Source organism: Janthinobacterium algoris (assembly GCF_051380935.1).
Lineage (GTDB): Bacteria > Pseudomonadota > Gammaproteobacteria > Burkholderiales > Burkholderiaceae_D > Janthinobacterium.
This window is the reverse complement of sequence record NZ_JBNYXZ010000008.1, coordinates 57,672-170,613: the sequence shown is the minus strand read 5'-3', so window position 1 is coordinate 170,613 and position 112,942 is coordinate 57,672. Positions and strand designations below refer to the sequence as shown.

The following is a 112,942-nucleotide window of genomic DNA, read 5'->3' as shown; positions in this document are numbered from 1 at the left end:
ACCGTGCCCAGCAAGGTAAACAGCACGGACAGCATGGGCAGGCTGGGCACGACGTTAAACGCCATCGCCACTTGCACAGCGACAAACAGGACGATGCCGGCAGCCGCCACTTGCATGGGTTCAATCGCACGCCGCCCAGCCCATTCCGTCAGCATGCCCATGCCGATGGCGCCGAAGATGACGGCCGCCATGCCCAGGTACAAAAAATACGCCACGCTGACATCGGACAGGCCGCCCACGTCGGCCAACCAGCGCCCCACCCACAAGCCCTGCACGCCAAAGAACACCGTGTGCGGCAGCAGGATCAGCGCGATGGTGCGGCGAAAGCCGGGATCGCGGTACACGCTCCATACCCTGACCTTGCTGACCTTGCTCACCTTGTTCATGGCAACAACGGGCGCCGGCAGCACCGGCGACAGCAGGCGGATCAGCAAGCCGATGGCCAGCGCCGCCAGCGCCAGGCCCAGAAAGACGCCGCGCCAGTCCGTGTAGTGCAGAGCCAGCTTGACGGGCATGGTGGCCGTGGCCGCACCCAGGCCGCCCACGGCGATCAGATAGCCGTGCACGGAAGGCAGGCGCACGGGAGCGATAGCACACGAGATCGCTTTCACGGCGGCCATGAAACAGCCGCCCAGGCCTGCCCCCATCATGGCCCGCGCCCACATCAGCTCGGCAAAACTGTGGCCCCGGCTGAACAGCCACACACCCAGCGCCGCCAGCGCCAGCAGCCACAGTTGCACCGTGCGGGGGCCGTAACGGTCGAGCGCCATGCCGATCGGCAGTTGCACCAGCGCAAAGGCGAGAAAAAAGGCGCTGGTCAGCAAGCCCAGCTGCGCCGGCGTCAGGGCGATGGCGCCCAGCAATTCCGCCGTCAGCACGGCATTGACGCCGCGCAGCAGGCACGACAGGTAATGACCGAGCGCAAACGGCAGGAACACCAGACAAAACACGGCCACGCCGGAACGGGAAGAGACGCCGGCGCCGTGCATGCTCAGGCGGCCTGTGCCAGGCGGATGATTTTATGCGGCAACTGCGGCATAACCTCATCCGTCTCGAAAAAGAACTTATCGTGGCCGAACGCGGGCTTCAAATCGTCTATCCACGTCGCTTCTGCATCGAACTTCGCATAAAACGGCCTGCGTACCCAGTCCGGGTTGCGCGCCTGCAAAAATTGCAGGGCAAACAGTTTTTCACCATGGATGTTGACGATGCCATCGATGACGATCTTGCCGGGGAACGCGCTCATGGAGGGCCCGCGCACGGTGCGCGACAGGCCGGACACCATCTGGTAGGCGGCCTGGAAGATTTCATGTGCCTTCGCCAGCGGCAACTCGAAATAGCCGCGCGGCCCCGTGTCCCGTTCGACAAACATGTAATACGGAATCGCCCCCAGGCGCGTGCCCGTCTGCCACAGTTCGGCCCAGCTTGCCGGGTCTTCATTGATGTGGCGGATCAGCGGCCCCTGCATGCGCAAGGTGGCGCCCGTGGAGACGATGCGTTTCACCGCTTGTTGGGCGATGTCCTGGCGCAACTCCACGGCATGGCTGTAATGGCCCATCACGGCCAGGTTCTTGCCCGCCTTGACGATACGCTCGAACAGGCGCAGCAAATCGTCCGCGTCGCGGTCGGAGACAAAACGCTGCGGCCAATACGCCACCGCCTTGGTACCGATGCGGATGTTCTGGATATGTTCCAGGCCCGGTTCGAGCAGTGGTTCCAGGTAGGCCGCCAACTGGCGGGTATTCATGATCATCGGGTCGCCGCCCGTGATCAGCACGTCCGTCACTTCCGGATGCAGTTTCAGATAGGCGGCCAACTCATGCGACTCGCGCGCATCGAATTTCATGTCATCCATGCCGACGAACTGGGGCCAGCGGAAGCAGAAGGTGCAATACGCGTGGCACGTCTGGCCCGCGCTGGGGAAAAACAGCACCGTTTGCGCATATTTATGCTGCAGGCCGCGCACGGGCGCATCGTTGACTTTCGGCACGTTATGCGTCATCTGCCCGGCAGGATGGGGATTCATGCCCAAGCGAATACCATGCACATAGGCATCGATGGCAGCCTTATCACGCTGCAGCAGCACCAGGTCGCGCAAGTGCGCGTACTGTTCGGGCGGCAGCATGTCGCGGTGGGGAAAAACCAGGCGGTAGATGGGATCGTCAGGAATATTGTTCCAGTCGATCAACTGGTCGAGCACATAGGCATTGGTGCGAAACGGCAAGACGTGCGACACCACTTGCACGGCTTCGCGCTGCTCTTCCGGCAGCCATTCCCACTGCCGCGCCTGATGAATGGTTTGCCGCGTATACGGCTTGAACTTGGTTGAAAACGGCTCGGTAATGAGTGCGGACACGATAGTCTCCTTGCTAATAAATAGCGATAACTTTCATGAAATTTGTCCTATATCGGCCAATTACAGCCTTTTCTCCCACAGACCATGCCAGCTCCGCATGCTGTGAAAGTCATCATAATTCTTGCCATAAAGAACCAAATTGCTACACATCAACAAGCCTTCCGATACGTTGCTCGCTGCCTACAAGCAACACCTTAGTTTGTTCCATCGCAATTTGATGGGACCCTCGACGACGTAAATTACGGCTGTGCAACACATCCCTCGATTCTCACAAGGAGCTGTCATGAAACGCTTATTCACGGGTAGCCTGCTGTGCCTGGCCTTTGCCGGCGGCAGCGTCAGTGCCGCGGTCGAACCAACGGAAAAAGACGCCATCGCCATGGCCGAACGGGGCGCCGCCTTCATGAAGGCGCATGGCAAGGAAGAGATGATGAAGAAAATCACGGCGAAAGACCCCGACTTCGTGCAGGGCTCGCTGTATGTGGACATGCGCGATATCAAGACGGGCATCGTGCTGGCCCACCCCATCAATCCTTCCATCGTGGGCAAGGATTTGACGGATGTGCCTGATGCGAATGGCAAGAAATATCGCCGTGAAATCATCGAGCTGGCGCAAAAGCAGGGCAAGGGCTGGGTCGACTACCAGTACAAGAATCCCACCAGCGGCAAGATCGAGCCGAAGACCACGTACATCCTGCGTGTCAACGACGTGGTGCTGGAAGCGGGGATCTACAAAAAATAAGGCAACGGCGGTGTACACGAACGCTGTGCGCCGCCTGCGCTTGGAACAGCCATAGCCAGGAGTCAAGCATGCTCAATACATTACGCATCGGACCAAAATTATTGCTGGCGCCCGCCCTGGTCTTGCTGCTGCTGATACTCAGCTCGAGCGGCGCCTGGTATGGCATGGTGCGGCAAAATTCCTCGCTGGAAAACATGGTACGGGTACGCATCACGCATCTGAAGGCGGCCGCCGACGTACTAGGAGAGGCCAGGCAAGTACACGGCAATATGTACCAGTTGCTGTCGTGGACGAATGGCAGCTTCGCCAAGGCTCGCCTCGATACACTGGAGCAACAGATCAAGACACGCCACGCGGCCATCGGCACCCAGCTGACCACGCTGCGCGCCACAGCCACGGGCGCCGAGCGCACCTTGGTCGATGCGGCCATCACGGCCCTGGCCGGCTACCGCAAGGCCGTGCTGGAAACCATGGAAATGGCGCAGATGGACCAGTCGATCGCCACCAATTCGATGCTCAAGGCGGAAACGCAATTCGGCCAGTTTAATTCGCAGCTGGCACAGTTATCGGCCCTGGAAACGACGCTCAGCAGCCAGGCCCATGCGACGGCCAGCGCCGAGTTTCGCAGCCTGGGCTGGAGCCTGCTGCTGACCGTCCTGCTCTCCATCCTGGTCTCCATCGTGGTGACCATGCTGGTACGCCGCGCCATGCTGGTGGAAATCCGCGGCATTGCCGACGCCGTGCAAGACCTGGCGGCAGGCAAGCTGATCGCCGGTGCGCCCAAGCAGGGCAATGACGAGATCGCCGCCACGTCGCGCGTGCTGGACCAGACCATCGCCAACCTGAACCAGACCTTGCGCACCATCATGGCTGCCGTGCAATCGATCGACACGGCATCGCGTGAAATTGCCACCGGCAATCTGGATTTGTCGGCGCGCACGGAAATGCAAGCCAGTTCACTGGAAGAAACGTCGAGCGCCATGGAAGCGCTGACGCAAGCCGTCAATGACAATGCCGACAACGCCCAGCTGGCCTGCGAGCTGGCGGGGCAAGCCTCCGCCCTGGCCGTGCAAGGAGGTGCGTCGATGCAGCAGGCGGTGACGACGATGGCGACGATACGCGCCAATTCGCGCCAGATCGTGGATATTATCGGCGTGATCGATGGTATCTCCTTCCAGACCAATATCCTCGCGCTAAACGCGGCAGTGGAAGCGGCGCGCGCGGGCGAACAAGGCCGCGGCTTTGCCGTGGTCGCGTCCGAAGTGCGCACACTGGCGCAACGCTCGGCGCAGGCGGCCAGGGAAATCAAGACCCTGATCGCCACCTCGGTCACCACCATCGATGGCGGCAGCGTGGCCGTGCAGCAAGCGGGCGACAGCATGGGCGCCATCGTTGCCTCGGTGCAGCAAGTCAATGACATCATCCAGCGCGTGAAACAGGCCAGCGCTGAGCAGGCCTCAGGCATCACGGAAGTGAACCAGGCCGTCACGCAAATGGATGATGTCACCCAGCAAAATGCGGCCCTGGTGGAGCAGGCGGCGGCAGCGGCGGCCAGTTTGCAGGACCAGGCCGTCAAATTGTCGGCGGCAGTGGCCGTGTTCACCCTGGACGAGCGCCCTGCTACGCCAGCCGGCCACAGCGAAGACGAGGCATTCCAGCATCCGGCCAGCCCCGTCAAGGGAACGGACCGGCGCGCGCTGCACAGCCCGCTACGCGGCATGCCCCGCAGCACCACGCCCCGCCGCCAGCGCGGCGCCTGACACCGGGCCGGACGGCTAGACGGCTGGTACGCGCATCGGTTTGCTCAGGTAGGGCGAGCCGGCCAGCACGAAGCGCCACGGCGTTTCCATCGCCTTGGAAATGCCGATGCGCGGCCCCGCTTGCACCGTCACGTCATCCTCGCGGGCCAGCAACATGAACGGTGACGCATCGAGCGCCAGCCGGTTATGCCTATGCGTGACACCCAGCGCCTGGCACAACTTGCCTGGCCCCGAGCACAGTAACCTCAGTTCATCGACGCCGCGCCGTTCGCGCATGGCGTCAAGGCCCGCCAGCGGCTCGATGGCGCGGATCAGCACGCCTGCGCCATGACCCGCTTCGCGGCACACAAAGTTCAGGCACCAGTGTAAGCCATACGAGCGGTACACATAGGCATGCGCGGGCGGGCCGAACATGGCCGCATTGCGCGGCGTCATGCCGCCATACGTGTGCGAAGCGGGGTCCAGCCGGTCATACGCTTCCGTTTCCACGATGCGCCCGCCCACGCCGTCGACCAGCACTGTCACGCCGATCAGCTGGCGCGCCACGCTGCAAGAATCGTCCGCAAAATCGATGCCCGCCAAGAGTCTTTTCATGTGGCAATTGTAGCGCCACGCCTGCCCATACGCACCAGCGGCTGCCTTAAAAACAAATACACCTTACTTTTTTTACCATAAAAACAGGGGTTGATTGCGTCGCAAAATGACCAACATCAGTGGCAATCACGGCAAAAACAGGAATTTTTCGACAATCTATTGTAGAGATGAACTATTGCCATGCATAAACATGGATAATCATCGGGCATTGCACAAGGCGTCCATGAGGCCGTCCATGCGCAGCGCACGACAGAATAACCAGCGGGCAAGACAATGATGATGAGAGCGGCAGCGCAAAAGCAGGTAGTGCAGGAAGATCCGGTTGACGCCTTGATGCGGTCCATCCGCATCCCGCCGCGTCCCAGCCTGCTGGTCGACCTGCAGCGGGAACTGGCCGAAGACGACCCGTCGCCGCGGCGCATCGCGCGCATCATCGCCGACGATGTCGGCATGTCCGGCGCCCTGCTGAAATTGGCCAATTCGCCCTTCTATGGTGCCACGCGCAAGGCCAAATCCGTCGAACAAGGCATCAACTTTCTCGGCATCAACCAGTGCAGCGCCATGATGACGGGCTTGTTGGCGCGCCAGGCGCTGGAAGCGGAAGGCGTGGAACTGACCAACTTCTGGGATGTGTCGGCCAAGCGCGCGCGCGCCCTGGTGTTTACCTCGCGCAAGTTGCGCATCGCCCCGCCCGACATTGCCCATACCTTCGGCCTGTTCTGCGATATCGGCGTGCCTTTGCTGATGAACCGCTTTCCCGACTACGTCAAGACGTACGCGGCGGCGGCCAATGATGCGCACAATTGCTTTACCAGCCTGGAAGACGCGCGCCACCAGACCAACCACGCGGCCATCGGCTGCTTGCTCGCGCGCAACTGGGGCCTGTCCTCCGATGTCTCCTGGGCGATTTTGCACCACCACGACTACACGGTGCTGGCGGACCCGTCCACGGACGACGCCATCCGTTCGCTCGTTGCCCTGTCGCTGCTGGCCGAAAAGGGCATTCAGCGCTACCATGGCAACAGTACCTCGCTGGAGTGGGACAAGGGCGGCGAACTTGCCTGCCAGCATCTCGGCCTGTCGCAGGAAGAAGCCGCCGACCTGCTCGACGAGTTGCACGAGATGTTCGATACCGACCATTGATGTATCAGGCGGCCGCGTCCGCCTGTATGATCCGTCCCGGCGCCTGGCATAGCCATGGCGCCCGTTTCCGTTTGCCTGACCCGTCTTTCTTAACTTGTTGATCGCCATGCCCAAAAATAAGCGCCCTGTCCCCCGTAAAACCGCCAACACGCCTGAAGACAAGGATGAGTCCGTCACGCGCATGCTGTGCACGATGGCCCTGAACCTGGCGGAACAGGAAGACAGCGAATCGCAGGGCACGGTGCTGGCCGAGCAAGCCGTCGAGTTCGGCCGCCTGATCCGCAAGGCATTGAATCAAAAGAAGGATGAAATCCTGTACGACGCCATCGAGCGCGCCAAGTACGAAGACGTGGGCGCCTACCAGTATTTGCGCAGCCATATCGAGGAAGCGGCATCGATTTCCGTGATCCGCCGCGAGAATGCCCCGGCCATGGAAATCAACGCCTTTGTCGTGCCCCTGCTGGTGCAAAGCACGGGCGGCCTGAAGGAAGCGGACAGTTTCCAGGACCAGGACGCGTTTGAAACGCTGGTGAAAAGTTTTCAACAGTCGCAGCTGGAAAGCGCCAAAGCCAAGGTGGTCTTGATGAGCCATGCCTACGACCTCGATGAAATCGACCGCATCACCTATAGCCACCTGCACGAGATGGTGCGCGATGCGTACGCGTCGATGACGGACAAGAAGATCGTCGCCACGCCGGGCCTGGAAAGCAGCATTGTCGGCTGGAGCGAGACGGCTTTCGGCCCGCAAGACACGGCCGTCGAACTGCGCTTCCTGCTGGGCTTTGCCCTCAAGCGCGTGGATGACCCGTTCTATGCGGAACCGAAGGATGAAGCGGCGCTCGACGCCTGGTTCGACGCGCGCATGGCCCGCTACCAGCTGTGGACGACGGAAGTGGGCGGCCTGGTGAAACGCTGCCTGGCGCCGGCCGGCAGCGCCCTGGAAGTGAGCTTTTTGTACCAGGATCTGTTCCACGGTGGCAAGGAACAAGGCATGAGCGAGTATGCGATGCTGCAGATGATGTCGGGCATCAACCATGCGTTGGCGGAAAATAACGTGGACGCCGGCGACGTCTCGGTGGTCGTCGGCCCGGCCGATGAGCATGGCGAGATGCTGCTGCGCGTCAACGTCAGCATGGCGGGCGGCCAGCTGCTGCACAGCGCCGACAAGCCGCTGGACCTGGCTGCCGACCTGCAGGACGAAGTCGACGACATCTGCGATGCACTGGCCACCATCGGCGTGACGCAATTGTCGGTCGCGCTGAAATTCGATGCCAAGGGACAGCCGCTGGAAGCGCAGCCGTACGCACCGGCGTAAATTCCGCCTCTTCCCCCGCCGCCTGCCGCCTGCCGCCTTGGCAATCTACAATTATCAAGATACCATCTCCCGTTAGCGTGCGACCAGCCTGGCGCACCTTCCGGAGATGCGCATGCCCCAGCCGCAACTGATCAATATTGCCACCCATGTGCTGGCCGGCAGCGCCGCCATCGGCCTGGGCTTGTTCCTGGTGGCTACCTCCAAGGGCACGCCGCAGCACCGCCGCCGCGGCAGGCTGTTCGCCTGGCTCACCTTGCTGGTCTGCGCCACGGCCGCCATCGGTAATCTGCTGTTTGCCTATCGCCCCGTCTTTGCCGTGCTGACGGTGCTGGTGCTGTACCAGCTGCTGAGCGGCTGGCGCGCCGTCTACACGCGGGATGCAGGTCCGCAAGCCGTCGATGGCTGGCTGACGGCGGCGGCCCTGACGGCGGGCGGGCTGATCCTGCTGCGCCTGCAGCACGATGCTTCCGGACAGCAAACCATCGTCGTCCTGTCATCTCTGGGCGGCCTGGCCACCATCCTCGTCTACGACGGCGCACGCTGGGCCTTTCCCCGGCGCTGGCATGGCGTGTTGTGGCGCTATGAACACATTTACAAGCTGCTCGCCTCGCTGTTCGCCATGTTCTCGGCCGCCGCAGGCAATTTGCTACGCATGGGGCAACCCTGGACGCAGCTGGCGCCATCCGTGCTTGGCTTGATCTGCATCGCCTGGTACTGGCGGCGCCAGTACCGGCAAGAACAAGCCCTCCGCCCCATGCACCGGGTCGTCGCCTGACACCACTTATCCGCTACGCAAAGACAACCACGCCTGCAGTTTCTGCGCATACGCGAGCGTGTAGGCCGGGCTGCTCGACGGCAAGCTGACGATGCGGTAACGCTGCGCATGCTCGCCCAGCACCTTGACGCCCAGCTTCGCGGCCGTGCCGCCGTTGAAGGCGATGGTTTGCAGCCGTGGCAAGCTGACGGCCAGGGCCACCAGGTCGTTATCGTCGCGTACGCGGATATTACTGTCCAAGCTGCCCATGCGCTGCGCCTGCGCCACCACGTCCCACAGGCCCACGCCGTGCGCCAACAAGCTGCTCAACCGCGCCTCATAGGGCTGGCTGGTCAAGTCCACGCCCAGCACTTCGCCCAGCAGCCTCCAGAATTTGTTTTGCGGATGCGCATAATATTGACTGTGCGCCAGCGATTTTTCGCCGGGCAGGCTGCCCAGTATCAGCAAGCGCGTGCCGGCGTCGACGACAGGATCGAAACAGCGCTTGCGCGGCTCCGGCATGCCCGGTTCAAGAGGGAATAGGCGAGTCAAAAGCGGCATCCTGTGGGAGTGGTGGTAGCGCCTATTTTACTGGGGCCACTGCACGGGCACGGACATGATGCCCTTGTCATCCCACACCTGCACCTGCGCCGTATGAAACCTGCCTTGCGGCGTGACGGACTCGCCGATGCCATTGACATGGTATTGGTAGCCCGAACCATAGCGCTGCGCCACTATCGTGTGCGCCTGCCGGGCCGTCTCGCCACGCGAGGTCGCCAGCCCGATGCCAACGCTGCTGATACCCAAGATTAGCCCGAGAATGGCGGGTATGCGCAAATCGCGCCGCCTGTATCCCCTGGCATCACAGGCGGCCATGACGGCAGGCATCCCCAGTTGACGGTACAAGTAATGCATGGTCCACAGCGACAGCACGGTTTCCAGCACCAGCCAGCCATAACGGACAGGCGCCAGCTTGAACTGCGTGACGGTCAGGGACAGCGGTTGCATGAACAGGAAATCGAGCACCAGCACGGTGGGTAGCAGCAAGAGGGCAATCAGCCAGCGCAGCCATCTCGCCGCGCGCAGCTTGCCACGCAACAAAAAAATGCCAAAGATCAGCAATTCGATGCCGCCAACAAAATAAATCCGCCTATCCGCCAGAGCGATTTCAGACCAAGCACTGACTGTCAACACGACCCACGTGAACAGCAGTACATAGCCCGCTGACTGCAAGTGGGGCTTGGCCGCTTGCGTGAGTGCGGCGGTGGTCGGATCGAGCGGCTTGTCCTGCGGCCGCGCCGCCCACTGGCGCTGCTGTGCCTCCAGCTCATCCTGCTGACGTTGGGCAATTTCCGTTTCTATACGCTGGCGCCGCACAGCGTCGGTGCCCTCCGGTCCGGACAAGGCTTGCTGCAGGGATGCCATCGAATAGCGCTGGTAATCAGAATGGCTGGCTGGCGATGTCACGGATGCCTTTGAAATGAAAGAAAATATTACCAATAGGAAATAATAACGCAAAATTACCATTTGAACAATTCCACCATAGAACGCCGCGTTCGGCGGCGGGTGTTCCGGTGTAGAATTTCCAGGCAAAACACCACACAAGGGACCGCCCATGCGCACCATCGACACCCTGCTGGCCCAGTATGGCGAAAGCCACCGCAACCACGTCAATGAACGGGTGCACATCGTGTGCGTGCCGCTGATCGTTTTCAGCCTGCTGGGGCTGCTGTGGAGCGTGCATGCCAGCGTGGCGCTGCTCGGCAGTATTCTGGCCTTATACTATTATTACAAGCTGTCGCGCCCGTTTGCGGCGGGCATGCTGGCGATGCTGGCCGCCATGCTGGGCCTGCTGCTGCTCATGCCGGCGCTGACCATCTTGCCCGTGTCGCTGGCGCTGTTCGTGCTGGCCTGGATAGGCCAGTTCATCGGCCACCAGATCGAAGGCAAGAAACCGTCGTTCCTGGACGACTTGCGCTTCTTACTGGTGGGGCCGCTGTTCGTGCTGGGATTTTTGTACCGGCGCCTGCGGCTGGCGTATTGAACGGAAAGTGGTCATGTGGTCATGCGGTCACGCGGTCACGCGGGGCCGGTAACAGATTTTTACTATTCACAACTAGTTATCTGCACCAAGTGTCCTTATGATAAGTCAGCATCTTTACTGCCGGTCGACGCAATCGGCAATTAACTTTTGTCCAAGGGAGTCCCACATGAAAGCACCAATCATTGCAGTGGCATTGCTCGCCACCCTGGCCGGCTGCGCCGTACAACCGAACTCGGCTAATGTCTACAATGCGCGCCAGGCGCAGAATGAACAATCGGTTCGCATGGGCACGGTTGAATCCGTGCGCCAAGTGACCATCGACAAGGGCGAAACGGGCACGGGCGTGCTGGCTGGTGCGGCGCTGGGCGGCGTGGCCGGCTCGGCAGTCGGCGGCGGCAAGGGCGCCATCGCGGCCACCATCCTCGGCGCGGTCGCCGGCGGTATGGCCGGCAAGAGCATCGAAGCGAATGCCTCGAACAAGGCCGGCCTGGAAATCACCGTGCGCTTGGACAATGGTGACATGCGCGCCATCGTGCAAGACGCGGATGAACTGTTCCGGCCGGGCGAGCGCGTGCGCTTGCTGTCGGATGGCCGCAAGACCCGCGTCACGCATTGATCTGCTTGCCAGCGCATGCACTTACCCGAAGGCGCCGGCAGCCAGGAGCAAGGCCGAGGGCGACATGCCCTCGTGCAGCCAGATGGCCATCAAGGTTGCCACGATGACATACACAAGCAGGCTCCAGACTTTGATCTGCAGTGAGGCTGGCATGGCGGTCCTCCTTCACGGATGCAATTAAGAAAATATTTACTTAATAATAATACAAATATTTTCATAAATTCAACATTTTTCACAAGCACTGCGCTGGCTCAATGCCTGAGAGTAGCTTGCCGCACATTTCGCCCCTCCATTTGCCAAGCTCGACCGGGACGCGCTAAGCCCGTATACTTGCGCGATGTCCTCTCCTCTCCTGTTCATCATTGCCTGCCTGATCTGGGGCTCCACCTTCTGGGCCATCACCTTGCAGCTGGGCGATGTCGCCCCCGCCGTTTCCGTGGTCTACCGCTTCGGCCTGGCTTCCGCCACCCTGTTTGCCTGGTGCGCCTTGCGCGGCGACACTTTGCGCCTGCCCTGGCGCGCGCAAAAATGGATGCTACTGCAAGGCCTGGCCTCGTTTGCCATCAGCTATGTCTGCACCTACAGCTCGGAGCAATACCTGGTCTCCGCCCTCGTCAGCGTGCTGTTTGCGCTGATGGTGTTCTGGACGCCCTTGCTCAACCGCATCGCCTTCGGCACGCCGATTACCTGGAGCACCTGCTGCGCGGCCTTCGTCGCCATCTGCGGCATCGTGCTGTTGTTTTACCAGTCCATCGGTGCGGCGCTGCAAGATATTCTGGGCGGCAATGGCGGCAATGGCGGCAATGGCCGCAGTGCTCACTTCCTGCTCGGTTTCATGCTGGCCCTGGTAGCCACCGTGTCCAGCACGCTGGGCAATGCCCTGGTCATGAAAGTGCGCGAACACTCCGGCAACGTGATGCTGACCATGGCCTGGACCATGCTGTGGGGCACGCTCATGGTAGCCGTCTGGGCCATCGCCACGGGCCAGTCCTGGCAATTGCCCACCCGCCCCAGTTACTGGATGGGATTGGTATATCTGGCCATCTTCGGCTCGGTGATCGCCTTCAGTGCGTATTTCACTTTAATCGCACGCATCGGCACGCAAAAGACCGTGTATATCGGCGTCGTCACGCCCGTCATCTCCGTGCTGCTATCGGTGCAGTTTGAACATTACCGGCCCGCCGCCATCGAATGGGTGGGCATGCTGCTCTGCCTGTCCAGCGTGGCCTGGGCCCTGACGTCGGGCGCGCGCAAGACCGCTGCCGTCGCCTCCCTTTCCACCACTCCATCAGCAAAGGCAACATGAACACTTCCACCGCCACTCTCGCCATCCGTCCCGCCCAGGAAACCGACGTGGCCGCCATCTTTGGCATGATCCATGAACTGGCCGTGTTTGAAAAACTCGAACACATGATGATCGCCAAGGAATCCATGCTGCACGACAGCCTGTTCGGCCCCCATCCCGCGTGTGAAGCGCTGGTCGGCACGGAAAATGGCCAAGTGGTGACGTTCGCCCTGTTCTTCCACAATTTTTCCACCTTCCTGTGCCGCAAGGGCCTGTACCTGGAAGACCTGTATGTCAAGCAGTCGGTGCGCGGCAAGGGCTATGGCAAGCAAATGCTGGTGGCGCTGGCGCAGCTGGCCGTCGAACGCGATTGCGGCCGCTTCGAATGGTCGGTGCTGGACTGGAATGAAAACGCGATCAACTTCTACAAGGGCATGGGCGCAGACGTGATGCCGGACTGGCGCATCTGCAGGGTCGCTGGCGATGCCTTGACGCAATTGTCGGCGGGCACTCCAAAACCAGTTTGATAGGAAGGGAACTGTAAGCGTAAATTCCCAAAAAAAATCCCCGCGGGCTAGCGGCACCGCGGGGTGAACCCATTGTCAAGTGGGAGGGGGAGAATGCAATCAACGGTTATCAATATAAACGCTATGACTTGTCACCGCGCCGACCTTTACATTTGCTTACCGGGCCTTATATTTTCCTTAAATCTGTCAGAGAACTGTCCATCCTTTGCCACAGTTTATTTCCGTGGTTCAATCAATGTGCCATGCAAGCCGATATGTTGTTGCGTAACCCCATTGCCACCCTGCGCATTTTTATAGATTTGGTACACTGTCAGGCAGGCGATGCAGCCAGCAACCACGGCAAAAATGACCATGCGACGCTCCTTGAGTTTTTTTGAAGGTATCAGGGAAAACAGAGCCTGAGGCCGATGATGGCCAGGCAGGAAGATTCAGTGTGGCATCTTCTGCCGGTGGGGCATTGCGCAATATCAAACGCGTCAAATTGACGGCGCGCTGGCGTTTGATACGACGCAAAATGGCGGCAATGCGCTCACACACAATGAACGAATCAATGACCGAATCGTTACGCATATGGGAGCCACATCATGAATGTCTCTGCCAAACCGCTCGTCATGAAAATCTACCGCGCCTACCTGCGCTCCCGCCTGGAGCGCTACACGCGCGACTTGCAAGCCATCGCCGAACAGCGCGAGAACGACTTCCAGGCTGAACGCATCCTGCACCAGGCCGTCGTCTCGGTGCGCTCGAAACTGCACTCGTTGTAACCGTGATGCCGTCAGTGCTGCCGGCCGGCCACGGCCCAGCGCTCCAGCAGCTCGAACAAGCCCTGCGTCAACAGGGCCAACACGGCTGCGGGGATGGCACCGGCCAGCAGCATGTCGTTGTCGTTCAACGCCAGGCCGATGGTGATGCGTTCGCCGTAGCCACCCGCGCCGATGAAGGCGGCGATGGTGGCTGTGCCCACGCTCATCACGGCCGCCGTTTTCACGCCTGCCAGCATGACGGGCAAGGCCAGCGGCAAGTCCACGTGCAGCAAGCGGTCGCGCCGGCTCAAGCCCAGCGCCAGCGCCGCCATGCGCAAGCCTTGCGGCACTTGCAAGATGCCCGTGCACGTGTTGCGCACGATGGGTAGCAGCGCATACACGAATAGGGCCACCAGCGCCGGCACCATGCCGATCATCCCCAGCACGGGGATCAAGATCGCCAGCAAGGCCAACGACGGCACCGTTTGCAGCACGCCGACAAAGGCCAGCACCGTTTGCCGCAGCGGCGCCGAAAATGCCGCCAGCACGCCCAGCGGAATGCCGATCAGGCACGCCAGGGCGACCGACAGCAGCACCAGGGTCACGTGCTGGCGTGTCAGAGTCCACAAATCGTCGCCGATGATTTTAGCCAGCAGATTGCTGCGTACGGCGGTCGGTTTGTTCGCCTGCGTGCCGAACGCCAGCCATTGCCGCGCCACTCCCGCAAAGCTCTTGCCATCGATTTCCACGGCCGCATTCATGGCAATCATGTCGCCCTCGCTGATGCGCCCCTGCAGCCCTTGCAACGCTTGCCAAGCGGCGGGAAAGCGCGGCGGCACGTCGAGCCGGAACAAGAGCATGGCGTCGTAGCGGGGGAAATACTGCTGCGTGTCGGCCAGCACGCGCAAGCCGTACTGGCGGATCTTCGCGTCCGTCGAATAAATGTCGATCACGTCCACCTGGCGCTGCGCCAGCGCTTCGTAGGCGATGCCGTGATCGAGTCCGCGCGGGCGCTGCGGCAAGCCATAGCGGGCGGCCAGGCCCGGCCAGCCATCGACCCTGCCGATGAATTCATGCGACAGGCCAAACTTCAAGGCGGGGTGCTGCGCCAGCTGCGCCAGGCTGGCGATGGCTTTTTCATCACCGCGCACGGCCAGCGCATAGGTATTGTTAAAGCCCAGAGGCACGGCCACACCCAGGCCCAGCGCCGCCAGCTCGCGCCGCATCTGTTCCAGATCAATCGGTTTGTCGTGCTTGAGGATTTCGCTGGCGATGGTGCCCATGTATTCGGCATACACGTCGATGCTGCCCGCCTGCAGCGCGGCGAGCACGATGGCTGTATTGCCCAGTCCCTGGCGGTGCTCCGTCTTGACGTGCGGCGCGGCGCTCTGTTTGACGATTTCGCCGAGGATGTAGGATTCCGTGAAACGCTTCGAGCCCACCTTCAAGGTACCGCCGTCCAGGGCATGCGCGGGCGCGGCGGCGAAGACAAACAAAAACAGCAGGTAAGACAGCAGGTAAGACAGCAAGTAAGCAGCACGCACGCGGCGCTCCAGGACGGATGATCAATCCTTCAAGCTTACCACCGGCGCGCGCCAGACACCGCCGTACACCACGCCCGCACACGGGTTCAGGCCCAGCGCATACGCCAGGTCGGCCGGGCGCGCGATGCGCCACAGGGCGAAATCGGCGCGCTTGCCCACCACCAGGCTGCCCGTTTCATGCTGCAGGCCAAGCGCGCGCGCCGCATGCAGCGTGCAGCCGGCCAGCGCTTCCTGCGGTGTGAGGCGCCACAGGGTGCACGCCATGTTCATCGCCAGCAGCAATGACGTCATGGGCGAGGTGCCCGGATTGCAATCAGTGGACACGGCCATCGGCACGCCCGCCGCGCGCAATGCCGCGATAGGAGGTTGCTGTACTTCGCGCAAAAAGTAATACGCGCCCGGCAGCAACACGGCCACGGTGCCATGTCCTGCCATGGCGGCGATGCCCTCTTCCGACAAGAATTCCAGATGGTCAGCCGACAGGCCGCCGTAGCGCGCCACCAGCGCCGCGCCACCCAGGTCGGACAGCTGCTCCGCATGCAGTTTCACGGGCAAGCCCAAGCCTCGCGCCGCCGCGAACACGCGCTGCGTTTGCGCCGGCGTAAAGCCGATGCGCTCACAAAACGCGTCGACGGCGTCGACCAGGCCATCGCCAGCCAGCTGGGGCAGCATCTGCGCGCACAGCAGGTCGATATACGCGTCGGCCTGGCCCGCATACTCGGGCGGCAGCGCGTGCGCGCCAAGAAACGTGGTGCGCACGGACACGGGTAGCTGTTGCCCTATCCTGCGCGCCACGCGCAGCATCTTCGCCTCGCTGTCCGCAGCCAGACCGTAGCCGGACTTGATCTCCAGGGTGGTCACGCCCTCGGCCAGCAGCGCCAGCACGCGGGGCAGGCTTTGCCGCAGCAATTCGTCGTCGCTGGCCGCGCGCGTGGCGCGCACGGTGGACATGATGCCGCCGCCGGCGCGGCTGATCTCTTCATAGCTGGCGCCATTCAGGCGCGCCTCGAATTCGTCGCTGCGATTGCCCGCGTGGACGATATGCGTATGGCAGTCGATCAGGCCGGGCGTCAGCCAGCAGCCCTGCCCGTCGAGCAGGACTGCACCGCTGGCCGGCAGCTCGTCACCGGGGCCGAACCAGGCGATGCGGCCATCCTTGACGGCGATGGCTGCGTCCAGCAGTTCGCCATAGCCGTGCTCCATGGTGGCCAGGTGGACGTTGTGGATGACCAGGTCCCAGTCTTGCATGGTGTTTTCCTTCCTAGATGAACAGATCGACGCGGAAGACGGCCGTGCGCTGCAGAGCTTCCAACCGCCATTCCTGCGCATCGTCGGCATCCAACAGCAAGGCGTCGTAGCGGACCAGTGCGAACTGCTGCTCTGCACCGCGCGCCAGCACGGCCCCCTCGCCGGCGACAAACAGCAGGGTCGCCGCGCTGCGCCGCGCCAGCTTGCCCGGCGCCGTGATTTTTTCCAGCTGGTGACGGCAGCGGTCGCGGCGCGTCATCACGTTGAAATCCGTCGTCGGCCCCTTGACTTGCGCGGACACGGCCGCTTCGCCTGAAAACCACAGCATGGGCTGCGCTGCGGTCAAGACCACCTTGCGCGTGCCGTCGAGCGTCAGCTGCACGCTGTCGCCATCGACCAGCATCAGGCTGCGGTCGATGCCGGGAAAGCTTGAAAACGGGCCGCTGGCCGTGATTGTCGCCAGGCTGATACGCCAGTCGAAGTCGTCGAAGCCGGCGCCCAGGGGAGCAATGGCGATTTCCGTCGTGCTACCGCCGCCATTTTTCCACGGCGCGGCGCGCAGGTATTCATGCGGGATGAAGGTTGCCATCAGAGCGCCCTCAGTTGCGCCAGGGTGCGCTTGTAGGCGGTGGCGATGGCGTCCTGCGCCAGATGGCGCCCACCGCGCACCTGCCACTGGCCGCCACACAACACGTCGCGCACCAAGTTGTCGTTGCCGCAGAAAAGAAAACTGCCCAGCACATCCCCGATAGCCACGCCGCACAAGTTCACATGCGTCTCGTCGAGCACCAGCAAGTCGGCGCGGCTGCCCTGCGCCAGCGCGCCCAGCTTGCGCCCGGACGCCTGGGCGCCGCCTCGCAAGGCCGCCTGCCACAGGTAGTCGCCCACATGGCGTTCATCGGGTGTGGCGGCGACATTGCGCTGCTGGCGCTGCAAGCGCTGGCCGTATTCGAGCCAACGCAATTCCTCGACGGGCGACTGCGATACATGACTGTCGCTGCCGACGCCGAAGCGCCCGCCGGCGGCGATGAATTCGACGAGCGGAAACAGACCATCGCCCAGGTTCGCCTCCGTTGTCGGGCACAGACCCGCCACGGCGCCGCTGGCGGCCATCAGCGCCACTTCATCGGGCTGCACATGCGTGGCATGCACGAGGCACCAGCGCGCATCGACATCGACCTGATCGTACAAATACTGCACCGGGCGCCGGCCGCTGGCATCGAGGCATTGGCGCACTTCGCCCTGCTGCTCGGCGATGTGAATATGAATGGGGCGCAGCGCCGGCAGCGCTTGCGCCACTGCGCGGATCTGCGCCACGCCAGCCGCACGCAGCGAGTGGGGCGCAAAGCCCACCTCCACCTGCCCGCCGCGCTGCGGCGCCAGCGCCTCGATGATGCGCAAGACATCATCCGCATCGGTGCGGAAGCGCGCCTGCTCGGCTTTCAAGGGCTGCTCGCCGAAGCCAGCATGGCTGTACAGCACGGGCAACATCGTCATGCCGATGCCGCTGATGCGTGCCGCGGCCAGCACCCGTTCAGCCGTTTCGGCGGGTCGCGCATACAGCGCGCCAGCCGCATCGCGCTGCAGGTAATGAAATTCGCACACAGCCGTATAGCCATGGCGCAGGCATTCGGCAAACAGCTGCGCGGCGATGGTTTGCATCTGCTCCGGCGTGATGTGGCGCGCAAAGCGGTACATCAGTTCGCGCCAGGTCCAGAAGCTGTCCCGCGCATCGCCGGTTGCCTCGCCGGCGATCTCCGTCATGCCGCCCAGCGCGCGCTGGAAGGCATGCGAATGCAGGTTAACCATGCCGGGCAAGACATGCTGCGCCACTTCCACGCCAGGCGGTGGAGTTGCACCCTCCTGGATGTGCGACAAGTCGCCGGCCGCATCCCACTCCAGCAGCACGTCGCGGCGCCAGCCATGCGGCAGCAGCGCGTGGCGCGCAAACAAACAGCCGCTCAACGCGCCACCCACGCCACGGCCGCTTCCATCATCTGGCGCAGCGGCGGCTGCACCCGCGCCGCCAAGTCGGGCCGGTAGCCGAACGGCATCGCTTCATCCATGTACACGCATTGACACATCTCCAGCTGGATCGCATGCACGCGGCCTGCCGGCTGGCCGTAATGGCGGGTGATGTGGCCGCCCTTGAAGCGGCCATTCAGGGCGACCGTAAATTGCTCCTGTGCGCGCGCGATATCGACCACGGCGGAGGTCAGGCCACTATCACAGCTGGCGCCATCGGCCGTGCCGAAATTCAGGTCGGGCAGCTTGCCGTCAAAGAAGCGCGGCACGTGCGAGGCGATGGAATGGGCATCCCACAGCACCACGGCGCCATGCACGCGCAGCAGCCGCTCCAGTTCCGCGCGCAGCTGCCGGTGGTACGGCGCCCAGTAGCGCTGCAGCCGGTGCTGTACATCAGCCACATCGGGTTCCTTGCCGGCCAGGTACAGCGGCTCGCGGTGGAAGGTATCGTTAGGCAGCAAGCCCGTCGTATCCTGGCCCGGATACAGATTCGTGTCTTCCTGCGGGCGGTTTAAGTCGATGGTGTAGCGCGACCAGCGCGCCGACAGCACGGATGCATCCATCTCTTGCAAAAAGCCATACAGCTCGCGCAAATGCCAATCCGTATCGGCCTTGATCAGGGCCTGCGGCGTCATGCGCGCGGCGATATCGTCCGGTATGTCGGTGCCCACGTGGGGCATCGACACCAGCAGCGGGATGCTGCCTTCGTTAAAGCGAAAATCCATGCTTGTCTCCTTGCGCCCGCTCAAGCGTACAGCGGAGCGAACAAATTCTTGCACGTGCTGCTCAACTCGCCGCGCAAGACCATTTGCTTGGCCGCCTCGATGTCCGGCGCGAAGAAGCGGTCGGCGTCGAAGAACGGCACCTTTTGACGCAACTGGTGATGCACGTGTTCCAGGTGCGGCGAGGTTTTCAGCGGGCGGTGGAAATCGATGCCCTGCGCGGCGGCCAGCAACTCGATGCCGACGATGACGGCCGTGTTGTGCGCCATGTCGTCCAGCCGGCGCCCGGCAAACGTGGCCATGCTCACGTGGTCTTCCTGGTTGGCAGACGTCGGCAGGCTGTCGACGCTGGCCGGATGCGCGAGCGACTTGTTTTCCGACGCCAGCGCGGCAGCCGTCACGTGGGCGATCATGAAACCGGAATTGACGCCCGGGTCGCGCACCAGGAACGGCGGCAAGCCGGACAGGGTGGCGTCGATCAGCAGCGCGATGCGGCGCTCGGCCAGCGCGCCGATTTCGGCAATCGCCAGCGCCAGGGTATCGGCCGCAAAGGCCACCGGTTCCGCATGGAAATTGCCGCCCGAGACGATTTCCGCCTGCCCGTCGGGGCCATCCTGGAAGATCAGCGGATTGTCGGTGACGGCATTGGCTTCGATCAGCAGGGTGCGGCCCACATTGCCGATCAAGTCCAGGCAAGCGCCCATGACTTGCGGCTGGCAGCGCAGGCTGTACGGGTCTTGCACGCGCTCGTCGCCTTCCAGGTGCGAGGCGCGAATGGCGCTGTGCGCCACCAGTTGGCGGTACATCTGCGCGGCCAGGATTTGCCCCGGCTGTCCGCGCACGGCGTGCACGCGCACATCGAACGGCGCATCGCTGCCCTTGGCCGCATCGAGCGACAGCGCGCCCGTGACCATGGCCGCTTCCAGCAGGCGCTCGGCCATGAACAAGCCATGCAGCGTCAGCGCGTTCGACACTTGCGTGCCGTTGATCAGCGCCAGGCCCTCTTTTGCCGCCAACACGACGGGCGCAATACCCGCCTGCGCCAGCGCCTCGGGGGCCGGCATCAATTTGCCGTTGACGCGCACGTCGCCCACGCCCAGCATGGCCAGGGTCATGTGCGACAGGGGCGCCAGGTCGCCCGAGGCGCCGACGGAACCCTTGGCGGGAATGGCCGGCATGATGCCCGCGTTGTACAGGGCGATCAGGGTATCGACGATCAACGGGCGCACGCCGGAAAAGCCGCGCGCCAGGCTGCCGATCTTCATCAGCATGATCAGGCGCACGACGGCGTCCGACAGCAACTCGCCCGTGCCGACGGAATGCGACAGGATCAGGTTGCGCTGCAACTGTTCCAGCTTTTCATCGGGGATGCGCGTCTTGGCGAGCAGGCCGAAGCCCGTGTTGATGCCGTAGGCCGCATCGCCCTTGGCGACGATGGCTTGCACGGCGGCGGCCGACGCCTCGATGACGGGATACGCCTCGGCGGCGAGGATCAGTTTCACGGGCGCGGCCCAGACGGCGCGCAGGTCGGCCAGGGTCATCGCGCCAGGTTTTAACGTCCAATTTTTGGAGTGCTGTGTCATAGTCATTCGAGTCAAGGTCTCAAGGAAGCATGGGAAGAATCAAGCCGTTGCGCTTGGCGCAGGCGGCCGCTGTTTCGTAGCCGGCATCGGCATGGCGCATCACGCCCGAACCGCTGTCGTTGACCAGCACCCTGGCCAGGCGTTTCGCCGCGCTTGCCGTGCCGTCGGCCACGATGACCATGCCCGCATGCTGAGAATACCCCATTCCCACGCCGCCGCCATGGTGCAGCGACACCCAGGTGGCGCCGCCGGCCGTATTCAGCATGGCGTTCAGCAGCGGCCAGTCGGAAACGGCGTCCGTGCCATCCTTCATGCTCTCCGTCTCGCGGTTCGGGCTGGCCACGGAACCAGTATCGAGGTGGTCGCGGCCGATGACGATGGGCGCCTTCAGCTCGCCCGTGCGCACCATCTCGTTGAAGGCCAGGCCGGCGATGTGGCGCTCGCCCAGTCCCAGCCAGCAAATGCGCGCTGGCAGGCCCTGGAAGGCGATGCGCTCGCGCGCCATGTCCAGCCAGTGGTGTACCTGCTTATGGTGCGGGAACAGTTCCTTGATCTTCGCATCCGTCTTATAGATATCTTCCGGGTCGCCCGACAAGGCCACCCAGCGGAACGGGCCCCGTCCTTCGCAAAATTGCGGGCGGATATAGGCGGGCACGAAGCCGGGGAAGTCGAAGGCGTTCTGTACACCCTGGTCGAACGCCACCTGGCGGATGTTGTTGCCGTAATCGACAGTGTGCACGCCCATGGCGTGGAAATCGAGCATGGCTTGTACGTGGGCGGCGCAGGAATCGGCGGCGGCCACCGTCAGGCGCGCGTGGCGCTGCGGGTCCTGCTGCGCCGCCTTCCAGTCCGACACACTCCAGCCGCGCGGCAGATAGCCGTTCACCAGGTCATGCGCGGAAGTCTGGTCCGTCACCAGGTCCGGCACCAGGCCGCCCGCTTTCGCGCGGCGCACCAGTTCCGGCAGCACTTCGGCCGCGTTGCCCAGCAAGCCAATGGAAATGGCGTCCTTGCGCTCCGTATGGTATTTGACCAGTGCCAAAGCTTCGTCCAGGCTGGCCGCCTGCTTGTCCAGGTAGCGCGTGCGCAAACGGAAGTCGATGCTGCTTTGCTGGCATTCAATATTGAGCGAGACGGCGCCCGCCATGGTGGCGGCCAGCGGCTGCGCGCCGCCCATGCCGCCCAGGCCCGCCGTCAGAATCCAGCGCCCGCCCCAGTCGCCGCCAAAATGCTGGCGGCCCGCTTCGGCGAAGGTTTCATACGTGCCCTGCACGATGCCCTGCGTGCCGATGTAAATCCAGCTGCCGGCCGTCATCTGGCCGTACATGAACAGGCCTTGGCGATCGAGTTCGTTGAAGTGTTCCCAGTTGGCCCATTTCGGCACCAGGTTGGAGTTCGCAATCAGCACGCGCGGCGCGTCCGCGTGGGTCTGGAAGACGCCCACCGGCTTGCCGGACTGGATCAACAGAGTCTGGTCGTCTTCCAGCTCGCGCAGCGAGGCGAGGATTTGGTCGAAACAGGCCCAGTTGCGGGCCGCGCGGCCGATACCGCCGTAGACCACCAGGTGCTGCGGATTTTCCGCCACTTCCGGGTCCAGGTTGTTTTGCAACATGCGGTAGGCCGCCTCGGCCTGCCAACTCTTGCAAGCCATCACCGTGCCGCGCGGGGCGCGGATGGTACGGCTGGCATCAAAGCGTGGATCGGTGTCCATTGTGCTGTTCATGCTGTCTCCTCGTAGGGTGCGAGCGGGCGTACCTGGCCCGATACCTGGCCCGCCCTTGTACTCCCAGCATAGGTTGTCTATACAACCAAGTCAACAGGTTTTTGCTGGCGTCAAATCCTTATTTTTTCTGAAACACGCGCCGGCCCGCCACCCACGTCTGCAGCACTTGCGTCTTGCCGATGGCCTTTGGTTCCACCTTGAACAGGTCCTGGTCAACGACGATGAAGTCCGCCCATTTGCCCGCTTCCAGCGTGCCGATGGCCTTTTCCTGGTGCGCTGCCCAGGCCGCGTCGAGCGTGAAGCAGCGCAGCGCTTGCGTCACTGTCATGGCTTGCTGCGGATACCAGCCACCGGCCGGGAATCCTTCGCTGTTCTGCCGCGTGACGGCCGCGTGGATGCCCTCGAACGGGTTCGGCGACTCGATGGGGAAGTCCGAACCGCAGGCGATGCGCGAACCTTGCTTGAGGAAGGTGCGCCACGCATACGCGCCCTTGATGCGCTCGTGGCCCACGCGCTGCTCCGCCATGTTCTGATCGGACGTGGCGTGCGTGGGCTGCATCGACGGCACGATGCCCAGGGTCTTGAAGCGGGGAATATCGGACAGCTGCACCACCTGCGCATGCTCCATGCGGTGGCGCAGGCCCACGCTGTGGTACTGCCCGATCAATGCCTGGTAGCCGTCGAGGATTTGATGGTTGCCTGCGTCGCCGATGGCATGCACGTTCACCTGGTAGCCGGCGCGCATGGCCTTTTCCATTTTCGCGCGCATGGCGGCGTCCGGGTAGAACAGCAGGCCACTGGTAGATGGATCGTCGCTGTAGGGAGCCAGCAGGGCCGCGCCACGGCTGCCCAGGGCGCCGTCAGATAACAGTTTGACGGCACGCAAGGCGTACATGTCGCGCGCGTAGCTGTTGAGGGGACCATTTTTCGACAGCGCGTCGAAATCTTCCGTCGTGTCGGCAATCATGCCGTACACGCGCACCGTCAGCTTGCCGTGGTCCGCATAGTCGCGGAACAATCGGTCCTGCATCTGGCCGATGCCCGCATCGTGCACGCTGGTCAGGCCCACTTGCGACAGCTGCGCCAGCGCGCTATCGAGGGCGGCGCGATTTTCCACGTCGCCGGGTTTTGGCAGCACGGCATCCATCAAGTCCATGGCGTTATCGACCAGTACGCCGGTGGCATTGCCATCCGCATCCCGTTCGATCTTGCCGCCTGCGGGGTCTTGTGTGGCGCGCGTGATACCGGCCAGCGCCAGCGCGCGGCTGTTGGCCCAGCCAGCGTGGCCATCGACCCGGCGCAGCCACACGGGCCGCGCGCTTTCAGCAGCATCGAGTTCCAAGGCTGTGGGAAAGCGCCCCAGCTTCCAGATTTCCTGGTTCCAGCCATTGCCGATCACCCAGCTGCGCTCGGGGTGCGCACGGGCGAAGTCGCCCACGGCCTGCACGGCAGCCTGCAGCGATGCAGAACCGTACAGCATCACGCCGCTGGCAATCGTCCCCAGGCCGAACACGTGGCCATGCGCGTCGATCAGCCCCGGCAACACGGTTTTTCCCTGCACATCGACATAGGTGGCGCCCTTGGCCGCCTTGCGTTTCACCTGCGCGGCGCTGCCGACGGCGAGCAGCTTGCCAGAGTCGTCAAACGCCAGCGCAGTAAAGCGCACCACCTTGCCAGCCGCGTTGAGCGTGTAGCCGTTGGCGTTGTCGATGACGGTGTCGGCGTGGACCTGGCCGAGAGTGCCCATACAGGCGAGAACAAGCAGGGTGCGGCGCATTGGCAGGGTCGGCATTTCCATCTCCAGGTCTTTTAAGTAAATATGTGAAAAGACGAGTGTATAGAAATTGGCAAAATGGTCAAAGCCCGCATGCCTTGCGCCCAGTCAATACTTCCCCGCCGCCGCTGGCCTACGCTGGCGTTTTATCGCGGAGTATCCATGGCCAGGCACCATGTCATCAGCACCACCGCGTGCGACGTGTTCTTCAAGCTCGTGGCCCACCAGAAGAAAGCCTGGGCGCGCGCTTCGACAGCATGATCGTCACCTTCAGCGCCGACGGCCGCCCCGTGCTGGGCGCCACCCTGCGCAACGCGACAAGCGGCTGCGAACTGCACCGCTTGGCCGGCCAGCCCGACGAGTGCTGGTGCTGCGGCTACGACGAGCAGCTGGAATTCGTCTCGCCCGCCAACGTACCGCTGGCGCACGCCGATTACCGGCACCTTGAGCAATGGCGTAACGTGGACGGGGACGACGGATGCAAAGGGGCGCACGGGGCGCTTGGCCAGCAAGCGGGAGGCGCAAATCACCCAGACCGAGTTCCTGCCGCACGCGGATAAATCGCCATGCTGCGCCGCCGCGCCAAAACACGCTGCGCCTGCCGCCAAGGTCGTCCAGCTCGATGGCATCAAGACGACCGACAAAGACGTCGGTTCGTCCGTCAAGCAGGTCAAAGTGAAAGACAAGGTTCGCCCGCTGACCAGGGGCGAGATCGACATGGCGTGGATGCTGTTCCAGGATGCGATCGACTACGGCAAGGTCAAGGTGCATGGGGAGCCGTATCTATGGTTTGGTTTGCAGCCGAAGGATGTGGCCATGACGCCGGATGGGGATATTTATTTTCATGCATCGGAGTATCGGGAGGATTTTTCCATAGCTCAGCCAATAGACAAAAACTGGTTCATGCATGAAATGGTCCATGTCTGGCAGTATCAATTGGGCTATCCGGTTGCATTGCGTGGAGCTATCCGTTTCGGATTGAGTTACACGTATTTTTTAAAGCAAGGGAAAAAACTATCTGACTTCAACATGCAGGCACAGGGCAATTTACTGGCAGATTATTTCGGACTACAGTATTTGAAAACACCAAAAGCTATGAATCAAAAAGAGTACCGAAACTCCCTGACTCTCTACGAAGAGGTGATCGATGCATTTCTTAACAATAGAAAAAGCAAGACCAATCTTCCTGGAAATGACATTGATCATGAGCCTCTGTTTGACACACCGTGATGCGTACCCGGTGTCCCGCATGGCTGAAGCCGAAATTACCTCATTCAAAGGTATGCCATGCTTCACCATCTCAAACAGAGAGGAACGACGGAATGGAACGCCGATGCTTGGCGCACTCATGGTTTACGATATATCCATAAAACCGCCTGTAGAGGTCTGGTCCTTCATTCTCCCTGGAGCGACGACCCTCCCCATGCATGCAAAAACCTGCTATTTGTATGGACAAGTACCGACAGGAGCCGAATCGACTGCTGCGACGATGCTGAAAACAGACAGGATGTACAGCGTCTTTTTGAATGGCAGACCGGATGATCCCTCCGATTCGACTCGTGGTTATAGAGGAAAATTTTGCCTGACCAACGACCCGGCAGGTCAGCAAAAAATCATTGCTATCAACAGTGATATGCAGGAGTGGCGCACTGAAATCTGCCCACCCCACCCATCGCGCCCCTAGTCCGACACACCAGGCCTTGTTTGCCAAAACAGCCCGAGCTTACTTTTCTTCCTCCCCCCGCTGCGCCGGCGCCCTGAACCACTCCTCCGGCGGCACCACGTGCGATTCTTTCGGGTCATCAATGTAGTGCGGCGAAGTAATCTGCACGTCGAATTCGTTGAAGACGTCGATGATGTTCTGGTGCAAGCGATTCAGTACTTCGGCGCGCTGGCGGGGGACTTCGGCGCTGGCGTAGGCGACCAGCCGGTATTGCACGTAGTAATCTTGCAGCGCCAGTTGCATCACGTACGGTTTCGGCGCGGTGGACAGTTCCGTCGTACGCGACGCGGCCAGTTCCAGCATGGCGTGCACTTGCCGCCACGGCGTGGCGTAGCCGATGGTGACGGTGGAGTCGAGCACGAAGCCGCCGCCGGGCTGGGCGCGCGAATAGTTCTTCGTCGTTTGCGACATCACCCACGCGTTTGGCAAGGCTATCTCTTCGCCCAGGCCCGTGCGCAAGCGCGTCTCGAACATGCCCACGTCGACCACCGTGCCTTCGCTATCGCCCACGCGCACATATTCGCCCTTGCGCAGGGCGCGCGTGTACATCAGAATCAGGCCGCTCGCGCCCTGGCCGACGATGCTCGACGCGCCGATCGACACCATCAGGCCCACCAGCACGGACAGGCCCTGGAAGGCAGCCGTGTGCGAACCGGGCAGATACGGATACGCCATGGCCAGCGCGAACAGCCAGATCACCACGCTGGCGATGCGGCGCGTGGGCAGAGCCGTGTCCTTGTCGAGCCAGCCGATCTGCAATTCTCCGCTTTCCACGCGCTTGAACAGCGAGGCGGCCGTGGCAGCGATCAGGCGCGCGATGGCGAAGATCACGCACACCAGCACCAGCCCCGGCAAGGCGCCGATGATGGCGTGGAAGACGTCGGCCGCCACGTCGAACAGGTAGCCGCTCAAGCTTTCGCCCCAGGCACGCGTGTAGGGCAGGCGGCCCAGCACGAAGGCGGCCCACAGATAGGTAGCCATCAGGCGCAAGCCCCACAGCACGGCGCTCAGCAATTGGTAGGCGAAGGCGATGTAGTGCTCGGCATCGAGCACGCGTACGTTTTTCAAGCGCACGTCGCGCAGGCGCGAGGCCAGCAGGATGCCGCTGCGGCGCTTGGCCCAGTGATACAGTCGCGTCAAGCCCATCCACACCAGCCAGAACACGAGGGTGGCGGCCGCGCACACAGCAGCGGCGATCGACAGGTAGCGCCAGCTACCCTGTTCGCGGTAATCGAGCAATGCCTTGCTCAATTCCTCGGCCGCCACCTTGGCCACGCTTTCCGTCGTGTCGCCGGCCAGCTGGTTGACGTCGCCAGGCACGACGACGAACAGCTGCACGCCGTCGAGCAGCACTTGCGTGCCTTCGGGAATCATGCGCGTGCTCGTCTGCATGCGTCCGTTTTTCGCCAGCACGCTTTCCAGGCGGCGCTGCGCGCCGATGGCCCGTTCATCGGGCGGATAGCCGGCCAGCGCGGCGCGGAAGACGAATACCTTACGGTTGGCAAACATCAGCGGCGCCGTCCTGACCGCAGCAAGCTGCGACGGCGCCACGACGGATGCGGCCTCCGCAACGAGCGCAGGCATGCCATCGTCCGCATGGGCTGCGGGCAACAGGAAAATGGTCAACAGGCACAACAGGCGGAGCAACGCGGACATGGCAGAAATGAAAGAGTGACAAGGAGCAGCCATCATGCCATGTAATCCTGGAAACTCAAGCGCCGCAGCTACAGTTCAACTCGCATCATGGAAAATGATGCCCAGGGTGTGGCGCAAGCCCGAGCGCAGGCGCGACACGCCGTGGCGCATGTTCACGCGGTAACTGCCGCGCGTGCCGTTGACGGGGCGCTGCGCGACGGGAAAGAGGACGGCATCGCCCTGCGCCAGCGGCACGACTTCCAGGCGCGACTGCATGCGCGGGCGCTGCTCCGTCAGCACGAATTCGCCACCCGTGAAATCGTCTTGCGGGCGCGACAGCAGTACGGCCAGTTGCAGCGGAAACACGTGCTTGCCATACAGATCCTGGTGCAGGCAGTTGTAATCGCCATCGCGGTAGCGCAGCAGCAGGGGCGTGGGCCGGGTTTGCCCGGCGGCATGGCAGCGCGCCAGGAAATCGGCGTGACTGGACGGAAAGCGCGTCTCCAGACCCAGGCTGGCGTGCCAGCGGTTGGCGATGGCCGCCAGCGGCGGATACAAGGCAGCGCGCAGCTCGGCGACCGGCTCCGGCAGCGGATAGGCCCAATACTGGTACTCGCCCTGGCCAAAACCATGGCGCTGCATCACCACCTTGCTGCGAAAACGCGACGCGTCGTCATACTGCGCCGCCAGCGCCGCGCAGGCATCCGCACTCAGCAAGCCCGGCACGAAGGCGCAACCGTATTGATTCAGCTCATCCTCGATCTGGCGCCAGTCCAGCGCACTCATCGTTCGCCCTCGCGTTCCAACAACGCCTGCTTGCGCTCCACGCCCCAGCGGTAACCGGACAGCGCGCCATCGTTGCGCACCACCCTGTGGCAGGGGATGGCAACGGCCAGCGCGTTCGCCGCGCAGGCGCCCGCCACGGCGCGCGCGCCTTGCGGGGCACCGATGCGCCGCGCCAGCTCGGCATAGCTGACGGTGCTGCCGGCAGGAATCTCGCGCAAGGCTTGCCATACGCGCTGCTGGAACACGGTGCCGCGCACGTCGAGCGGCAAGTCGAGGCCCAGGCCCGGCGCCTCGACCAGGCCCACCACCTGCGCCACCGTCTGTTCGTATTCAGCTTCCGCGCCACGCAGTTCGGCTTGCGGAAAACGGTCCTGCAAGTCGCGCAGCAGCACTTCCGGGTCGTCATCGATCAAAATCGCGCAAATGCCCTTGTCCGTGCTGGCCACCAGGATGGCGCCCAGCGAACAGGCGCCGATGGCGAAACGGATCACGGTGCCGCTGCCGCCAGCGCGAAACGCGCCCGGCGTCATGCCCAGCAAGCCCGACGTGGCGGCGTACAGGCGGCCGCTGGAATTGAAACCGGCCGCGTACAAGGTCTCGGTGACATTTGCCGCGCCCTGCAAGCCGGCCTTCAGGCGCTCGCCGCGCCGCGCCGCCGCATAGGCTTTTGGCGTGATGCCGGTGTGCGCCTTGAAGACGCGGTGAAAGTGAAAGCGGCTCATGCCGGCGGCCCTAGCAAGGCTGTCCAGCTCTAGCATCTCGTCGCTGGCGTCGATCAGGCGGCAGATATCGGCCACGATGGCCGCCTGGCGCTGGGCCAGCGGCGGCTGATTGGGCTTGCAGCGCAGGCAGGGGCGAAAACCGGCCGCTTCCGCCTGCTCGCAACTGGCGTGGAAGGCCACGTTGCGGCGCAGGGCGGTACGCGCCGCACAGGAAGGGCGGCAATACACGCCCGTCGTGCGCACCGAGTAATAAAAAACGCCGTCGGCGTCGGGGGCGCGCCGCTGCAGGGCATCCCAGCGTTCATCGTCAGTCAGGTAAGCGTGTTCCATGGCAAACTCCGTGCAGGTCAATAGTAAGTCGCCAGCATAGCCAGCGCCGGTCGGCGCCGCACTCCGGCGCTTGCTTTTGAATTCAAAAAAAGCTTGGCGGCAGCCATCGTGCTCGGTGCTAAAATCGGCCATCGCGCCTCCAGCCGGCGGCGCGCCCTGCCCGCGCCCCGGAGAAACCGCATTGGACGATCATACTACTCAGGAAAATACGCCCATTTTCCAGCGCATCAAGGATTTTCTGCTGGCCGGTATCGCTGCCGGACGCTGGAAGGAAGGCGACGTGATTCCTTCCGAGCAAGCATTGGTGAAACAATTCGGCGTCTCGCGCATGACGGTCAACCGCGCCGTGCGCGAACTGACCAGCGAGCAAGTGCTGACGCGGCGCCAGGGGTCCGGCACCTATGTGGCACAGCAAAAATACCAGGCGACCTTGTTGGAAATCAAGAGTATCGCCGATGAAGTGCGCGCGCGCGGGCATATCCACCGCAGCAGCTTGCAATTACTCGAACGCACCAAGGCGTCCGATTTGCTGGCCAAGCAATTCGGCTTGCCGCCGGAACACCCGCTGTTTCATTCTCTGATCGTGCATTTTGAAAACGGCGTGCCGATCCAGGTGGAAGACCGCTGGGTCAATCCCGAGTGCGCGCCCGACTACATGACGCAGGATTTTTCCAGCATCACGCCGAACGAATACCTGATGGCTGCCGCCCCCTTGCAAGGCGCCACCTACAGCATTGAAGCGCTGTCGGCACCGCGCGACATCGCCGAAATGCTGGCCATCGACACCAAACAGCCATGCCTGGTGCTGCGCCGCCAGACGTGCTCGGGCGGCAAGATCGCCTCGATCGCCACCATGTGGCATCCCGGACACCGCTATCAGTTCGCAGGCAGCTTCACGTAGGACCAATGCCGCAATTGAGTAGCACGATTTCACGCCAACTTTCTCACGAATTCTCACCAAATCACGAAAAAAACAGCCATTCCTGGGCAAAAAAAATCCCGTTTTGGCCGTTTCTGAACTTAAATACGCCGAGCAAATATTCGATGCTATAGTTGCCGCCAGAAAGCGCCGCAGGCGTTTATTTGAGTGCGCCTCATGTACTGCCAGCCCAGTCCAATCTCGCCCCAGAAAGGGATGCATTTGTCGTATTGCAGCCACATGAGTTTCAGCGCACCACGCCGACAGAGCCCTGCGCTGCGCCGGCTCGCGCATACGATGCTGGCGGCAGGCATGGCACTCTCCCTGCCGGTGCAGGCGGCGGCACACGGCATGGCGCCGACACTGCTGTGGCCGTACGCTGCCGCCAGCGCCACCGCCCTGGCGGGACTGGCTTGCTGGCAAGCCTGGCGGCTGCGGCAACGGTTGCGCCGCCTGCTCCCGCCCGCGCATGCCCCGGCCGAACAGGATGCTGGGCAAGCTTTGCGCGGCGCCGCCCTCGCTGGCTGGACTTGGCGGCGCCAGTCCGACCGGTTGCAGTTCGCGCCCCAGTACCAGGACGTGCTGGGCGACAAGAGCGCCAGGCTCGACCATACACTGTCCGACTGGCTGGCAGAAGTGCACCGGGATGACCGGGCACGCCTGAGTCTTGCATTTCGCCAGCATCTGGACGGCCAGGCGCCCGGCACCTTCAATTGCGAATTCCGTTTGCGCCACAGCGACGGCCACTGGCGCTGGCTGCTGGCACGCGGCGCCGTGCTGTCGCGCGCCTCGGATGGCGCCGCCACGCAGGCCAGCGGCATCGTCTGCGATATCAGCGAACGCAAGCAAGACGAGCAATCGCGCATGCGTTCGATGCTGGAAGCGGCGCCCGAAGCCATGCTGGTGGCCGATGTCGAGGGCAAGGTGCATTACGCGAACCAGATCGGCGCGCGCTGCTTCGGCTATCCGCTGGCCGAGTTGACGGGCATGTCGCTGGAGCAACTGGTGCCGGAAAGTACGGCCAGCCACTCCGTGGGCGACCCGCAAGCGCGGCACAGCCTGCCTGGCCGGGTGATGCTGGCGCGCCGCCGCGACGGTACGCACTTCCCCGCCAAGGTCAGCCTGTCGCCGCTGCGTATGGCCGGGCAAGTATTTTCCATCGTCTCGCTGCGCGACATGACGCAGCGCCAGCGCGCCGAAGAAGCCTTGCACGCCAGTTCGGAGCGCTACCGCCTGATCGTGCAAACGGCCGCCGAAGGCATCTGGATGACGGATGCGGACGGCAAAACCACGTTCGTCAACCCGAAGATGGCGCACATGCTGGGCTACACGGTGCAGGAAATGCTGAACCGTCCCATGCTCGACTTCATGGACCGCGACAGCCAGTTGCTGATGCAGCGCCGCCTGGCCAGCCACGGCAGCGTCGCCAGCCAACCGGACCAGGTTGACTTCCGCTTTTTCCGCAAGGACTTGTCCAGCCTGTGGGGCTTGCTGTCGAGCACCAGTATTCAATCGGACAACGGCGAGCCGGGCGGCACGCTGGCGATGATTACCGACATCACGGAACGGCGCCAGGCGTCGATCGCGCTGTCGAATTCCAGCCAACGCATGGCGTCCGTGTTCGGCGCCGTCACCAACGGCCTGGTGGTGCAGGACAGCCATGGACATATCCTGGAAAGCAATGCGGCCGCCGAGCGCATGCTGGCAGCCAGTCCGGCCAGTCAGGCCAACCGCAGCCTGTGGCAAGCCATCCGCGAAGATGGTTCCGCCTTCGACCAGCGCAGCCATCCCGTGCACATCACCCTGTCGACGGGTGTCGCCATGCGCGACGTGCTGATGGGCGTGCAGCAGCCCGACGGCAGCCTGTCGTGGCTGTCCGTAAATACGGAGGCCATCCGCGATGAGTATGGCAAGGTCGGCATGGTGGTGGCCAGCCTGACGGACATCACGTATCACAAGCGCAGCGAGAGCGCCTTGCGCGAACTCAATGAACATCTGGAAGAACGCGTGGCGCAGCGCACCGAGCAGCTGGACCAGGCCAAACAGGTGGCCGAAGAGGCGAGCCTGGCGAAGGGACAATTCCTGGCCAACATGAGCCATGAAATCCGCACGCCGATGAATGGCGTGATCGGCATGGCGTATCTGGCCCTGAAGACGGATCTGGAACCGCGCCAGCGCGATTACCTGGAAAAAATCCGCTTTGCCGGCGAGCACCTGCTGGGCATCATCGACGATATCCTCGACATCTCGAAAATCGAAGCGGGCAAGCTGGAAATCGAGCGCGTCAACTTCAGTTTCGATCATGTGGTGCAAACCCTGATGACGGTGGTGGCGCCGCGCGCCGCCGGCAAGAATCTGGAACTGCTGTTCGAGATCGACCCGCAATTGCCTGCCGTGCTGGTGGGCGACCCGCTGCGCCTGGGACAAGTGCTGATCAACTACGCCAATAACGCCATCAAGTTCAGCGAACAGGGCAGTATTACCGTGAAAGTACGCAGGGTGGTGGCGGACGCCAAACACTGTCTGGTGCGCTTCGAAGTGTGCGACCACGGCATCGGCCTGTCGCAGGATGAAATGAGTAAACTCTTCCAGTCCTTCCAGCAAGCCGACACCTCCACCACGCGCGAATATGGCGGCACGGGCCTGGGCCTGGCCATCTGCAAGCAGCTGGCACAGCTGATGGGCGGCGACGTGGGCGTCGACAGCCGTCCCGGCGCCGGCAGCACTTTCTGGTTCACGGCCAACCTGGGCATTTCCGACCAGGCGGCGCCGGCCATGCTCGACAGCATGGTGCAGACGGCGGCGGCCATGCGTGCCAGCGCTGACGCCGCCCTGGTGATGCGCACGCTCAAGCATGCGCGCATCCTGCTGGTGGAAGACAATACCTTCAACCAGCAAGTGGCGCTGGAATTGCTGGAAGAAGCGGGCGCCTCCGTCTGCCTGGCCAACAATGGCGAAGAGGCGCTCGACCTGCTGCGCCAGACCCAGTTCGACTGCGTGCTGATGGACGTGCAGATGCCGCTGATGGATGGTTTGCAAGCCACGCGCCACATCCGCGCCGACCCGCAGCTGGCGCACCTGCGCGTGCTGGCCATGACGGCCACGGCCACCAGCGAAGACCGCGTGCGCTGCCTGGAGGCGGGCATGGACGATTTCATTTCCAAGCCGATCCAGCCGGCCATGATGTACCAGACCATCGCCAGCTGGCTGCCGGCGCGCGAAACCCCACCACCACCCGCGCGCGGCCGCGCCGTGCCCGCCTTCAAGACCACCCTGGCGGGCGACCCGCAAGTAATCGACCTGTCCATCCTGGCCAAGCTGCTGGGCTACAACCCGGAAAAGGTACGTAAATTCGCCTTCAAGTTCCTGCAAACCACGCAGGATGGCTTTGGCGACATCGACGCGGCCCTGGCACGCGGTGACGTGCAGCAGGTACGCGAACTGGGGCACCGCATCAAGTCGTCGGCACGCACGGTGGGGGCGCTGGGGCTGGCCGAGCTGTGTCACAACCTGGAAACCCTGGCGCCGGGCGAGCCGGCCGACGAGGCGGAGCGGGCAAGGTGCATCGTGGCGCGCCTGTGGCCCCTGCTGGAACAGATTACCGAACAAATCATGAATAACACCAGCTTTGCCAATGACGATTAGCTACCGCCAGTACGTTACGGCAAGGTATCGGCATCGACAGCGATGCATATCAACAGAAAGACATGACGATGAACACTGTATCAAACCAAGCTAGCCGGGAACACAACGAAGCAGGCCTGGCGCCGTTGCGCGTGCTGCTGCTGGACGACGATGTCTTCATGCTCGACGTGCTCAGCGACATGCTCGAGCAAATGGGCCAGTTCGACATCCGCTGCGAGTCGCACAGCGAACAGGCGCTGGCTACCCTGAAGCAGCACCAGCCCGATCTGCTGATCTGCGACCTGTCCATGCCCGACATCGACGGCATCGAATTCCTGCGCTTGGCGGCTGACAATGGCTTCCGCGGCGGCGTAGTGTTGCTGTCCGGCCTGCATTCGGCCGTGCGCCTGGCCGCAGAACGGCTAGCCGTCGCCAATGGCCTGCATATATTAGGTACCTTCCGCAAGCCGATGGAAAGCGCGGAATTGCAGCTCATGGTGAACTTGCAGCTGCAGCACACGGCGCGTCTGGCCAGCGTACAAGCCTGAGTGAGGAGGTTGGCCGGGAGGGCGGGCAAGGCGCTGCGGGCCAGCAGGCATGCGGCTTTGCCGCTCTGCCGCCAGGCGCGGTGGCGATATGCCTCAAGTTTTTCTGCAATAATCGCCACGCTTTGAAAAAATGGGTTATTATTTCAGCCATCCCCGCCTGCATACCTCTGGTCGCACCTTCCAAGAATATTGAATTCGTGCCCATTGCCCCCATCTGCTAGCTGCATTCCAGGAAGCATGGATGGCGAACCAGCGTATGGTTAATCCCAGGCATTATTGATCCCACCCTCATTTGAGGAAAATATGAGCGAAAATATCAAACACATTAGCGATGCATCTTTTGAAGCAGACGTCCTGAAATCCGAGTTGCCAGTGCTGGTCGACTTCTGGGCGGAATGGTGCGGTCCCTGCAAGGCTATCGCCCCGATCCTGGAAGAAGTGGCCAAGGAATACAACGGCCGCATCCTGATCGCCAAGATGGACGTGGACGCCAACCAGGCAGTGCCTGCCAAGTTCGGCATTCGCGGCATCCCGACCCTGATCCTGTTCAAGGATGGTGTTGCGGCTGCTCAAAAAGTGGGCGCCATGGCCAAGGGCCAGTTGACCGCTTTCGTCGACAGCAACATTTAATGTATGATAGGCAGCGCTGCGCCCGCAGCGCCGCCTGACTGGATAGACCGGGAAGCAGCTTTGCCATCATTCGTGCACAGCCTTCCCCAATAATTAATCAACGCCACGCAGTCCCCTCCCCTACCTTTACATCCCGTCTCGGGACACTCAACACATATGCATTTATCCGAACTAAAGGCCCTACACGTATCCGCCCTGCTTGAGATGGCGATCGGTCTTGACATTGACAACGCAGCCCGCTTGCGCAAACAGGAGCTGATGTTCGCTATCCTGAAAAAACGCGCCAAGTCCGGCGAACAGATTTTTGGCGACGGCGCATTGGAAGTGCTGCCAGACGGCTTCGGCTTCCTGCGCTCGCCTGACGCCAGCTACATGGCGTCCACCGATGACATTTACATCTCCCCTTCGCAAATCCGCCGCTTCAATCTGCACACCGGCGATTCGATCGAGGGCGAGGTACGGACCCCGAAAGATGGCGAACGCTATTTCGCATTGGTCAAAGTCGACAAGGTCAACGGCGAATCGCCGGAGATGTCGAAACACCGCATCCTGTTTGAAAACCTGACGCCGCTGCACCCGAACGAGCCGCTGCGCCTGGAACGTGAAATGAATGGCCAGGAAAACATCACCGGCCGCATCATCGACCTGATCGCCCCGATCGGCAAAGGCCAGCGCGGCTTGCTGGTGGCATCCCCGAAATCCGGCAAGTCCGTGATCCTGCAGCACATCGCGCATGCGATCACCGCCAATCACCCGGATATCACGCTGATCGTGCTGCTGATCGACGAACGTCCGGAAGAAGTTACCGAAATGCAACGTTCGGTACGCGGCGAAGTCGTCGCCTCGACCTTCGACGAGCCGGCCACGCGCCACGTGCAAGTGGCCGAGATGGTGCTGGAAAAAGCCAAGCGCCTGGTCGAAATGAAAAAAGACGTGGTGATCCTGCTCGACTCGATCACCCGCCTGGCGCGCGCCTACAACACCGTCATCCCTGCCTCGGGCAAGGTCCTGACCGGTGGTGTCGATGCGAACGCGCTGCAACGTCCAAAACGCTTCTTCGGCGCCGCGCGCAATATCGAAGAAGGCGGCTCGCTGACCATCATCGCCACGGCGCTGATCGAAACGGGTTCGCGCATGGATGACGTGATCTTTGAAGAATTCAAGGGTACCGGCAACATGGAAGTGCATCTGGAACGCCGTTTGGCCGAGAAACGTGTCTATCCGGCAATTAACCTGAACAAATCGGGTACCCGCCGCGAAGAATTGCTGATCAAGCCGAACGAGCTGCAAAAAATCTGGATTTTGCGCAAGTTGCTGTACTCGATGGACGAGATCGAGGCGATGGAGTTCATTTTAGATAAAATGAAAGCAACAAAAAACAATGCTGAATTTTTTGACATGATGAGACGCGGCGGATAAACTTGCCCAGTTTCATGCGAAGCCGCTCATTGAGCGGCTTTTTTGTTGCCTGCGGCCCTAAAGCGCTATATAATCGACGGTTGCATTATTTTAAAACCTGGCAAGTGATCGGCAATCGGGTCAAGAAGCAAGACGACCGACGAAGTGCTGTTTGGCTACCAAACTAGAGAGAAGACCATGAAAGTCGATACCCATCCAGAGTACCGCGAAGTTGTTTTCCACGATCTGTCGTGCGATTTCAAATTCGTTACCCGCTCGACCATCCAAACCCGCGAAAAAATCACCCACGACGGTAAAGAATACCCACTGGTGAAGATCGAGGTTTCGGCTGAATCGCACCCATTCTTCACGGGCAAGCACAAAATCGTCGATACCGCTGGTCGCGTCGAGAAGTTCCGTCAGAAGTTCGGTACCGTTGGTTCGAAAACCGCAGTCGCAGCAGGCTGATTTTTGCCGCTTTGCGGCAAAAAAGGCAGCTTCGGCTACCAAAGAAAAGGCAGCTACGGCTGCCTTTTTTGTCTTTGGCCGCTTTACTTTATACTCGCGCATACCCGACGCCATTCGTCGCGTCTTGCCAATTTTCTGATACCGACTATCGATGAAGCCAGTCCGCCTTCCCGCTGCTGCCACACTCGCGCTGCCACGATGGGCCTTGTTTGCGCTCGGCCTGCTGTACATCCTGCCTGGCCTGATCGGCCGCGAACCGTGGAAGAACGATGACGCCGCCAGTTTCGGCATCATGTGGACCATGGCGCATGGCGGCCTGAACGACTGGCTGTGGCCCAACGTGGCCGGCCTGTCACTGCCGGATGAAGGTCCGCTGGCCTTCTGGCTGGGCGCCATTTTCATCAAGCTGTTCGGCTGGATCGACGGCGACGTCTTCGGCGCGCGTATGTCGACCATCGGCATCTTCGCCGTCAGCACCCTGTCCGTCTGGTACACCGCCTTCAACCTGGGCCGCCGCAACGATGCCCAGCCCCTGCGCCTGGCCTTCGGCGGCCAGCCCGAGCCCGACGATTTCGGCCGCACCCTGGCCGATGCCGCCGTGCTCATCTACCTGGGCTGCCTGGGCTTGCTGCAGCACAGCCACGACATCACGGCCGAAGCGCTGTATGTGTCCCTGATGGCCTACCTGCTGTACCGCGCCGTGCGCTATGTGGAAGGCCCGTCCGTGCGCAATGCCGCCCTGCTGGGCCTGGCGCTGGGCGGCCTGACCCTGACGCGCGGCTGGATCACGCCGGCGGCGCTGAGCATCGCCCTGCTGCTGTGCACCGTCTTCCTGCGCCTGCCGCTGCTGCGCAGCATGCGCCACCTGGCGCTGGCCATCGTGATCGGCGCCGCGCTGACTCTGGTCTGGCTACTGCCCGGCGAATGGCTGCAGCCCTACGGCCATTCGCCGCTGCAAGCGTGGATGGAGTGGAATTGCCGCCAGTTCAGCGCCCCGAGCCTGAAAAGCCTGCAGTATTTCTTGCGTGTCGGCATCTGGTTCTTCTGGCCCGCGTGGCCGTTCGCCGCCTGGGCCGTGTATGCCTGGCGCCGCCAGCACCACGTGCTGCACATCGTCGTACCGCTGACCTTTGTCGCCATGCTGGCCATCTTGGGCCTGTGCCACCCCGATCCTGAACCGAGCCAGCTGTTGCCCCTGCTGCCGCCGCTGGCCGTGATGGCCGCGTTCGGCCTGCTGACCATGAAACGGGGCGCCATCAACGCCATCGACTGGTTCTCCGTGATGGTGTTGACCATCTGCGCCCTCGTGATGTGGCTATTCTGGTTCGCCATCCTGACGGGCTGGCCGCCGCAACAGGCCCACAATGCACTGAAACTCGTGCCTGGATTCAAGCCCCAACTGGAACTGGTGGCCTTCTTCGTGGCCGCTGGCGTCACGGCCGGCTGGATCGCCCTGGTGCACTGGCGCATCTCGCGCCAGCCTGCCGTACTATGGCGCGCCGTGGTGCTGTCGTCCGGCGGCCTGATCCTGATCTGGGTGCTGATCATGACCTTGTTCCTGCCGCCGCTGAACTACAGCAAGAGCTACGCCAGCGTGGCGCACCAGATTTCCGTTCACCTGCCGCCAGGCAGCAAGTGCATCAACAGCAACGTCGGCGCCGCCCAGCGCGCCTCGTTCGCCTACTTCGGCCACCTGCCGTTTGCCAGCGTGGGGCAGCAGCAATGCGATGTGTTCTTGTTGCAAGACAGCATCAAGGTTCCCGACAGCAAGGAACAACTGCCCGAGCACCACGGCGCGGACTGGATCAAGCTGTGGGAGGGGCGCCGCCCCACGGATGACGTGGAACGTTTTCGCCTGTACCAGCGCGTCAGGTAAGCCGCAAAAACCGGGCCAGCCCCGGTTTTTTTATGTCCGCCAAACAGTCACGGACGACAGGAAAAGTGTTGCCTAAAAATATAGTTAATTACCTAAATTGAACTAAAATTGTTTTTTAGATTATAATAGCTGGCTGCGCGATGGCGGTGTCTTGCATTCCCGCCCTATTCGTCCCCCAATTCACTATGAGATTGTCCATGAAATTATTTAGCACCCGCACCTTGCCGCTCATCAGCGCCGCCCTGTTCGCCTTCTCCTTCAGCGCTACTGCCCAGGCCACCGTGATTGACCTCGGCGTCGCCAATGGCTACTCGGCCTTTATCTTCGGCAACATCGGCAGCAGCGGCGCCAGCGGCTTCACCAGCGTCGGTGGCAGCATTGCTGCTGGCGGCAATATCTACCTGAACAACTACAACGTTGGCACGAACAAAAAACCAGGCAGCGCCGTCAATTCGGTCGTTGCTGGCGGCAACCTGAACACGGGCTGGGGCACGCTCAGCGGTTCGGCCGTGTATGGCGTCAGCAACCCCAACGCCACCCTGACGGCACCACAATGGTTCCCAACTAACAACATCAGCAAAGGCAACGCGTCCACCCTGGACTTCGCGGGCGCCAAGCAGCAATTGACGACCCTGTCGGGCGACGTGGCCAAGCTGCAATCGAACGGCACCGTGATCTCGCAATACGGCGGCTTCAAGCTGGTGGGCGACGTCAACGCCGACGTAAATGTCTTTACCATCGCTGCGAACGACCTGCATAACCTGACCCTGGACGTATCGTCGCTGAAAAGCACGGCCAGCATCATCATCAACGGCACGGCTACCAACATCACCATGAGCGGCGGCTTCGACAATTTCGGCAGTTTCGCCAACCGCACGCTGCTGAACTTCGCCAACGCCACCACCACCAGCCTGAACAACGTCGGCATCAACGGCAGCATCCTGGCGCCAAACAGCGCGTTTTCCGGTTCGGGCAGTATGAACGGCACGCTGGTCGCCAATTCGGTCAGCTCGATCAATTACGGCCACGTCTCGATGAACGGCGCCGGCTTCAATACGGTCAACGTCTCGGCCGTGCCGGAGCCAGGCACCTACGCCATGCTGCTGGCCGGTCTGGGCTTGCTGGCGTTCATGCGCCGCCGCACCCCGGCACGCGCACCGCAAGCACAAATGGCCTGAGCTTCACGCCGAACCAATAAAAAAACACCGGGCCGCGCAAGCGTCCCGGTGTTTTTTTATGTGCTGGAGAAAAACTTATTCCACGCTCAGGCCCAGATCCGTGGCCACCTGCTGGCGCAGCAGGTATTTCTGGATCTTGCCCGTCACCGTCATGGGGAACGCCTCGACGAAGCGCACATAGCGGGGAATCTTGTAATAGGCGATCTGCCCGTCGCAAAAGGCACGGATATCCTCGCTGGTGGCCTGCGTGCCCGGACGCAAGATGATGCAGGCGCACAACTCTTCGCCATACTTGGCATCCGGCACGCCCACGCATTGCACGTCGAGCACGCTCGGGTGGCGGTACAGGAATTCCTCGACTTCGCGCGGGTAGATGTTTTCGCCGCCACGGATGACCATGTCTTTCGAGCGGCCGACGATGCTGCAAAAGCCATGGGCATCGATCACGGCCAGGTCGCCCGTGTGCATCCAGCGCGCCGCGTCGATGGACTCATTTGTTTTTTCAGGGTCGCCCCAGTAGCCCTGCATCACGGAATAGCCGCGCGTGAGCAATTCGCCCTTTTCGCCACGCGGCACAATGCGCCCTTCCGCATCGATGATTTTCACTTCTAGGTGCGGATGGACGCGACCGATGGATGAGACGCGCATTTCGCGCGGGTCGTCGATCGCGGTCTGGAAGCTGACAGGCGACGTTTCCGTCATGCCATACGCAATCGTGATTTCTGCCATGTGCATCAATTCGATGACGCGCGTCATGACTTCCGTCGGACACGGCGAGCCGGCCATGATGCCGGTGCGCAAGTTGGATAAATCGTATTGCTTGAAATCAGGATGATCGAGGATAGCGATGAACATGGTGGGCACGCCATGCAAGCCCGTGCAGCGCTCGGCCTGCACGGTTTCCAGCACGGCTTTCGGGTCGAAGCCTTCGCCGGGAAACACCATGGCCGCGCCATGCGTGACACAGGCCAGGTTGCCCAACACCATGCCGAAGCAGTGGTACAGGGGCACGGGAATGCACAAGCGGTCGTGTTGCGTCAGGCGCATCGCTACACCGATGAAAAAGCCGTTGTTCAGGATATTGTGGTGCGTCAGGGTGGCGCCCTTCGGCGCGCCCGTGGTGCCGGACGTGAACTGAATGTTGACGGCGTCGTCAAACTGCACGGTAGCACTCACTTCGGCCAAGTGCGCCAGGTCGACGTCGGAGATACCCTCCATCAAGGCGTCGAAGTTGTGCATGCCGGGCGTAGCGGCCGCACCCAGGCGGATGACGTGGCGCAATTGCGGCAGGCGCGGCGACTGCAGGGCGCCGGCGCGCGAACGGGCGATTTCCGGCACCACGTCCTGCACGATGGCCAGGTAGTCGCTGGACTTGAAGCTGGGCGACAGGATCAGCGCGCTGCATTGCACCTTGTCGAGCACGTATTCGAGTTCCGAGCGCCGGTAGGCTGGGTTGATGTTGACCATAATCAATCCGGCCTTCGCCGTGGCGAACTGGGTCAGTACCCATTCGGCGCAATTTTGCGACCAGATGCCGACCCGGTCACCCGGCTGCAAGCCCAGCTTCAGCAAGCCGGCTGCCAGGCGGTGTACGCGGCGCTGGAATTCCAAATAGGTCCAGCGCACGTTCTGGTGCGCCACGATCAGGGCATCGTGCTGGCCGTAGCGGGCGGCGACACCGTCCAGGTAGGCGCCTATCGTTTCGCCGATCAACGGCGTCTCGTGGGCACCGTGTACATAACTGATTGCTTGCATGCTGTCTCCAGGGTGTGTGGCGCGACGCGCTCTTGTTATCGTCTTTGATGCTGAAAATTATAGCCGCAAGCGCCCCCGCCCTGCGTCAGCTTGCTGTAATGTGCAGGCCAGCACACCAGACACTCACGGCACCATGACAGGCAACGCGCGGCACACCCTCGAACAGGGCTTCATCCTGACCCGCCACTGGCGCGACACCAGCGCCGGCACGGAAGTCGATTTTTGGCTGGCAACGGACGCCGGGCCCCGCCACGTGCGCCTGCCCGTGCAGACGGCCGTTGCCTTCCTTCCCATGGAGCAGCGCGAGCAGGCGGAGCTGCTGCTGCGCGGCGAGCGCCACGCCGAGCTGCGGCCCCTGTCGCTGTGCGATTTCCACCATCGCCCCGTGCTGGGGCTGTACTGCAAGCAATACCGGCATTTGCTGAAGCTGGAAAAACAGTTGCGCGCGCACGGCGTCGACGTGTACGAAGCCGACATCCGCCCGCCCGAGCGCTATCTGATGGAGCGTTTTATTACGGCGCCGGTGTCGTTCTGCGGAGAAACCCTGCAAGAAGTGCAGCTGAGGCCGGCGCCCGGCTATCGCCCCAGCTTGAAACTGGTATCGCTCGATATCGAGACGACGGCGTACGGCGAGCTGTATTCGCTGGCGCTGGAAGGCTGCGGCCAGCGCCAGGTGTACATGCTGGGGCCGCCCAACGGCGGCGCTGAAACACTGGACTTCGACCTCGAATACTGCGACAGCCGCGCACAGATCCTCGAACGCCTGAACACGTGGATGGACCTATACGATCCGGACGCCATCATCGGCTGGAACTTGGTGCAGTTCGACTTGCGCGTGCTCAAGGAACATGCCGAGCGCTATCACATTCCCTTACGGCTGGGACGCAATGGCGCCGTCATGGAATGGCGCGAACATGGCGGCAAGCAGGAACACTATTTTGCCGCCGCCGCGGGCCGTTTGATCATCGACGGCATCGAGGCATTGAAGTCGGCGACGTGGAATTTTTCTTCATTCAGCCTGGAAAACGTGGCGCAAACGCTCGTCGGTGAAGGCAAGTCCATCGACAATCCCTACCAGCGCATGGCCGAGATCGACCGGCGTTTCCGCGAGGACAAACCGGCGCTGGCGCGTTACAACCTCAAGGATTGCGAACTGGTCACGCGCATCTTCGCCAAGACCGAGTTGCTGACCTTTTTGCTGGAACGGGCCAGCGTGACGGGCTTGGCGGCCGACCGCAGCGGTGGTTCCGTGGCCGCCTTCGAACACCTGTATTTGCCGCTGATGCACCGGCAGGGCTACGTGGCGCCCAACCTGGGCGATATCTCCGGCGAAAACAGCCCGGGCGGCTTCGTCATGGATTCCCAGTCGGGCCTGTACGACTCCGTGCTGGTGCTCGACTATAAAAGCCTGTACCCGTCCATCATCCGCACCTTTTTGATCGATCCGGTGGGCCTGGTGGCAGGCACCAGCGGCGACGAAGCCGATACCGTGCCCGGCTACCGGGGCGCGCAGTTTTCCCGCATGAAACATTGCCTGCCGGCCATCGTGGAACAGGTGTGGCAGGGACGCGAGGCGGCCAAGCGCGAACGCAACGCGCCGCTGTCGCAAGCGTTAAAAATCATCATGAACGCGTTCTATGGCGTGCTGGGCTCGAGCGGCTGCCGCTTCTTCGACCCGCGCCTGGCCTCGTCGATCACCTTGCGCGGCCACGACATCATGCACCGCACGCGCGAGCTGATTACCGAGCAAGGTTATCAAGTGATTTATGGCGACACGGATTCCACCTTCGTGTGGCTGAAAACGGCGCATAACGACGAAGCGGCGGGCAAGATCGGCCGCGCCCTGGTGGCGCATGTGAATGCTTGGTGGAATACCTACTTGCGCGAGGAATTCGGACTGGAGAATGCACTGGAGCTGGAATTCGAGACGCACTACCGGCGCTTCCTGATGCCCACCATCCGCGGCTCGGAAGAAGGCAGCAAGAAGCGCTACGCGGGCCTGGTGGGCAAGCCCGACGGCAGCGAAGAGATGGTCTACAAGGGCCTGGAAACGGTGCGCAGTGACTGGACGCCGCTGGCGCAGCAATTCCAGCAAGAGTTATACCGGCGCATTTTCCAGCGCGCCGCCTACCAGGACTATGTGCGCGACTACGTGGCGCGCACCGTGCGCGGCGAATGCGACGCCTTATTGGTCTACCGCAAGCGATTGCGCCGCCCCCTCGGCGACTACCAGCGCAACGTGCCGCCCCATGTGCGCGCGGCGCGCACAGCCGATGCCTACAATCTGGCGCAGGGCCGGCCGCTGCAATACCAGAACGGCGGCTGGATCAGCTATGTAATCACAGTGGCGGGGCCGGAACCGCTGGAAACGCAGCGTTCGCCCATCGACTACCACCACTACCTGACGCGCCAGCTGCAACCGGTGGCCGACGCGATATTGCCCTTCCTGGGCGATGATTTTTCACGCCTCGTGTCCGGCCAGCAGGATTTGTTTTGAGAGCCTGTTTCAATAGGGAGCGTCTTCTGCTGGCAGCTCATCGGAAGCGCGGACAAGGCGTGAGGAGGCAGCGTGGCAAGCCACGCAACGACGATCAACGCAGTCCCCGCTTTTGAGGTGCGCCAGCAGGAGATGTATTCATCTGTTGAGACAGGCTCCACATCAATTTTGCTGACCGGCACGGCCAAGCTGAGGTAATATCGGCGCCGGCACAAGCTTGTCGCAGGCGCTGTGCGCGGCGGCAGCGTAAAATACGCCATGGCGAAAGAATAAGAGCTGTACCACCAGAAGAAGATGCCGTTCCAGACGAGAATCGTTCGCAAAACGATTTTGCCACCTGAAATGGCGCATAATTTAACACTATGTTGAACCAGCAGGCAGTAGCACTAGCCGTCTGCCCTGCTAATTTTTGAATGAATTGACACCATGACCGAGATTACGTCCTTAAGAGACATCCCGCAAAAAAATATCTTCCGCAAGGGCGACACCTTTGTGCTGTTCGGCGAGCTGTTCGGCCGCGGCTATGTGAATGGCTTGCTGGACGAAGCGCGCAAGGCGGGCATGCATATCGTCGGCATGACGGTCGGCCGCCGCGATGAAAACATGGCGCTGCGGCCCTTGAACGCGGAAGAGCTGGCCGAAGCCGAAGCCAACCTGGGCGGCCGCATCATCAATGTGCCGCTGATGGCCGGTTTCGACCTCGACGCGCCAGCCGGCGAGCCGACCCCGACGGCCCTGCTGGCCGACATGACCCTGAAAAGCTGGCAAGAAGACAAGCTGGACTGGGCGCAGATCGAACGCTGCCGCGAAGCCGGCATCGCCCGCTTCAGCGCCTCCGTGGCAAAAGCCATGGCCGAGCTCGACAGCCTGATTCCTGACGGCAGCAATGTGTATTTCGCCCACACCATGGCCGGCGGCATTCCAAAAGTCAAAGTCTTCCTGGCGATTGCCAACCGCATCTACAAGGGCCGCGGCGAGCGCTTCATGTCTTCGCGCGCCCTGCTCGACAGCGATCTGGGCAAGCTGATCCTGATGAACTTCGACGAAGTCACTGCCAACACCCTGCAGCACCTGATCGACGGCAGCGCCGCCATCCGCGCCCGCATCGAGCAAACGGGCGGCCAGGTGCGCTACAGCGCCTACGGCTACCACGGCACCGAGATCTTGATCGACGGTAAATACCAGTGGCAAACGTATAGCAACTACACGCAAGGCCTGGCCAAGAAGCGCCTGGAAAACGTGGCCAAGGCCGCGTGGGAAAAAGGCATCAAGGCGACCGTGTTCAACTGCCCGGAAATCCGCACCAACTCGTCGGACATTTTCGCCGGCGTGGAACTGTCCTTGTTCCCCCTGCTCGACGCGCTGAAAAAAGAAGGTGGCGGCGCCTGGGCCGAAGAGCAATGGAAAATCTGCCAGGGCTTGCTGGCAGACGGCGTCTCGCTGCAAGACTTGTTGGACCGTATCGCCGCCTACAACGGCGACGCCACCAGCGTGCAGTTCCGCAACTTCGCCGCCTGGCCGATGGACAACACGCCAGAGCTGGCCGAGGTCATGATCGGCACCTCGGACGACATCACCAAGCTGCACAAGGACCGCAAGGAACTGATCACCGACCACCTGAGCTCGCTGGTCCTGGAAGGCACGGGTCCGCTGATGTTCCACGCCATGTCGGAGCCGCAAGCCCCCGTCATCTGGCTGAACCACGACATCATCGCGCGCCAGCTGAACTCGGTGCATAACTGAGCTTGATGTAGCGCAAGCTGCAAGACACCGACGGCCCGGCTCATCCCCGGGCCGTCGGCATTTCTGCCGCTGTTGTTACGTCCGCGTGATAGACACGCCGCCATCGGCCAGCAGCGCCGTACCGGTGGTAAAGCTGGAGGCATCGGATGCCAGGTACAGCGCAGAAAGGGCGATCTCGTCCGGCGTGGCCAGGCGCTTCAATGCATGCAAGCCCGCCACGAAGGCCAGCGCCTCGGGCGTGGCGGCCACCGTGCGCCCCAACGGCGTATCGGTGCCGCCCGGCAGCAAGGCATTCACGCGGATGCCCGCCGCGCCGCACTCCACCGCCAGCGCCTTCGTCAAGCCGATCAAGCCCGCCTTGCTGGCCGCATATGCCGCCATGCCGGGCATGCCCAGCGTATGGCCGACAAAGGTCGATGTGAAGATCAGCGAGCCGCCGCCACGCGCCGCCATGGCGGGCAGCTGGTACTTGGCCGCCAGGAAGGCACTGGTGAGATTGGTATTGATCGCCGCTCGCCAGTCTTCCAGGGCAACCTCCGGCGTGGGCCCCATGGGACCCAGGGTGCCCGCATTATTAAAGGCGATATCGAGGCCGCCAAAGCGTTGCAGCGCCAGCGCCACGGCCCCTTGCGCGCACGCCGCATCGCCCACATCGCCGATACAGGCCACGGCTTGCGCGCCGCCGTCCGCCAGCTGCGCCACCAGCGCGTCGAGCTCCTTCCGCCGCCGCGCCACCAGCACCAGCCGCGCGCCATGGCGGGCGAACAGCTGCGCCGCCGCATAGCCGATGCCCGAACTGGCGCCCGTGATGATGGCGACCTTGTTTTCTAATTGTTGCATGGGATATCCCTCCAGATAGTGAAGGAACACCATAGGACGGCTGTCCACGCGCTGCACTCCGCTTCTTGCGCTGGAATCGACGTATTCAAAGATTCTCAACACTTGTGCAAAACACACGCCAAGCATAAAACTTGCCAGATTGTGACAAATCAGTGATAATGCGTCTCGCGTTGCCGGGATGGCGGAATAGGTAGACGCACGGGACTCAAAATCCCGCGCTGGAAACAGCGTGCCGGTTCGATTCCGGCTCCCGGCACCACAGAACACATCGAAAAAGTACAGATAAAGCCACTAAATCCAATAAAATCAAGGGTTTAGTGGCTTTTTTCTTGTCTATTCAATCCGAACACTAGCGATTAAACCTGATAAAAAGTAATAGGCGTTACGCCAGATTTACGCCTTGATTACGCCAAATTGGAAAAATCATGGCATCATTCCGAAAACGTTCAGGCGGCTGGCGCGCATAAATCGCCGTGCTCGGCACCCGTGAATCCGAAACATTTAGTACTCAGGTAGAAGCCATTGCATGGACAACCGAGCGATAGGTGCATTTTAGATCTTCAAACTGTACTGAAGTGTCGGTCACGCCGGGGGGAAGTCAAAACTGTTCCCACGGTACCTGTTCAGGAAGAAGGTTTCTTAATCCTAAAGAAGCGCCAGTGCATCGTTTAATGCATGCAGGAAGGCAAGACAGCAGCAACAGCCTAGCCCCCCCTGCCTGCCCTCCGGCCCCGCCTTCCCCTACCCACTCCGCAGAATAATACTGAAGCGCACGGCGTTGCGCTTGCGCCCGTCCGGCTATCCAAACGGCCGCACGCCAAACAACACGCCATGCAGCCAGAATGCCAGCAGCAGCCACAGCGCACAGCCAGCGACGATGGCGATCAAGGTGCCTTGCACGGTGCCGCCTTGGTACGCGACGCCAGCCGCGCGGTCGCGCTGCACGGCGGCATACAGGTCGACCAGCGACCAGACGAGGAAGCCGCCGAACAGCAGCACGTCGGCCACGTTGCCGTTGGCCAGCAGATGCGCCACGGCCCATAGTTGCGTACCCAGCAGCATGGGGTGGTGCACCAGAGTCTTGATGCGGTTGCGCGGCACATTGGCCGCCGCCAATAAAATCAACGAGAACAGCATCAGCAGGCCGCTGGCGTGGCGCAAGCCCATGGGCGGCGTCCACACGACCAGCGCTTGCTGGCGTGCCAGGCCGTAGCCCCAGATGATCAGGCCCAATCCGGCAAACGCCACGAGCGAATACAGCCCCTTCCAGCGTTTTTCACCGAGGCGCGCCAGCTGGGCGCTACGCCAGCCGTCGGCGACGATGCGCACCGAGTGCAAGCCCAGGAACAGCAGCAATCCGAGTATCAACACCGTCATCGTCTTCTCCTGCAGTCAAGACCAGCTATCGAGCATAACCCACACCCTGGCTATTGCCGTGCGCGCAAATCAACGTTCCTCACGATAGTAATCGCAGCCTTCAAACGTGGTGCGCAGCGCCTGCTGCAGCTGGGCGTAGCGCTCCGGCGTCAAGTTAAAACGCACGTCAATCTGGCCGTCGTCATCCATCTGCATGGCGGCCTCGGCATCCATCTGCACGGACAAGCGGTTCGGATGCAGGATCACGGCGTGCATGTGGCCATACCAGGCAAATTCCTGGCCGCCGTATTCGATGTAGGGTTCGTCCATGCCCATGGCCACATCCTGCTCGTCGTATTCCTCGGCGCGCTGCAGCATCAGGTAGACGGGCTCGCCTTTGCCGGCTGGCGCAGCCAGGGTGGTGATCAGGGCGTCGTCTTCATTGATAACGGAAAACTCGGTGGCGGTAAATCCTGCGGACATGGCGTGCTTTCAACAGATATAGGAATGACGCCACCATAGCGCAAAAGACGCCCGGACAGAATACCCGCGACAAATAAAGCGTACCGCCCCGTAACAGCATCGCCGCCTATAATTGCCGCTCCAAACTATTTCTACAGGAGAGCGCCTTGACCGCAACATCGCCCTACACCACCCGCCTGGCCATTCCCACCATCGCCACCTACCAGCAACTGCGCGTTGCCGCCGGCCTGAGCGCGAAAACCACGGAAGCGGCGGCCAAGGGCTTGCCACACTCCCTGTTTGCCGTGCAAGTGCTGCACGGCGACACCGTGGTGGGCATGGGCAGGGTCATCGGCGATGGCGGCTGCTTCTTCCAGGTGGTCGATATCGCCGTGCTGCCGGCCCACCAGGGCAAGGGCTTGGGCAAGCTGATCATGCGCGAGATCATGCAATTCATCGAGACGGAGGTGCCGGAAAGCGCGTATATCAGCCTGATCGCCGATGGCCAGGCGCAAGACCTGTACGCGCAGTTCGGTTTTCAGCACACGGCGCCCGCCTCGGTCGGCATGGCGCTGAAACGCTAGGCGCCCGATGCCGGCCTGGCTGCTATGCACCCTGGCGCTGGCGCTGCTGTTGAGCGCTGCCGCCTGGCGAACCGAGCGCTTGCTGCAGCGGCGCGGACGCACGACGCGCTGGCTGTGGCTGGCGGCCATCGCCGCCTCCGTGCTGCTAGCGCTGGCATGGCTGCCCGGCGTGCTGGCGGTCATGCCGGCGGAACAGGCGCAGCTGAAACTGGGCGGGTTTGTCTTGTCGGTGGGCATGCTGCTGCTGTTGGCGCTGCGCAGCGTCTGGCTGCTGTCGCACCAGCGCCGCTGGCAAAAAACCACCTTGCTGGGTACGCCCGTATTCCTCAGCGGCGGCATCGGCCCCTGCGTGGCGGGGCTGCTGCGGCCGCGCATCGTGATGCCCGTCTGGCTGCGACTGATTCCACCCCAGCAACAGGCGCTGCTGCTGGCGCACGAACAATGCCGGCTGGCCGCGCGCGATCCGCAATGGCTGGCCCTGGCGCATGCCTTGATTATTCTCATGCCGTGGAACCTGCCCCTGTGGTGGCAGTTGCACCGGCTGCGCTTTGCCATCGAGGTCGATTGCGACGCGCGCATGCTGGTGCAAGGCCACGCACTGCGCGACTATGTCATCGTCCTGCGCCGGCACGGCCAGTATTATTCTGGCTTGACGGGCGCCTCGCCCATCGTGCTGAGCGACCCGCTGACGCTGCGGCGCCGACGCCGGATCATGGCCAGATTTACCCGGGACCAGGCGGCGAACTTGCTATAGTAGCGGCAATGCCGCGCGGCGTGCCCGCGCCACCGGCTCCCCCTTAGAAATCAGAGAGATACCATGCTTTACCTGCTTGCCATCGTGATCGTCATCGCCCTGCTGTACTACGTCTTCAGTGGCCGCACGCCCGTCAAACCGCTGCACAAGCCGCTCGTCTCGGTGCGCCAGTACGTGCCGGCGATACCTGCGGGCACGCCCGCGTACCACTGGAACGATACGGGCCGCTTTGCGTCGGAAGTGGAAAACGAATCGATGTACCAGAACGCCATCGCCAAACTGGCCGGCGAGCACGGTCCCGGCAACGCGGAAGAAAAATGCCTGGCCCTGCTCGTCTGCGACGATGCCAATCCGTTCCAGGACAAGGCCATCGCCGTCTTCATCGATGCCCAGCTGGTCGGCTACCTGTCGCACAACGACGCCCTGCGCCTACGCCGCAACCTGGGCCGCCAGAACCTGGTGGGCCAGCTGACCTCGTGCGACGCCGTCATCCGCGGCGGCGGCCTGTGGAATGACAAGCGCCTGTCGTATGCCGTGTGGCTGGACTTGCAGCCCTACAATTAAGTGAACTCCCGCCACGACCAGCGTTGTTGCGTCACACAAAGAAGTGCCGACACGATGCCGCCGACGCCGATGTAGACCACTGGAAGTGGCAAGGAGTTCAATGCCATTATGGCTGGCGGTGGGCCAAGCATTTTGATGCACATCAAATAGATCGCTATTTACTGGCGATGGCCTTGCAGACGGCCATCGCCCGTGTTTTTGTGACCCATATCAAGCCGAAGTGCATGCCGGCCTGCTGGTGATGGGCGGCTACGGCCACGCGCGCTTCCGCGAAATCCTGCTGGGCGGCGTGACGGAAACCGTGCTGCGCCAGATGACGGTACCGGTGCTGATGGCGCACTGATATGAAAAAAGCCGCGCCACCCTGGCGGATGACGCGGCTTTTGCTGAGCAGCTAGCGCTTACGCTTTGCGTTGCGCCACGGCATCCACGACGCACAGGGCCGTCATGTTGACGATGCGGCGCACGGTAGCCGATGGGGTCAGGATGTGCACGGGCTTGGCGCAGCCGAGCAGGATAGGGCCAACCGCGACACCATTGCCGGCCGCTACTTTCACCAGGTTGTAGGCGATGTTGGCCGATTCGATATTCGGCATGACGAGCAGGTTGGCGTCGTTCTTCAGTGCCGAATGGGGCATGATTTTTTGACGCAGTTTGCTGTCGAGAGCCGTATCGCCGTGCATTTCGCCGTCGATTTCCAGGTCCGGCGCGCGTTCCTTGATGATGGCCAGGGCGGCGCGCATCTTTTGCGCCGAGGCGCTGTCGCTGGAACCGAAGTTCGAGTGCGACAGCAGGGCCGCGCGCGGCGACAGGCCGAAGCGCGTCATTTCCTCGGCGGCCATGATGGTGATCTCGGCCACCTGCTCGGCGTCCGGGTTTTCGTTGACGTGCGTGTCGACCATCACCAACTGGCGTTCAGGCATGATGAGCACGTTCATGGCCGCGTAGACATTGCTGCCGGCGCGCTTGCCCAGCACCTGGTCGATGTACTTCAGGTGCAGCTGGGTGGTGCCGAAGGTGCCGCAGATCATGCCGTCCGCGTCGCCCTTGTGGATCATCATCGAACCGATCAAGGTGTGACGACGGCGCATTTCCAGCTTCGCGTACTCCTCGGTGACGCCCTTGCGGCTGGTCATGGCGTAATACGTATTCCAGTAATCGCGATAGCGCTCGTCGAAGTCCGGGTTGATGACGTCGAAATCGGCGCCTTGCTTCAAACGCAGACCGAACTTCTCGATGCGCGCTTCCAGCACGGGCGGACGGCCCACCAGGATGGGGCGTGCCAGCTTCTCGTCGACCACCACTTGCACGGCGCGCAGCACGCGCTCTTCTTCGCCTTCGGCGTAGACGATGCGTTTGAGTTCGGCCGGCGTCGATTTCGCCTTCAAGAACAGCGGCTTCATGAAGGTGCCGCTGCGGTAGACGAATTGCTGCAGGCTGTCGGCATACGCTTGCAAATCCTTGATCGGGCGCGTAGCAACGCCCGATTCCTCGGCCGCCTTGGCGACGGCTGGCGCGATCTTGATCAGCAGACGGGGATCGAACGGCATCGGGATCAGGTATTCGGGACCGAACGACAGGTTGCTGATACCGTAGGTGGTGGCCACGATGTCCGACTGCTCGGCATGCGCCAGGTCGGCGATCGCGTGCACCACGGCGATTTCCATTTCGCGCGTGATCGTCGTGGCGCCGCAATCGAGGGCGCCGCGGAAGATGTACGGGAAGCACAGCACGTTGTTGACCTGGTTCGGATAGTCCGAGCGGCCCGTGGCGATGATGGCGTCGCTGCGCACGGCCTTGACTTCTTCCGGCAAGATTTCCGGATTCGGATTGGCCAGCGCCAGGATCAAGGGGTTCGGCGCCATCTTGCGCACCATGTCTTGTTTCAACACGCCGCCGGCGGACACGCCGAGGAAAATGTCGGCGTCCGGGATGATCTCGGCCAGGGTGCGCAGCGGCGTGTCTTGCGCGAAGCGTTCCTTGTCCGGGTCCATCAATTCCGTGCGGCCCTTGTAGACCACGCCGGCCAGGTCAGTGACGTAGATGTTTTTCAGGGGGAAGCCCAGGTCGACGATCAGGTCCAGGCAGGCCAGCGCCGCAGCGCCAGCGCCCGACACGACCAGCTTGCAATCCTCGATTTTCTTGCCGACGGCTTTCAAGCCGTTCAGGATGGCCGCGCCGACGATGATGGCGGTACCGTGCTGGTCGTCATGGAAGACAGGAATCTTCATGCGGCTGCGCAACTGGCGCTCGATATAGAAGCACTCAGGCGCCTTGATGTCTTCCAGGTTCACGCCGCCGAAGGTAGGTTCCAGCGAAGCGATGATATCGACCAGTTTATCCGGGTCCATCTCATTGATTTCGATGTCGAAGACGTCGATGCCGGCGAATTTCTTGAACAGCACGCCCTTGCCTTCCATCACCGGCTTGGCGGCCAGCGGGCCGATATTGCCCAGTCCCAGCACGGCCGTGCCGTTGGTGATGACGGCCACCAAGTTGCCGCGCGCCGTATATTTATAGGCATTCGCCGGATCGATGACGATTTCTTCGCACGGTGCCGCCACGCCTGGCGAGTAAGCCAGCGCCAGGTCGCGCTGGTTGGTCAGTTGTTTGGTCGGCGTCACGCTGATTTTGCCGGGGCGCGGGCACTCGTGATACTCGAGTGCGGCCAAGCGCAATTGTTGACGCAATTCTTCTTTTTTATCAGATGACGAATCCATGCTGTGCTGCCTTCCTGTTTGGTCGATCGGGTGTTCCGGATTTTATCAGACCGATTCTTTCAATTAGCTAGGTATTTTCCGCTAGCCACAGTCTGATATCACGAAAACGCATAACCTAGCATTGTAAGGCCGTCCGGCGGCACAAACGCTCTGAACAGGAAAAACTATCAATTTTTATATTTCAATTAGTTTTTATGATAGACACCGGGAGCACGCCACAGCGGCAATGCCTCGACGGCGCGCTCGATATCGTCCATCTCGTCCGCGCCCAAAGTGGCGTCGAAAGGCGCGGACAGGATGCTGCGCATCAGCGCCAGGCGCGTCGTGGCTTGCTGCTCATCGATGAAGCGTGTCGTCTCCGCGCAGTACTGCGCGCGGCGCAGGGCATCGGCGCCGTCATCGTCGCCGTCCGGATAATAATGGCGGCCGATGTGATGCAGCGACTGCAGCAGGAATTCGATCTCTTGCAGGATGCGCAGCGCATCCTCGCCGGACAGCACGATGCGGCGGTTGGCGGGCAGCAGGGAGGGTGGCGTGGCTGGGCTATTCAAAATTTTCATCGATCAGGAATGCATAGTCGTTATCGATCAGCATTTGCAGATAGGCATCGAAACTGCCGGCGATGACCTGATAGTTGTCTGGGTCATGCAGGAAGCGCACGACCTGTCCCACCGTGCCCGACGCCGTGGGCGTGAAATCGATATACAGCCGCGAGGAGCCGCCATTGTTCATGCAATGCGAAAAACACAGGCGCTGGCCCTGCTTGATGCCGGCGTCGATGCGCACGTCGACGATGCCGGGGTCGTCTTCCAGGTAATGGCCATAGATATCGGCGATGCTGCGCTGGTTCACTTGCCCGTCCTCCAGTATCTGCTCGACGGAACTCAGATAATACGGATACTCGAATACGTCCGAGCCCAGCATGTACACCAGCACCGTGCCGCCGGCATACTCCTGGTAGTAAGTGCCGTTGTACTTGCCCAGCAAGCGCAGCAAGCTGTCAGGGCATAGCGGATACGTTAGGCGCAGGCTGGCCAGTTGCGCCGCGCTGGCACCGCTGGCCAGCGCCAGCTCCGCCAACGGCTCCGGCGGCAATGCCTTGAGTACACCTGCAAGATAGTGGTCGACGATATCCATACGTGGCTGGTTCCTGATTTGACGAGTTGGCGCAATATAGCAGCTCAGGATACGCGGCCGGCGCACGGCTGGACCAGCATTCCGCCCGGCGCGAAGCGCACGGCGATCAGCAGCAAGACCACCACGCCAGCGGCCATCACCATCCATGCCTGGGCCAGGCTGGATGAGTGTTGGCGGATCAGGCCGGCAATGAAGGGCATGCTGCTGGCGATGATGTAGCCACCGCCCTGCACAAAGCCCAGCAAGGCGCCGGCGCTGGCCGGGTCATGCACGTGGTCCATGCTGACGATCAGCGACAGGGGGAACAGCGCGCCGATGCCGCAGCCCAGCAGGATCACGGCGGGCAGCGCCAGTTGCGCGGGCGCCACGATCAGGCAAGCCAGTCCCGCCAGCACGGCTAGCAAGACGGGCAACAGCAGGATGCGGCGGTCGGGGTAGCGGTGGATAATGCTGGAAATCACCAGTCCCGCCAGCACCTCCACCAGGGTCAGGCCACCGAGCAGCAAGCCGCTGTCGGCGGCGCTCCAGCCCAGTTCCGTGTAAAACGGCGGCAGCCAGGCCAGCACCAGGGTGTACGCGCCCGTACCGATGCCGAAAAACACCATCAGCAGCCAGGCGCGACGACTGCCCACGGGCAAGCTGGCGCCCGCGCCGCTGGCCACGTCCATGCGCGAAGCGGCCGCGCGGCGCCACAGCAGAGCGGCGGCCACGGCAGGCAGCGCCCACAAGGCCAGCAGCGCCTGCCAGCCCAGCGACTGCGCCAGCGGCGAGGCGGACGCGGCGGCAATAGCCGCCCCGCCCATGATGCCCGTCGTATAAAACCCCATCAGCTGGCCAGCCCGCGCGGGGAAATGGCGCTTGATGAAGGCTGGCAGCAAGGCTTGCACCAGTGCAATGCCCAGGCCGCCCAGGGCTGCCGTGGCGATCAGGCCGCCGCTGCCATGCAAGGGCCAGCGCAGCGCGCAGGCGGCAGCGATGATGGCGATGCCGATGCCGATGCCGCGCGCCACGCCCAGGCGGCGCTGCAGTTGCGCGCCCGCCAGCGCGCACACGCCCATGGCGAACACGGGTACGGTGGTCAGCAAGCCCGCATCGGCATTGCTGATGCCCGTGCTGGCCTGGATGCTGTCAAGCAAAGGACCGATGGCGGCCAGGATGGGGCGCAGGTTCAGGCCCAGCAGGATGATGGCGGCCACCAGCAGGGCGGAAGATGATGCAGAAAAGGGGGAAGCGGCAGGGCGTGCAGGGCGTGTGGAAGGCATGGGATAGTCCTTGCCTCGCTGGGAGGCACATGGTTTAATGCGTCATCAAATATGACTCGATGAAAAGTATCTTAGCATAAAGATATAAATCTATCTTGAGGTCGAGATAAATGGAACCCCATGACAACTACCCCGCAAGAACACACACGCGCGCAATTTGCCGCCGCACAATGGCAGCGCGAACTGCCGCAGATGGATACGCATGCCATGCAGCTGGTGGGCCAGCTGGGCACGGTGGCGCAACTGATGGCGCGCGACTGGCTCAACCCGCTGTTTGCCGAGCACGGTTTGCAGCCGGGAGAATTCGACGTGCTGGCGACATTGCGCCGCTCGGGCACGCCCTACAGCCTGACGCCGACGGCGCTGTACGAAGCGGCCATGCTGTCCTCGGGCGGCATGACCAACCGCATCGACCGGCTGGAAGCGGCCGACCTGATCGAACGCCAAAAGCATCCGACGGACCGGCGCGGCGTGCTGGTGGCCCTGACGCCCCAGGGCCTGGCATTGATTGAACAGCTGGTGCTGCTGCACGTGGAGAACGAGCGCGCCATGCTCTCGCCCTTGAACGCGGACGAACAGCACCAGCTCGACCAGTTGCTGGCCAAGCTGCTGCAGGGCATGGCACAGGCGAAGAAAATTTAGGAAAGCAGGTGCGCCAGCTCGCGCAGCGCCGCATTGCCGCGCCGGGCCAGGCGCTGCAGTTCAGCCGGGTCACGGCTGTCGTACAGGGCCTGGACATGGCCCGCGCTGGCCGCGCGCAAGTCGATATCGCTATCGCGGTCTGGCATCTGGGCGTCGGCCACATGGCCCTCGACCAAGGTCAGGTAGTAATGGCGGGGCTTGCCGCGCAAGTTGGCGGAAAACTGCAGCACCAGGCCGCTGTCGAACAGCAGGGCGCCGCTGCGGCCGCCCTGCTCCAGCAGCACGCGAAACGCCGGCAAAGGCTGCCGCGCCGCACGCAGGAAGCCGGCCAGGTGCACCTGATAACCGAGGTCCAGGCCATTCGCACCCAGCTGGCCGCGCTGCAGATACAGCTTGAACGATGCCCGCACGGGCCGCCCGGCGCGGCGGAACAGGCGCTCGTCCTCGTACAGACACAGCTGGCCGCCGTCGCTGACGGCGTCGAAGCCGTGCGCCACCAGCTCCTGCGCCTCGAAAGTGGTCAGACCGACGGCTTGCGGGTCGCGCAGCCAGCCATGGTCTAGCCAGGATTGCAACAGGACGTGAATATCGATAATGGGCATAGTAAGCGGCTCGGCAGTGGCAAAGGCCTGTATTGTAGGCCAGCCTATAATAGCCGGGTCACACCATCATTCAACGCACAGACTACGCCATGGCCCCACACGACGCGCTTTCCGAATTCGACCTGATCAAACAATATTTCGTGCGCCAGCGCCCCGGCCGCGCCACCCTGGGTATCGGCGACGATTGCGCGCTGCTCACGCCCGGCGCCGGCAAGCAGATCGCCATCTCCTCGGACATGCTGGTCGAAGACCGGCACTTCTTTGCCGGCGCCGACGCCCGCATGCTGGGGCACAAGAGCCTGGCCGTGAACCTGTCCGACCTTGCCGCGATGGGCGCGCGTCCCGTGGCATTTACCCTGGCCCTGTCGCTGCCGCAAGCCGAACGCGCCTGGCTGGCTGACTTTGCCGAAGGCCTGTTTGCGCTGGCCGATACATTCGGCTGCGAATTGATCGGCGGCGACACCACCCGGGGCCCCTTGAATATCTGCATCACCGTATTTGGCGAACTGGCGCCGGGCCAAGCCCTGCGCCGCAGCGCGGCCGTGGCGGGCGACGACATCTGGGTCAGTGGCACCCTGGGTGACGCGCGCCTGGCGCTGGCCGGCTACCGCATGGAGCAAGAGCTGGCGCCAGCCGACCTGCTGACGGCAGCGGTGCGCATGCACACGCCCACGCCGCGTGTGGCGCTGGGCTGCACCTTGGCCGAAACGGGCCTCGCGCATGCGGCCATCGACATCTCGGACGGCTTGGTGGGAGACCTCGGTCACATATTAAAAGCCTCGCAGGTGGGTGCCACCCTGGATGTCGACGCCCTGCCTGCCGGCCCCGTGCTGGCGCGGCAGGACACGCCGCTGCGCCGCCGCTACACGGCCGCCGGCGGCGACGACTATGAACTATGCTTCACGGCGCCCCCATCGTCACGCGACGCCATCGCCGCGCTGGCGACCAGCTGCGGCACTCCGGCCACGCGCGTAGGCCGCATCGAGGCGGAAAACGGCTTGCGTCTGGTGGATGCAACAGGCTTGCCGCTCGATTTGCAGTTATCGTCCTTCGACCACTTCAGCGACTGAGTTAGCGCACCGCCACCCGCGCCAGCCCCGGCTGGTTCACCATCCAGTAGTGCTGGAAGGCCAGGCGGATGTTGTCGCGCAGCTGGGTGTCATCCCACGGTTTCGTATAAAAACGGTAGATGGCGCCCCGGTTGATCGAGTCGAGTACCGCTTCGAGGCCCGTGTAGCCGGACAGGATGATGCGGATGGTTTCCGGGTACAGCTCTTTGACTTTGCTCAAGAATTCCGTGCCGCTCATGCTGGGCATGCGCTGGTCGCAGACGATCACGTGCACGCGGTGCAGCGCCAGCATTTCAAACCCTTCGGCCGGGGTGCTGGCCGTGAGAATTTGATAGCCCTCGGGACGGAACAGACGGTGCAAGGACGACAGCACGTTGACGTCATCGTCGACGATGAGCAGGGTTTGCGCCGGCTGGGCAGCCGGGTCGTGGCCGGGCGGCAGGCCGGCGCCGGCAACGATCATCTGCCCCAGTTCCAGTGCCGGCAGGGCGCGGCTGAAATAAAAGCCCTGGATCTCGTCGCAGCGGTTGCGCCGCAGGTATTCGAGCTGCGGGCGCGATTCCACGCCCTCGGCCACCACGCTCAGTTTCAGGCTGTGTGCCATGCTGACGATGGCCAGCGCGATGGCAGCGTCGTTCGGGTTGCTGGTGATGTTGCGCACGAAGGCGATATCGATTTTCAGCTTGTCGATGGGGAAGCGCTGCAGGTAAGCCAGGCTCGAATAACCGGTGCCGAAATCGTCGATGGCCACCTTCACGCCGATCTTCTTCAACTTGCCCAGCACGACGATGGTGCGCTCGGCGTTCGACATCAGCGCCGTTTCCGTCAATTCCAGTTCCAGCAGTTCCGGCGCCACGCCATGCTGCGCCAGCGCGCGCGTCACCTCGCCTTCCAGATCGCCTTCAGCAAACTGGCGGCTCGAGACGTTCACGGCCACGTGCACGAGCCCCACTTCGCTGTCGCGCCACTCGGCGATCTGGCGACAGGCGGCCTGGATCACCCAGGCGCCCACGCGCACGATCAGGCCCGTGTCTTCCAGCACGGGCACGAATTCGGCCGGCGCCACCAGACCGTAGCCGGGACGGCGCCAGCGCAGCAGCGCTTCCACGCCGCTGATGCGGCCCGTGCGCAAATCCACTTTCGGCTGGTAATACAGGATGAATTGCTCGTGTTCGAGCGCATGGCGCAGGGCCAGTTCCAGGTCCAGGCGCGCCAGCACCTGCACATTCATGCCGGCCGTGAAAAAGCGGTAGCCGTCTCGCCCCGCCTGCTTGGCGCCACCCATGGCCGTATTCGCATACTTGATCAGGGTTTCCGGGTCGGTGGCATCGTCCGGATACATGGCGATGCCGATGCTGGCCGTCAGGGTGGCCGCGTGGCCGCGCAAGTCGAACGGCGCGCGCAAGGCTTCGCGCACCTGGTTGGCCATCGCCACGGCTTCCTGCTGGTTGCGGCTCATGGTCAGGATCAGTGCGAATTCGTCGTTGCCCAGGCGCCCCACTGTGTCGCGCAGGCGCACGCATTCGACCAGGCGGTTGCTGAACTGGCGCAGCAGTTCGTCGCCCAGCGCCGCGCCCAGGGTGTCGTTGATGCTTTTAAAACGGTCCAGCGCGATGAACAGCACCACGATGCGCCAGCTTTTTTCCTGCGCCAGTTCGACGGCCTGGGCCAGGGTCTGGTAAAACAGGCTGCGGTTCGGCAGCCCCGTCAAGCCATCGTAATGGGCCAGGTGCTTCAGGCGCTCCTGCGCCTGGCGCCGTTCGCTGATGTCGCGCGCAACGGCGATCAGCAGCAGGCCGCCCGCACCCTGCCCGCCCGCCACGGGCGCCTGCGCATACCAGTGCCAGCCCAGTTCCACGGGCACCAGGCTCAAGTCGCGCCGCACCAGTTCGCATTCCGTCACTTCCGTGGCCAGGTGGGCCGGGCCACCCGGCAGCGCGGTCAGGGGCGGGGCGGGCGGCGACGGCAGCAAGGTGCCGGGCGCCAGCGCCAGTAGTTCAGCGCGCGCATAGCCGAGCAGCCGGCAAGCGCCGTCGTTGATGTCCACCAGGGTCATGCCCTGCACGTCGACGAGGAAGATGGCGTCGGTGGCGGCGTCCATGGCGCCGCGAAAGCGCTGCAGTTCGGCCGTGCGCTGGCCCACCGTGCGTTCGAGCAGCGTGTTGTAATGGCGCGCGGCGCGGTGCAGCAAGCGCACTTCGAGCATGTTGCGGATGCGCGTGAGCACTTCGAGCGCGTCAAACGGCTTGCTGATGAAGTCGCACGCGCCCGCTTCCAGCGCGGCCAGCTTGGCGTCCGGGTCGGCGGCGATCACCAGCACGGGCAGATAGCCTTCCAGCTCCAGCGGGCGCAAGGTATCCATCACGGCATAGCCGCTCATGCCGGGCATCACCAGGTCGAGGATGATCAGGTCAAACTGATGGCGCTGGTGCAGGCCGGCCACGGCGCGCGCATCGAGGCTGCTGGTGATGGCCGTGTAACCGCCGCTTTGCAGCAGATGCTCGAGCAGGCGCAAATTGACTTCTTGGTCGTCGACGATGAGAATTTTCGCCGCATAGATATCGGCCTGGCTGATCATGCAGCCCCCTTGCCTTTCTGCCGGCGCTGCTGCGCCACATAAGCCAGGGTACTGTTGATCGCCTCGGTAAATTCATCGAGGTTGATCGGCTTGGTGAGATAGCGGTAAAAGCCCAGCGCCATGCTGCGCTCCACATCGCCCGGCATGGCATTGGCCGTCAGGGCGATGACGGGAATGTGCGCCGTGCGCGGATCGGCGCGCAGCAGTTTCAGCGCGTCCGTGCCATTCACATTTGGCAGGTTGATGTCCATCAAGATCAGCTGCGGCAGGTGCGTGCGCGCCATCTCCACGCCCAGGCGGCCATCCGTTGCCGTCAGCAGTTGCAATTGCGGGCAGTAGCGCACGATTTCCTCGACCAGGGTCAGGTTGGCGGGATTGTCTTCCACGTACAGCAAGGTCACGGGGGCGCTGTTGTCGAGCAGCGCTGCGGCCAGATCCGGCCGCGGCAAGGCCGGGGCCACGGGTACGGGCAAGGCATCGACCCTACGCAGCTCAATCCAGAAGGTGCTGCCCTCGCCGGGTGCGCTGGTCACGCCGATGCTGCCATCCATCAGCTCCACCAGGCGCTTGGTGACCACCAGACCGATGCCGCTGCCTTCTTCCGTGCCGCCCTCCTGCCCCAGCCGGTTGAAGGGTTGGAACAGCAGCGCCAGCTGTTCGGCGGTGAGGCCCACGCCCGTGTCGCGCACGCTGATGCGCACTCGCCCGCCCGCCTGCGGCGCGCAATCGATGGCTACCTGCCCCTGCGCGCGGTTGTACTTGAGCGCATTCGACAGCAGGTTCAATAAAATCTGCTTCAGGCGCGTGCGGTCGGCCAACACGTTCAGGGGGTAGGCACCGGGGAAGGCCATGCCGATGCCGCGCTGGCTGGCCAGCGGCGCGATCATGTCGCGGCATTCCTGCAAGATGGCGTCCAGGCCCACCGGTTCCAGCGACAGGCTGACCGTGCCCGATTCCACCTTCGCCAGGTCGAGGATTTCATTGATCAAGGTCAGCAAATGGCGCCCCGATTTCAGGATATGGCCGGCGAACTCCTTCTTTTGCTCCAGGGTCGACGGCAGGCGGTCGGAACTGAGGATTTGCGCGAAGCCCAGGATGGCATTCAGCGGCGTGCGCAATTCATGGCTCATCGACGACAGGAACGCCGACTTGGCATAGTTGGCGCTGCGCGCCTCTTCCATCGCCATGGCCAGTTCGCCATTCGTCATTTCCAGCTGCATCGTGCGCTCGTGCACGCGCACTTCCAGTTCCTGGTTCAGGCGCATGACTTCCTGCTGCGCCTGGGTACGCTGCTCGCCTTCGCGCGCCAGTTCGCCGTTCGAGCGCTCCAGCGCCTGCGTGCGCAGCTCGATCTCGGCCAGCATCTTGTTGAAGGAATCGACCAGTTGCGCCACTTCGTCGACGCTGAGCTTGCGCGCCCGGCGCGAATAGTCGCCCGTCTCGATCACTTCGCGCGCCACGTCGGCGATATCGAGGATGGGCTGCGTGATGACGAAATCGAGGCGGCGCAGCAGCAGCAAGGCCACCAGCAGCGCCAGCACCGTCACGCTCAGCGCGATGGCCAGGTAGTCGGCCGTGCGGCCGGCCAGCTCATAATCGGCGCGCAGGTACACGGTGCCCAGCAATTCGCCATTGTCGACGATGGGCTTGAACAATTCCACAGAGCTGCCCTGGATGCTTGCGCCTTCCTTGCCCGCCTTCGCCGGCAACTCACCCACACCCTGGTTCGCGCGGTAGCTGGCAAACAGACTGCCATCGGCCTTATACAGGGCGCCGGCCGAGACGCGCGGGCGGATGCGCATCAGGTTGAGGTTTTCCAGCGCCAGGCGTTCGTCGTCGAAGGCCAGCGCGGCCGAACTCATGTGCCCCAGCAGTTCGGCCTGGGTACTGATGTCGGCCACCAGGTTGCGGTGGTAGGCGCGCAAGTCATAGACGACGATGGTGCCCAGCGAAATGACGAGCGCCACCAGGGTGGTCAGCAAGACCACCGACATCAGCTTGTGGCGGATGGAACGCAGTCTGATCATCTAGGCGCCCCCCGTTTGCACGCGATAGGCGGCCAGCAGCATGCGCGCGCTGATGCGGATATGTGCCTGCGCCACCGGCTTCAGGGCCACGTCGAAGCGCACCTTGTCTTCGGCCATCACAAAATTGATCATGCTGCCCATCGCGTAGACCTCATCCGAATCGGATACCGTCAGCAACGCCAGGCCACGGCTGGCGGCCAGCATCTCCTGCAGCGCCGCTTTATCCAGCGCGCCCAGGTACAGCACGTGCAGTCCGGCCAGCGCTTCGCCGCGGCGCACTTTTTTCACCTGCACGGCGCGGCCGTTGACGCTATGCCCGGCCACGCTCTGTTCGAGCTGCTCGGCCAGCGCATCGGCCCCCGCCACGCCGATCACCAGCGGAGAGTCGGGCCGGGCAAAGCTGCCGTCGGGCCACTCAACATAGCCGGCAAACTTGTACAGATACGCGGCCTTGACCTGGCGCTCCAGCTCCCCCGGCACCTGCGCCTGCGCATTGGCGCACAGCACGCCCAAGAGCAGCAATAGCCAGCTCCAGCGGAGAGAGCGGCGGCCAGCGCCGCGCACGGGGCTGCGCAAAGGGCCAGAATGACGCCACCAGGTCCAGTTCAGAATTGCCATGACAACCGAGTAAAGATAATACATACGACGACGCGGCACCATGCCGCGTGCCTATTCTGGCGATGCGCACCAGGGCGGCGCGGCAACAGCCCGCCTGCCGGCCCGAAGTGGTAGCAAATGTATAAAAGAGTGTACGCATTTTCGCTGTTACCGGGGAAAGTTTCTTTTACCGTCGACCATGCTACAGTCTTGCCACCCTTTCCACCGCATGCAGGAGTCATCCATGAGCAACCCACTCGTCCCCCTCTCCACCGCAGTCGGCCTGGCCTTGCAGGCGAAGGGCCTGCTGCTGGCCACGGCCGAATCGTGCACGGGCGGCGGCGTGGCGCAGGCGGTCACCGACGTCTCGGGCTCGAGCGCCTGGTTCGAACGGGGCTTCGTCACCTATTCCAACGGGGCCAAGAGCAGCATGCTGGACGTGCCCGCCGAGCTGATCGCCGCACACGGCGCCGTCAGCGAGGAAGTGGCCGCCGCCATGGCGCAAGGCAGCCTGGCCCACAGCGATGCCCAGGTGGCTGTCTCGACCACGGGTATCGCCGGCCCCACGGGCGGCGTGCCCGGCAAGCCCGTCGGCACCGTCTGCTTCGGCTGGGCCATGCACGGGCGCGTGCAGACGCAACGGCTGGTGTTTGCCGGCGATCGGCAAGCCGTGCGCGAACAGGCCGTCATTCATGCCCTGCAGGGGCTCTTGCGGTTTATCAACTGATCTCGGCGATGCAGGCGCGGTCGCGGCCCGCCTGCTTGGCCGCATACAGGGCGCTGTCGGCGCGCATCAGCAACTCGTGGCGGCCGGCGCCATGGCGCGGATACTCCGCGATACCGGCTGAAAAGGTGCAGCCCGTCAAGCTGTGCGGCGCCTGCCGGATCAGCAACTGGCGGTAGCGCGCGGCGATATCGTCGATCTTGTGCGCAGCGATGCTGCTATCGGCTTCGCGCAACAGCAGGCAGAATTCCTCGCCACCATAACGGCACACCATGTCGCTGCCGCGCAGCTGGCTCTCCACCAGGCGCGCAAACTGGATCAGCACTTCATCGCCAAAGTTATGCCCGTAGGTATCGTTGACGCGCTTGAAAAAATCCAGGTCGATGATGGCGATGGCCACGGGCGCATCCGCGTCGGCCGCGTGCAGGATGGCATTCAGACAGGTTTCAAAATGGCGGCGGTTGTACAGGCCCGTCAGATGGTCGCGCATGGCCTGCTCCTTCAGGCTGTCCTGCAAGGAATTGACATGCAGTATCTGGTGCGCCAGCTCGCGGTTCAGGTGCTCGAGCTTGACGTTTTCCGTTTCGCGCGCCGCCTGCAGCTCCAGCGCCTTGTCGCGCTCGGCCTTCAGGCTATGCATTTCCTTTTCCAGGTTGCGCATCAGGCTGCGCGAGGCGCGCCCCGACTTGCTGCTGGCCTCGAACACGGCCTGGTATTGCTGCAGGAAGCCGTACGCGGCTTGCCAGTCGCCCAACTGGGCATTGATCTCGGCCAGCCCGCGCAAAATCTGCTGCTGGTGAAACGGATTGCGCGTCCAGCTCAGCAGGCTGTGCGCCTGCGTCAGCGAAGCCAGCGCCTGCGCCGTCTGGCCCGCATGCAAGTCCAGCTTGCCGCGCACCAGCCACGCATGCATCTGCTCTTCCAGGTCCTGGCCGCGGCGCGCATATTCTTCGGCCCGCAACAGCAATTGCATGGCGCTCTCGGGCCGCTGCAGCAAGATGGCGGCATGGGCGGCGATGCAGAACAAAAAGGCGCGGATGGCCAGGTCTTCTTCCGGCCACTCGTAAAACGGTTCCACCAGCGCCAGCGCCTCGGCCGGCTTGCCGGTGGCCAACAGACACATGGCCAGGTTGGCCGAGACGATGGTTTGCTGGTATTTGAGCTTTTGCGTGCCGATGATTTCGAGCGCCTCGACCAACAGGGGGATGGCGTCTTCGTCGTTGCCCAGGTCATGCTGCGATGACGCCAGGTTCGACAGACTGTTGACCCGGTGTGCGGGGCTGCCAAAACGTTCGGCGATATCGAGCGCCAGCAAAAAATTGCGCGGGCCATCCTGCGTATCGCCACGGTTCAGGGCATCGACGCCCAGGCGCGCGTACAGCATGAACTTGTGCAGCGAGTCGGGTAGCTGCGCGGCCTGGCTGCGCGCCTGCAGGAAGTGCTGTTCGGCAGCGGCAAAATCGCCGCGCCGGCTCGCATACGCGCCTTGCAGGGCAGCTACTTCCATGCCCCCTTCCAGGTCGCCGCCGTGCTGGAAATACGCGCGCAGGCGCTCGCACGATGGCTCGGCCTCACCCGCGTAATACGCCAGCCAGCAATGATTGAGTTCCGCATACGCGCCACCGCGCGCATACTGTTGTCGTTGCGCCGCCGCCAGGGCCATCTGCGCCAGCCGGCGTGCCTGGCGGCGGTTGCCGACCAGGCAAGACAGGGCTTGCTGATTCAGACGGTCTATGTCGGCTTTATCGAGACTGGAGATCGGCACTGCGTCCTCGTTCACACTCTGGGGTGGAATTTTTCACACAAAACTTGCTCTGTATCAATGGTATCCTGATTAACATCATAACCAGATTCGCTCTCGCGCATGGCATATTTGCAAAGAATTGTGGTAAAAATGCCAGTCGTGGCCTGGCTTGGCGCCCGCGCCGCTGTCACGGATCTTTGATTGTCACTGACGCAACAACTTGGAGTAGTCGCAATGCAAAACACGGTACATTTCATCCTGCAGGGCAAGGGCGGCATCGGCAAGACCCTGGTATCGACCCTGCTGGCACAATGGATAGGCGGCAAGGACGACACGCCTTTGCGCTGCTATGACACCGATCAGGAAAATGCCACTTTCTCGCGCTACAAGGCGATGAACGTCAAGCATGTGCCCGTGATGACGGATGCACGCAACATCGACCCGAAACGCTTCGACGCGCTGATGATCGACATCCTCGACACAGACGGCAACTGCGTGATCGACAATGGCGCGAATACCTTTTCGCCGCTGATGGGCTATCTGCTGGAAAACGATTGCTTCTCGCTGCTGGAAGAATCGGGCCGCAAAGTGTACATCCACACCATCGTCGGCGGCGGCGACACCCTGCACGACACGGCCACGGGTTTTGTCGCCACGGCGCAATCGACGAAGGTGCCGCTGGTGCTGTGGCAAAACGAACACTTCGGCCTGCTGCAATCGGCGTCCGGCAAGCAGTTTATCGAATCGCAGTCGTATGCCGACAACCGCGCGCGCGTCAAGGGCAGCATTACCTTGAGCCAGCGCAATCCCGACACCTTTGGCGCGGACGTCAAGAAAATGAACACGGCACGCCTGACAATGCAGGAAGTGCTGCAGAACGACAAGTTCAACATCATGGAAAAACAGCGCATCAAGGTTGTCTACCGCGACATCTTCGAACAACTCGACAAGGTGCAATGGTAGATGGACCAGCACAAACTGCGCAGCCACGTGTTCGACAAGACGGGCATCAAGGTCGACGTGGACGACCCGATATTCGCCCTGGTGGCGCTGAACGAAGCGGTGCTGGCGGAAACCGTCGAGCGCCAGCTGGCCTTGCTGGACGCCGCCACGCAAGCGCTGGCGGCGCAGGCGCGCGCAGCGGGCGGCTTGCCGGCCTTGCCGACGGCAGCCATGCCCCAGCCGGCGCCGGAAGCGCCCATACCCGCGCCATCGCCGGCCGGGTCGGCCAGCTTTACGCCGCGCGAATGGCGCTTGCTGGGCGCGGCCGCCATCGTCTCGCTCGCCTGCGCGCTGCTGGTGCTGGGAGGCGCGGCCCTGCTGTATAAACTGTAGCACCGACCGTAGCACCGTCGCGCTGCGCCAGCCACGAGCGAGCCGCAGCGTCTTCCCCACCCTAGCCTGGAAGCATGCATGAAACCGATCAAACTGTTGGCCATTCCCTCCCTGATGCTGTCGCTGTACGGCGCCCCGCTCACCCTGGCCCACGCCGCCGTTGCCGCCGCCGCGACGGCAGCCACGGCCATGCCAAATATTGCCTACGAAAAATACACGCTGCCGAATGGCCTCGACGTGATTCTCGTGGAAGACCATAAATTACCCGTCACAGCCGTCAACGTCTGGTACCACGTGGGTCCGGCCAATGAAGCGCCGGGGCTGACGGGCTTTGCGCATCTGTTCGAGCACATGATGTTTGCCGCCACCAAGCACGTGCCGCGCGGCATGGCCGACCAGTTGCTGGAAGGCGCGGGCGCCACCGATTCGAACGGCAGCACGGATTTCGACCGCACCAATTATTTCGACACGGTGCCATCGAACCAGCTGGAACTGGCCCTGTGGGCGCATTCAGACCGTATGGGCTATCTGCTGGACGTGCTCGACCAGACGGCGCTGACGAACCAGCAAGACGTGGTGCGCAACGAACGCCGCCAAAGCGTGGAAAACGCGCCCTACGGCATCGTGCAGGAAGCCCTGTATCACCAGCTGTTTCCCAAGACCCACCCGTATTACGCCAGCGTCATCGGTTCGCATGCGGACATCCAGAACGCGAAACTGGCCGACATCAAGGAATTCTTCACCCAATACTATGGTCCCAACAACGCCAGCCTGGTGATCGCCGGCGACATCGACAAGGCGAAGACCAAGGAACTGGTCAAGCAATACTTTGGCAGCTTCAAGAGCGGCCCCGCCGTGCCGAAACCCAATGTCGTGACGCCACCCATTACGCAGGAACGCCGCGTCGTGGTGCAGGACCGGGTCGAATTGCCGCGCGTCTTCATGGCCTGGCTGACGCCGTCCGCCTACGCCAAGGATGATGCGGAGCTGTCGATGGCCGCGCAGATCCTGGCCGGCGGCAAGTCCAGCCGCCTGTACAAGTCCCTGGTGTACGACAAGCAGATTGCGCAGGACGTGGGCGCCAACCAGAGCTCGAACGCCCTCACCTCCGTGTTTACCGTCGACGTGACGGCGCGCCCCGGCCACCAGCCCGAGGAAATCGAGCAAGCCATGCAGGCGGAGCTGGAGCAATTGCGCGCCAACGGGCCCACCGGGAAGGAATTGGAACGGGCCCGCAACAGCATCGAGACGAGCATGCTGAGCCAGGTGGAAAAGGTCGGCGGCAACGCCAACATGATGAACCAGTACAACCAGTACCTGGGCGACCCCGGTTACCTGGGCAAGGATATCGAACGCTACCGCCAGGTGACGGCGGCCGGCGTGCAGCGCGCCGTCGATACCTACCTGAAAAACCAGGCGCGCGTGGTGGTGTATGGCGTGCCGGGCACGCCGGACCTGGGCGCGGAAGTACCGACGCCGGCACCTGGCAAGGTCAAGGCGGCGCCAGGCACGGCCATCAATGCGGATGAGCCGTGGCGCAGCGCCGTGCCGAAGGCCGGGCCCGCGCCGAAGATCGTGCTACCGCAAGCGACGTCCTTCACCTTGAGCAATGGCTTGACCGTGATCCACAATTACAACCCGGCCGTGCCGCTGGTGTCGACCCAGCTGGTGGTGAAAAGCGGTTCGGGCGCCAATCCGCTGGCGCAGCCGGGCTTGTCGGGCTTTACGGCGCAATTGCTGCAGGAAGGCACGGCCACGCGCAGCGCGCCGCAGATCGCCGACGACGTGGCGCAACTGGGTGCTTTTCTGGGCACCGGTTCCGGCGCGGATGCCTCGTTCGCCCAGCTGACGTCGCTGAAAACCACCTTCCCGCAAGCACTCGACGTGCTGGCCGACGTGGTGCAGCACCCGCAGTTCCCGCAAGACGAGGTGGAACGCCAGCGCGCCAGCCGCATCGGCGAACTGGCGCAGCAGCGCGAAAACGCGGGGGCCGTGGCGGCCCGCGTGGAAGCGGCGGCCCTGTATGGCCCGCGGCATCCGTACGGCACCATCCAGCTGGGCACGGAAGCGGCCCTGAAGGCCACCAGCCGCGCCGACCTGCAGGCGTTCTGGCAGCAGCATTATGTGCCCAACAATGCGGCCCTGATCGTCTCGGGCGATATCGGCGCCGCGGAATTGAAGGCGCTGGCCGAAGCCAAGTTCGGCAGCTGGAAGGCGGGCACGGTGGCGCCGTCCGTGACAGCGACGCCGGTCACGACGAAAGCCAGGTTGATCCTGGTCGACAAACCGGGCGCACCGCAGACGGCCGTGCGCCTGTCGACCATCGCCGTGGCCCGCACGACGCCCGACTATGCGCCGCTGCAAGTGATGAACGCGGCGCTGGGCGGCTTGTTTACGAGTCGACTGAGCAATAATTTGCGCGAAGAGAAGGGCTACACGTATGGCGTGCGCTCGCAATTCCAGTACCGGAGCCAGCCGGGGCCGTTCTCCATCGCCGCTGGCGTGCGCACCGACGTGACGGGTCCGGCCGTATCGGAAACCTTCAAGGAAATCCGCGCCATGATCGCCAAGCCCTTAACGGCCAAGGAATTGTCGAATGCACGCAATTCGCAGGTACTGTCGCTGCCGGGCCAGTTCGAGACGAATGCCAGCATCAGCGCCAGCATGGCCAACACGTATATCTACGGCCTGGGCCTCGACTACTACGCGACCCTGCCGCAGCGCTTTGCCGGCGTCACGGACAAGCAGGTGCAGCAAGTGGCAAAGAAATACCTGCAGCCGGAAAAGCTGATCGTCATCGGCGTGGGCGACATGGCGAAGATCGCGCCGCAATTGTCCAAGCTGAAACTGGCGCCCGTGGAACTGCGCGATGCTGAAGGTAAGGTCAAATAAGATTAGCGGCGCTTGAACAGCGCCAGCTTATCGATGAACGCCGCCACGGCCACCCCGGCCGTGTAGGCGATCAAGTCGGCCCAGCCAAAGGTGGAGCCCAGCACCAGGTGCCCCAGCGGATGCGCGCGCAGCTCGACGATCCATGGCGCCTGGTACAACTGGCCACATTCGACGGCAAAGCAGATCAGCAGCGAAGTCAGCGCCAGCTGCCACGTGCGCATGCGCGTGGCGATGCTGCCCAGCGCAAAGACGATCATCATGGCCCACAGGGCGTCGCCCGGATACTTGCCGAGCACGGCAGGCAGGAATTGGGGATAGGCGCGCGAGGCCAGGCCCAGCGCAATGACAGCCACGGTCGCGCCCACCTGCAGCAGGCGGCGGCGTTCAGGTTTTACCAGGAACATATTTCCATTCAAAGGCACAATACGGGCCGAACCATTACGGCCCAGTAGGCGGTATTGTACTGCGCCTGCCGTGCCTGCCTGACGCATATTTCGCCAGGGCAAGTTCAACCGGCGCCCATCTGCTGCGCCGGTCTACCGGGGCCACGGTCAATGCCCAGCCGGACGGGGCAACGCTCAGTCGCCCAGGCCCGCGTACAAGGCCGTGCTCAGGTAGCGTTCGCCAAACGACGGGATGATGGTGACGATGGTCTTGCCCGCGTTTTCCGGACGGCGCGCCACTTGCAGGGCGGCCCACAGGGCGGCGCCCGACGAAATGCCGACCAGCAAGCCTTCGTCGCTGGCGGCCAGGCGCGCCGTGGCGAAGGCATCGTCGCTCTTCACGCAGATGATTTCATCGTAGATGGCGGTGTTCAAAATCTGCGGCACGAAACCGGCGCCGATGCCCTGGATCGGGTGCGGTCCTTTCGTGCCTTTCGACAGCATCGGCGACGCTTCCGGTTCCACGGCAATCACTTGCAGGCCGGGCTTGCGCTCCTTCAACACCTCACCGATGCCGGTGATCGTGCCGCCCGTGCCCACGCCGGCGACGACGATGTCGACTTGCCCATCCGTGTCGCGCCAGATTTCCTCGGCCGTCGTGGCGCGGTGAATGGCGGGATTGGCCGGGTTATTGAACTGCTGCAACATCAGGTAGCGCGGGTCGGCCGCCACCATTTCCTCGGCCTTGCGGATGGCGCCCAGCATGCCTTCGCTGCCCGGCGTGAGCACCAGCTCGGCGCCATAGGCGCGCAGCAGGATGCGCCGCTCGCGGCTCATGGTGTCGGGCATGACGAGGGTACAGCGGTAGCCGCGCGCGGCGCACACCATGGCCAGCGCGATACCCGTGTTGCCGCTGGTGGGCTCGACGATGAGGGTATCGGGATGGATCTTGCCCGCTGCTTCAGCAGCGACGATCATGGACAGGCCGATGCGGTCCTTGACGCTGTGCGCGGGATTGTAGAATTCGAGTTTGGCCAGGATGGTGGCACTGCAGCCGGTGGCGATGCGGTTGATGCGCACCAGGGGGGTGTTGCCGATCAGTTCAGTGACGTCGTTGGCGATGTTCATGGGAGTCTCCACAGCTATATCAGAAAATCCCAGTCTACCGCTTTTTCACGGCAGCGCACGTGGTGCGCTGCCGAAACTGAACAATTACTTCACGTCCAGCAATTCCACATCGAAGATCAGTGCCGAGTTCGGCGGAATGTCGCCATTGCCGGCGCCGCGCGGGCCGTAAGCCAGTTCGCCTGGAATGATCAGGGTGCGCTTGCCGCCCACTTTCATGCCGGCCACGCCCTGGTCCCAGCCCTTGATGACCATGCCCTTGCCGAGCGGGAAGTCGAACGGGCCACGGCCTACGGAGCTGTCGAACTTCTTGCCGCGCGAATCTTTCGCCAGGGGACGGTACAGCCAGCCCGTGTAGTGCACGGTAACGGCATTGCCGGCGGACGCTTCCTTGCCCGTGCCGACCTTGTTGTCGATCAGGATCAATTTATCGGCGACAGGGCCGGGGCTCAGCGAGACGGCGGAGGCGGGAACAGGCGCTGGCGCCTGTGCCTGCGCCAGCGACGCGGCGACGGAGCAGATCAGGGCAAACAAAACGGAGCTACGCGTCATGATGTATTCTTTCAGTGAGTTTCGGTGAGATGCCTGCAGTCCAGATAGCGCAGGGACAACAATAATAGCAAACCACTGCCCGAAGTTGAAAACCCTGTCACAAGACTTACACTTTCCACACCCGCTGCCGGCGCACAAGAAGGACTGGTGCTGCCGGAATGGACTTAGACAAGTTCCGGCAAGGCTGAGGCCCCAGGCTGGCGCAAGCTTTTCAGCGCATGGGCGGCCGCCACCATGCCGAAGCTGGCCGTCACCACCACGCTGGAACCGAAGCCGGCGCAATTCAAGCCCGTCACGCCGGCCGCCGTGCCATCGACGGCGCACGCTTCCGCGCTCTCGGGCACGCTCAGCGGCTCCATGGAAAACACGGCATCGACGTTGAATTTGTTTTTCACGCCACGAGGGAAACCATATTCGGTACGCAACAGCTTGCGTACACGCTTGAGCAGCGGTTCCTGCTCCGTTTTCGACAGGTCGCGCACGGCGATCAGGGTCGGATCCGTCTGCCCGCCCGCGCTGCCGATGGTCAGCATGGGCAGATTGTGCGCGCGGCAATACGCGATCACGGCCGCCTTGGCCTTGGCATTGTCGATGGCATCGACCAGATAGTCGAAATCGCGCCCGCCCAGCAACTGCTCCAGATTATCGGGGGTAATAAAATCTTCGATCTGCGTGACCTGGCACAAGGGGTTGATCAATTCGATGCGTTCGGCCAAGGCCGTGATCTTGGCCTTGCCGATGGTGTCGCTCATGGCCTGGATCTGGCGATTGATATTCGATTCGGCAACATTGTCCAGGTCGATCAGGGTCAGGCGGCCGATGGCGCTGCGCGCCAACGCTTCGACGATCCAGGATCCGACACCGCCCACGCCGATCACACACACGTGGGCGGCGCGGAAGCGTTCCAACGCCGGGGCGCCGTACAGGCGGGCAATGCCGCCGAAACGCCGTTCAAAATCGATCTCGGTCAAGTCCATGGGAATTAGTTCATTGGTGGAGGTATGCATAACGCCATTTTAACGGACACTGCGCTGGCGGATATTCTAAAATAGCCGAATTGACACAGCGACAAGCCGCACTGTCGCCGCGCCCCCACACCGCCCACCACGAGAACTCGCCATGACCTCTCCCCTGTTCGACTCCGTTCCCGGCTTTGACCAGCCCATCGCCGTGCTCAAGCATTGCCACGACAAGATCCGCAAGCAACTGACGACCCTGCAAAACTTGCTGGGCCACCTGGCGCAGCACGGCAACACGGCGGACGCGCAGCAGGCGGCCAAGGCGGTGTTGCAATATTTCAATAAAGCCGCCCATTTGCACCATGACGATGAAGAGCAAGACCTGATGCCCATGCTGCAAGCGACGGCCACGGGCGACGATGCAGCCCTGCTGGCGACCCTGGTGCCGGAAATCCTGGCCGACCACCAGCGCATGGACCAGGCCTGGCTGACCCTGCGTCCGGAACTGGACGCCATCGCGGCCGGCAGGGGCACGCAGCTGTCCGCCGACGGCGTGCGAGATTACGATGCCGCCTACCAGGCCCACATGGCCAAGGAAGAGGGCCAGCTGGCGCCCATGGCGAAGCGGCTGTTCAGCGCGCAACAGATGGAGCAGCTGGGCACGGCCATGCAGCGCCGCCGCGGCATCGCGCCCGATGCGCCGGAAGCCCCCGCAGCGCCGGACGCGGCCGCCGTGCTGGCGGCGATGCGCACCGACTACGTGCAATCGAGCCTGAGCGAGACGGACGTGCTGGCCGATCCCATCGCCATGTTCCAGAAATGGTTTGCCGAAGCCGTCAAGGCCCAGGTGATGGAGCCCAACGCCATGAGCCTGGCGACCGTCAGTCCCGACGGCAAGCCCAGCTCGCGCATCGTGCTGATCAAGCAGTTCGACGAGCGCGGCTTTACCTGGTACACGAATTACCACAGCGACAAGGGGCAGCACCTGGAACACAACCCGCACGCCGCCCTGCTGTTCTTCTGGGGCGAGCTGGAGCGGCAAGTGCGCATCGAAGGCACGGTGGTGAAAACCACGGCGGCCGAGAGCGATGAGTATTTCAATGTGCGCCCCTTACAAAGCCGCTTGTCGGCGATTGCCTCGCAGCAAAGCGCCCCCATTGACAGCCGTGCCACGCTGGAAAGCCATTACGCGGCCGTGGCCGCCGCTGTCGGCGACGCCCAGCCACCGCGCCCGGCCCACTGGGGTGGCTACCGTTTGCAGCCGCAGCGCATCGAATTCTGGCAGGGACGCCGTTCGCGCTTCCACGACCGCATCGTGTTTACCCGCGATGCTGACGGGCAATGGAGCATGCAGCGTTTGCAACCTTAAGCGCGCAGTCAAGGCGACGCAAAGCAAGCTGGTCAATATAGGTGTAGGCTATGCGGATAGAAGTTACTAAATAACATTGTTTCTCAATTTGCGGCCCCAGCTGGGGCCGCTTCATTGGAGGCTATTTTGTTTGTACAAAACCAGCTCAAGTCCTGGGTCGCCAGCATCCGCAGCAAGACCGCCTTGCCGCTCCGCATAGAATTGTGGAATGGCCAGCATGTGGACCTGTCCAGCGAAGCGCCTAGAGTCACCATCCGCCTGCCGACCATCGCCTCGGCACGCTATCTGCTCAATCCCTCGCTGGCCAATTTGGGCTCGGCCTATGTGGAAGGCAATATCGAAGTCAGGGGCACGGCCCAGGACATGATTTCCATCTGCAATGCGCTGGCGCGCACTACCCTGAAACCGGAAGGCAAGCTGGCCCGTATCGTGCGCAGCTTTACACACGACAAGAGCAAGGATGCCGAGGCCATCCGCTACCACTACGATGTGTCGAACGCCTTCTATGAACAGTTTCTCGACCCCGCCCTCGTGTATTCCTGCGCCTATTTTGAAGATGGCGATGAAACCCTGGCGCAGGCGCAGCTCAAGAAAATCGACCATATCCTGAAGAAAATCCAGCTACAGCCGGGCCAGACCCTGCTCGACATCGGCTGCGGCTGGGGCGCGCTGGTCATCCGTGCCGCGCAACAATATGGCGCCCGCTGCGTGGGCGTGACCCTGTCGGATAACCAGTACGCGCTGGCGCGCGAGCGCGTGGCGGCGGCCGGCCTCGCGCACCTGGTCGAGATCCGCCTGCAGGACTACCGCGACGTGGCGGGGCAGTTCGACCGCATCACCAGCGTGGGCATGTTCGAGCATGTGGGCCTCAAACACTTACCCGAGTACTTTTCCATCATCCACAAGCTGCTGGCACCGGATGGCATGGCGATGAATCACGGCATCACCTCCACCGACCCGGACAATGGCGAAACGCCGTATGGCGGCGGAGAGTTCATCGAGAAATATGTGTTTCCGCACGGCGAGCTGGCGCACATCGGCAATGTGCTCAAGACCATGCAGCAGGGGGGGCTGGAAGTGCTGGACGTGGAAAACCTGCGGCGCCACTATGCGCGCACCTGCGCCCTGTGGACGGAGAATTTCGAAGCCCATGCCGAGCAGATCCGCCCGCTGGCGGGCGAACGGCGCTTCCGCATCTGGCACGTCTACCTGGCCGGCTGCGCCTATGCCTTCGAGCAAGATTTGATCAGCCTGTACCAGATCGTCTGCGTGAAGGCGGGCCGGCGCTCCTCCACCCTGCCCTGGTCACGCAACTATATGTATGCGCAGGACGCCAGGCCCGCGCCCGCACTCAGCACCTGACAGAGGCGCGCGGCGCGGCGCTGGGGAGGGGCCTCACTTCAGGCGACCCGCATACATGGTGCGGAATTTCTCCACCTTGGGTGCGACGACCAGGGCGCAATACCTCTGCAAGGGGTGCTGCTCGACATAATTCTGGTGGTAATCCTCGGCCGCATAAAAAACTTGCGCCGGCGCCAGTTGCGTGACGATGGGCGCATCCCACACGCCGGCCATTTCAGCGAGCACCTTGCGCGCCACGCTTTCCTGCCCGGCCGACTAGTAATAAATGACGGAACGGTATTGCGTGCCGACATCGTTGCCCTGCCGGTTCAGGGTGGTGGGATCGTGCAGGGTAAAAAATATTTCCAGCAAGTCGTGGTAAGGGATGACGGCGGGATCGAATGCCAGCTGCACCACTTCCGCGTGCCCCGTCTCGCCCGTGCAAACTTGCTCATACGTGGGGTCGGGCACGCTGCCCCCCGTGTAGCCGGACGCGATGCGCGTCACGCCGCGCACTTCCGCGTACACGGCAGCCAGGCACCAGAAACAGCCACCGCCCAGTACCGCCACTTCCGCCTGCTGATTCATGATGCCCTCCCGCAACGCTGCTGCCTCTTATCATTTCCTTACTGTAACGCAAAGCGCCATGGCCTGCAGCGCCCCTTGAAACGGCGCCTGGCGTACTGCACATCAGGGCACGCTGGCCACGATTGCGCTGGCACGGCCGATTTTTGGCATAATGTCAGCAAATAGACAGGTCTCCCATGAACACACGCTCTCCCCGCGCGCCAGCGCAAGAATTCGATACGACACATTTCCGCCAGGCGCTGTCGCAGTTTGCCACCGGCGTGACGGTCATTACCACGCGTTTGGCCGACGGCAGTTTCCGTGGCTTGACGGCCAGCTCCTTCAATTCCGTCTCGCTGTCGCCGCCCCTGGTGCTGTGGAGCCTCGGTTCCGTGGCCAACAGCATGCCCATTTTCAGTGGCAACTCGCATTACGTCATCAATGTGTTGGGCGCCGACCAGGCGGAACTGGCGCAGCGCTTTTCACGCCGCACGCCGAATCCCTTTGACGACGTCGAATACGAACTGTCGCGCACAGGCCAGCCCATCCTGAAAGGCGCGTCGGCCTGGTTCGAATGCCACAACCGCAGCCGCTATCCGGAAGGCGACCACGTCATTTTCGTCGGCGAAGTGGAACAATGCGCGTTTGCCGCGCAGCCGCCCTTGATCTTTCACAATGGAAAATTCAATACACCGCCGGTCTGAGCGGGACAAAAAAAAATCCGCCGAGGCGGATTTTTTGTTTTACAGGGTAAAGTTATACCCGATGCTGATACTCACGGCAACCGGGTCGAGCTTGATGTCCTGCGTCTGCCCCGTCGAGAATTTCGCCCTGGTTTTCAGGTAGGTCTTGACCACGGCCACGTCGGCAAACCAGCGCTCGTTGAAGGCCAGGGTGCTGCCGACCACCAGGCTGCCTGTCAGCTTGTTGTCCATGCGGTAGGTGACTGGTTTTCCACCCGGATCCAGCAAGGCCGTCATCTGGCCCGAGCCTTTTTCCTTCTGGAAATAGGCATACGTCAAACCCGCGCCCACGTAAGGGCGGATCATCGCATTGGGCTGGAAAAAACGGTACTGGATGAAGGCCGTCGGCGGCAAGGCTTCCGCCGTCCCCAGCTTACCCGTGCCCTTGATGGAACCATCGCCCATCAAGTCATGCTTGTACGGCACGCCCAAGATCATTTCAGCGGAAACATTGTCCGTGATCATGTAGGCAAAGGTCAGGATGGGCTTGGTATCGGCCTTGACGTCGGCTTTCGTGCCCGGCAGTGCCGGTGCGGAAATGTCGCCACTGTCCACGTGCGGCGTGATCTTGTTGAGGCCGACCTTGGCCATCCAGGTGCCTGCGCTTTGCGCCGAAGCGCCCGTCGCCATGGCCATCGCGGCAGCTGCGGCCAGCACGCGTACCGCGGTATTCAAACGATTCTTCATCTTGTCTCCTGATTCAGTATGTGCGGAGTGTTCCGCTATCCAGTCTTGTCACTGCCAGCCACGTCCCGGGGACGCAGCCGGCTCGGCCATTCCTTACAGCCAGCCCCGCACGACCATGTCCTTGGCCACATAGCGGGCCAGCAACAGATTGTTGAACGGCGTAGGATGCACATCGTCGGCATACGAGTAGTGGCTGACATCGCCTGCTTTCAGGTTCGTGCCATTGCAGACCAGCGAGCTGCCCAGGATATTGCCTGGCGCGCTCAAGTCGCACGCCGTCTCGCTGACGTTGGTCAAACCATACGGGCCAGGGTTGGTGCCCTGATCATGGCTGACGGCAAACACGTCAACCAGCAAGACTTTCGCATTGCCGCTCAGGCCGCCGCTCAGTTCACCATTGAAGGCGCTAACCATGGCGTTGATCAGCGCTTTGGTATTGGCATCCTTGCTCAAGCCCGATGGCGTACCGGCCACGTCAGGCAGGTTGTTGACCACCACATAGTTGGCGCCCTTGGCGATGACCTGGTCCTTGACCAGCGCCACCAGTTGCGTGCCAGCCAGTTTCATGGCGGCAACCAGCAACGGCCCCTGAGCCGCAGCGTATTCGGCACCGGCCTTGGCGCCAGCTGCATTGCCCGTCACCGTTGCATCGGCTTGCGCCTTGGCGGCCAGGGCGGGAGCCAGCGTCTGGGCATTCGCATTGCCGGCAATCATGGCCGCTTGCACGGCGGCACCGACGATCGTCGCGGACGTGGCGCCCGGCGCGGCACTGGCTGTTTTGATGGCGGCACCAATGGCAGCCGCTGCCGTGGCGGGATTGGTGGCGCCGGCCGCCAGCGCCAGTGCCAGGTTGGTGGCGAAGGCTTGTGCGCCCGCAGCAGCGCCCGCAGCCTTGCCGGCCTCCGTTGCGCCCGCTTGCAATACGCCCAGTTGATACAGCACGTCGTTACCGCCCGCCATCACGAAAACGGCTTCCGTGCCGCTGAACTTGCCGCCGGAAACAGCCAGGTGGTTCGCGATCTGCGTCACCACGGGCACGGTCAGGGCGCCCAGCGCGCTGCCCGTCAGCTTGTTGTTCGGGCCGACAGGATTGGTCACGCGCGAACCGCCCATGGCGTAGCCGAAGCAGCCGGCATGCTTGACGCGCGCCACGGACAAGCCTTGCGCAGCATTGCCTTCCAGGCCAGTCTCGGCGGCACATGGCTTGGCCAGGCCGAATTGCGCGGCCAGGTGTTCGGTCCAGTTCTTGCCCGTCAATTCAGGATTGATCTTGGTATTATCGCCATTGATGGTGAACTTGCCGCCACCTTTCGCCAGCACCGTGCCCACGGCATACGAACCGACATCGGACAGGCTGTCGCCGAACGACACCTGCGCCGTGTATTTGACTTTCAAGGCTTGATCGCCGCCACTGGCGCCGCCGCAACCTGCCAGGACAGCCGCAGCCAGCACGGCCAGCGCGAATTTTGTTTGATGCATTTTGTCTCCTCGGTCTTTTTTCTGGTTTCTAAACGAACGGGCGTGCTATTCGCTACCCAACTAATATGCCATCGTTCCTTAGGCTTGTATAGAAAATATGTTTTAAAAATCAACGAAATAACAACACTGCCAGCGCCCTTTCACGACAGGGCGATCGCTTGAATTATGGAGGATTAAAGATGTTTCGTGGCAAGCATCGCTATTGCGCTGCATCAAGGAAAAGCCCCTTGCGGGGCTTTTCATCATGCGGACAGAAACTGCTGCAAGATACCACTTGAGCCGAATGCGGCACGCCGCAAACGGTCATTCACGCCCAGCCACGCAGGGCCGGTCGGCGGTGCTTCGACGAGTATCAGCTCGGCGCCGACCTGGTCCATCGTGCGCAGCGAGGCATACAGCGCGTGTGCGTAATTTTCCGGGCTGGCCGCCAGGCGCACGCTGGCGCTGGCCGGCGGCAGATCCGAGTAGTGGATCAGGGCCACGCGGCGTCCGTCATTGAGCAAGCGGTTCAAGGTGGCGCGCACATCGTCGCTGTGCTGCATCGCAACAGGCGTGTGCGGTGCGTAGTGCGATTCCAGGGTGCCCGAGGCACGCGGCGCGGCCGCGTCGGCCACTGCCGGTGCGCGGCCAATGACGGCGGCGATCTGTTCGCTGCTGATATGGCCGGGACGCAACAGCACGGGACCGTGCGTGGCCAGGCGCGACAGGTCGACGATGGTCGACTCGATGCCCACCTCGCTCTGTCCGCCATCGAGCACCAGGCCCAGTAAGCCGCTAGCGAGTTCCGCCGCGAATTCATCGCGCACATGCTGCGCCGTGGTGGGGCTGACATTGCCGAATTTGTTCGCCGACGGCGCCGCCAGGCCACCTTTTCCCCCCTTGAAGGTGCGTAGCAATTCGATAGCCACCGGGTGCGACGGGCAACGCAAGCCCACCGTATCCTGGCCGCCGGAGACGGCATCGGGGATATGCGCGGCGCGTTTGACGATCAGGGTCAGCGGCCCGGGCCAGAAGGCGGCCACCAGCTGTTCCGCCTCGACCGGAATGTCATCGGACCAGTGCGCCAAGTCGGCACCGGGTGCCACGTGCACGATGACGGGGTGGTCCGATGGCCGGCCCTTGGCTTCGTAGATGCGCGCCACGGCAGATGGATTTTCCGCATCGGCACCCAGACCGTACACTGTTTCCGTCGGGAAAGCGACGAGGCCACCCGCTTCCAGCACGGCGGCCGCCGCTGCCAGGTCTTGTGCGGGCACGCTCACGGCGCGATTCTCAGGATCAGGCAAGCGTCGCGCAGGCGCTGCTGTGCCTCTTGCAAGGTGGCGGCAATCAGGGTCAGGTGGCCCATCTTGCGTCCACGCCGCGGATCGTCCTTGCCATACAGGTGCAAACAGGCGCCCGGCAGCGCCAGCACCTGGTCCCACGCAGGTTCGCAGGCGACCTCGCTGTCGTCGGCAAACCAGGCGTCGCCCAGGATGTTGAGCATCACGGCCGGCGAATGCTGGCGCACCTCACCCAGCGGCAAGCGCGCCATGGCCCGCACCTGTTGCGCGAACTGGCTGGTGACGCAGGCATCCATCGTGTAATGGCCGCTGTTGTGCGGACGCGGCGCCATTTCATTGACTACCAGGCTACCGTCGGTCAGCACGAAAAATTCAATGCACAGCACGCCGACATAGCCGAGTTCCGCGACCATGGCTTGCGCCGCCCGCTGCGCTTTGGCGGCGCAGTCGTCCGACACATTCGGACCCGGCACGGTGGTGGTAAACAAGACGCCGTCGCGGTGCACGTTTTCGGCGATCGGATACACGACCGACTGGCCATCCACGCCGCGTGCCGTCAGCACAGACACTTCATACGCCAGCGGCAGCATCTTTTCCAACAGGCAAGTTACCTGTCCCATTTCCGCGAACGCGGCGCGCACCTCGTCGCGCGTGCGCACGCGGAACTGGCCCTTGCCGTCATAGCCCATGCGCACGGTTTTCAGGATGCCGGGCAGCAGCTCGTCGCTAATGGCGTCGATATCGGCCTGCGTGGCGATGACCATGTGCGGCGCCGGCAGCACACCCGACTTGGCCGCGCAGTCGACAAAGAAACGCTTTTCCGCGATACGGTCTTGCGCCACCGACACGCCGTGCGCATCCGGCGCCACGAACACGCGTTCGGCCAGGCGCGACAGGCTGCCGGCCGGCACGTTTTCAAATTCGGTGGTGACAGCCAGGCATTGCGCGGCCAAGACGTCGAGGCCGTCCGCATCGCTGTAGCCGGCATTCACCAGGCGCTGCGCCACCTGCCCCGCAGGGCAGGCAGCGGACGGTTCCAGTACAGCTACTTGATAGCCCATGCCTTGCGCGGCCTGGGCAAACATGCGGCCGAGCTGGCCGCCACCCATCACGCCCAGCCACGCCGGTGGGTTGGCGCCGGGCAGCAATGGGGAAGTCGATTTACTATTCATTATTTTTCAAACACATTAATCAGGCAAGACCATGGCTTTGGCAGCAGCCGTTTGCGTGGCACGGAACGCTTCCAGCCGCTCGGCCAGGGCGTCGTCGTTGGCGGCAAGCATCGCCACCGCCGTCAACGCTGCATTCGCCGCACCCGCTTCGCCGATGGCAAAAGTAGCCACCGGCACGCCCTTGGGCATTTGCAGGATGGACAGCATGGAATCTTCGCCGCGCAAGTATTTCGACGGCACGGGCACGCCCAGCACCGGCACGATGGTCATCGCCGCCACCATGCCAGGCAGGTGGGCCGCGCCGCCGGCGCCGGCGATGATGGCGCGCAAGCCGCGCGCGCGCGCGCTCTTCGCGTACGCATACATCTCGTCGGGCATGCGGTGCGCGGAAATCACTTGCGCTTCGTACGGCACGCCAAACTGTTTCAGGATGGCAACCGCATTCTGCATCACGTCCCAGTCCGAGGACGAGCCCATGATGACGCCGACCAGCGGCTTGGGGTTCAACTTTTGCTCAGTCATCTCAAGCCTTCAGCTTCTCGCCCGTCAGGCGTTCGATGGCTTCAAAGTACTTGGCCTGGGTTTTTTCGATGACGTCGGCCGGCAGCGCTGGCGCCGGTGCGGTTTTGCCCCAGGTCAGCGTTTCCAGGTAGTCGCGCACGAATTGCTTGTCGAACGACGGTGGCGAGATGCCCGGCTGGTAGGAATCGGCGGGCCAGAAGCGCGACGAGTCGGCCGTCAGCACTTCATCCATCAAATGCATGACGCCGTTGTCATCCAGGCCGAATTCAAACTTGGTGTCGGCGATGATGATGCCGCGCGTGGCGGCGTACTCGGCGGCAGCCTTGTACAGCGCGATGGCCACGTCACGCATCTTGGCGGCCAGTTCGGCACCGATGCGCTCTTCCATTTCAGCAAAGCTGATGTTTTCGTCATGTTCGCCCAGCTCAGCCTTGGCTGCCGGAGTGAAGATCGGTTCCTGCAGTTTTTCCGCCTGTTGCAGGCCCGCTGGCAGCGCGATGCCGCAGATGCTGCCCGACTCCTGGTAATCTTTCCAGCCCGAACCGATGATGTAGCCGCGCACGACCGCCTCGACCATGATGGGTTTCAAGCGCTTGGCCACGACGGCGCGGCCCTTGACTTGTTCCACTTCCTCGGGCGACACCACGGATTCCGGCGCCACGCCGGTCAGGTGGTTCGGCACGATATGGCCGAGTTTCTCGAACCAGAAGTCGCTCATCTGGTTGAGCACCTTGCCCTTGCCGGGGATAGGCTCGTTCATGACGACATCGAAGGCCGACAGGCGGTCCGTGGTGACGATCAAAATCTTGTCGTCGCCAACGGCGTAATTGTCGCGGACCTTGCCGTGGCCCAGCAATGGCAGGGAGTGGATGGAAGTCTGATAGAGGCTGTTCATAGCGGGGGAATAGTTGGATGAAACGAAACCGGCAGGCAGGGGATGCCTGCCGGTCGAGAAAATCGGGCACAAGGATACGCTGTATGCGGATGCCTGCTGCCCGTTCCAGACAGAATTTTACTTCACAATTTGCGACAGCTCGCCGGCCTTGTAGCGCTCGGCCATTTTTTCCATCGTGATGACCTTGATTTTCGACGCCTGGCCTTCGCAGCCGAATGCCTGCATGCGGGCGCGCACGATTTGCTCGGCGGCGGTGCGGGCTGGCTTCAGGAAGTCGCGCGGGTCGAATTTCGACGGGTTTTCAAACAGGTACTTGCGGATCGCGGCCGTCATCGCCAGGCGGATGTCGGTGTCGATGTTGATCTTGCGCACGCCGTGACGGATGCCTTCCTGGATTTCTTCCACTGGCACGCCATAGGTTTCCTTCATGTCGCCGCCGAATTCGCGGATGATGGCCAGCAATTCCTGCGGCACCGACGACGAGCCGTGCATCACCAAATGGGTGTTCGGGATGCGTGCGTGGATTTCCTTGATGCGGTCGATGGCCAGGATATCGCCCGTCGGCTTGCGCGTGAATTTATACGCGCCGTGCGAGGTGCCGATGGCGATCGCCAGGGCGTCGCACTGGGTGCGCTGCACGAAATCGGCCGCTTGCGCCACGTCCGTCAGCAGTTGCTCGCGGGTCATGGTGCCGTCGGCGCCGTGGCCGTCTTCCTTGTCGCCCTTCATGGTTTCCAGCGAACCGAGCACGCCCAGTTCCGCTTCCACCGTCACGCCGATGGCGTGCGAGAATTTCACCACTTCGCGCGACACTTCCACGTTGTATTCATACGAGGCGACCGACTTGCCGTCCGCTTCCAGCGAGCCATCCATCATCACGGAGGTAAAACCCGAGCGGATGGCGGCCATGCAGACGGCCGGCGACTGGCCGTGATCCTGGTGCATGACGACGGGAATGTGCGGATACGCTTCGACGGCGGCGTCGATCAGGTGGCGCAGGAAAGCTTCACCGGCGTACTTGCGCGCGCCAGCGGACGCTTGCATGATCACCGGGCTGTTGAGCGCATCGGCGGCAGCCATGATGGCTTGCACTTGCTCCAGGTTGTTGACGTTGAAAGCAGGAATGCCATAACCGTTTTCGGCGGCATGGTCCAGCAATTGACGCATGGATACGAGAGACATGGTAATACTCCAGAGAACAATAGAAACTGTTGCGGCGCTTCGCGGTCGATGACCGCGCCGACGCCTGAATTCTTTCAACTACACGCAATGACACAAGAACGTCCAACAAACTGTTCAGGGCTAGGCGCGTTGCCGAAGGCAGTACGACTAGTACGACGAGGCAATGCAACAACGCCCTGGGCTGTTTATGGGCGTTCTTATTCGAATTCGCCGACTGTGACGATTTTCAGGGCATTCGTGCCGCCCACCTGTCCCATCGGCTCGCCCCAGGTAACGACGATCATGTCGCCCTTCTTGACGATGCCCTGCGCCACCAGCAGCTCTTCCGCCTGCTTCAGCACTTGCGCGCTGGGGGCGTTCTGCATCAGATGATACGCCCGAACATTGCGGTACAGCGCGGCTTTGCGCAAAGTGGTGACACTCGGCGTGAGCGCGTAGATCGGCGTGTCGATGCTGTGGCGGCTCATCCACAAGGCGGTGGAACCGGATTCCGTCAGCGCCACGATGGCTTTCACGCGCAAATGGTGGGCCGTAAACAGCGCGCCATACGCGATCGACTGGTCGATGCGGGTAAACGTGACGTTGAGGAAATCGGCATCGAGCTTGTTGTATTCGGACTGTTCCGCTTCGACGCAGATGGCGGCCATCATTTCCACCGTCTCGATCGGGTACTTGCCCGAGGCCGTCTCGGCCGACGTCATGACGGCATCCGTGCCATCGAGCACGGCATTGGCCACGTCGGACACTTCCGCGCGGGTCGGCACGGCGTTGACGATCATCGATTCCATCATCTGCGTGGCAGTAATGGCCAGTTTATTCGACGCGCGCGCCATCTTGATCATGCGCTTTTGCAAGGCCGGCACGGCCGCATTGCCGACTTCCACGGCTAGGTCGCCGCGCGCCACCATGATGCCGTCGGAAGCGTCGAGAATTTCCTGCAAGGCAGGAATGGCTTCCGCGCGCTCGATCTTGGCGATCATCATCGGCTTGTGGTGGTACGGTTCGCCGGCGATATTGGCCAGCTGGCGCGCCATTTCCATGTCGGTCGCGCATTTCGGGAAGGAAATGGCCAGATAATCGGCCTGGAAACTCATGGCCGTCTTGATGTCTTCCATATCCTTGGCCGTCAAGGCCGGCGCGGACAGGCCGCCGCCCTGGCGGTTGATGCCCTTGTTGTTCGACAGCTCGCCGCCGATCTTGACGGTGGTGTGAATTTCGCTGCCGTGGATGCGCTCGACGATCAGCACGATGAGGCCGTCATTCAGCAACAGCACGTCGCCCTTGTGCAAGTCGCGCGGCAGCGCCTTGTAATCGAGGCCAACCCGTTCCTGGTTACCCAGCTCGCCATTCTCGCCCCACTTGGCGTCGAGGATGAAGCGCTCGCCCTGCTCCAGTTGGATGCGCGTGTTTTCAAACTTGCCGACGCGAATTTTCGGACCTTGCATGTCGGCCATGATGGCCACCTCGCGGCCGCACTCGACCGCCGCCAGGCGCACCAGCGCCGCGCGGTCGATATGGTCTTGCGCCTTGCCGTGGGAAAAATTCAAACGCACCACGTCGACACCCGCACGTATCATCTTCACCAGAATATCGAAGTCGGTGGAGGCGGGGCCGATTGTTGCTACGATTTTTGTACCGCGTGGCATAGAAGTCCTTGTGCGCGAACGATGGTGAGCAAGGCCGGCTCGATGCTGCATCCGGCAAGGTAAAAGCGCAGCGGTCAGGCTGCGCTTGGTGGCACTACAGTCAGGCTGTATCAGCCAGCACGTTGCATGAGAATTTCCACGGCGGGCAAAGTCTTGCCTTCCAGGAACTCCAGGAAAGCGCCGCCGCCCGTCGAGATATAGCTGATTTTATCGGTAATGTCGTATTTTGCAATCGCCGCCAGGGTGTCGCCACCACCAGCGATGGAAAATGCTGTCGATTCGGCAATCGCCAGCGCCAAGGTCTTGGTGCCGTTGCCGAACTGGTCGAATTCGAACACACCGACAGGGCCGTTCCACACGATGGTGCCGGCGGCAGCGATCTGCTGCGCCAGCAGGGCCGACGTTTTCGGGCCGATATCGAGGATCATGTCGTCGTCAGCCACATCGGCCACGTCCTTGACGGTCGCGGCGGCCGTCGGCGAAAACTCCTTGGCGCACACGACATCGACGGGAATCGGCACTTGCGCGCCGCGCTTGGCCATGATCTCGATGATGGCTTTGGCTTCCTCGACGAGTTCCGCTTCCACCAGCGACTTGCCGACATTCAAGCCGACAGCCTTCATGAAGGTGTTGGCGATACCGCCGCCGACGATCAAGTTATCAACCTTGTCGGACAGGGCTTTCAGAATGGTCAGCTTGCTCGACACTTTCGAACCGGCGACGATGGCCAGCAGCGGGCGGGCTGGGGCGTGCAAAGCTTTGCCCAGTGCATCGAGTTCGGCGGCCAGCAGCGGGCCGGCGCAGGCGACAGGGGCGAACTTGGCGATGCCGTGCGTGGACGCTTCGGCGCGGTGGGCCGTACCGAACGCATCGTTGACGTAGATATCGCACAGCTTGGCCATTTTTTGCGCCAGTTCATCGCTGTTTTTCTTTTCGCCCTTGTTGACGCGCACGTTTTCCAGCAAGACCACCTGGCCGGCGGCCAGGTTTTCCAGCCCGGCGCCATCGATCCAATTTTGTTTCAGTGCCACTTCCTGGCCCAGCAGCTCGGACAAACGGGCCGCCACGGGCGCCAGGCTGTCGGCTGGCTTGAATTCGCCTTCCATCGGACGGCCCAGGTGCGACGTCACCATGACGGCAGCGCCAGCGTCGAGGGCGGCGCGGATGGCCGGCACCGAAGCGCGGATGCGCGTATCTTCGGTGATCTTGCCACTGTCATCTTGCGGGACGTTCAGGTCGGCGCGGATAAACACGCGCTTGCCTTGCAGTGCATTGTGGGCGATCAAATCTTGCAGACGGATGAAGTTGAGAACAGCTGACATGGCGATCCAGATGACGAGTGGAAGGAAGTGCGCTATTTTACCGCAATGACCAGACCAAATCCCCGATTTGTCCTGCTTTACTGAAAAACGTGCAACAGTCGCAAGCCCGTGAAAATCAGCATGCCAAACACGATGGTTTGCAGCATATTGCGGCGGATCACGAAAAAGAGCGTGGCGGCAATACCCGACAAGAGTTTCAAATTCGACAATTCAAAGTGCACTTGCTGCCCCTCCATCAACATGTCGGGCGCGATGATGGCCGCCAGCGCGCAGGCCGGCGCATAGCGCAGCATCTCGTTGATCCTGCGCGGAATGCTGATGTGATGGCCAACCAGCCAAAACGTGCTGCGCGTGGCGGCCGTGGCCACCACCAGCACGGCGATGGCGATCCACACATCGGTCCTGCCCCAGTCCCATCCGTCAAACATGGCGTTTGTTCCATTTCTCGGTCAATTCTTCCACGGCCATGGCGCTGACCATGCCCACCACCACGGCCACCAGCAAACCCAGCTTGTATGGCAAGCCAAACGCCAGCACGGCCACCGTGCCCGCCACCAGCACGCCGCACAAAGCGGCGCGGTTGAGGATCAGGGGCACGGTGACGCACAGGATCGCCAGGGTCCCGGCGAACCCCAGCCCCCATTCGGCAGGAACGACGGCCCCCAACACGATGCCGATGAAGGAGCCGATTTGCCAGGCCAGCCAGTTGGGGTAAATCAGCCCCTTGAGAAAGGGCAGCTTGGCCGGGTCCGGCGTTTCATGGGGGTAGCGCTGCAGGAACAAGCCTACCGTGATATCGCCCGCCACATAGCCGAGCGCAAAGCGCTGGCGCCAAGGCAGATGCGCGAAATGGGGCGCCAGCAGCACGGAAAAGATGACAAAACGCAAATTGACGACGAGGGCCGTGGCGAAGATCACCCACACGGGGGCGTGGGCGGCCAGCAGCGGCAGGGAGGCGAGCTGGGCTGAGCCGGCAAAGACAAACAGGGTCATGGCCCCCGCCTGCGCCACCGTCAGACCGCTTTTCACCATGGCCACGCCCACCACCATACCCCAGGCGGCAATACCCAGCAGGCTGGGCGCGCCCACTCTCAGGCCGGCGCGCCAGGCGTCCTTCAGCAGGCCGGCGTCCTTGGCGGCCATGACGGCGCTCACGCGGGTGTTCATGCGAGCCCCCGGCAGGCGCACTGTGGTAACTGCACAACAATGGTGCGCGGGGCGCATGGGTGCAACGGTGATACCGGCAAGGCAAATCCAGTCAGTGTGGCGCTGCAGCTGCCATATTTTCGCAAAAACCCGCGCCGCAGCCGCAGATGATCAAGGCGCCATTTTAGCCATGATTTTTGCTGCCTGCCTGAATCCGTTAAAATCGTGGTTTTGGCAGCAGCCGACTTCCTTCCATACAGCCTCACGGAGCATGACAAGATGACAAAAACCACCCAGACAGCGGTCGAACTCGACAGTAAAGACTTGCCAGCCCACTGCCCTAACCCGGCCATGCCGCTGTGGTCGTCGCATCCGCGCGTGTTTCTGGAATTCAACAAAGACGGTATCGCCAAGTGTCCCTACTGCGGCACGGCGTATACCCTGAAGGAAGGCGCCAGCGCCGGCCATCATTAAACTGCCCAGCGGCGCGCACCCAGCGCGCCGTTTTCATTTATACACCGAGCTGTACCGCTCAAGCCGGAGTCGTCATGAAACGTCTGAAAGAACTCAATGGCAGCGCCGCCGAAGTCGAAGCGGCGTTCTACGATGCCTTGCACCGCGCCGACCTTGCAGCGCTGATGGCGCTATGGGCCGACGATGAAGAGATCGTCTGCATCCACCCGGGCGGCGCGCGCCTGATCGGCCATGCCGCCATCCGCGCCTCGTGGGAAACCATTCTGGCGGGCGGCGGCCTGCACATCGTGCCGGCACAGCTGCATGAAACGCACAATTTGATGAGTTCGGTGCACACCGTCATCGAAGGCGTCACCTCTGAAGAAGGCGGCCCGGCACATCTGCTCGCCACGAATGTGTATGTGAAAACGCCGCGCGGCTGGCGCATCGTGCTGCACCACGCGTCCGTCGCCCCCGGCGGTGCGCCGGCCGACGCCACGGGAACACAGATCCTGCACTGATGACTTTGCCCCTTATCTACAACGCCCCTTATAGCGCTCCCTTCTGGCTGCCTGGCGGCCACGCGCAGACGATTTATCCGGCCGTATGCATCGCCAAGCCGGCCGTGGCCTTCCGCCGTGAACGCTGGCAAGCGCCCGATGGCGACTTCGTCGATGTCGACCTGGTTGACGGCCAGCCGGGCCAGCCCTTCGTGGTCCTGTTCCACGGCCTGGAAGGCTCGTCGAACAGCCACTACGCGCGTGCCCTGATGGCCGAAGTGGCGGCGCGCGGCTGGTCGGGCGCCGTGCCGCATTTTCGCGGCTGCTCGGGCGAAGCCAACCTGGCGCCCCGTTTTTACCATTCAGGCGATGCGCAGGAAGTAGACTGGATCGTGCAGCGCCTGCGCCCGCGCGCCACGGGTAAATTTTACGCGGCAGGTGTCTCGCTGGGCGGCAACGCCTTGCTGTGCTGGCTGGGCCAGTCGCAGCACCAGGCTGATTTCATCGATGCGGCGGCGGCCGTGTCGGCCCCGCTGGACCTGGTGCAAGGGGGCAAGGCCCTGTCTTGCGGCAGCAACCGGCTCTACACGCGCATGTTCTTGAACACGCTCAAACCCAAATGCCTGGCCAAGCTGGAACAGTTTCCCGGCCTGTTTGCGCGCGAGGCCATGCTGGCCGCGCGCGACTTGCACGCCTTCGACAATATCGTCACGGCACCCCTGCACGGCTACCGCGACGCCGACGATTACTGGCACCGCGCCAGCGCCAAGCACGTCTTGTCGGACATCACCGTGCCGACCCTGGTGCTGAATGCGCAAAATGACCCGTTCCTGCCCGGGCGCTTCTTACCGCGCAACGCCGCGTCCAAGGTCACGCTCGAGTATCCGCGCCACGGCGGCCATGTCGGCTTTGCCGCTGGCAAGTTGCCGGGAAGCACACGCTGGCTGCCGCAACGGCTGATCCATTTTTTTGAAGGCGGCAACACGGCGCCCTCTTCCCCGCAAAGCTGTCACGCTGCTAGCTCGCACACGCACACGGAAAACGCTATACATGGATGAACTCGTCAAGCAGGCGCTGGCCAAATGGCCGAACGTGCCCCACTGCTACGGCTGGCTGGGCCTGGACGCGCGCGGCCACTGGCGCATGCGCGACCAGCAGGCACAACAGCAACAACTGCCCGGCGACAAGATCGCCCATGTGGCGCTGCTAGGATTTATCAATCGCAATTACGACCATGACGAACGCGGTTGCTGGTTTTTCCAGAATGGCCCGCAGCGCGTCTACTTGAACCTGGAAGCGACGCCGTACATCGCCCGCAGCGACCCGCAGCACGGTTTTGTCTTGCAGACAGGCGCGCCGCTGAAGACCATCGATGCCGCCTGGCTGTGCGACAACGGTGCGCTGATCCTGTGCCAGGGCGACAGCGTGGCGCAAGTCGATGACCGCGACATGGCGCATGTGCTGGCATCGCTGCGCATCGATGGCCTGGCGGCAAGCGACGAAGTCCTGCTGGGCTGGCTGGAGCAAGGCCAGGGAAACCTGACTTTATTGCATAACGACAAGGAGATTGCCGTGCAGCCGCTGGCCTATGCCAGCGTACCGCAAACCTTCGGCTTCCAGCGCGCGCCGCAAGCGGAGTAGCGGCTAGCCTTTCTGATCCTTGATCTGTTCGCGGCGCTTTTCCTGCAGTTCGCGCTCGCGCGCATCGATCACGGCCTGGTCGTAAAAAGTTGCGTCCGTCGATTTGCGGGCGATCGTCAGCTGGTCCAGCGCGGCCATGGTGGCGCCCTGCAGCACGTAGGATTCGGCCAGCGCCATGTGCTGCAAGGTCATCTTGCCCTGGTCCGCATAAGCTTTCGCCAGTAAATCATACAGTTCCGGCTCTTCCTTGTAGAGCTGCACCTGGTCGCGCAGGTACAAGGTTGATTGCTCCAGCTTGCCGGCAGCCATCAACGCTTCCGCATACTGATGGGCAATGCCGCGCGAGAGGGGAAACTGCTGGCGCGCCGCGTCCGCCGCCTTCATGGCTTGCTGCGCCACCTCCTTCTTCTGCGCCGGCATCAACAGCACTTCCAGCCCCATCGCTGCCAGCAGCGAATTGGGGCCCTGCGTGCCACCCGAGGTGAACACATTCGGCCCGGCCGGCTGGTGCAGGGCGGCATGAGCCGCGTCGAGCTCCTTCTGGGCATCAGAGGGCTTGCCCTGCTTGACGGCGACAAAGGACAAGCCGTAATGTGCGGCCACCACCTGGAAACGGCTTTGCTGTTCCAGCTGCGTCTTGAAGACCGCCTTGGCATTCAGCAGGCCTTGCACGCTTTCATCCTGCAGCACGCGGGCGCGCGCCCGAGCCAGGTGGAAACTCAGGCTGTCCGGACGCTGCTTGTAGGGCTGCTCGCGGATGCGTGCCTGGATGTCGGCGATGCGCTCCGTCGTCAGCGGGTGCGTCTGCAGATAGGCGGGCATCAGGTCGCTGTACGAACGGCTGGCCGCTTGCATGCGGCCGAAGAAGGCTACCATGCCGGTGGTGTCGAAACCGGCCTCGCCCATGATCTGGAAACCGATGCGGTCGGCCTCGCGTTCGGCGTCGCGGCCGAAATTGAGCTGGCGCTGGATGGCCAAGCCTTGGCCGGCGGCAAACACGCCCAGCGCCACGTCGCCGCCCGCGCGCGAGGCCAGCGCCGCCAGCAACATGGCCGCCAGCGGCATCAGGGCATCCTGGCGCTGCTGGCCCAGCATGCGCGCGATATGGCGCTGCGCCACGTGGCCGATCTCGTGCGACAGCACGGAAGCCAGTTCCGCCTCCGTTTGCGCCGCCAGCACCAGGGCCGAATGGACGCCGATGAAACCGCCGGGCAAGGCAAACGCGTTCAACTGGGGATCGCGCACGGCAAAGAAAAAATAGTCGTAATTCGTTTCGCCGCGCACGCTGGGGCGGGCCGCCACGAGGGCGTTGCCGAAGGTATTCAGGTATTCCAGCAAGGGCGCATCGTCGAGGTAGTCGCGGTCGCCGCGAATGCCGCGCATGATTTCTTCGCCGATCTTGCGCTCCATCGCCGGCGACAGGTCTTCGCGCGAGGTATCGCCCAGGTTCGGCAGATTCGGCGCCGGCGGCACAGCCAGCGGCGTCCAGTTGCCGGCCGGCTTGGCCGCCACGCTGGCGGCTGGCGCCGCCGACGCGGACGTATAGGTTTGCGCCAGCGCAAACGGCGCCGCCAGCCACAATGCAGCCAGCATGGATGTGCGCCAGGAGCGGCGCAGCCATGCCGCACCGGCGTTTTCAAGTACGGTCGGAAGGGTAGTTTTCGAATTCACGGGTGCTATCATACCTTGTTAGCGGCGCCCATTCCCACGCGACAAGCATGCGCTATGCCAGTGGCATGATGCGGTGACATGGCGTGCCGCACCCCCACTCCTCACCTATTTTGACGCCATGACAACAGCAGACAAGCAAGCCCCCGCCGGGGAACTGACCCATTTCGACGCCACGGGCCAGGCCCATATGGTTGACGTGGGCAGCAAGGAAGACACGCGCCGCAGCGCCGTGGCCGCCGGCAGCATCCGCATGCAGCCCGCCACCCTGGCCTTGATTATGTCCGGCAACGCCAAGAAAGGCGACGTGCTGGGCATCGCCCGCATCGCCGCCATCATGGGCGCCAAGCGCACCAGCGACCTGATTCCCCTGTGCCACCCGCTGGCCCTCACGCGCGTCACCGTCGACTTCGAAGTCGATGAAGCGGCCAACAGCGTGCACTGCCGCGCCCAGGTCGATACCACGGGCAAGACGGGCGTGGAAATGGAAGCGCTCACTTCCGTGCAGATCGGCTTATTGACCATCTACGACATGTGCAAGGCCGTCGACCGGGGCATGGTCATGACCAACGTGCGCGTGTTGGAAAAGCATGGCGGCAAGTCGGGCGATTGGCACGCCGAGCTGTAACTATGCTGGCTGGCGCGCCAGCTGGCCCAGGACGCGGCGCAAGTCACACAGCAGCCAGACGGCACTGACCAGGCACAGCACGATGATGAGCACGGACAGGGGCAGGTGAAATTGCTCCTGCCCGGCCAGCGCAAAGCCGGCATGGATCAAACACGTTCCCACGCCCAGCGCGGCGCACACGCCCGCATACAGGGGCGCCCGCGGGGTTGCCAGCAGCACGTGCCGGTAGCCCACCAGTACCACGGCAATGGCTGCCAAGTTAACTACCAGGAAACCCTGGATGCCGCCCGGCACATGAAACATCTCCCACTCTTTCCAGTAGGCAGCGTCGATTTGATGCAGGAACAGTGACAACATCGTCCAGAAGTAGCTGCGAGGCATAAGATTTACATTCTTCAATATTGACGCGATTGTAAAGCCTGCACCGCGCACCTGCACGCGCGCAGGGTATTTTTCGATGCCAGTATGAATTTCATTGATATAAGTGCTTTTTCATCAAGAAATCATGCATACTGCGAATCGACAATATCAGGATGAGCATCGCATGACAAGCAACAAGCCCGCCGCGGAAAGCAAGCTCCAGGACTTCGAATTCGAGGCGATGAATCTGCAGGTGGGCGGACGCATCCAGTTCATCACGCACCGCACCATCAAACCCATCCAGCATTTCTCGACCGTGATTGGCTATGTGAAAGACGAGTACCTGATCGTCAAGATTCCCATGGAAAACGGTGCGTCCATCGTGCTCAACGAGGGCGACAAGCTGACCATCCGCGTGTTTTCCGGCGTCACCGTGTGTTCGTTTGCGTGCAGCGTGCTGCGCATCTTTGGCCGCCCGCTCAATTATGTGCACCTGAGCTTTCCCGACGCCATCCAGGGCACCAGCCTGCGCACGGCCATGCGCGTGAAAGTGGACATTCCGGCGCAGCTAAGCTACCGCGACGTGGCGGCCGTGCCCGTGTTCATCGTCAACCTCAGCGTCTCGGGGGCGCTGATCGAGGCGCCCAGCATGCTCACGCCGGACGACGAGGGCGTCGCGCTCAGCTTTACCCTGCTGGTGCAACCGAACAAGCATCAGATGCGCGTCAATACGCGCGCACGCATCCAGAACGTCAGCGTGGGCAAGCCGTCGAATGGCAATGCGGCCGATGTCGCCGAAATCTATACGTATGGCGTGCAATTCATCGACCTGGAACCGACCCACTACACCCTGCTGCAAAACCTCACCTATGAAGCGCTGATCGCAGACCGGCAAAAAATCGTCTGACACGGACGCGGCAGGCGCCGCTCACTGCGTCGCCACCACCTTGGGAATATTGCTCCTGGTAATGGCTTCCTTGGCCGCCGCATTCGTCACGCTGGTGCTATTGAACCAGCTCAGGCTGCTGGTGCCGACCTGCAGCTCCATGCTCACCGTCTGGCCACCCATGCCGCTGCCCATGTCGCCCGCCAGCGTCAGCTCGATATTGCCCTTGTCGACCTTGGCGCCGGCCACTTCGCGCGTCGGGCTAAACACGGGGATGGCGCTGGGCACGGCCGGGGTGGGAGTGCTGCAAGCGGTCGCCAAGCCCCCGTTTTCCTGCACGCACAGGGCCACGGCTGTCTTCAGCGGCGCGGCCGCCGCCAGCACGTTGCTGACCTTGGCCCGCATCGTATAGTCGCCGTACTGGGGAATGGCCACGGCCGCCAGGATGCCGGCGATGGCCACCACGATCATCAGTTCTATCAGGGTAAATCCGCTCTGCGCGCGCATCGTATTCTCCCATTGTGCATTGCTCGTGCCGTGCACGGTGCAAGCGCCATGCCAGCGGCGCGCCCGGGCAGCGGCGGTACACGTGGAAAGAAAAATGACACATTTGGGCAGGTTTGGACCAGCGCCGTCGCTCCAGGCCGGAAACTGGCCTGTCTTGCGGACGAAAAAAAGGAGCCGAAGCTCCTTTTTTATACTGCGTGAACCTGGCTGGAATTACAGCATGGCTTTCAGCAGACGCGCCATTTCCGACGGGTTTTTGGTCACGGTGATGCCGCAAGCTTCCATGATTTCCAGCTTGGCTTGTGCCGTATCGGCACCGCCCGAGATCAGCGCGCCGGCGTGGCCCATGCGCTTGCCTGGAGGAGCGGTGACGCCAGCGATGAAGCCAACGACCGGTTTTTTCATGTTGTCTTTGATCCAATAAGCCGCGTTGGCTTCGTCCGGACCGCCGATTTCGCCGATCATGATGACCGCGTCGGTATCTGGATCATCATTGAACATTTTCATGATGTCGATGTGCTTCAGACCGTTGATCGGGTCGCCGCCGATGCCGACTGCCGACGATTGGCCCAGGCCCAGTGCGGTCAGCTGACCCACTGCTTCATAGGTCAGGGTGCCCGAACGCGACACCACGCCGATACGGCCTTTTCTATGGATGTGACCTGGCATGATGCCGATCTTGATTTCGTCTGGCGTGATCAAGCCTGGGCAGTTAGGGCCCAGCAGCAAGGTTTTGCTATTGGCTTTAGCCATGCGGTCTTTCAACGCCATCATGTCGCGCACAGGAATGCCTTCGGTGATGCAAATGGCCAGATCCATTTCAGCTTCGACAGCTTCCCAGATCGCCGCTGCCGCGCCTGCTGGCGGCACGTAGATCACGGACACATTGGCGCCGGTTTCTTTTTTCGCTTCCGTCACGGTAGCGAAAATGGGAATGCCTTCGAAGTCTTCGCCGGCTTTCTTCGGATTCACGCCTGCCACGAAGGCAGCTTTGCCGTTCGCGTAGTCGCGGCAACCGCGGGTGTGGAACTGGCCGGTCTTGCCGGTGATCCCTTGGGTGACGACTTTGGTATCTTTATTGATCAGAATGGACATGTTGATTCCTTAATTAAGCTTGACCGGCAGCAGCGGCAACGACGCTCTTGGCTGCATCTTCCATGGTGTCGGCTGCGATGATAGGCAGACCGGAATCGGCCAGCATCTTCTTGCCCAGGTCTTCGTTGGTGCCCTTCATGCGCACGACCAGCGGTACGTTCAGCGAGACAGCTTTCACCGCGGCGATAACGCCTTCAGCGATCACGTCGCAACGCATGATGCCGCCGAAAATGTTCACCAGGATGGCTTTCAGGCCTGGGTTTTTCAGCATGATCTTGAACGCTTCGGTCACTTTTTCTGCCGTGGCGCCGCCGCCGACGTCCAGGAAGTTGGCTGGCTCGCCGCCGAACAGTTTGATGGTGTCCATGGTAGCCATGGCCAGGCCGGCGCCGTTCACCAGGCAACCGATATTGCCGTCAAGCGAAATGTAAGCCAGGTCGAATTTCGACGCTTCGATTTCAGCTGGATCTTCTTCGTCCAGATCGCGCAGGGCGACGATTTCCGGATGACGGAACAGGGCGTTCGGGTCAAAGTTGAACTTGGCGTCCAGGGCGATGACTTTGCCGCTGCCGGTGACGATCAACGGATTGATTTCGGCCAGCGAGCAGTCGGTTTCCCAGTACGCTTTGTACAGGCCTTGCAGGTTGACGCGAGCGTCGGCGATGGAACCGGCAGGCACGCCGATTTTGGCCGCGATATCGTCTGCCTGGGCATCGGTCAGGCCAACGCCCGGATCGATGGTGACGTGGTGGATCTTCTCTGGGTGGCTCTCGGCCACTTCTTCGATGTCCATGCCGCCTTCGGACGACGCCATCAGGACGATTTTCTGGGTGACGCGGTCGGTGACCAGCGAAACGTACAGTTCTTGTTTGATGTCGGCGCCTTCTTCCACCAGCAGGCGGTTGACTTTTTGGCCTTCGGCGCTGGTCTGGTGCGTGATCAGCTGCATGCCCATGATCTGGTCGGCGTATTGCTTGACCTGTTCGATCGATTTTGCCACTTTCACGCCGCCTCCCTTGCCGCGGCCACCTGCGTGGATCTGCGCCTTGACGACCCATACCGGACCGCCCAGGGTTTCCGCAGCCTTGACGGCTTCGTCGACGGACATGCACGCAATACCGCGTGGTACCGTCACTCCATACTGCCGGAGGATTTCTTTGGCTTGATACTCATGGATTTTCATGCTGGCTTCCCTTCTGATACTGATGTGTAAAAATACGGTTAGTGGTGCAAAAAAAACAGGAAAAACAGCGCCGGGGTCACGCTTTGGCTACCCAGCGCGGGTAATACTGTGCAACCGCCCCGCCATCGGTGCGCAGGGCGTGACACTTGTCGAGTTGAAACGGCTTTTCATGCGACAAATCAGCATTCTCACCGTCGCGGGTCGACCAGACATCGCCGGCAAATGCCTGAACCGCCGCAGTCGGCAAGACTTGCGCCAGTTCGGTCAAATGGGTACAGCCGGCGATTCCCGCCAGGCGCTGTTTCAAGTCGCGGCGGAAATTCTTCAATAAATTCAGACCGATCAGCGCCCTGTAAGCGGGGCCGATGGTATCGCAAAAACCGGGATAGGGTACGGAATCGGAGGCAGCTTCGGCCTCGACGATGGTCAGTTCGTGATCGACGGTAATGCGTAAGTGGAGGTCATGCAGGGGAGTGCCGGCGGGACGGGGGCCGGAGGCCAGCATCGCGTCATAGCTTTTGATATCGGTGATACGAGCGTCAATATCCCACAGGCCGTCGTCGCGCACATACGCTTGGACGTCGATAACGCGGGAGTGCCGTAGGGCGCGCCGGGATACGGGAGTTGACAGGGGCATAAGACCGATGCCGCTTGCGCGGCCATAATTTAGTAAGCAGCCATGTGCCTAAAGCACGCTATTCGCAGCTTCTACGAACAGCAACCGCACCTGCGGCGCCGCAAAAACCCTAAAAGTGTAGCACATTGGGCGCTGGTTGCGCCGCAACATAATTTTTCATTGCTCCAATAAAAACATTTCAATGTACAAAGAATGCCCATGGAAATTGATGCTGTTATCACGCATAGTGATGATAGATATGGCCGACGCGCGCCGCGAAATACCTCAACTTGCCGCGCCTGCCCTGCAGGCGGCAGCACGGGCAGACCCGGCCGCACGCAGCGCAACAATATGCCATCCTATTGACAAGCGGATGACAAGGAAAGTGAACTTACCAGTAAAACAATGATTTGCAACGAGGCTGGCTTGCAGGCAAGGCATAGGGCAGCTATCAACTGTTGCAGAAGGAACACAGCGGGGCCACGGTGGGCAGGCCCGCGCACAGACTTGAACTTTGGCCAGCGGGACGTCCCGTGGCGCGCGCCTAGTCTTCTTCCGGCTCCAGCCCCTTCAAGGCCACGTGCACGGCGCGCTGCGAGAAGCCGCGCTGCATCAGAAAGCGCATCTGCTTGTTACGCTGTTCGGCATCCTGCGCCACTTGGCCGAATTTACGGCGCCACACTTCACAGGCGCGCGCGGTCTCGCCTTCGGCCAGGCCCGCCTTGAGTTCCTGCAGCGCCTCGCCACCAATGCCATGGCTTTGCAATTCCGCCATGATGCGACTATTGCCGAAACGGGCCGAGCGGCGATGGATCAGCGATTCGGAAAAACGCTCCTGCGACAGCCAGTTGGCCTGCTCCAGGCTGTCGAGCAAGGCTTCCACATCATCGTCCTCCTGCGCATGCCGCTGCAACTTGCGCCGCAATTCCATGCGGCTGTGTTCGCGCATCGACAGAAAGCGTAGCGCCCTGCCCTTCAGGCTTAGTTGTACCGCTGCCATCATTCCACCCTATCGTCCATCACATCAACACAAGCGATATACCGTCAAACGCCGGCCAGACACCGCTCAAAAACACCGTCAAAAGCACAAATGCCGCCTGGCGCATGGGCGCGAGGCGGCATTCATTGTAGATCTTTTGCGCAGCAAGCCACGGCGCAACCGCCCGCAGCCTGCTGCGGGCAAGGCCAGCCGAAACTGGCCGTGCCGCAACAGCTGACTAGCCTGCTGATTTGCCTGCTTACTCGGCGAGCTTGGCTTCCGCAGCCTTGGCAGCCTTGTCAGCGGCTTTATCCGCTTTTTCCGGCTTTTCAGCAGCCAGCGGTGGCAGTTCGCGCACGCCCAGCGAAGCGCGGACCTTGTTTTCGATCTCGCGGGCCAGCGCCGGACGCTCTTGCAGGAAGGCACGGGCGTTGTCCTTGCCTTGGCCGATGCGTTCGCCGTTGTAGCTGTACCACGAACCGGATTTTTCCACGATCTTGGCATCTGAGCCCAGATCCAGGATTTCGCCTTCGCGCGAGGTGCCGGCGCCGTACAGGATGTCGAAGTGCGCTTCCTTGAACGGTGGCGCGATCTTGTTCTTGACGACCTTGACTTTGGTTTCGTTGCCGATCACTTCATCGCCAGACTTGATCGAACCGGTGCGGCGGATATCCAGGCGCACGGAGGCGTAGAATTTCAGCGCATTGCCGCCCGTGGTGGTTTCCGGGCTGCCGAACATCACGCCGATTTTCATGCGGATCTGATTGATGAAGATGACCAGGGTATTCGTACGGTTGATAGAACCGGTCAGTTTGCGCAGGGCTTGCGACATCAGGCGCGCTTGCAAGCCTGGCAGGGAATCGCCCATGTCGCCTTCGATCTCGGCGCGTGGCGTCAGTGCGGCTACGGAGTCGATGACGACGAGGTCGACACTGCCCGAACGCACGAGGGCGTCGCAGATTTCCAGCGCCTGCTCACCCGTGTCCGGTTGCGAGATCAGCAATTCGTGCAGGTTCACGCCCAGCTTTTGCGCGTAACCGACGTCCAGCGCGTGCTCGGCATCGATAAAGGCGCAAGTGCCGCCCAGTTTTTGCATTTCAGCAATGGTTTGCAGGGTCAGGGTGGTTTTACCCGACGATTCCGGACCGTAGATTTCCACCACGCGGCCGCGCGGCAAGCCGCCCACGCCCAGCGCGATATCGAGGCCGAGCGAACCGGTCGACACGACTTGCACTTCTTCGATCACCGCGCTGGCATCCATGCGCATGACCGAACCTTTGCCAAACTGCTTCTCGATCTGCGCCAGTGCGGCGGCGAGCGCCTTGGCTTTTTCCGATGCGGGTACTACAGCTTTTTTATCGTCCATATGTTCTTTCAGCCGTTCTACAGTTGCGAATCCATTTGAATCCTGCAGCCTGCGATAGCGCCAGTGGGTTAAATTCTTTACACAGACAGTACTGTATAAAAAAACAGTGATCAATGCAAGCGGAACGTGGATTTGTTTTGAAACAGATCAATACAAGCCTGGTTTTTCACAAAAACTCGCTACCTTGCGGAAAATGAAACACAATACAAACTTCTACCGCCGCAAGCATAGGAAGTGCACCATGCGTATTTTACTTGCCGAAGACGACAGCGTGCTGGCCGATGGCCTGACCCGCTCGCTGCGCCAGTCCGGTTATGCGATCGACTACGTCCAGACCGGCCAGGAGGCCGACACGGCCCTGTCCACCCAGGAATTCGACCTGCTGATTCTCGACCTGGGCCTGCCAAAGATGTCCGGCCTGGAGGTGCTGCGCCGCCTGCGCGCGCGCGCCTCGCTGCTGCCGGTGCTGATCCTGACGGCCGCCGATTCCATCGAACAACGCGTGAATGGCCTCGACCTGGGTGCCGATGATTATATGGCCAAGCCGTTCGCCCTGTCGGAACTGGAGGCAAGAGTGCGTGCCCTGACGCGCCGCGGCGCCGGCGGTGGCGCCACCGTCATCAAACACGGCCCCCTCAGCTACGACCAGGTGGGGCGCAGCGCCTACATCAACGACCAGATGCTCGACCTGTCGGCGCGCGAACTGGGCTTGCTGGAAATCTTGCTGGGCCGGACCGGCCGCCTCGTCTCGAAAGAACAGCTGGTCGACCACCTGTGCGAATGGGGCGAAGAAGTGTCGAACAACGCCATCGAAGTGTATGTGCACCGTTTGCGCAAGAAGATCGAGGTGGGCGGCGTGCGCATCGCCACCGTGCGCGGCCTCGGCTATTGCCTGGAAAAATACTCGGAAGCGGCGCGCCTGAACGCCGAAGCGGGCGAGTCAGCAAGCCCGGCCAGCGGACCCGCCAGCAAGTGAAGGCGCGCGAAGCGCCAGCGGACGAGGCGGACGACGACGACTGGTTCGAGCCGCCCACCACGGAGCAGGATGACACCATCGAGCATTCGCTGTTTGGCGAAATCCTCGACTGGATGCTGGCGCCCTTGCTGCTGCTATGGCCGATGAGCATCGCCATCACCTATCTGGTGGCCAAGGGCATCGCCAATCAACCGTTCGACCATGCGCTGGAAGACAGCGTGACCGTGCTGACGCAACAGGTCAAGCAAGCCGACGGCGCGATGCTGCGCCGCGTGCCGGATAAGAACAGCAGTAACAAGGGCCGCGACTTCCTGCGCGGCGACGATGTCGACACCCTGTATTACCTGGTGGTGGGCGGGCACGGCGAATACCTCGACGGCGACCGCGACTTGCCGCCACCGCAAGACCCCGACAAATACCGCAGCGGCATGGTGCTGTTTCGCAACGACACCATCCACGGCACGCCCGTGCGCGTGGCGTTCAGCTATCTCGACATGCCGTCCAGTACCGACGACGAACCGGGCCGCGCGCTGGTGCAAGTGGCCGAGACGCTGGAAAAGCGTGCCCAGCTGGCCAATGAAATCATCAAGGGCGTGATCTTGCCGCAATTCATCATCCTGCCCGTGATCCTGGCCCTGGTCTGGTTTGCCCTGGCGCGCGGCCTGTCGCCGCTGGCGCAATTGCAGGAGCGCATACGCGCGCGACCGCCCGACGACCTCTCCCCCATCGAATCGGGCCAGGTGCCCGAGGAAATCACGCCACTGGTCGGTTCGCTCAACGAGATGCTCGCGCGGCTATCTCTATCGATCGACATGCAGAAACGCTTCATCGCCGATGCCGCGCACCAGATGAAAACGCCGCTGGCCGGCATGCGCATGCAATCCGAGCTGGCCCTGCGCCAGACCGACCACGACGAGATTCACCGCTCGCTGCTGCAGTTGGCGAAAAGTTCGGAAGCGGCCACGCGCCTGGTCAACCAACTGCTGGCTCTGGCACGCGCGGAAAACCAGCCGCAGGCGGGCACGGCTTTCGAACCGATCGAGCTGAGCGAACTGGCGCGCGACGTGGTGCAGGACTGGGTGCAAGCTTCGTTTGCCCAGCATATCGACCTGGGGTTCGAACAGCCAGCGTATTCGATCATGATTTCCGGCAATGCCATGATGCTGCGTGAACTGCTGAGTAATCTGATCGACAATGCCCTGCGCTACACGCCGGCTGGCGGCAGCGTCACAGTGCGCGTGCGCAGCACCCTGGAACTGGCCATCCTGGAAGTGGAGGATACAGGCCCCGGCATACCGCCGGCCGAGCGGGCGCATGTGTTCGAACGCTTTTACCGTATTCTCGGCAGCAATGTCGACGGCAGCGGACTGGGCCTGGCCATCGTGCGTGAAATTGCTCAGCAACATGGTGCCGAAGTCGATATTGTTAACAATCCGCGCGCGCAGTCGCCGAAGTTGCCGGGCACCCTGCTGCGCCTGAGCGTCGCCCTGCTGCTGCCCGACGTGCCGGAAGAGGATGACATCACGTATGGATAAGCCGAGCACAACCGTTCTCCCGGCACGGCCGGTGCGTACGCCCAGCCCCGAACTGCAGGCGCGCCGTGATGTCCACTGGCACAAGACGCGGCGCCTGACGGCCATCCTGCTGCTGATCTGGCTGCTGACGGGCTTTCTGACCGTGTTTTATGCGCGCGAACTGTTGCATCTGAATCTGTTCGGCTGGCCGTTGCCTTTCTACATGGCGGCCCAGGGCGCCTCGCTGGTCTACCTGGCCATCATCGCCTTCTATGCCTGGCGCATGCGGCGCCTGGACCGGGCTTTTCATGCCGAGGAGCAAGCATGAGCGGCCAGCGCAGCTTCTTTGCCCGGCTGAGCCGCTACTACCTGCTGTTTACCGCCGGTTTTGCCGCCTTCCTGCTGGCGCTGGCGGTGCTGGAACAGGAAGGCATGCCGCGCGCGTGGATCGGCTACCTGTTCATGCTGGTCACCATCACCCTGTACGCCACCATCGGCGTCATCAGCCGCACCTCGAACGTCACCGAATACTATGTGGCAGGGCGCCGGGTGCCGGCCATGTTCAACGGCATGGCCACGGCCGCCGACTGGATTTCGGCCGCCAGCTTCATCAGCCTGGCCGGGGGCCTGTACCTGAACGGTTTCGACGGCCTGGCCTTCATCATGGGCTGGACGGGCGGCTATTGCCTGGTGGCGCTATTGATCGCCCCCTATTTGCGCAAGTTCAGCCAGTACACGATTCCCGATTTCCTCGCCGCCCGCTACGGCAGCGGCACCGACAAGCGCGGCGCCAGCGTGCGCGTGGTGGCCGTGGCCGCCACCATCATCGTGTCATTTACGTATGTGGTGGCGCAGATCTATGCCGTCGGCCTGATCGCCTCGCGCTTCACGGGCGTGGATTTTTCCGTCGGCATCTTCCTGGGCCTGGCCAGTATCCTGGTCTGCTCCTTTCTTGGCGGCATGCGCGCCATCACCTGGACGCAGGTGGCGCAGTACATCATCATCCTGGTCGCCTTTCTGATTCCCGCCATATGGCTGTCGGTCAAACACGCGGACAATCCCGTGCCGCAGATCGCCTACGGCAAGGTGTTGCCGCAACTGAGCGCGCGCGAACACGTGCTGGAAACGGACCCAAAAGAAAACGAAGTGCGCGCCATCTTCCGTCAGCGCGCGCACAGCTACCAGGCGCGCATCGCCGGCTTGCCCGGTTCCTGGGAGCAAGGCCGCCTGACGGCCCAGCGCCAGCTTGATAGTTTGCGCCAGCGCAATACTTCGCTGTTTGACATCCGCAACGCGGAGCGCTACCTGATTGCCTATCCGAAAAGCCCGGACGAGGCACGCGTGCTGTGGCAGGCGGCGCAGGTGCAGAATCAAAAACGCGCCGAACCGATCATTCCGCACGCGCAGCCGTTTCCCGCCGCGGACCGCGAGCAGTCCGACATCAAGCGCAACAATTTCCTGGCCCTCGTGTTTTGCATGATGCTGGGCACGGCCGCCCTGCCGCATATCCTGATGCGATCCTACACCACGCCCTCCGTGCACGAAACGCGCGTGTCCGTCTTCTGGACCCTGTTTTTCATCTTGTTGATCTACCTCACGATTCCCGCGCTGGCCGTGCTGGTCAAGTACGATATTTACTCGGCACTGGTAGGCACGCAATACACGAACCTGCCCACCTGGGTGTCGTACTGGGCCAATGTGGACAAGCTCAGCCCCCTGATCAGCATCGTCGACGTCAACCGCGACGGCATCGTGCAACTGGCGGAAATTTCCATCGACGCCGACGTGCTGGTGCTGGCCACGCCCGAGATCGCCGGTCTGCCTTATGTGATTTCCGGACTGGTGGCGGCCGGCGGCCTGGCCGCCGCGCTGTCGACGGCGGACGGCTTGCTGCTGGCCATTTCCAATGCCCTGTCGCACGACATCTATTACAAGGTGGTCGATCCCAGCGCCTCGACGCAAAAGCGCGTGACGATTTCAAAATTGCTGCTGCTGGCCGTGGCTTTCATCGCCGCCTATGCGGCCTCGCAAAAGCCGGCCGATATCCTGTCGTTGGTGGGCGTGGCGTTTTCCCTGGCCGCCTCGACCCTGTTCCCGCCGCTGGTGCTGGGCGTCTTCTGGAAACGCGCCAATTACCAGGGGGCGCTGGCCGGCATGCTGGCCGGCTTTGGCGTGTGCCTGTATTACATGTTGCACACCAGCACCATGCTGGGTGGCAATGCCAGCGGTCAATGGATGCATATCGCGCCCATTTCCGCCGGCATCTTCGGCGTGCCGGCCGGCCTGGCCGCCGCCATCCTGGTCAGCTGGCTGACACCAGCGCCGGGACGCCGCAGCATGGGGCTGGTGGAACATATCCGGGCGCCGGAATAAGCGCGCAGCCAGGCCTGGGATGACGTGGAGAAATTGCTCGACCGAAATATCGAAAAAGGCAGCGCCCCGGCAAAAAAAGAGTAGGCTGGAGGGCCGTTCATTTACCAGGAAATCCCATGCCGTCTGGAAAAATTCTTGTTGCCCAGGGAGGCGGCCCGACCGCCGTCATCAACCAGTCGCTGGTGGGCGTGGTGCTCGAATCGCGGCGCTTCCAACACGTCACGCGCGTGTATGGCGCACTGCACGGCGTGCGCGGCATCGTCAATGAAGAGTTCGTCGATCTGACGCAGGAAACCAGCCACAACCTGGAACTGGTGGCCGCCACGCCCTCCTCGGCGCTCGGCTCGACGCGCGACAAGCCCGATATTGCCTACTGCCATCAAATCTTCGAAGTGCTGCGCGCGCACGAGATCGAACACTTCTTTTACATCGGCGGCAATGACTCGTCCGACACTGTGCGCATCGTCAGCGAGGAAGCGCACAAGGCCGGCTATCCGCTGCGCTGCATCCACATCCCGAAAACCATCGACAACGACCTGGTCGGTAGCGACCACACGCCGGGCTTTCCCTCGGCCGCGCGCTTCGTCGCGCAAGCGTTCGCAGGCGCCAACCTCGACAATGCAGCCTTGCCCGGCGTCTACGTGGGCGTGGTGATGGGTCGCCACGCGGGCTTTTTGACGGCCGCCTCGGCGCTGGGCAAGAAGTTCCCCGACGATGGCCCGCACCTGATCTACTTGCCCGAACGCGTCTTCGTGTTGGAAAAATTCCTCGCTGACGTGAAGGCCACGTATGAAAAATACGGCCGCTGCGTGATCGCCGTCTCGGAAGGCATCCACGACGCCTCGGGCGAACCGATCGCCAGCCTGCTGGCCAAACAGGTGGGCGATGAGGTGGAACGCGATGCGCACGGCAATGTGCAATTGTCGGGCACGGGCGCGCTGGCCGACCTGCTGTGCGACGAAATCAAGGCAAAGCTCGGCATCAAGCGCGTGCGCGGCGATACCTTCGGCTATTTGCAGCGCTCCTTCATCGGCTGCGTCTCTGATGTAGATCAACGCGAAGCGCGAGAAGTGGGTGAGAAGGCAGTGCAATTCGCCATGTGGGGCGACCGCGATGGCTCTGTCGCCATCAAGCGCACGGGCTTTTATTCCGTCGACTACGAGCTGCTGCCCCTGACGGACGTGGCGGGCAAGACGCGCACCATGGAAGACGAATTCATCAGCGCCAGCGGCACGGACGTGACCGATGCCTTCCGGCTGTATCTGCGCCCGCTGCTGGGCTCGGGCATGCCGGACGCCTTCCGCCTGCGTGCCGCCAAAGTAGCGAAGGTCTTGAAACCTTAGCTGTTTTCCGCCAGCAATAGCGGCCGCAACTTGCCGGCCGCTTCTTTCAACTGCGGCACGTGCTGCATCAGCTGCTCCACGGATTTGCGCGCCACGGGCGCGTGGCAAGCGACGGCCGCCACGATGCGCCCGTCGGCCGCGCAGATGGGCACGGCCACGGCCACCATGCCGTGCACGAATTCCTCGTCATCGATGCCGATGCCCAGGCGGGCGATGCGCACGATCTCGCGTTCCAGCAGCACGGGATCGGTGATGCTTTTCGGCGTGCGCGCCTCCAGGCTCAGCATGGCCAGCAATGCGCGCCGCTCCAGCAAATTCATGTGCGCCAAAAACAGCTTGCCGCTGGCCGTGCAATGCATGGGCGCGCGCGTGCCCAGCACCAGATGCAGGCGCAGCGGTTCCTGCGTTTCCACCCGGTCCACATACACGATCGCATTGCCCTCGGGAATGGCGAGGTTGCACGTCTCGCCCGTGGCAGCCACCAGGCTGCCCAGGATGCTGCGGCTTACGCGGATCAGGGCATTGTTGCGCAGGGTGGCCAGCGCCAGGTTGGTTGACGCAGCACCGGGCACATAGCCGCGTCCCACGGGCGTGCGCAGCACATAACCATGTTGCTCCAGCGTATCGAGCAAACGCATCATGCTGGCCTTGGGCACCTGCATGCGCGCGGCCAGCTGCGACAAGGTCAAGGGCTGGCTGGCGCTGGCCAGATGCTCGATCAGGCGCAGCACGCGCAAGCCCCGCGCCTCGTCGCCATGGCTGGCCGCCGCATTGGCAGCCACCGCGCTACCCGCCGAGCTGTCTTCTTCGGCCCCGGCCTGCCGTTTTTGAAACGCATCATGCATGTTCTGTTTCACCTCTCGCGTATGCGGATGTTTCCGCTTGTCCCGGTGCTGCACGTCTTTTATAAATGGAACCAGACGTTCCACAAATAATCAATAGAGATCAGTGTATCGCAAAAAACGCCCGCCGAGGCGGCGCGATACCGCAACGCAGGAGACAACAGCAATGTTACAAACACACTACGATTACATCGTCGTCGGCGCCGGTTCCGCCGGCTGCGTGCTGGCCAACCGCCTGTCGCACGACAGCAACAACAAAGTGCTTCTGCTGGAAGCGGGCGGCAAGGACAACAATCCATGGATACACGTGCCGGTCGGCTATTTCAAGACCATGCACGATCCCAAGCTGGACTGGTGCTACCGCACGGAAGCGGACGCCGGCATCGCCGGGCGCCAGTTGCAATGGCCGCGCGGCAAGGTACTAGGCGGCTCCAGCTCGCTCAACGGCTTGCTGTACGTGCGCGGCCAGAAAGAAGATTACGACCGCTGGGCCGAACTGGGCAATGCTGGCTGGAGCTATGCCGAGGTGCTGCCCTATTTCAAGAAATCGGAAGACCAGGAGCGCGGTGCCAGCGACTACCACGGCGTGGGCGGTCCCTTGAAAGTGTCGGACCTGCGGCTGCGCCGTCCCATCGCGGAACACTTCATCGCCGGCGCCACGGAAAGCGGCATCCCCTTCAATGCCGATTACAACGGCGCCACGCAGGAAGGCGTCGGCTACTTCCAGCAGACGGCCAGCAAGGGCTTGCGCTGGAGCACGGCGAAGGCCTTTTTGCGCCCGGCCCGCAAGCGCGCGAACCTGCGCGTGGAAGTGCGCGCGCAAATCACGCGCGTACTGTTCGAGGGCAAGCGCGCCGTCGGCATCGAATACCGGCAGGATGGCCAGCTGCGCCAGGCGCGCGCCAGCGGCGAAGTGATTTTATGCGCGGGCGCCATCGGCTCGCCGCACATCCTGCAATGCTCGGGCGTCGGTCCGCGCGCGCTGCTCGCCGACGTAGGTGTGCCGCTGATACACGACTTGCCCGGCGTGGGGCAGAACCTGCAAGACCACCTGCAAATCCGCCTGGTCTTCAAGACGCGCCTGAAAACCCTGAACGATGAAGTCAACAGCCTGTGGGGCAAGCTGTGGGTGGGCATGCAATATGTGTTTTCCCGCTCCGGACCTTTGACGTTGGCGGCCAGCCAGGTGACGGTGTTTACCAAATCCTCGCCCGAAGTGGAGCGGCCCGACATCCAATTCCACATGCAGCCACTAAGCGCCGACAAGCCGGGCGAAGGCGCGCATCCGTTTTCCGCCTTCACGTCGTCCGTGTGCCAGCTGCGCCCGTACAGTCGCGGCCACGTGTCGATCAAGTCCGCCGATCCCCTGGTCTATCCGGGCATTCATCCGAACTACCTGTCCGACCCGCGCGACCAGCAGACGGCGATCGCCGCCCTGCGCGTGGCGCGCCGGATCGCCGCCGCGCCGTCGCTGGCGCCGCACATCATTTCCGAGTTCGTGCCCGGCCCGCAGTTCGAGACGGATGCGCAGCTCCTGGACGCGGCGCGGCGCTTCAGCCAGTCGATCTACCACCCCAGCGGCACTTGCAAGATGGGGCATGACGCCATGGCCGTCGTCGATGAGCGCCTGCGCGTGCACGGCATGCAGAACCTGCGCGTGGTCGATGCGTCGATCATGCCGGAAATCGTCTCGGGCAATACGAACGCCCCCACCATCATGATCGCCGAAAAAGCGGCCGACATGATCCTGATGGATGCCGTGCGCCTGCCGCAAGCGGCTTGACCCACCCATACCATTCCCTGCAAGGAGGATGCCAGCGGCGGGCAGACGGCCCCGCCTCCATTTAATGGCGACAAGCCAAGCACCAGAAAAAAACACATAATCGATATCGATTGGAGACTAGATATTATGGATAACAATCCGAGCAATCCGAAAAAAGCCAAAGAGCTACGGAAAGTCGTGATGGCCAGCGTGATCGGCGCCACCATCGAATGGTATGACTTCTTCCTGTACGGCGTGGTCGCCGGCATCGTATTCAGCAAGCTGTATTTCCCGGGAGGCGATCCGCTCGTCTCGACCATGCTGGCCTACGGCACCTTCGCCGTGGGTTTTTTGTCGCGCCCCATCGGCGGCGTGATCTTCGGCCACTTCGGCGACAAGATCGGCCGCAAGAGCATGCTGGTGATGACCCTGATGATCATGGGCATTTCCACCTTCCTGATCGGCGTGCTGCCCACCTATGAGCACATCGGCTACTGGGCGCCCGGCCTGCTGCTGGTCCTGCGCGTGCTGCAGGGCATCGGCCTCGGTGGCGAGTGGGGTGGCGCCGTGCTGATGGCGTATGAATATGCGCCGCCGAAAGAGCGCGGCTTCTATGCCAGCCTGCCGCAGATCGGCCTGGCCATTGGCCTGTGCCTCGCGTCCGGCGTGGTGGCGATGCTCTCGTACAGCTTGAGCGATGCGCAATTCCTGTCCTGGGGCTGGCGCGTCGCCTTCATCCTGTCGGCCGCCCTCGTCTTCATCGGCATGTGGATACGCCTGAACGTGATGGAGACGCCGGAATTCCAAGCTGTGAAAGAGAAAAACGCGGAGACGCAGATTCCGTTCTTCGATCTCTTGAAACGCTATCCGGGCAACGTCTTGAAGGGCATGGGCGCGCGCTATATCGACGGCGTATTCTTCAATATCTTCGGCGTGTTTTCCATCACTTATCTGACCAACACCATCAAGATAGATCGCACGGAAGCGCTGATGGGCGTGATGGCGGCGGCTGTCGTGATGTGCTTTTGCATCCCCTTCTTCGGCCGGCTGTCGGACCGCATCGGCCGCAGCAAGGTATTTTTCTGGGGTTCGCTGATCACGGGCGTGTCGTCGATTCCCGCCTTCTGGATCATGCTCCATCACGCCGACAATCCGCTGCTGTTGTGGTGTTCCGTGATCATCCCGCTGGGCGTGCTGTATTCGGCCGTGTACGGCCCGGAAGCGGCCCTGTTCTGCGACCTGTTCGACGCCAAGGTGCGCTACACGGGCATCTCCTTCGTGTACCAGTTCTCCGGCATCTTCGCCAGCGGCCTGACACCCATCATCGCCACCTACCTGCTCAAGACGGGCAAGGGCGAGCCGTGGCACATCGTCGGCTACATCCTGTTCGCCTCCCTCGTCTCGGCCGTCAGCGTGGCCATGATCGGCAGGGGCGGCTCGCAGCCGGACGGCCGCATGAAGCCGGCGCACGCGCGCTAGGCGACATCCGGGCGTTAAAAAAAGCAGGCCTCTCGCAAGTGCCTGCCTTTTCTATGCGTGCTAAAACTTAGATCACGATGGTCTGGTGCTCGTCGCCGTTACGCGCGCGGATGGTGCCGATGCGCGAGACGCTTTCACCGGCCGCTTGCAACTGGGCGATGGCGGCTTCCGCGTTTTCCTGCGAGACGATGACGGTCATGCCGATGCCGCAGTTGAAGACGCGGTGCATCTCGGCGTCAGCCACGCCGCCGTGCTGTTGCAGCCACGTGAACAGCGGCGGCATGGTCCATGCCTTCGAATCCAGCTCGGCCACCAGGCCAGGCTGCAGCACGCGCGGAATGTTTTCCACCAGGCCGCCACCGGTGATGTGCACCATGCCTTTGACTTCCATTGCGTCCATCAGCGCCAGCAGCGGCTTGACGTAGATGCGCGTCGGCTGCATCAGCACGTCGGCCAGCTTGCGGCCATGGAAGTCGCCTTCCAGGTCCGGTTTCGCCACTTCGATGATCTTGCGCACCAGCGAATAACCGTTCGAGTGCACGCCCGACGAGGCCAGGCCCAGCACCACGTCGCCCGGAGCGATCTTGGTGCCGTCGATGATTTTCGATTTTTCCACGGCGCCGACGGCAAAACCTGCCAAGTCGTATTCGCCGGCCGGGTACATGCTCGGCATTTCCGCCGTTTCGCCGCCGATCAGCGCGCAGCCAGCTTGTTCGCAACCCTGGGCGATGCCCTTGATGACGTCGGTGGCGATGGCCACGTCCAGCTTGCCGCAAGCGAAGTAGTCGAGGAAGAACAACGGCTCGGCGCCTTGCACCAGGATGTCGTTGACGCTCATGGCGACCAGGTCGATGCCGACCGTGTCATGGCGGTTCAGTTCGAACGCCAGGCGCAATTTGGTGCCCACGCCGTCGGTGCCCGAGACCAGCACCGGTTCCTTGTACTTCTTGCTGATTTCAAACATGGCGCCAAAACCGCCCAGGCCGCCCATCACGCCTTCGCGCAGGGTGCGCTTGGCAAACGGCTTGATTGCTTCGACTAAAGCGTCACCTGCGTCGATATCGACGCCAGCGTCACGGTAGGAAAGGGAAACATTAGAAGTCTGGTTCATGGTGTGGTGGCAGCGGAGGCGGTAAAATAGAAGGCGGATACCCGCCGGCACGCGCGCGCAAGTATGTTTTTCAACATCGTGCGCCAGGGCGCCAGCGGGTGAATTCGGTCGATCAAGTCGCTATTTTATCAAACTGCCCCGCAATTTCGTAATTAACTGCCTTTTTTTAACGCAACAGCACAAACTACATGCCATTCGCCATCACCGCAGAACAGAAGCAAACAGCATTTTGGATCGCGGTCTGGCTGGCATTCTTGCTGCTGCTCGTCAGCCTCGGCCCCATCCTGACGCCCTTCCTGGCCGCCGCCATCCTCGCCTATGTGCTCAATCCCGGCGTGGACCGATTGCAACGCCTGCATTACAAGCGCTTTTACGTGCCCCGTCCGCTGGCCGTGCTGGTCGTCGTGGTGTTGTTTTTCCTCGCCATTACGGCGCTGGTGCTGATTGTCGTGCCGGTATTGCAAAAGGAAATTCCCTTGCTGCAGGCGCAAATCCCGCAGTTCCTGAGCAAGGCGAACGACTTCCTGGCGCCAAAACTGCGCGACCTGGGCATCCGCGTGCGTCTTGATGGCACGGGCATCAAACGCATGCTGAGCCAGCAAATGGCCACCAGCGGCGATGAAATCTGGAGCACCGTGCTGGCTTCGGCACGCATCGGCGGCACGGCCGTGCTGGGCTGGCTGGCCACCGTGGTGCTGATTCCGGTGGTGCTGTTCTACCTGTTGCTGGACTGGCATCCGATGCTGGCGCGCATCGCCGGCACCGTGCCGCGCCGCTGGGTGGGCCGCACGGTGGGCATGGCGCAGGAAGTCGATACCCTGCTGGCGCAATACCTGCGCGGCCAGTTGCTCGTCATGCTGGTGCTGGCCACGTATTACTCGGTGGCGCTGGCCATCGCCGGTTTTGAAGTGGCATTGCCTGTCGGCATCATCACGGGCTTGCTGGTGTTCATCCCCTACCTGGGCTTCGGCCTGGGGCTGATGCTGGCGCTGATCGCCGCCCTGCTGCAATTTGCCGACTGGAGCGGCGTGATCGCCGTGGCCGTCATCTATGGCTGCGGCCAGGTC

At 62.4% G+C, this 112,942-nt stretch carries 105 protein-coding genes, 1 tRNA gene and 2 pseudogenes (2 of these 108 only partly in view); 51 read left to right on the top strand and 57 right to left on the bottom strand.

Annotated elements, in window-relative coordinates; all coding sequences use genetic code 11:
* Both ACQ4W7_RS14085 and ACQ4W7_RS14080 read right to left on the bottom strand, forming a co-directional pair.
* Window positions 1–989: the 5' portion of an MFS transporter gene (locus ACQ4W7_RS14085; protein WP_436531210.1), read on the bottom strand. 370 nt of this gene lie to the left of the window's left edge; only the first 989 of its 1,359 coding nucleotides appear in the window; its start codon is at window positions 987–989; its stop codon lies beyond the left edge, outside the window.
* A 2-nt stretch (window positions 990–991) separates the two neighbouring features.
* Window positions 992–2,356 carry a KamA family radical SAM protein gene (locus tag ACQ4W7_RS14080; RefSeq protein WP_436531208.1) on the bottom strand — a complete coding sequence of 455 codons (1,365 nt, stop codon included), beginning with the start codon at window positions 2,354–2,356 and terminating at the stop codon, window positions 992–994.
* 283 nt (window positions 2,357–2,639) lie between these two features.
* Between ACQ4W7_RS14080 and ACQ4W7_RS14075 the strand changes: the two genes are divergently transcribed.
* Together ACQ4W7_RS14075 and ACQ4W7_RS14070 are read left to right on the top strand one after the other, a co-directional pair.
* Window positions 2,640–3,098 carry a cache domain-containing protein gene (locus ACQ4W7_RS14075; RefSeq protein ID WP_034780434.1) on the top strand — a complete coding sequence of 153 codons (459 nt, stop codon included), beginning with the start codon at window positions 2,640–2,642 and terminating at the stop codon, window positions 3,096–3,098.
* Window positions 3,099–3,166: 68 nt separating this feature from the next.
* Window positions 3,167–4,858 carry a methyl-accepting chemotaxis protein gene (locus ACQ4W7_RS14070; RefSeq protein WP_436531206.1) on the top strand — a complete coding sequence of 564 codons (1,692 nt, stop codon included), beginning with the start codon at window positions 3,167–3,169 and terminating at the stop codon, window positions 4,856–4,858.
* A 15-nt stretch (window positions 4,859–4,873) separates the two neighbouring features.
* Here ACQ4W7_RS14070 and ACQ4W7_RS14065 read toward each other — a convergent pair whose 3' ends face one another.
* Window positions 4,874–5,452, bottom strand: a complete 579-nt coding sequence (locus ACQ4W7_RS14065) for a DNA-3-methyladenine glycosylase (protein WP_436531204.1) — start codon at window positions 5,450–5,452, stop codon at window positions 4,874–4,876.
* A gap of 276 nt (window positions 5,453–5,728) precedes the next feature.
* On the opposite strand from ACQ4W7_RS14065, the gene ACQ4W7_RS14060 reads away from it, so the two are divergent.
* From ACQ4W7_RS14060 to ACQ4W7_RS14050, 3 genes are all read left to right on the top strand, one after another.
* Window positions 5,729–6,595 (top strand): HDOD domain-containing protein, encoded by an 867-nt coding sequence (locus tag ACQ4W7_RS14060; RefSeq protein WP_426072172.1) that lies wholly within the window; start codon window positions 5,729–5,731, stop codon window positions 6,593–6,595.
* Window positions 6,596–6,701: 106 nt separating this feature from the next.
* Window positions 6,702–7,910: a hypothetical protein gene (locus ACQ4W7_RS14055; RefSeq protein WP_426071925.1), complete on the top strand. Its 1,209-nt coding sequence runs from the start codon at window positions 6,702–6,704 to the stop codon at window positions 7,908–7,910.
* A 112-nt stretch (window positions 7,911–8,022) separates the two neighbouring features.
* Complete coding sequence (locus ACQ4W7_RS14050) at window positions 8,023–8,685, top strand: DUF2306 domain-containing protein (protein ID WP_426071924.1); 663 nt, start codon at window positions 8,023–8,025, stop codon at window positions 8,683–8,685.
* A gap of 6 nt (window positions 8,686–8,691) precedes the next feature.
* Here ACQ4W7_RS14050 and ACQ4W7_RS14045 read toward each other — a convergent pair whose 3' ends face one another.
* Both ACQ4W7_RS14045 and ACQ4W7_RS14040 read right to left on the bottom strand, forming a co-directional pair.
* Window positions 8,692–9,186 carry a DNA-deoxyinosine glycosylase gene (locus ACQ4W7_RS14045; protein ID WP_426072171.1) on the bottom strand — a complete coding sequence of 165 codons (495 nt, stop codon included), beginning with the start codon at window positions 9,184–9,186 and terminating at the stop codon, window positions 8,692–8,694.
* Between the two features lie 66 nt (window positions 9,187–9,252).
* Entirely contained in the window at window positions 9,253–10,131 is an 879-nt protein-coding gene (locus ACQ4W7_RS14040; protein WP_436531202.1) for a hypothetical protein, read from the bottom strand.
* Between the two features lie 148 nt (window positions 10,132–10,279).
* On the opposite strand from ACQ4W7_RS14040, the gene ACQ4W7_RS14035 reads away from it, so the two are divergent.
* Entirely contained in the window at window positions 10,280–10,708 is a 429-nt protein-coding gene (locus ACQ4W7_RS14035) for an Mpo1 family 2-hydroxy fatty acid dioxygenase (RefSeq protein WP_436531200.1), read from the top strand.
* A 166-nt stretch (window positions 10,709–10,874) separates the two neighbouring features.
* Window positions 10,875–11,324, top strand: a complete 450-nt coding sequence (locus ACQ4W7_RS14030; RefSeq protein WP_282407835.1) for an outer membrane lipoprotein — start codon at window positions 10,875–10,877, stop codon at window positions 11,322–11,324.
* Between the two features lie 21 nt (window positions 11,325–11,345).
* Here the strand turns inward: ACQ4W7_RS14030 and ACQ4W7_RS14025 are convergent, their stop codons facing one another.
* A complete protein-coding gene (locus tag ACQ4W7_RS14025) occupies window positions 11,346–11,477 on the bottom strand; it encodes a hypothetical protein (protein WP_436531197.1) in 132 nt (43 codons plus the stop codon).
* A 184-nt stretch (window positions 11,478–11,661) separates the two neighbouring features.
* Here ACQ4W7_RS14025 and ACQ4W7_RS14020 point away from each other — a divergent pair, with 184 nt between their 5' ends.
* Together ACQ4W7_RS14020 and ACQ4W7_RS14015 are read left to right on the top strand one after the other, a co-directional pair.
* On the top strand, window positions 11,662–12,630 hold the full coding sequence (locus tag ACQ4W7_RS14020) for a DMT family transporter (RefSeq protein WP_436531195.1): 969 nt from the start codon (window positions 11,662–11,664) through the stop codon (window positions 12,628–12,630).
* Entirely contained in the window at window positions 12,627–13,136 is a 510-nt protein-coding gene (locus tag ACQ4W7_RS14015; protein WP_436531193.1) for a GNAT family N-acetyltransferase, read from the top strand. The genes ACQ4W7_RS14020 and ACQ4W7_RS14015 overlap by 4 nt, the downstream gene beginning before the upstream one ends.
* 291 nt (window positions 13,137–13,427) lie before the next feature.
* Here ACQ4W7_RS14015 and ACQ4W7_RS14010 read toward each other — a convergent pair whose 3' ends face one another.
* Window positions 13,428–13,706, bottom strand: a complete 279-nt coding sequence (locus ACQ4W7_RS14010; protein ID WP_426071918.1) for a hypothetical protein — start codon at window positions 13,704–13,706, stop codon at window positions 13,428–13,430.
* 14 nt (window positions 13,707–13,720) lie between these two features.
* Between ACQ4W7_RS14010 and ACQ4W7_RS14005 the strand changes: the two genes are divergently transcribed.
* Complete coding sequence (locus tag ACQ4W7_RS14005) at window positions 13,721–13,900, top strand: hypothetical protein (protein WP_034746290.1); 180 nt, start codon at window positions 13,721–13,723, stop codon at window positions 13,898–13,900.
* 11 nt (window positions 13,901–13,911) lie between these two features.
* Here ACQ4W7_RS14005 and ACQ4W7_RS14000 read toward each other — a convergent pair whose 3' ends face one another.
* The 8 genes from ACQ4W7_RS14000 to ACQ4W7_RS13965 form a co-directional block, all read right to left on the bottom strand.
* A complete protein-coding gene (locus ACQ4W7_RS14000; protein WP_436531346.1) occupies window positions 13,912–15,375 on the bottom strand; it encodes a glycine betaine ABC transporter substrate-binding protein in 1,464 nt (487 codons plus the stop codon).
* Window positions 15,376–15,444: 69 nt separating this feature from the next.
* Window positions 15,445–16,671, bottom strand: coding sequence for an imidazolonepropionase (gene hutI / locus ACQ4W7_RS13995; protein WP_436531191.1), 1,227 nt, complete (start codon window positions 16,669–16,671; stop codon window positions 15,445–15,447).
* A 13-nt stretch (window positions 16,672–16,684) separates the two neighbouring features.
* Window positions 16,685–17,260 (bottom strand): HutD/Ves family protein, encoded by a 576-nt coding sequence (locus tag ACQ4W7_RS13990; protein ID WP_436531189.1) that lies wholly within the window; start codon window positions 17,258–17,260, stop codon window positions 16,685–16,687.
* On the bottom strand, window positions 17,260–18,624 hold the full coding sequence (locus ACQ4W7_RS13985) for a formimidoylglutamate deiminase (RefSeq protein WP_436531187.1): 1,365 nt from the start codon (window positions 18,622–18,624) through the stop codon (window positions 17,260–17,262). The genes ACQ4W7_RS13990 and ACQ4W7_RS13985 overlap by 1 nt, the downstream gene beginning before the upstream one ends.
* 8 nt (window positions 18,625–18,632) lie before the next feature.
* Complete coding sequence (gene hutG / locus ACQ4W7_RS13980; RefSeq protein WP_426071914.1) at window positions 18,633–19,421, bottom strand: N-formylglutamate deformylase; 789 nt, start codon at window positions 19,419–19,421, stop codon at window positions 18,633–18,635.
* Between the two features lie 20 nt (window positions 19,422–19,441).
* A complete protein-coding gene (gene hutH / locus ACQ4W7_RS13975) occupies window positions 19,442–21,001 on the bottom strand; it encodes a histidine ammonia-lyase (RefSeq protein ID WP_436531185.1) in 1,560 nt (519 codons plus the stop codon).
* Between the two features lie 19 nt (window positions 21,002–21,020).
* A complete protein-coding gene (gene hutU / locus ACQ4W7_RS13970; RefSeq protein ID WP_436531183.1) occupies window positions 21,021–22,724 on the bottom strand; it encodes a urocanate hydratase in 1,704 nt (567 codons plus the stop codon).
* Window positions 22,725–22,842: 118 nt separating this feature from the next.
* Window positions 22,843–24,516, bottom strand: a complete 1,674-nt coding sequence (locus ACQ4W7_RS13965; protein WP_436531181.1) for an amidohydrolase — start codon at window positions 24,514–24,516, stop codon at window positions 22,843–22,845.
* Between the two features lie 176 nt (window positions 24,517–24,692).
* On the opposite strand from ACQ4W7_RS13965, the gene ACQ4W7_RS13960 reads away from it, so the two are divergent.
* Genes ACQ4W7_RS13960 through ACQ4W7_RS13950 form a run of 3 tightly spaced genes read left to right on the top strand, consistent with a single transcriptional unit; the run spans window position 24,693 to window position 26,182 of the window.
* Window positions 24,693–25,058, top strand: coding sequence for a hypothetical protein (locus ACQ4W7_RS13960; protein WP_436531179.1), 366 nt, complete (start codon window positions 24,693–24,695; stop codon window positions 25,056–25,058).
* Window positions 25,000–25,728, top strand: a complete 729-nt coding sequence (locus ACQ4W7_RS13955; RefSeq protein WP_436531177.1) for a Rhs element Vgr protein — start codon at window positions 25,000–25,002, stop codon at window positions 25,726–25,728. Before ACQ4W7_RS13960 ends, ACQ4W7_RS13955 begins: the two co-directional genes overlap by 59 nt.
* 19 nt (window positions 25,729–25,747) lie before the next feature.
* The gene (locus ACQ4W7_RS13950; RefSeq protein ID WP_426071908.1) at window positions 25,748–26,182 is read left to right on the top strand and encodes a hypothetical protein; all 435 of its coding nucleotides are present in this window, start codon (window positions 25,748–25,750) and stop codon (window positions 26,180–26,182) included.
* A gap of 39 nt (window positions 26,183–26,221) precedes the next feature.
* Here ACQ4W7_RS13950 and ACQ4W7_RS13945 read toward each other — a convergent pair whose 3' ends face one another.
* The 3 genes from ACQ4W7_RS13945 to ada all read right to left on the bottom strand — a co-directional run bounded on the left by ACQ4W7_RS13945 (window position 26,222) and on the right by ada (window position 29,694).
* Window positions 26,222–27,877 (bottom strand): mechanosensitive ion channel family protein, encoded by a 1,656-nt coding sequence (locus tag ACQ4W7_RS13945; protein WP_436531175.1) that lies wholly within the window; start codon window positions 27,875–27,877, stop codon window positions 26,222–26,224.
* Window positions 27,878–27,952: 75 nt separating this feature from the next.
* On the bottom strand, window positions 27,953–28,642 hold the full coding sequence (locus ACQ4W7_RS13940) for a 2OG-Fe(II) oxygenase (RefSeq protein ID WP_436531173.1): 690 nt from the start codon (window positions 28,640–28,642) through the stop codon (window positions 27,953–27,955).
* Window positions 28,639–29,694, bottom strand: coding sequence for a bifunctional DNA-binding transcriptional regulator/O6-methylguanine-DNA methyltransferase Ada (gene ada, locus ACQ4W7_RS13935; protein WP_426071905.1), 1,056 nt, complete (start codon window positions 29,692–29,694; stop codon window positions 28,639–28,641). The genes ACQ4W7_RS13940 and ada overlap by 4 nt, the downstream gene beginning before the upstream one ends.
* A 181-nt stretch (window positions 29,695–29,875) precedes the next feature.
* On the opposite strand from ada, the gene hutC reads away from it, so the two are divergent.
* The 8 genes from hutC to ACQ4W7_RS13895 all read left to right on the top strand — a co-directional run bounded on the left by hutC (window position 29,876) and on the right by ACQ4W7_RS13895 (window position 40,335).
* Entirely contained in the window at window positions 29,876–30,595 is a 720-nt protein-coding gene (hutC, locus tag ACQ4W7_RS13930) for a histidine utilization transcriptional repressor HutC (protein ID WP_426071904.1), read from the top strand.
* 330 nt (window positions 30,596–30,925) lie between these two features.
* Window positions 30,926–34,258, top strand: coding sequence for a PAS domain-containing hybrid sensor histidine kinase/response regulator (locus ACQ4W7_RS13925; RefSeq protein ID WP_436531170.1), 3,333 nt, complete (start codon window positions 30,926–30,928; stop codon window positions 34,256–34,258).
* A gap of 68 nt (window positions 34,259–34,326) precedes the next feature.
* Window positions 34,327–34,785, top strand: a complete 459-nt coding sequence (locus tag ACQ4W7_RS13920; RefSeq protein ID WP_426071902.1) for a response regulator — start codon at window positions 34,327–34,329, stop codon at window positions 34,783–34,785.
* 303 nt (window positions 34,786–35,088) lie between these two features.
* Entirely contained in the window at window positions 35,089–35,415 is a 327-nt protein-coding gene (gene trxA, locus ACQ4W7_RS13915; RefSeq protein ID WP_426071901.1) for a thioredoxin TrxA, read from the top strand.
* Window positions 35,416–35,571: 156 nt separating this feature from the next.
* Window positions 35,572–36,834 carry a transcription termination factor Rho gene (rho, locus tag ACQ4W7_RS13910; protein ID WP_034746249.1) on the top strand — a complete coding sequence of 421 codons (1,263 nt, stop codon included), beginning with the start codon at window positions 35,572–35,574 and terminating at the stop codon, window positions 36,832–36,834.
* A 177-nt stretch (window positions 36,835–37,011) separates the two neighbouring features.
* The gene (locus tag ACQ4W7_RS13905; protein WP_010401544.1) at window positions 37,012–37,281 is read left to right on the top strand and encodes a type B 50S ribosomal protein L31; all 270 of its coding nucleotides are present in this window, start codon (window positions 37,012–37,014) and stop codon (window positions 37,279–37,281) included.
* 151 nt (window positions 37,282–37,432) lie between these two features.
* On the top strand, window positions 37,433–39,157 hold the full coding sequence (locus tag ACQ4W7_RS13900; protein WP_436531168.1) for an ArnT family glycosyltransferase: 1,725 nt from the start codon (window positions 37,433–37,435) through the stop codon (window positions 39,155–39,157).
* Between the two features lie 197 nt (window positions 39,158–39,354).
* The gene (locus tag ACQ4W7_RS13895) at window positions 39,355–40,335 is read left to right on the top strand and encodes a choice-of-anchor A family protein (protein ID WP_436531166.1); all 981 of its coding nucleotides are present in this window, start codon (window positions 39,355–39,357) and stop codon (window positions 40,333–40,335) included.
* 75 nt (window positions 40,336–40,410) lie between these two features.
* On the opposite strand, the gene ACQ4W7_RS13890 is transcribed toward ACQ4W7_RS13895, so the two are convergent.
* Window positions 40,411–42,090: an AMP-binding protein gene (locus ACQ4W7_RS13890; protein ID WP_436531164.1), complete on the bottom strand. Its 1,680-nt coding sequence runs from the start codon at window positions 42,088–42,090 to the stop codon at window positions 40,411–40,413.
* Window positions 42,091–42,223: 133 nt separating this feature from the next.
* Here ACQ4W7_RS13890 and ACQ4W7_RS13885 point away from each other — a divergent pair, with 133 nt between their 5' ends.
* Both ACQ4W7_RS13885 and ACQ4W7_RS13880 read left to right on the top strand, forming a co-directional pair.
* Window positions 42,224–44,587 carry a DNA polymerase II gene (locus ACQ4W7_RS13885; protein WP_436531162.1) on the top strand — a complete coding sequence of 788 codons (2,364 nt, stop codon included), beginning with the start codon at window positions 42,224–42,226 and terminating at the stop codon, window positions 44,585–44,587.
* Between the two features lie 426 nt (window positions 44,588–45,013).
* Window positions 45,014–46,330, top strand: coding sequence for an enoyl ACP reductase FabMG family protein (locus ACQ4W7_RS13880; RefSeq protein ID WP_426071896.1), 1,317 nt, complete (start codon window positions 45,014–45,016; stop codon window positions 46,328–46,330).
* 75 nt (window positions 46,331–46,405) lie between these two features.
* On the opposite strand, the gene ACQ4W7_RS13875 is transcribed toward ACQ4W7_RS13880, so the two are convergent.
* The gene (locus ACQ4W7_RS13875; RefSeq protein WP_426071895.1) at window positions 46,406–47,170 is read right to left on the bottom strand and encodes an SDR family oxidoreductase; all 765 of its coding nucleotides are present in this window, start codon (window positions 47,168–47,170) and stop codon (window positions 46,406–46,408) included.
* Between the two features lie 172 nt (window positions 47,171–47,342).
* Here ACQ4W7_RS13875 and ACQ4W7_RS13870 point away from each other — a divergent pair.
* Window positions 47,343–47,429 (top strand) — tRNA-Leu (locus ACQ4W7_RS13870).
* 539 nt (window positions 47,430–47,968) lie between these two features.
* Here the strand turns inward: ACQ4W7_RS13870 and ACQ4W7_RS13865 are convergent.
* Both ACQ4W7_RS13865 and ACQ4W7_RS13860 read right to left on the bottom strand, forming a co-directional pair.
* A complete protein-coding gene (locus ACQ4W7_RS13865; protein ID WP_426071894.1) occupies window positions 47,969–48,547 on the bottom strand; it encodes an NnrU family protein in 579 nt (192 codons plus the stop codon).
* A 69-nt stretch (window positions 48,548–48,616) separates the two neighbouring features.
* On the bottom strand, window positions 48,617–49,009 hold the full coding sequence (locus ACQ4W7_RS13860; protein WP_436531159.1) for an Imm10 family immunity protein: 393 nt from the start codon (window positions 49,007–49,009) through the stop codon (window positions 48,617–48,619).
* A 146-nt stretch (window positions 49,010–49,155) separates the two neighbouring features.
* Here ACQ4W7_RS13860 and ACQ4W7_RS13855 point away from each other — a divergent pair, with 146 nt between their 5' ends.
* The 4 genes and pseudogenes from ACQ4W7_RS13855 to ACQ4W7_RS13840 form a co-directional block, all read left to right on the top strand.
* The gene (locus ACQ4W7_RS13855; protein ID WP_426071893.1) at window positions 49,156–49,572 is read left to right on the top strand and encodes a GNAT family N-acetyltransferase; all 417 of its coding nucleotides are present in this window, start codon (window positions 49,156–49,158) and stop codon (window positions 49,570–49,572) included.
* A gap of 7 nt (window positions 49,573–49,579) precedes the next feature.
* A complete protein-coding gene (locus ACQ4W7_RS13850) occupies window positions 49,580–50,326 on the top strand; it encodes a M56 family metallopeptidase (protein ID WP_436531157.1) in 747 nt (248 codons plus the stop codon).
* A 63-nt stretch (window positions 50,327–50,389) separates the two neighbouring features.
* Window positions 50,390–50,890 (top strand): hypothetical protein, encoded by a 501-nt coding sequence (locus tag ACQ4W7_RS13845; RefSeq protein ID WP_436531155.1) that lies wholly within the window; start codon window positions 50,390–50,392, stop codon window positions 50,888–50,890.
* Between the two features lie 223 nt (window positions 50,891–51,113).
* Window positions 51,114–51,233: pseudogene (locus ACQ4W7_RS13840) on the top strand (universal stress protein); the annotation flags it as partial.
* Between the two features lie 58 nt (window positions 51,234–51,291).
* Here ACQ4W7_RS13840 and ACQ4W7_RS13835 read toward each other — a convergent pair.
* The 4 genes from ACQ4W7_RS13835 to ACQ4W7_RS13820 form a co-directional block, all read right to left on the bottom strand.
* A complete protein-coding gene (locus ACQ4W7_RS13835) occupies window positions 51,292–53,610 on the bottom strand; it encodes an NADP-dependent malic enzyme (protein ID WP_426071890.1) in 2,319 nt (772 codons plus the stop codon).
* Between the two features lie 185 nt (window positions 53,611–53,795).
* Complete coding sequence (locus ACQ4W7_RS13830) at window positions 53,796–54,161, bottom strand: hypothetical protein (protein WP_436531153.1); 366 nt, start codon at window positions 54,159–54,161, stop codon at window positions 53,796–53,798.
* Window positions 54,154–54,747, bottom strand: a complete 594-nt coding sequence (locus ACQ4W7_RS13825; RefSeq protein ID WP_436531151.1) for an SMI1/KNR4 family protein — start codon at window positions 54,745–54,747, stop codon at window positions 54,154–54,156. The genes ACQ4W7_RS13830 and ACQ4W7_RS13825 overlap by 8 nt, the downstream gene beginning before the upstream one ends.
* A gap of 44 nt (window positions 54,748–54,791) precedes the next feature.
* Window positions 54,792–56,009, bottom strand: coding sequence for an MFS transporter (locus ACQ4W7_RS13820; protein ID WP_436531149.1), 1,218 nt, complete (start codon window positions 56,007–56,009; stop codon window positions 54,792–54,794).
* A gap of 120 nt (window positions 56,010–56,129) precedes the next feature.
* On the opposite strand from ACQ4W7_RS13820, the gene ACQ4W7_RS13815 reads away from it, so the two are divergent.
* The gene (locus ACQ4W7_RS13815) at window positions 56,130–56,651 is read left to right on the top strand and encodes a MarR family winged helix-turn-helix transcriptional regulator (protein WP_426071886.1); all 522 of its coding nucleotides are present in this window, start codon (window positions 56,130–56,132) and stop codon (window positions 56,649–56,651) included.
* On the opposite strand, the gene ACQ4W7_RS13810 is transcribed toward ACQ4W7_RS13815, so the two are convergent.
* Window positions 56,648–57,253 carry a hypothetical protein gene (locus ACQ4W7_RS13810; RefSeq protein WP_426071885.1) on the bottom strand — a complete coding sequence of 202 codons (606 nt, stop codon included), beginning with the start codon at window positions 57,251–57,253 and terminating at the stop codon, window positions 56,648–56,650. The two genes, ACQ4W7_RS13815 and ACQ4W7_RS13810, sit on opposite strands and share 4 nt — an antisense overlap.
* 89 nt (window positions 57,254–57,342) lie before the next feature.
* On the opposite strand from ACQ4W7_RS13810, the gene thiL reads away from it, so the two are divergent.
* On the top strand, window positions 57,343–58,323 hold the full coding sequence (gene thiL, locus ACQ4W7_RS13805; protein WP_436531146.1) for a thiamine-phosphate kinase: 981 nt from the start codon (window positions 57,343–57,345) through the stop codon (window positions 58,321–58,323).
* A gap of 1 nt (window position 58,324) precedes the next feature.
* Here thiL and ACQ4W7_RS13800 read toward each other — a convergent pair whose 3' ends face one another.
* Genes ACQ4W7_RS13800 through ACQ4W7_RS13790 form a run of 3 tightly spaced genes read right to left on the bottom strand, consistent with a single transcriptional unit; the run spans window position 58,325 to window position 63,546 of the window.
* Window positions 58,325–60,901 carry an EAL domain-containing protein gene (locus tag ACQ4W7_RS13800; RefSeq protein WP_426071883.1) on the bottom strand — a complete coding sequence of 859 codons (2,577 nt, stop codon included), beginning with the start codon at window positions 60,899–60,901 and terminating at the stop codon, window positions 58,325–58,327.
* A complete protein-coding gene (locus ACQ4W7_RS13795) occupies window positions 60,898–62,928 on the bottom strand; it encodes a sensor histidine kinase, YfiR-like protein-associated (protein ID WP_436531144.1) in 2,031 nt (676 codons plus the stop codon). The genes ACQ4W7_RS13800 and ACQ4W7_RS13795 overlap by 4 nt, the downstream gene beginning before the upstream one ends.
* Complete coding sequence (locus ACQ4W7_RS13790) at window positions 62,929–63,546, bottom strand: TOL_0243 family YfiR-like periplasmic protein (protein WP_426071881.1); 618 nt, start codon at window positions 63,544–63,546, stop codon at window positions 62,929–62,931. It abuts the gene before it with no gap.
* 223 nt (window positions 63,547–63,769) lie between these two features.
* On the opposite strand from ACQ4W7_RS13790, the gene ACQ4W7_RS13785 reads away from it, so the two are divergent.
* Window positions 63,770–64,252, top strand: a complete 483-nt coding sequence (locus tag ACQ4W7_RS13785; RefSeq protein ID WP_426071880.1) for a CinA family protein — start codon at window positions 63,770–63,772, stop codon at window positions 64,250–64,252.
* Here the strand turns inward: ACQ4W7_RS13785 and ACQ4W7_RS13780 are convergent.
* Entirely contained in the window at window positions 64,245–66,014 is a 1,770-nt protein-coding gene (locus tag ACQ4W7_RS13780; RefSeq protein ID WP_436531141.1) for a GGDEF domain-containing protein, read from the bottom strand. The genes ACQ4W7_RS13785 and ACQ4W7_RS13780 overlap by 8 nt on opposite strands.
* A gap of 213 nt (window positions 66,015–66,227) precedes the next feature.
* Between ACQ4W7_RS13780 and ACQ4W7_RS13775 the strand changes: the two genes are divergently transcribed.
* The 3 genes from ACQ4W7_RS13775 to ACQ4W7_RS13765 all read left to right on the top strand — a co-directional run bounded on the left by ACQ4W7_RS13775 (window position 66,228) and on the right by ACQ4W7_RS13765 (window position 70,220).
* Window positions 66,228–66,956: a P-loop NTPase family protein gene (locus ACQ4W7_RS13775; protein ID WP_426071878.1), complete on the top strand. Its 729-nt coding sequence runs from the start codon at window positions 66,228–66,230 to the stop codon at window positions 66,954–66,956.
* Window positions 66,957–67,328 carry a conjugal transfer transcriptional regulator TraM gene (gene traM / locus ACQ4W7_RS13770; RefSeq protein WP_426071877.1) on the top strand — a complete coding sequence of 124 codons (372 nt, stop codon included), beginning with the start codon at window positions 66,957–66,959 and terminating at the stop codon, window positions 67,326–67,328.
* A gap of 78 nt (window positions 67,329–67,406) precedes the next feature.
* Window positions 67,407–70,220, top strand: a complete 2,814-nt coding sequence (locus ACQ4W7_RS13765; protein WP_436531138.1) for a M16 family metallopeptidase — start codon at window positions 67,407–67,409, stop codon at window positions 70,218–70,220.
* A gap of 2 nt (window positions 70,221–70,222) precedes the next feature.
* Here the strand turns inward: ACQ4W7_RS13765 and ACQ4W7_RS13760 are convergent, their stop codons facing one another.
* The 4 genes from ACQ4W7_RS13760 to tcdA form a co-directional block, all read right to left on the bottom strand.
* Entirely contained in the window at window positions 70,223–70,624 is a 402-nt protein-coding gene (locus ACQ4W7_RS13760; protein ID WP_426071875.1) for a ribosomal maturation YjgA family protein, read from the bottom strand.
* Window positions 70,625–70,798: 174 nt separating this feature from the next.
* The gene (gene cysK, locus ACQ4W7_RS13755) at window positions 70,799–71,731 is read right to left on the bottom strand and encodes a cysteine synthase A (protein WP_436531136.1); all 933 of its coding nucleotides are present in this window, start codon (window positions 71,729–71,731) and stop codon (window positions 70,799–70,801) included.
* A gap of 84 nt (window positions 71,732–71,815) precedes the next feature.
* Complete coding sequence (locus tag ACQ4W7_RS13750) at window positions 71,816–72,280, bottom strand: FKBP-type peptidyl-prolyl cis-trans isomerase (RefSeq protein WP_035822462.1); 465 nt, start codon at window positions 72,278–72,280, stop codon at window positions 71,816–71,818.
* Between the two features lie 164 nt (window positions 72,281–72,444).
* Complete coding sequence (gene tcdA, locus ACQ4W7_RS13745) at window positions 72,445–73,257, bottom strand: tRNA cyclic N6-threonylcarbamoyladenosine(37) synthase TcdA (protein ID WP_436531134.1); 813 nt, start codon at window positions 73,255–73,257, stop codon at window positions 72,445–72,447.
* Window positions 73,258–73,399: 142 nt separating this feature from the next.
* Here tcdA and pdxH point away from each other — a divergent pair, with 142 nt between their 5' ends.
* Window positions 73,400–74,608, top strand: a complete 1,209-nt coding sequence (gene pdxH, locus ACQ4W7_RS13740; RefSeq protein WP_436531132.1) for a pyridoxamine 5'-phosphate oxidase — start codon at window positions 73,400–73,402, stop codon at window positions 74,606–74,608.
* A 126-nt stretch (window positions 74,609–74,734) separates the two neighbouring features.
* Entirely contained in the window at window positions 74,735–75,970 is a 1,236-nt protein-coding gene (locus ACQ4W7_RS13735; protein WP_436531130.1) for a class I SAM-dependent methyltransferase, read from the top strand.
* Window positions 75,971–76,003: 33 nt separating this feature from the next.
* On the opposite strand, the pseudogene msrA reads toward ACQ4W7_RS13735, so the two are convergent.
* Window positions 76,004–76,537, bottom strand: a pseudogene (gene msrA, locus ACQ4W7_RS13730) (peptide-methionine (S)-S-oxide reductase MsrA).
* Between the two features lie 176 nt (window positions 76,538–76,713).
* Between msrA and ACQ4W7_RS13725 the strand changes: the two are divergent.
* Complete coding sequence (locus tag ACQ4W7_RS13725; protein ID WP_426071869.1) at window positions 76,714–77,220, top strand: flavin reductase family protein; 507 nt, start codon at window positions 76,714–76,716, stop codon at window positions 77,218–77,220.
* A 39-nt stretch (window positions 77,221–77,259) separates the two neighbouring features.
* Here the strand turns inward: ACQ4W7_RS13725 and ACQ4W7_RS13720 are convergent, their stop codons facing one another.
* The 11 genes from ACQ4W7_RS13720 to ACQ4W7_RS13670 all read right to left on the bottom strand — a co-directional run bounded on the left by ACQ4W7_RS13720 (window position 77,260) and on the right by ACQ4W7_RS13670 (window position 88,614).
* The gene (locus tag ACQ4W7_RS13720; RefSeq protein ID WP_436531128.1) at window positions 77,260–77,946 is read right to left on the bottom strand and encodes an OmpW/AlkL family protein; all 687 of its coding nucleotides are present in this window, start codon (window positions 77,944–77,946) and stop codon (window positions 77,260–77,262) included.
* Between the two features lie 93 nt (window positions 77,947–78,039).
* Complete coding sequence (locus ACQ4W7_RS13715; protein WP_436531126.1) at window positions 78,040–79,425, bottom strand: SGNH/GDSL hydrolase family protein; 1,386 nt, start codon at window positions 79,423–79,425, stop codon at window positions 78,040–78,042.
* Between the two features lie 242 nt (window positions 79,426–79,667).
* Complete coding sequence (locus ACQ4W7_RS13710) at window positions 79,668–80,687, bottom strand: L-threonylcarbamoyladenylate synthase (protein ID WP_436531124.1); 1,020 nt, start codon at window positions 80,685–80,687, stop codon at window positions 79,668–79,670.
* Window positions 80,684–81,880, bottom strand: a complete 1,197-nt coding sequence (locus ACQ4W7_RS13705) for a 5-(carboxyamino)imidazole ribonucleotide synthase (protein ID WP_436531122.1) — start codon at window positions 81,878–81,880, stop codon at window positions 80,684–80,686. Before ACQ4W7_RS13705 ends, ACQ4W7_RS13710 begins: the two co-directional genes overlap by 4 nt.
* 15 nt (window positions 81,881–81,895) lie before the next feature.
* Complete coding sequence (gene purE / locus ACQ4W7_RS13700) at window positions 81,896–82,402, bottom strand: 5-(carboxyamino)imidazole ribonucleotide mutase (protein ID WP_436531120.1); 507 nt, start codon at window positions 82,400–82,402, stop codon at window positions 81,896–81,898.
* Between the two features lies 1 nt (window position 82,403).
* Window positions 82,404–83,297, bottom strand: coding sequence for a phosphoribosylaminoimidazolesuccinocarboxamide synthase (locus ACQ4W7_RS13695; protein WP_426071863.1), 894 nt, complete (start codon window positions 83,295–83,297; stop codon window positions 82,404–82,406).
* Between the two features lie 117 nt (window positions 83,298–83,414).
* Window positions 83,415–84,479 (bottom strand): class II fructose-bisphosphate aldolase, encoded by a 1,065-nt coding sequence (gene fba / locus ACQ4W7_RS13690; RefSeq protein WP_010401625.1) that lies wholly within the window; start codon window positions 84,477–84,479, stop codon window positions 83,415–83,417.
* A 197-nt stretch (window positions 84,480–84,676) separates the two neighbouring features.
* Window positions 84,677–86,125: a pyruvate kinase gene (gene pyk / locus ACQ4W7_RS13685; protein WP_436531118.1), complete on the bottom strand. Its 1,449-nt coding sequence runs from the start codon at window positions 86,123–86,125 to the stop codon at window positions 84,677–84,679.
* A gap of 110 nt (window positions 86,126–86,235) precedes the next feature.
* Entirely contained in the window at window positions 86,236–87,447 is a 1,212-nt protein-coding gene (locus ACQ4W7_RS13680) for a phosphoglycerate kinase (protein ID WP_436531116.1), read from the bottom strand.
* 77 nt (window positions 87,448–87,524) lie between these two features.
* Complete coding sequence (locus ACQ4W7_RS13675) at window positions 87,525–87,875, bottom strand: AzlD domain-containing protein (protein ID WP_426071860.1); 351 nt, start codon at window positions 87,873–87,875, stop codon at window positions 87,525–87,527.
* Complete coding sequence (locus ACQ4W7_RS13670) at window positions 87,868–88,614, bottom strand: AzlC family ABC transporter permease (protein WP_436531113.1); 747 nt, start codon at window positions 88,612–88,614, stop codon at window positions 87,868–87,870. Before ACQ4W7_RS13670 ends, ACQ4W7_RS13675 begins: the two co-directional genes overlap by 8 nt.
* A 258-nt stretch (window positions 88,615–88,872) precedes the next feature.
* Between ACQ4W7_RS13670 and ACQ4W7_RS13665 the strand changes: the two genes are divergently transcribed.
* The 4 genes from ACQ4W7_RS13665 (at window position 88,873) to ACQ4W7_RS13650 (ending at window position 91,187) form a co-directional block, all read left to right on the top strand.
* Window positions 88,873–89,067: a zinc-finger domain-containing protein gene (locus ACQ4W7_RS13665; protein WP_436531111.1), complete on the top strand. Its 195-nt coding sequence runs from the start codon at window positions 88,873–88,875 to the stop codon at window positions 89,065–89,067.
* A gap of 74 nt (window positions 89,068–89,141) precedes the next feature.
* Complete coding sequence (locus ACQ4W7_RS13660) at window positions 89,142–89,567, top strand: YybH family protein (RefSeq protein ID WP_436531109.1); 426 nt, start codon at window positions 89,142–89,144, stop codon at window positions 89,565–89,567.
* Entirely contained in the window at window positions 89,567–90,604 is a 1,038-nt protein-coding gene (locus ACQ4W7_RS13655; RefSeq protein WP_436531107.1) for a YheT family hydrolase, read from the top strand. Before ACQ4W7_RS13660 ends, ACQ4W7_RS13655 begins: the two co-directional genes overlap by 1 nt.
* The gene (locus ACQ4W7_RS13650) at window positions 90,597–91,187 is read left to right on the top strand and encodes a DUF2946 family protein (protein ID WP_436531105.1); all 591 of its coding nucleotides are present in this window, start codon (window positions 90,597–90,599) and stop codon (window positions 91,185–91,187) included. Before ACQ4W7_RS13655 ends, ACQ4W7_RS13650 begins: the two co-directional genes overlap by 8 nt.
* 3 nt (window positions 91,188–91,190) lie before the next feature.
* On the opposite strand, the gene ACQ4W7_RS13645 is transcribed toward ACQ4W7_RS13650, so the two are convergent.
* The gene (locus tag ACQ4W7_RS13645; protein ID WP_426071854.1) at window positions 91,191–92,780 is read right to left on the bottom strand and encodes a M48 family metalloprotease; all 1,590 of its coding nucleotides are present in this window, start codon (window positions 92,778–92,780) and stop codon (window positions 91,191–91,193) included.
* Between the two features lie 196 nt (window positions 92,781–92,976).
* Here ACQ4W7_RS13645 and moaC point away from each other — a divergent pair, with 196 nt between their 5' ends.
* A complete protein-coding gene (gene moaC, locus ACQ4W7_RS13640; RefSeq protein WP_426071853.1) occupies window positions 92,977–93,483 on the top strand; it encodes a cyclic pyranopterin monophosphate synthase MoaC in 507 nt (168 codons plus the stop codon).
* On the opposite strand, the gene ACQ4W7_RS13635 is transcribed toward moaC, so the two are convergent.
* Window positions 93,484–93,864, bottom strand: a complete 381-nt coding sequence (locus ACQ4W7_RS13635; RefSeq protein WP_436531102.1) for a DUF6713 family protein — start codon at window positions 93,862–93,864, stop codon at window positions 93,484–93,486.
* A 163-nt stretch (window positions 93,865–94,027) separates the two neighbouring features.
* On the opposite strand from ACQ4W7_RS13635, the gene ACQ4W7_RS13630 reads away from it, so the two are divergent.
* A complete protein-coding gene (locus tag ACQ4W7_RS13630) occupies window positions 94,028–94,750 on the top strand; it encodes a flagellar brake protein (RefSeq protein ID WP_426071851.1) in 723 nt (240 codons plus the stop codon).
* A 21-nt stretch (window positions 94,751–94,771) separates the two neighbouring features.
* Here ACQ4W7_RS13630 and ACQ4W7_RS13625 read toward each other — a convergent pair whose 3' ends face one another.
* The 6 genes from ACQ4W7_RS13625 to recA form a co-directional block, all read right to left on the bottom strand.
* Window positions 94,772–95,236 (bottom strand): pilin, encoded by a 465-nt coding sequence (locus tag ACQ4W7_RS13625; protein ID WP_436531100.1) that lies wholly within the window; start codon window positions 95,234–95,236, stop codon window positions 94,772–94,774.
* Between the two features lie 213 nt (window positions 95,237–95,449).
* Window positions 95,450–96,331 carry a succinate--CoA ligase subunit alpha gene (sucD, locus tag ACQ4W7_RS13620; protein ID WP_426071849.1) on the bottom strand — a complete coding sequence of 294 codons (882 nt, stop codon included), beginning with the start codon at window positions 96,329–96,331 and terminating at the stop codon, window positions 95,450–95,452.
* A 13-nt stretch (window positions 96,332–96,344) separates the two neighbouring features.
* Window positions 96,345–97,514 (bottom strand): ADP-forming succinate--CoA ligase subunit beta, encoded by a 1,170-nt coding sequence (gene sucC, locus ACQ4W7_RS13615; protein WP_426071848.1) that lies wholly within the window; start codon window positions 97,512–97,514, stop codon window positions 96,345–96,347.
* Between the two features lie 76 nt (window positions 97,515–97,590).
* Window positions 97,591–98,151: a DUF2889 domain-containing protein gene (locus ACQ4W7_RS13610; protein WP_426071847.1), complete on the bottom strand. Its 561-nt coding sequence runs from the start codon at window positions 98,149–98,151 to the stop codon at window positions 97,591–97,593.
* 523 nt (window positions 98,152–98,674) lie between these two features.
* Window positions 98,675–99,130: a recombination regulator RecX gene (gene recX, locus ACQ4W7_RS13605; protein ID WP_426072169.1), complete on the bottom strand. Its 456-nt coding sequence runs from the start codon at window positions 99,128–99,130 to the stop codon at window positions 98,675–98,677.
* Window positions 99,131–99,368: 238 nt separating this feature from the next.
* A complete protein-coding gene (gene recA, locus ACQ4W7_RS13600) occupies window positions 99,369–100,475 on the bottom strand; it encodes a recombinase RecA (RefSeq protein ID WP_426071846.1) in 1,107 nt (368 codons plus the stop codon).
* Between the two features lie 241 nt (window positions 100,476–100,716).
* Between recA and ACQ4W7_RS13595 the strand changes: the two genes are divergently transcribed.
* The 5 genes from ACQ4W7_RS13595 (at window position 100,717) to ACQ4W7_RS13575 (ending at window position 106,681) form a co-directional block, all read left to right on the top strand.
* Window positions 100,717–101,451: a response regulator gene (locus ACQ4W7_RS13595; RefSeq protein WP_426071845.1), complete on the top strand. Its 735-nt coding sequence runs from the start codon at window positions 100,717–100,719 to the stop codon at window positions 101,449–101,451.
* Window positions 101,448–102,986, top strand: coding sequence for a sensor histidine kinase (locus ACQ4W7_RS13590; RefSeq protein WP_426071844.1), 1,539 nt, complete (start codon window positions 101,448–101,450; stop codon window positions 102,984–102,986). The genes ACQ4W7_RS13595 and ACQ4W7_RS13590 overlap by 4 nt, the downstream gene beginning before the upstream one ends.
* On the top strand, window positions 102,979–103,293 hold the full coding sequence (locus tag ACQ4W7_RS13585; RefSeq protein ID WP_426071843.1) for a DUF4212 domain-containing protein: 315 nt from the start codon (window positions 102,979–102,981) through the stop codon (window positions 103,291–103,293). Before ACQ4W7_RS13590 ends, ACQ4W7_RS13585 begins: the two co-directional genes overlap by 8 nt.
* Window positions 103,290–105,338 (top strand): sodium:solute symporter family protein, encoded by a 2,049-nt coding sequence (locus ACQ4W7_RS13580; RefSeq protein WP_436531096.1) that lies wholly within the window; start codon window positions 103,290–103,292, stop codon window positions 105,336–105,338. The genes ACQ4W7_RS13585 and ACQ4W7_RS13580 overlap by 4 nt, the downstream gene beginning before the upstream one ends.
* 116 nt (window positions 105,339–105,454) lie before the next feature.
* Complete coding sequence (locus ACQ4W7_RS13575) at window positions 105,455–106,681, top strand: 6-phosphofructokinase (protein WP_426071841.1); 1,227 nt, start codon at window positions 105,455–105,457, stop codon at window positions 106,679–106,681.
* Here the strand turns inward: ACQ4W7_RS13575 and ACQ4W7_RS13570 are convergent.
* Window positions 106,678–107,526, bottom strand: a complete 849-nt coding sequence (locus ACQ4W7_RS13570) for an IclR family transcriptional regulator (RefSeq protein WP_436531094.1) — start codon at window positions 107,524–107,526, stop codon at window positions 106,678–106,680. The genes ACQ4W7_RS13575 and ACQ4W7_RS13570 overlap by 4 nt on opposite strands.
* Window positions 107,527–107,689: 163 nt before the next feature.
* On the opposite strand from ACQ4W7_RS13570, the gene ACQ4W7_RS13565 reads away from it, so the two are divergent.
* Together ACQ4W7_RS13565 and ACQ4W7_RS13560 are read left to right on the top strand one after the other, a co-directional pair.
* The gene (locus ACQ4W7_RS13565; protein WP_436531092.1) at window positions 107,690–109,306 is read left to right on the top strand and encodes a GMC family oxidoreductase; all 1,617 of its coding nucleotides are present in this window, start codon (window positions 107,690–107,692) and stop codon (window positions 109,304–109,306) included.
* 126 nt (window positions 109,307–109,432) lie between these two features.
* Window positions 109,433–110,764 carry an MFS transporter gene (locus tag ACQ4W7_RS13560; RefSeq protein ID WP_436531090.1) on the top strand — a complete coding sequence of 444 codons (1,332 nt, stop codon included), beginning with the start codon at window positions 109,433–109,435 and terminating at the stop codon, window positions 110,762–110,764.
* A 67-nt stretch (window positions 110,765–110,831) separates the two neighbouring features.
* Here the strand turns inward: ACQ4W7_RS13560 and purM are convergent, their stop codons facing one another.
* Entirely contained in the window at window positions 110,832–111,875 is a 1,044-nt protein-coding gene (purM, locus tag ACQ4W7_RS13555; protein ID WP_426071837.1) for a phosphoribosylformylglycinamidine cyclo-ligase, read from the bottom strand.
* 188 nt (window positions 111,876–112,063) lie between these two features.
* Here purM and ACQ4W7_RS13550 point away from each other — a divergent pair, with 188 nt between their 5' ends.
* On the top strand, window positions 112,064–112,942 hold the 5' portion of the coding sequence (locus ACQ4W7_RS13550; RefSeq protein WP_426071836.1) for an AI-2E family transporter. The gene runs 204 nt beyond the window's last position; only the first 879 of its 1,083 coding nucleotides appear in the window; the start codon lies at window positions 112,064–112,066; its stop codon lies beyond the right edge, outside the window.

Bases quoted from the DNA above. Each gene is read 5' to 3' on its own strand.
- ACQ4W7_RS13945 (WP_436531175.1), bottom strand. From the start codon at position 27,877: ATGTCCGCGTTGCTCCGCCTGTTGTGCCTGTTGACCATTTTCCTGTTG.
- tcdA (WP_436531134.1), bottom strand. From the start codon at position 73,257: ATGGACTTGACCGAGATCGATTTTGAACGGCGTTTCGGCGGCATTGCC.
- traM (WP_426071877.1), top strand. From the start codon at position 66,957: ATGGACCAGCACAAACTGCGCAGCCACGTGTTCGACAAGACGGGCATC.
- ACQ4W7_RS14020 (WP_436531195.1), top strand. From the start codon at position 11,662: ATGTCCTCTCCTCTCCTGTTCATCATTGCCTGCCTGATCTGGGGCTCC.
- ACQ4W7_RS14055 (WP_426071925.1), top strand. From the start codon at position 6,702: ATGCCCAAAAATAAGCGCCCTGTCCCCCGTAAAACCGCCAACACGCCT.
- pdxH (WP_436531132.1), top strand. From the start codon at position 73,400: ATGACCTCTCCCCTGTTCGACTCCGTTCCCGGCTTTGACCAGCCCATC.
- hutG (WP_426071914.1), bottom strand. From the start codon at position 19,421: ATGGATTTTCGCTTTAACGAAGGCAGCATCCCGCTGCTGGTGTCGATG.
- ACQ4W7_RS14060 (WP_426072172.1), top strand. From the start codon at position 5,729: ATGATGAGAGCGGCAGCGCAAAAGCAGGTAGTGCAGGAAGATCCGGTT.
- ACQ4W7_RS13900 (WP_436531168.1), top strand. From the start codon at position 37,433: ATGAAGCCAGTCCGCCTTCCCGCTGCTGCCACACTCGCGCTGCCACGA.
- ACQ4W7_RS13850 (WP_436531157.1), top strand. From the start codon at position 49,580: ATGCCGGCCTGGCTGCTATGCACCCTGGCGCTGGCGCTGCTGTTGAGC.
- ACQ4W7_RS13940 (WP_436531173.1), bottom strand. From the start codon at position 28,642: ATGAGTGCGCTGGACTGGCGCCAGATCGAGGATGAGCTGAATCAATAC.
- ACQ4W7_RS13875 (WP_426071895.1), bottom strand. From the start codon at position 47,170: ATGCAACAATTAGAAAACAAGGTCGCCATCATCACGGGCGCCAGTTCG.
- ACQ4W7_RS13800 (WP_426071883.1), bottom strand. From the start codon at position 60,901: ATGATCAGCCAGGCCGATATCTATGCGGCGAAAATTCTCATCGTCGAC.
- ACQ4W7_RS14050 (WP_426071924.1), top strand. From the start codon at position 8,023: ATGCCCCAGCCGCAACTGATCAATATTGCCACCCATGTGCTGGCCGGC.
- ACQ4W7_RS13630 (WP_426071851.1), top strand. From the start codon at position 94,028: ATGACAAGCAACAAGCCCGCCGCGGAAAGCAAGCTCCAGGACTTCGAA.
- ACQ4W7_RS13560 (WP_436531090.1), top strand. From the start codon at position 109,433: ATGGATAACAATCCGAGCAATCCGAAAAAAGCCAAAGAGCTACGGAAA.
- ACQ4W7_RS13905 (WP_010401544.1), top strand. From the start codon at position 37,012: ATGAAAGTCGATACCCATCCAGAGTACCGCGAAGTTGTTTTCCACGAT.
- moaC (WP_426071853.1), top strand. From the start codon at position 92,977: ATGACAACAGCAGACAAGCAAGCCCCCGCCGGGGAACTGACCCATTTC.
- hutI (WP_436531191.1), bottom strand. From the start codon at position 16,671: ATGCAAGACTGGGACCTGGTCATCCACAACGTCCACCTGGCCACCATG.
- ACQ4W7_RS14065 (WP_436531204.1), bottom strand. From the start codon at position 5,452: ATGAAAAGACTCTTGGCGGGCATCGATTTTGCGGACGATTCTTGCAGC.
- sucC (WP_426071848.1), bottom strand. From the start codon at position 97,514: ATGAAAATCCATGAGTATCAAGCCAAAGAAATCCTCCGGCAGTATGGA.
- ACQ4W7_RS13635 (WP_436531102.1), bottom strand. From the start codon at position 93,864: ATGCCTCGCAGCTACTTCTGGACGATGTTGTCACTGTTCCTGCATCAA.
- ACQ4W7_RS13580 (WP_436531096.1), top strand. From the start codon at position 103,290: ATGAGCGGCCAGCGCAGCTTCTTTGCCCGGCTGAGCCGCTACTACCTG.
- ACQ4W7_RS14015 (WP_436531193.1), top strand. From the start codon at position 12,627: ATGAACACTTCCACCGCCACTCTCGCCATCCGTCCCGCCCAGGAAACC.
- ACQ4W7_RS13645 (WP_426071854.1), bottom strand. From the start codon at position 92,780: ATGCTGGCTGCATTGTGGCTGGCGGCGCCGTTTGCGCTGGCGCAAACC.
- hutH (WP_436531185.1), bottom strand. From the start codon at position 21,001: ATGACACAGCACTCCAAAAATTGGACGTTAAAACCTGGCGCGATGACC.
- thiL (WP_436531146.1), top strand. From the start codon at position 57,343: ATGGCCCCACACGACGCGCTTTCCGAATTCGACCTGATCAAACAATAT.
- purE (WP_436531120.1), bottom strand. From the start codon at position 82,402: ATGACTGAGCAAAAGTTGAACCCCAAGCCGCTGGTCGGCGTCATCATG.
- ACQ4W7_RS13660 (WP_436531109.1), top strand. From the start codon at position 89,142: ATGAAACGTCTGAAAGAACTCAATGGCAGCGCCGCCGAAGTCGAAGCG.
- ACQ4W7_RS13705 (WP_436531122.1), bottom strand. From the start codon at position 81,880: ATGAATAGTAAATCGACTTCCCCATTGCTGCCCGGCGCCAACCCACCG.
- ACQ4W7_RS13575 (WP_426071841.1), top strand. From the start codon at position 105,455: ATGCCGTCTGGAAAAATTCTTGTTGCCCAGGGAGGCGGCCCGACCGCC.
- ACQ4W7_RS14070 (WP_436531206.1), top strand. From the start codon at position 3,167: ATGCTCAATACATTACGCATCGGACCAAAATTATTGCTGGCGCCCGCC.
- sucD (WP_426071849.1), bottom strand. From the start codon at position 96,331: ATGTCCATTCTGATCAATAAAGATACCAAAGTCGTCACCCAAGGGATC.
- ACQ4W7_RS13760 (WP_426071875.1), bottom strand. From the start codon at position 70,624: ATGTTCCTGGTAAAACCTGAACGCCGCCGCCTGCTGCAGGTGGGCGCG.
- ACQ4W7_RS13925 (WP_436531170.1), top strand. From the start codon at position 30,926: ATGGCACTCTCCCTGCCGGTGCAGGCGGCGGCACACGGCATGGCGCCG.
- ACQ4W7_RS13895 (WP_436531166.1), top strand. From the start codon at position 39,355: ATGAAATTATTTAGCACCCGCACCTTGCCGCTCATCAGCGCCGCCCTG.
- ACQ4W7_RS13990 (WP_436531189.1), bottom strand. From the start codon at position 17,260: ATGGCAACCTTCATCCCGCATGAATACCTGCGCGCCGCGCCGTGGAAA.
- ACQ4W7_RS13725 (WP_426071869.1), top strand. From the start codon at position 76,714: ATGAACACACGCTCTCCCCGCGCGCCAGCGCAAGAATTCGATACGACA.
- ACQ4W7_RS14010 (WP_426071918.1), bottom strand. From the start codon at position 13,706: ATGCGTAACGATTCGGTCATTGATTCGTTCATTGTGTGTGAGCGCATT.
- ACQ4W7_RS13965 (WP_436531181.1), bottom strand. From the start codon at position 24,516: ATGCCGACCCTGCCAATGCGCCGCACCCTGCTTGTTCTCGCCTGTATG.
- ACQ4W7_RS13610 (WP_426071847.1), bottom strand. From the start codon at position 98,151: ATGCCCCTGTCAACTCCCGTATCCCGGCGCGCCCTACGGCACTCCCGC.
- ACQ4W7_RS13815 (WP_426071886.1), top strand. From the start codon at position 56,130: ATGACAACTACCCCGCAAGAACACACACGCGCGCAATTTGCCGCCGCA.
- ACQ4W7_RS14030 (WP_282407835.1), top strand. From the start codon at position 10,875: ATGAAAGCACCAATCATTGCAGTGGCATTGCTCGCCACCCTGGCCGGC.
- ACQ4W7_RS14005 (WP_034746290.1), top strand. From the start codon at position 13,721: ATGAATGTCTCTGCCAAACCGCTCGTCATGAAAATCTACCGCGCCTAC.
- ACQ4W7_RS13820 (WP_436531149.1), bottom strand. From the start codon at position 56,009: ATGCCTTCCACACGCCCTGCACGCCCTGCCGCTTCCCCCTTTTCTGCA.
- ACQ4W7_RS13750 (WP_035822462.1), bottom strand. From the start codon at position 72,280: ATGACGCGTAGCTCCGTTTTGTTTGCCCTGATCTGCTCCGTCGCCGCG.
- ACQ4W7_RS14035 (WP_436531200.1), top strand. From the start codon at position 10,280: ATGCGCACCATCGACACCCTGCTGGCCCAGTATGGCGAAAGCCACCGC.
- ada (WP_426071905.1), bottom strand. From the start codon at position 29,694: ATGGAACACGCTTACCTGACTGACGATGAACGCTGGGATGCCCTGCAG.
- ACQ4W7_RS13845 (WP_436531155.1), top strand. From the start codon at position 50,390: ATGCTTTACCTGCTTGCCATCGTGATCGTCATCGCCCTGCTGTACTAC.
- ACQ4W7_RS13790 (WP_426071881.1), bottom strand. From the start codon at position 63,546: ATGGCAATTCTGAACTGGACCTGGTGGCGTCATTCTGGCCCTTTGCGC.
- ACQ4W7_RS13880 (WP_426071896.1), top strand. From the start codon at position 45,014: ATGACCGAGATTACGTCCTTAAGAGACATCCCGCAAAAAAATATCTTC.
- ACQ4W7_RS13860 (WP_436531159.1), bottom strand. From the start codon at position 49,009: ATGTCCGCAGGATTTACCGCCACCGAGTTTTCCGTTATCAATGAAGAC.
- ACQ4W7_RS13810 (WP_426071885.1), bottom strand. From the start codon at position 57,253: ATGCCCATTATCGATATTCACGTCCTGTTGCAATCCTGGCTAGACCAT.
- recA (WP_426071846.1), bottom strand. From the start codon at position 100,475: ATGGACGATAAAAAAGCTGTAGTACCCGCATCGGAAAAAGCCAAGGCG.
- ACQ4W7_RS13715 (WP_436531126.1), bottom strand. From the start codon at position 79,425: ATGCATCAAACAAAATTCGCGCTGGCCGTGCTGGCTGCGGCTGTCCTG.
- fba (WP_010401625.1), bottom strand. From the start codon at position 84,479: ATGTCTCTCGTATCCATGCGTCAATTGCTGGACCATGCCGCCGAAAAC.
- ACQ4W7_RS13890 (WP_436531164.1), bottom strand. From the start codon at position 42,090: ATGCAAGCAATCAGTTATGTACACGGTGCCCACGAGACGCCGTTGATC.
- ACQ4W7_RS13720 (WP_436531128.1), bottom strand. From the start codon at position 77,946: ATGAAGAATCGTTTGAATACCGCGGTACGCGTGCTGGCCGCAGCTGCC.
- trxA (WP_426071901.1), top strand. From the start codon at position 35,089: ATGAGCGAAAATATCAAACACATTAGCGATGCATCTTTTGAAGCAGAC.
- recX (WP_426072169.1), bottom strand. From the start codon at position 99,130: ATGGCAGCGGTACAACTAAGCCTGAAGGGCAGGGCGCTACGCTTTCTG.
- ACQ4W7_RS13825 (WP_436531151.1), bottom strand. From the start codon at position 54,747: ATGGATATCGTCGACCACTATCTTGCAGGTGTACTCAAGGCATTGCCG.
- ACQ4W7_RS13785 (WP_426071880.1), top strand. From the start codon at position 63,770: ATGAGCAACCCACTCGTCCCCCTCTCCACCGCAGTCGGCCTGGCCTTG.
- ACQ4W7_RS14045 (WP_426072171.1), bottom strand. From the start codon at position 9,186: ATGCCGGAGCCGCGCAAGCGCTGTTTCGATCCTGTCGTCGACGCCGGC.
- ACQ4W7_RS14025 (WP_436531197.1), bottom strand. From the start codon at position 11,477: ATGCCAGCCTCACTGCAGATCAAAGTCTGGAGCCTGCTTGTGTATGTC.
- purM (WP_426071837.1), bottom strand. From the start codon at position 111,875: ATGAACCAGACTTCTAATGTTTCCCTTTCCTACCGTGACGCTGGCGTC.
- ACQ4W7_RS13655 (WP_436531107.1), top strand. From the start codon at position 89,567: ATGACTTTGCCCCTTATCTACAACGCCCCTTATAGCGCTCCCTTCTGG.
- ACQ4W7_RS13865 (WP_426071894.1), bottom strand. From the start codon at position 48,547: ATGACGGTGTTGATACTCGGATTGCTGCTGTTCCTGGGCTTGCACTCG.
- ACQ4W7_RS14075 (WP_034780434.1), top strand. From the start codon at position 2,640: ATGAAACGCTTATTCACGGGTAGCCTGCTGTGCCTGGCCTTTGCCGGC.
- ACQ4W7_RS13565 (WP_436531092.1), top strand. From the start codon at position 107,690: ATGTTACAAACACACTACGATTACATCGTCGTCGGCGCCGGTTCCGCC.
- ACQ4W7_RS13795 (WP_436531144.1), bottom strand. From the start codon at position 62,928: ATGATCAGACTGCGTTCCATCCGCCACAAGCTGATGTCGGTGGTCTTG.
- pyk (WP_436531118.1), bottom strand. From the start codon at position 86,125: ATGCCACGCGGTACAAAAATCGTAGCAACAATCGGCCCCGCCTCCACC.
- ACQ4W7_RS13675 (WP_426071860.1), bottom strand. From the start codon at position 87,875: ATGTTTGACGGATGGGACTGGGGCAGGACCGATGTGTGGATCGCCATC.
- rho (WP_034746249.1), top strand. From the start codon at position 35,572: ATGCATTTATCCGAACTAAAGGCCCTACACGTATCCGCCCTGCTTGAG.
- ACQ4W7_RS13835 (WP_426071890.1), bottom strand. From the start codon at position 53,610: ATGGATTCGTCATCTGATAAAAAAGAAGAATTGCGTCAACAATTGCGC.
- ACQ4W7_RS13665 (WP_436531111.1), top strand. From the start codon at position 88,873: ATGACAAAAACCACCCAGACAGCGGTCGAACTCGACAGTAAAGACTTG.
- cysK (WP_436531136.1), bottom strand. From the start codon at position 71,731: ATGAACATCGCCAACGACGTCACTGAACTGATCGGCAACACCCCCCTG.
- ACQ4W7_RS13625 (WP_436531100.1), bottom strand. From the start codon at position 95,236: ATGCGCGCGCAGAGCGGATTTACCCTGATAGAACTGATGATCGTGGTG.
- ACQ4W7_RS13650 (WP_436531105.1), top strand. From the start codon at position 90,597: ATGGATGAACTCGTCAAGCAGGCGCTGGCCAAATGGCCGAACGTGCCC.
- ACQ4W7_RS13885 (WP_436531162.1), top strand. From the start codon at position 42,224: ATGACAGGCAACGCGCGGCACACCCTCGAACAGGGCTTCATCCTGACC.
- ACQ4W7_RS13570 (WP_436531094.1), bottom strand. From the start codon at position 107,526: ATGCATGATGCGTTTCAAAAACGGCAGGCCGGGGCCGAAGAAGACAGC.
- ACQ4W7_RS13680 (WP_436531116.1), bottom strand. From the start codon at position 87,447: ATGTCAGCTGTTCTCAACTTCATCCGTCTGCAAGATTTGATCGCCCAC.
- ACQ4W7_RS13595 (WP_426071845.1), top strand. From the start codon at position 100,717: ATGCGTATTTTACTTGCCGAAGACGACAGCGTGCTGGCCGATGGCCTG.
- ACQ4W7_RS13765 (WP_436531138.1), top strand. From the start codon at position 67,407: ATGAAACCGATCAAACTGTTGGCCATTCCCTCCCTGATGCTGTCGCTG.
- ACQ4W7_RS13920 (WP_426071902.1), top strand. From the start codon at position 34,327: ATGAACACTGTATCAAACCAAGCTAGCCGGGAACACAACGAAGCAGGC.
- hutU (WP_436531183.1), bottom strand. From the start codon at position 22,724: ATGAACAGCACAATGGACACCGATCCACGCTTTGATGCCAGCCGTACC.
- ACQ4W7_RS13775 (WP_426071878.1), top strand. From the start codon at position 66,228: ATGCAAAACACGGTACATTTCATCCTGCAGGGCAAGGGCGGCATCGGC.
- ACQ4W7_RS13585 (WP_426071843.1), top strand. From the start codon at position 102,979: ATGGATAAGCCGAGCACAACCGTTCTCCCGGCACGGCCGGTGCGTACG.
- ACQ4W7_RS13950 (WP_426071908.1), top strand. From the start codon at position 25,748: ATGGCTGAAGCCGAAATTACCTCATTCAAAGGTATGCCATGCTTCACC.
- ACQ4W7_RS13670 (WP_436531113.1), bottom strand. From the start codon at position 88,614: ATGAACACCCGCGTGAGCGCCGTCATGGCCGCCAAGGACGCCGGCCTG.
- ACQ4W7_RS13695 (WP_426071863.1), bottom strand. From the start codon at position 83,297: ATGAACAGCCTCTATCAGACTTCCATCCACTCCCTGCCATTGCTGGGC.